The organism is Haemophilus sp. HN_Hi16 (genome assembly GCF_049823435.1).
In the GTDB taxonomy this organism is placed as follows: Bacteria; Pseudomonadota; Gammaproteobacteria; order Enterobacterales; family Pasteurellaceae; genus Haemophilus; species Haemophilus influenzae_D.
Window position 1 is genome coordinate 1 of record NZ_CP187500.1, and the last position, 115343, is coordinate 115343.

Consider the following 115343-nt stretch of genomic DNA (forward strand, 5'->3'; position numbering starts at 1 on the left):
GTGAATCTCTCAAATCTTTGGCAAAGTTGCCTGTTACAACTTCAAGATCAAGTTTCAGCCAGCGATCTTAGCACTTGGCTTCGTCCTTTACAGGCTGATGTAGTATCGAATAACCACATTGTTTTATATGCTTCTAATATGTTTGTGAAAGGTTGGGTGGAAACTCATTATCTCGCACAAATCCAGCAAATTTGTCAAACACTTGCACAAAATCCTGAACTGCGTATTTCTTTAAAAGAAGGGGTCAAGCCTGCACCTAAAGTAGTAGAAAATACGCCAAATACATCACTTAGATCAGAAAGTGCGGTAGATTTTCAAACAGAATCTAGTACGCCAATAAAATTTGAATCTCATCTCAATACTAAACACTTATTTGATAACTTTGTTGAAGGTAAATCGAACCAACTCGCACGCGCAGTCGGTCAAAAACTTGCTCAAGCACCGGGCGAACCATCAGCCAATCCTTTCTTTTTATATGGCGGCACTGGTTTAGGGAAAACTCACTTGTTACACGCCATTGGCAACGGCATTTTAGCCAATAAACCGAATGCGCGAGTGCTTTATATTCACGCCAACAACTTTATGCAACATATGGTAAAAGCAGTGCGTGATAATAAAATGGATCAGTTCAAAAAATTCTATCGTTCTCTTGATGCGCTTTTAGTGGATGACATTCAATTTTTCGCTGAAAAAGAAAAAACCCAAGAAGAATTCTTCCATATATTCAATAACTTATTTGAAACGGGTCGCCAAATTATCTTAACCTCAGATCGTTACCCAAAAGAAATTGAAAAAATAGAAGAACGTTTAAAATCACGTTTTGGCTGGGGCTTAACAACAGCCATTGAGCCGCCCGATCTTGAAACGCGTGTAGCGATTTTATTGAAAAAGGCGGAAGAACATAATATGAACTTGCCAGAAGAAGTTGCTTTCTTCATTGCTCAACGCTTGCGTACCAACGTGCGTGAACTTGAGGGTGCATTAAATCGAGTAAAAGCAATGCAAGACTTCAAAGGTGGCGACATTGATATTGATTTCGTGCGTGATACCTTAAAAGATATTTTGGCTCTACAAGAACGCTTGGTTACCATTGAAAATATTCAAAAAGTGGTGGCTGAATATTATCGAATTAAGGTTTCAGATTTAAAATCAAAAAGTCGTGCGCGTTCAGTGACTCGCCCTCGCCAAATTGCAATGGCATTAGCAAAAGAATTAACAAACCGCAGTTTGCCTGAAATCGGTCGTGCATTTGACCGGGATCACACAACCGTATTAAACGCTTGCCGAGAAGTGCCAAAATTCCGCGAGCAAGATAATAGCATTCAAGAAGATTGGGCGAATTTAATCCGCACTTTGTCTGCATAAAAGGAGAACGCAATGCAATTTAGCATTTCAAGAGAAAATTTATTAAAACCGTTGCAACAAGTATGTGGCGTATTGAGTAATCGCCCAAATATTCCTGTATTAAACAACGTATTGTTGCAAATTGAAGACAATCGTCTGACTATCACAGGTACAGATTTAGAAGTCGAATTATCGAGTCAAACTCAGCTTTCATCGTCTTCTGAAAATGGCACTTTTACCATTCCAGCAAAAAAATTCTTAGATATTTGCCGCACTTTATCTGATGATTCAGAAATCACGGTGACTTTTGAAGAAGACCGTGCATTAGTGCAATCGGGGCGTAGTCGTTTTACACTAACCACTCAACCTGCCGAAGAATATCCAAACCTCACAGATTGGCAGTCTGAAGTGGATTTTCAACTACCACAAAATACCTTACGCCGTTTAATTGAATCCACTCAATTTTCTATGGCAAACCAAGATGCACGCTATTTCTTAAATGGTATGAAATTTGAAACAGAAGGCAATTTATTGCGAACTGTAGCAACAGACGGTCATAGACTTGCGGTGTGTACTATCTCACTTGAACAAGAATTACAAAATCATTCTGTGATTTTACCTCGTAAAGGCGTATTAGAGCTGGTTCGTTTATTAGAAACAAACGATGAACCAGCACGTTTACAAATTGGCACGAACAATTTACGTGTCCATTTAAAAAACACGGTATTTACATCAAAATTAATTGATGGTCGCTTTCCTGACTATCGCCGAGTATTGCCTCGTAATGCCACAAAAATTGTCGAAGGCAGTTGGGAAATGCTGAAACAGGCTTTTGTTCGTGCGTCCATTTTATCTAATGAACGCGCGCGCAGCGTGCGTTTAAGCTTAAAGGAAAACCAGCTTAAAATTACTGCCTCAAACACAGAACACGAAGAAGCAGAAGAAATTGTCGATGTCAATTACAATGGCGAAGAATTAGAAGTGGGCTTTAATGTCACCTATATTCTTGATGTGCTGAATGCACTTAAATGTAATCAAGTGCGAATGCGCTTAACTGATGCGTTCTCCAGTTGCTTAATTGAAAACTGTGAAGACAGCAGCAGCGAATACGTCATTATGCCAATGCGTTTATAATATGGCGATTTCTCGTTTACTGGTCGAAAAATTTCGTAACTTAACAGCAGTGGATCTTGATTTTGATCCCTGCTTTAACTTTTTAATCGGCAACAACGGCAGCGGAAAAACCAGCTTATTAGAAGCTATTTTTTATCTTGGTCACGGACGTTCATTTAAAAGTGCGGTCACAAACCGCATCATTTCTTACGACGAACCGCACTTTACCCTATTTGGGCAAATCCAAGAAAGCCAACATCAATGGTCTGTCGGCTTACAAAAACTGCGTCAAGGCAACACCTTAGTAAAAATTAACGGCGAAGATGGCAATAAAATTTCCGATCTTGCCCATCTTTTACCAATGCAATTAATCACGCCAGAGGGCTTAACCTTACTCAACGGCGGGCCAAGTTATCGCCGCGCGTTTTTAGATTGGGGATTATTCCATCACCAAACAAGTTTCTATTCCGCTTGGAGCAATCTCAATCGATTACTTAAACAACGAAATGCCGCCCTTGCACAAAATCAGCCTTACTCTGCCATAAAAATTTGGGACGTTGAACTTGCCAAATTTGCCCACCAAGTAAGTCAATGGCGTGCCGAATATGCAGAAGCACTCCGCCCTGAAATTGAACAAACTTGCCAACTTTTTCTGCCTGAATTAGAAATTAATGTCAGCTTTCATCAAGGGTGGGAAAAAAATACTGATTATTATGAAATTCTTCAACAAAATTTTGAACGAGATCGTTCCTTAAATTACACCTTTTCTGGCCCTCAAAAAGCGGATTTTCGTTTCAAAGCACAAGGATTGCCTGTTGAAGATGTGCTTTCTCGTGGACAGCTTAAACTTTTAATGTGTGTATTAAGACTAGCGCAGGGCGAGCATTTAATGAAAGAAAAGCAACGCCATTGTATTTTTTTAATCGATGATTTTGCCTCCGAATTAGATCAATACAAACGTGCCTTGTTGGCAGAACGATTACAACAAAGCGGTTCGCAAGTATTTGTTACCGCCATCACTCAAAGACAACTAAAAGAAATGCAAGTGGAAAACAAAAAAATGTTTTCTGTCCATAATGGCATCATTAACGCCTTAAATTAACCAAAAGTGCGGTAAAAAATACGCCAATTTTTTAAAAAATATCAAAAATCATTATCATTACCTAATAAATGTAATTCAAGTTTTGAGCGATTTATGCTATAAAACCCACTCATTATAAAAATGAAGACAACTTGCAAACTATCAACGCAACACAGTCAAGACTTGAATCAACTTGTAGCCGTATATCAAATTGTGTCCTATCAAATCTACTTTTTAAACTTAATTAATAAGGACAGCTTCTATGCTAAATAAAAAATTCAAACTCAATTTTATTGCGCTTACTGTCGCCTACGCATTAACCCCTTATACAGAAGCTGCGTTAGTGAGAGACGATGTGGATTATCAAATATTTCGTGATTTTGCAGAAAATAAAGGGAAGTTTTCTGTTGGTGCAACAAATGTGGAAGTGAGAGATAAAAATAACCACTCTTTAGGTAATGTTTTACCTAATGGAATTCCGATGATTGATTTTAGTGTGGTGGATGTAAATAAACGTATTGGTACATTAGTGGATCCGCAATATATTGTAAGCGTAAAACACGCACACAAACATATAAATGACTTTTATTTTGGGCATTATAACGGACACCGTGATGTTTCTGATGATGAAAATAAATATAGTGTGGTCACACAAAATAATGTTAAACCAAATGAAGACTGGCACGTAGATAAGCGATTAGATGACTATAACATGCCTCGTTTAAATAAATTTGTGACCGAGGTTGCACCAACTACGCCTACATTAGCAGGAGATGGTTTAGAAACCTATACAAATAAAGAAAAATATCCGTCCTTTGTGCGAGTAGGTGCTGGTCGCCAATTAGTATATGAAAAAGGAAGCCGCCATGTAGAAGATAAAGAACATGGAGTAGATTTAAAAGATCTTTCAGCTGCATATAATTATGCTATCGGTGGTACACCTTATGAAGGGATTAATATTGATCCTTCCCAAAGTAAAAAAGGACTTATAGGTTTTGGAGATAGCCGTGAAAATCACGTTATTGATGCTAAAACTTTGCTTTCTCAAGACCCACTTACCAACTACGGCGTATTAGGCGATAGTGGCTCGCCTTTATTTGCTTTTGATAAACAACAAAACAAATGGGTTTTTATCGGGCCTTATACTTATTGGGCTGGCTATGGTAAAAAATCTTGGCAAGAATGGAATATTTATAAAAAAGATTTTGCTGATAATATAAAAAAACGAGATAACGCTAAACCTGTGCTTTTCTCTAACAAAGAATATCGTTGGACAAAAACTACAAATCATCAAAGTGAAATAAAAAACAGTGATCATACAATTACTGTAACACTCCCCTCAGATCCAAATCGACTTGTTAATTATCAGAAAAAAGAAAACGAGAATACTGGACAAAATGTAATTTTTGAAGGAAATGGTAATTCTCAAAACACACTTGTTTTAGAAAATAATATCAATCAAGGTGCTGGCGGTTTATTCTTTAAAGGAAACTATGAAGTTAAAGGAAAAACGGACAATATTACTTGGGTAGGCGGCGGAATTTCTGTTGAAGAGGGAAAAACTGTAACGTGGAAAATACATAATCCTGAAAAAGATCATTTAGCCAAGATAGGGAAAGGAACATTAATTGTTGAGGGCAAAGGGAATAATAAAGGTTCGCTAAAAGTGGGCGATGGTACTGTCGTTTTAAAACAACAAATAACTAAAGGAGAACACGCTTTTGCTTCTGTAGGAATTGTAAGTGGTCGCTCAACTGTTGTACTTAATGATGATAAACAAGTAGATCCTAATTCAATTTACTTTGGTTTTAGAGGCGGTCGATTAGATGCCAATGGCAATAATCTCACTTTTGAACATATCCGTAATATTGATGATGGTGCAAGAGTAGTTAATCATAATATGACTAATGCCTCAAATATAACGATTACTGGGACAGGACTAATTACAGATCCAAAGAAAATTACTTCATATGATATAGAATCACCAGATGAAGATTATCCTTATTCCTTTCGACGGATTAAAGATGGATACCAACTCTATTTAAATGTGGAAAACTACACTTATTATGCGTTAAGAAAAGGTGCTAAAGCTAATTTACAACTTCCTTACAATGATAAAGAAAGCAATGAAACTTGGCTATATATGGGTAAAAACAAAGAAGAAGCCCAAAAGAAAACGATGGAATACATCAATAATAGCCGTATGAATGGCTTTAACGGTTATTTTGGCGAGGAAGACGGTAAAAATAACGGTAATCTAAATGTGACTTTTAAAGGCAAAACCGATCAAAATCGCTTTTTATTAACAGGCGGAACAAACCTTAACGGTGAATTAAAAGTTGAAAAAGGCACCTTATTCCTTTCTGGCAGACCAACACCGCACGCAAGAGATATTGCAGGTATTTCTTCGACAAATAAAGATCCTCACTTTTCTGAAAATAATGAAGTAGTGGTAGAAGACGACTGGATTAACCGCAATTTTAAAGCAACAAATATTAATGTAACCAATAACGCCACCCTTTATTCAGGACGCAATGTTGCAAATATTACTTCAAATATCACAGCTTCTAATAATGCACAAGTGCATATTGGCTATAAAACAGGCGATACCGTTTGTGTACGTTCTGACTATACAGGCTATGTGACTTGTACTACTGACAAGTTATCCGATAAAGCCCTTAATAGCTTTAACGCCACCAATGTATCTGGCAATGTAAATTTATCAGGTAATGCAAACTTTGTCTTAGGTAAAGCTAACTTATTCGGCACAATTCAAAGCATTGGAACTAGCCAAGTTAATTTAAAAGAAAATAGCCATTGGCATTTAACAGGCGATAGCAGTGTTAATCAGTTAAATTTAACCAATGGGCATATTCATTTAAATAATGTCTCAGATGCAACAACAGCAACAAAATACCACACGCTCAATATTAGCAATTTATCAGGTAACGGTTCTTTCTATTATTTAACTGATCTTGCCAATAAACAAGGCGACAAAGTTGTTGTAACACAATCCGCCACAGGTAACTTTACATTGCAAGTAGCAAATAAAACAGGCGAGCCAAATCATAATGAACTCACGCTTTTTGATGCGTCAAAAGCTCAAAGAGATCATTTGAATGTGTCATTAGTTGGGAATACCGTTGATTTAGGTGCTTGGAAATATAAATTACGCGAAAACAATGGACGTTACGATTTGTATAATCCAGAGGTAGAAAGAAGAAATCTAACTGTCGATACGACAAATATCACAGCACCTAATAATATGCAAGCTGATGCACCTAGCGTATCAAGTAACAATGAAGAAATAGCCCGTGTTGAAGCACCAGTTCCACCACCAGCACCACCTGCACCTGCTACTGGATCAACAATGGCAAACGAGCAACCAGAAACTCCTCCTGTAGAAACCGATCAACCAGCGATGGAAGAGACAAATACTGCTAACTCAACGGAAACTGCTCCAAAATCTGATACCACAACACCAACTGAAAATCTAAATTCAGAAAGTGTTCCATCAGAGACAACTGAAAAAGTGGCTGAAAATAGTCAGCAAGAAAGTGCATCAGTAGAGAAAAACGATCAAAAAGCAACCGAGACAACAGCTCAAAATGGAAAAGTTGCAGAAGAAGCTAAACCAACTGTAGAAGCTATCACTCAAACGACTGAAACTGCTCGTCAGTCTGAAATAAATTCTACTGAAGAAACAGCAGTGGAAGATGATCTGACACGCAGTGAACCAAAGAACAGACATAGAAGAAGTATTAGCTCGTCTTCTAATAATATAAATCCAGCAGGAACAGAGGATACTGCTAAAGTAGAAAAAGAGAAAACTCAAGAAGTCCCTAAAGTGACTTCTCAAGCGTCTCCAAAACAAGAAGAACCAGAAATGGCTAAACAGCAAGAACAGCCTAAAACTGTTCAATCGCAAGCAGAGCCAGAAACTACCACACAGCAAGCAGAGCCTGCTCGTGAAAATGTTTCGACTGTTAATAATGTAAAAGAAGCTCAACCGCAAGCAAAACCTACAACTGTTGCTGCGAAAGAGACAACTGCATCAAACAGTGAACAGAAAGAAACTGCTCAACCTGTAGCTAATCCAAAAACAGCTGAAAATAAAGCAGAAAATCCTCAATCAACAGAAACGACAGATGAAAATATTCATCAGCCTGAAGCCCACACTGCTGTTGCTTCAACAGAAGTTGTTACACCTGAAAATGCTACAACACCTATTAAACCTGTTGAGAATAAAACTACAGAAGCTGAACAACCTGTGACAGAAAGCACAACAGTAAACACTGGAAACTCTGTAGTGGAAAATCCAGAGAATACAACACCTGCTACAACTCAATCTACGGTTAATTCAGAGGCAGTTCAATCAGAAACAGCGACAACAAAAGCTGTTGTTAGCCAGTCTAAAGTGACTTCTACTCAAGAAACGACAGTGGATAATTCAGTATCTACTCCAGAACCACGAAGCAGAAGAACTCGTAGATCAGTGCAGACAAATAGTTACGAGCCAGTGGAACTACCTACTGAAAATGCGGAGAATGCGGAGAATGTGCAATCGGGAAATAATGTGGCTAATTCACAACCAGCATTACGCAATCTCACAAGTAAAAACACAAATGCAGTACTTTCTGATGCAATGGCAAAAGCACAATTTGTTGCATTAAATGTGGGGAAAGCAGTTTCTCAACATATTAGCCAGTTAGAAATGAATAACGAGGGGCAATATAACGTTTGGGTATCTAATACTTCAATGAACGAAAATTATTCCTCAAGTCAATATCGTCGTTTTAGTTCTAAAAGTACGCAAACTCAACTTGGTTGGGATCAAACAATCTCAAACAATGTTCAGTTAGGTGGCGTGTTTACTTATGTTCGCAATAGTAACAACTTTGATAAGGCAAGCAGTAAAAATACTCTAGCACAAGTTAATTTCTATTCTAAATATTATGCGGATAATCATTGGTATTTGGGCATTGATTTAGGCTACGGCAAGTTCCAAAGCAACCTACAAACCAATAATAATGCGAAATTTGCTCGCCATACTGCACAATTTGGTTTAACCGCAGGCAAAGCATTTAATCTTGGCAATTTTGCTGTTAAACCAACTGTAGGAGTTCGTTATAGTTACTTATCAAACGCTAATTTTGCATTAGCTAAAGATCGCATTAAAGTAAATCCAATATCTGTCAAAACAGCCTTTGCTCAAGTTGATTTAAGTTATACTTATCACTTAGGCGAGTTTTCCATTACGCCAATTTTGTCTGCTCGATATGATGCAAATCAAGGCAATGGCAAAATTAATGTAAGTGTATATGATTTTGCTTACAATGTGGAAAACCAACAGCAATATAACGCAGGACTTAAATTGAAATATCATAATGTGAAATTAAGTCTAATCGGTGGATTAACAAAAGCAAAACAAGCGGAAAAACAAAAAACAGCGGAAGTGAAACTAAGTTTTAGTTTTTAATAAGCCTGTTTGAATTAGCGTTATAGACGACAAAGCCCTGTGTATTACAGGGCTTTATTTTTGAATGAAATTCAGTGATTAAGTGCGGTGAAAAATCAGCTCATTTTTTATTTTTAACGTAAAAACGCTGGAATATTTTTTTCGTATGCTGAGATTTTGTCTTCGTGCTGCAGGGTTAAGCCGATATTGTCCAATCCGTTTAACAAACAATGACGGCGGAATTCATCCAGTTCAAAGTGATAAACTTTATCCCCTACAGTGACCGTCATCGCTTCTAAATCTACGTGGATTTGTTTGCCATCATTTGCCCATACCCATTGAAAGATTTCTTCTACTTCTTCTTCGCTTAAACGAATCGGTAACATATGATTATTTAAGCTGTTGTTATAGAAAATATCTGCAAAACTTGGGGCGATCATTACTTTAAAGCCGTAGTCTGCTAATGCCCAAGGGGCGTGTTCACGAGAAGAACCACAACCAAGATTTTTACGTGCGAGCAAAATCGTCGCACCTTGATATTGTGGATAATTTAAGACAAATTCTGGATTTGGCTTGGTGCCGTCCACATCAAGATAACGCCATTCGTGGAATAAATGTTTGCCGAAACCTACGCGAGTGATGGCTTGTAAAAATTGTTTTGGAATAATTGCATCAGTATCTACATTCGCCGCATCCAATGGAACGACTAAGCCCGAAAGTTGTTTAAATCCTGCCATTTTTCTTTTTCCTCTTATTGAGCCTTAATTTAATGCCACTTCACGAATATCAACAAATTTACCGAACATTCCTGCCGCCGCTGCCATTGCAGGACTTACTAAATGGGTACGTCCATTACGACCTTGACGCCCCTCAAAGTTACGGTTTGACGTTGAAGCACAGCGTTCCCATTCGCCTAAACGGTCGTCGTTCATTCCTAAGCACATTGAACAACCTGGATTACGCCATTCTGCACCTGCGGCAATAAAGATTTTATCCAAGCCCTCTTTTTCCGCTTGTTCTTTCACTAAGCCAGAACCTGGTACTACTAAAATACGTTTTACATTATCCGCTTTTTTACGACCTTTCATTACAGCCGCTGCTGCGCGTAAATCTTCAATACGTGAGTTGGTGCAAGATCCAATAAACACTTGATCAACTTTAACCTCTTTTAAATTAGTGCCAGCTTCCAAACCAATATAATGTAAGGCTTTTTCTGCCGAAGCACGTTGTACAGGATCTTCCATTTCTTGCGGATTTGGTATGGTTTCATTCACAGAAATTACCTGCCCTGGGTTTGTCCCCCAAGTGACTTGTGGTGCGATGTCTTTTGCTTCTAGCGTTACCACAGTGTCAAATTGTGCATCATCGTCAGATTTTAAGGTTTTCCAATAAACAACGGCATCATCCCAATCCTTGCCTTTAGGTGCGTGTGGACGATCTTTCAAATATGCAAATGTGGTTTCATCTGGTGCAATCAAGCCTGCTTTCGCGCCCATTTCAATTGCCATATTACAGACGGTCATACGACCCTCCATAGAAAGGTCTCGGATCGCTTCGCCACAAAATTCCACAACGTGTCCTGTTCCGCCTGCCATCGTGGTTTTACCGATAATGGCAAGAATAATATCTTTTGCCGTAATACCTGATGCGACTTTACCACGCACTTCAATTTTCATACTTTTTGCGCGAGCCTGTTTTAAAGTTTGGGTGGCTAATACGTGTTCTACTTCAGAAGTACCAATACCAAAAGCCAAGGCACCAAATGCACCGTGCGTTGCGGTGTGTGAATCGCCACAAACAATTGTCATACCCGGTAAAGTTAAGCCTTGTTCAGGCCCCATAACGTGTACAATGCCTTGCTCTTTGGTTGTTATATCAAATAATTTAATGCCTGTTGCTTTGGTATTTTTATCCAGTTCTAACACTTGAATTTTAGCCTGACCTTCAAGTTTATTGACATCTCGTACTTGAGTAGAAATGCTGTGATCCATTGTGCCAAAAGTTTTGTTTACTTGACGTACTTGGCGATTTGCGACGCGTAACCCATCAAAGGCCTGCGGGCTGGTTACTTCGTGAATCAAATGACGGTTGATATACAAAATCGGCGTTTCGCCCTCTGCTTCATACACAATGTGTGAATCAAATAATTTTTCGTAAAGTGTTTTTGCCATAATATTTTTCTCTATTCGTTAAGGGAAGTGCGGTTAAAATTCGACGTGTTTTTCAACCGCACTTTAAATACTTTGTCCCCCTGTTTATTGGGGATATTTCTAAATAACTAAGGGTGGGAAATTGCCCCCTTCCGCCCTTCGGGCACCTTCCCCCGTAAACGGAGGAAGGCAAGTATTAAATAATTGCTTGTGTAATCAATGTACCCATTTCTGCAGTAGAAACTGGTGTGGAATCATCGGCTAAATCGGCGGTGCGATGACCACTTGCCAAGACTTTTTGAACCGCACTTTCAATGGCATCGGCTGCTTCGTTTAAGTTGAAGCTATAACGCAACATCATTGCTGCAGAAAGAATTTGTGCGATTGGGTTGGCAATGCCTTTGCCTGCAATATCAGGGGCAGAACCGCCAGCAGGCTCGTATAAACCAAAACCCTCTTCATTTAAGCTGGCAGATGGCAACATTCCCATAGAACCTGTGATCATCGCTGCTTCGTCAGAAATAATATCGCCGAAAATGTTAGAGCAAAGTAAAACATCAAAAGATTCTGGTGCTTTGATTAATTGCATTGTGGCGTTATCGATATAGATATGCTCTAAAGTCACTTCAGGATATTCTTTTGCCATTTCTGTCACAGTTTCACGCCATAAAATGGAAGACTGTAATACGTTCGCTTTATCCACAGAAGTGACTTTTTTATTGCGTTTCATTGCTGCCTCAAAAGCCGCACGTGCAATGCGTTCGATTTCATATTTGTAATACACTTCTGTGTCGAATGCTTTGGTTTGTACGCCTTCGCCTTCACGGCCTTTAGGCTGACCGAAATAAATTCCGCCCGTTAATTCACGCACCACCACCATATCAAAGCCTTTTGCGGCAATATCTGCACGTAATGGACAGAATTTTTCCAAGCCTTTATAAAGGGTTGCAGGGCGAAGATTACAGAATAATTTGAAATGTTTACGCAAAGGCAATAATGCACCACGTTCTGGCTGTTGATCTGGCGGTAAATTTGTCCATTTAGGGCCACCTACAGAACCAAATAAAATGGCATCCGCTTCATCACAGCCTTTTAAGCTTTCGGCTGGTAATGGGCAACCGCAATAATCAATGGCAGCACCACCCACAAAAAACTCGTTAAAGTTAAGTTTAAAACCAAATTTTTCTTGGGCTTTGTTTAATACCTTAATCGCTTCCGCCATTACTTCAGGGCCGATACCATCACCTGCTAATACTGCTACATTGTATGATTGCATATTATTTTTCCTATTTTTTACTGCAAAAGTGCGGTAGTTTTTTTCGTATTTTTCCCCTCTTAAAAAGAGGAACTTGATAAATTAATGATGTTTATGATTCTTAATATCTGCCACTTTATGCGCACGATAAATCGCATTGATGGCGTGGACTAAAGCAAGTGCGGAAGATTCAACAATATCTGTTGCTAAACCAACACCGTGGAATTTACGCCCTTTGTGTTCCACCACAATATCCACTTGCCCTAATGCTTCTGCACCCTCGCCTTTGGCAGTTAAGTTATAGTGAGACATTTTGATTTCTAAGCCTGTTAAATTTAAGATGGCGTTATAAACCGCATCTACTGGGCCGTTACCACCAATTGACGAAGTGCTTAATTTTTCGCCATCTAATTTCAATTGAACAAAGGCTGTGGCTGGATATTCTTTGGTTGAATGCGCAGAAAGTTTATCTAATACCAAACGATCTTCATCCCCTTGTTGCATATCGATAAACGCCAAGGCTTCCAAATCATAATCGAACACTTGACCTTTTTTATCCGCCAATTTTAAGAACGCGTCATACAATTTATCCAAATCATAATCTTGTTCGTTATACCCCATATCCGTCATATGACCTTTCACAGCCGCACGACCAGAACGTGCAGTTAAATTCAATTTTTCTTTTTTCAAGCCAATGGTTTCTGGAGACATAATTTCGTAGGTATTTTTGTTTTTCAACATACCATCTTGATGGATACCAGAAGAATGGGCAAAAGCATTTGAACCCACAATGGCTTTATTCGGTTGAATCGGCATATTGCAAAGTTGGCTAACCATTTGGCTGACACGATGAATTTCTTGGGTATTAATACGAGTATCCACGCCCATAAAATCCTGACGAACTTTCATTGCCATGACTACTTCTTCAAGGGAAGTATTGCCCGCACGTTCCCCAATTCCATTAATGGTACATTCAATTTGACGCGCACCATTTTGTACAGCCGTTAAAGAATTAGCGGTTGCCATACCTAAGTCATTATGGCAATGCACAGAAATCACAGCTTTGTCGATATTCGGCACGCGATTACGCACTTGAGCAATAATATTGCCGTATTCATTTGGTAAGCAAAAACCAACGGTATCTGGAATGTTTACTGTAGTCGCACCTGTATTGATTGCGGCTTCAACAATACGACAGATATTATCAATGCCCGTACGCCCCGCATCTTCGCAAGAGAACTCAACATCATCCGTATAATTACGCGCGCGTTTCACTGCTGCAACTGCCATTCCTACCACATCATCAAAAGAACGTTTTAATTTCGCTTCAACGTGTAATGCGGAACTTGCAATAAACGTATGAATACGAAATGCTTCAGCGACTTTCAATGCTTGGTATGCGGCATCAATGTCTTTATCTACGGCTCGAGATAACGCGGCAACACGGGCGTTTTTAATATGGCGTGCAATGGTTTGAACAGATTCAAAATCCCCTTGAGAAGAAACGGGAAACCCCACTTCCATTACATCCACGCCTAAGCGTTCAAGTGCTAAAGCGATCTGTAATTTTTCTTTTACCGTCAAACTTGCTTTTAACGCCTGTTCCCCATCACGCAAGGTGGTATCAAAAATAATAACGCGATCTGTCATAACAATATCCTTACTAAAAGTTCCTCTAAAATCACTCCAAAAGTGCGGTGCGTTTTTCCTGTATTTTTTAGACAAAAAACCCGCGACTTATAAAGTGCGGGTTTAAAATTGGGTATTTACATCTGACTGTTTTTTATACACAACTTAGCCGCACGCAAAATGTGAGAGCTGCAGGTTGAGAGATAAAGAAACAATACGAGACATAAATAAAAATCCTTCTGTGTAAAACGTTTTCCATATTACGAATAAAAAACTGGCTGTCAAACTATTTTTTTGGCATTTTATATTAAAAATAAACCTACTTACACTTCATAAAATATACATTTAACTAATAAATTTAATAAAATTAGCATATTTAACCAACACCATCTTAATCAACAAATTTTTCTTATTGGATTTTTTATATTTTCAAAATAAGAAAAATTTTGCAATTTTTTATTCATTAAAAAGAATTTTTGCGATCTACATCGCAAAATGCTTTTAAATTAATCGTTTCTCTCCCTCGTTTTTTCCATACTAGATTTTCAAATAAAAAGGAAAAAATATGAATGACATTACCTACACATTACTCCGTTTAATGCAAGTGCCTAAACTTGGCGGCGTTGGCATTGATAAAATTTTGTCCAATATTACCTTAAATGAATTACTTAATTATGATGATATTGCTTTCCGACAAATGGGATGGGGAGCCATTCAAATTCGCCGTTGGTTCAAACCTGAAGCAAAATTTATTGAGCCAGCACTCGCGTGGTCACAAAAAGAGGGAAATCATTTAGTAAATTATTTTTCCCCTTTTTATCCCTTTTTATTGAAACAAACCGCAAACTTTCCGCCACTATTATTTGTAAAAGGAAATTTAACCGCACTTTCACAACGCCAAATGGCAATGGTTGGGAGCCGTTATTGCACGACTTATGGAGAATATTGGGCAAAACATTTTGCGACAGAACTTTCATTAGCTGGCTTTACGATTACCAGTGGACTTGCATTAGGAATTGATGGACATTGCCATCAAGCTGTCGTTAATATTCAAGGGCAAACTATTGCGGTCTTAGGCAGTGGATTAGAACAAATCTATCCCTCTAAACATCAAAGATTATCGGCACAAATCATCGAAAATAATGGCGCATTAGTCTCTGAATTTTTACCAAACCAAGCACCTATTGCTGCTAATTTTCCACGCCGTAATCGGATTATTAGTGGGCTTTCAGTCGGCACGCTTGTTGTTGAAGCCACCGAAAAAAGTGGATCACTTATTACAGCACGGTATGCGTTGGAACAAAACCGAGAGGTTTTTGCTGTGCCAGGCAATATTCAAAATGAATCAAGTCAAGGTTGTCATCGCCTAATTAAACAAGGCGCAATGTTGGTAGAAAATGCAAAGGACATTTTGGAAACGCTCTACCAACATTCTATCCACAGCCAAACTGAAATTGATTTTGACCAGATCGCCGTGCCTAATTACACGCCACCACCCGATCCTCGCCGATTAGTAGAAGCACCAAGCCACCCGAAACTTTATTCACGTATTGGCTATACTCCTGTGAGCATTGATGATTTAGCGGAAGAATTTAATTTAAGTGTCGATGTTTTACTTGTTCAATTGCTCGATCTTGAGCTACAAGATCTTATCATAAGTGAAAATGGCTTATATAAACGCGTTTAACGTAAATTTTTATGCTAAGATACGCCCATTCTTTTTTCATAAAAGGACGATTATGTTAGCCATTATCTCCCCTGCCAAAACCCTTGATTTTGAAAGTGCGGTAAAAAATTTTCCTGTTTCTCAACCGCACTTTACCGATTACAGCGAACAACTTATTGAGGTTTGTCGTAAACTTTCTCCACAAGATCTTTCATCATTGATGTCTATCAGCGATAAATTAGCAGGGCTTAATGTTGCGCGTTTTGCTGAATGGACAAAAATTCACAATGAAGACAATTCCCGCCCTGCACTCTTTGCATTTAAAGGCGATGTTTATACGGGTTTAGATGCTGATTCCCTTTCGGAAGATGATGTCATTTTTGCACAATCCCATTTACGTATGCTGTCTGGGCTTTATGGGCTTTTAAAACCGCTTGATTTAATGCAACCTTACCGATTAGAAATGGGGACAAAATTAGCCAATCCGAAAGGAAAAGATCTGTATGCCTTTTGGGGAAATGTGATTACCCAAGCAGTTCAACAAGCTATTGATGCACAAGGCGATAATGTGTTAGTCAATCTAGCCTCTGATGAATATTATAAATCTGTTAAAGAAAACCAACTTAACGCCAAAATTATCAAGCCAGTTTTCTTAGATAATAAAAATGGCAAATACAAAGTAATTAGCTTTTATGCTAAAAAAGCACGAGGCTTAATGTGCCGTTATCTTATTCAACATCGTTTAACCGACATTGAACAATTAAAAGAATTTGATTTAGCTGGTTATTGGTTTGATTCAGCATCCTCCACTGAAACTGAATTTGTCTTTAAGCGAGATATTAATGAATAAAATTTTTGTTATTTTGACCGCACTTATACTTTCAGGCTGTGCAACTAAGCTGACCCAATTAAATGTGCCTACGCAGTTAGAACATAATGGCAAACATTATGTACTTACTGGCAGCCAAGATTTAGGAACCATTGCACGCTATGCGTATATATCTAAGCCAGATACGCTAGAAAATTGGCAATCTGAAATTGAAATTCTCTTTGATCGCAATCAATCCGAACGTTCTATTAAAGAACGTATTGCATTAAGAGAACGCATTTATCGCAATACAGGCGTAAAAGATTTCCATTTCGATGCTATTCCAGAAAATTCGACCAATCCAAATGAATTAAATGGATATGTCATCTATTCGCCAACAAAGGAAAATCCATCTTGGCAAGTCAATGTGATGAAAGGACGACAATTGCCCCAATGTGGCTTTGTGCAATTTCAATATTCACAGAAAATACAACAACCAACGCGTTCTAAACATTTATCTGTCGATAAAGTACAACAACATTTGCAAAAATACATTGTGGATATAGAAAGAAAACATTTACAAAATTTGAAATGGCAACTGTTTTGTGAAAAATAATGTAGATCAAAATCTCGTCAAATTTTGCTAGAGCAGATTCTTTGAATGATGTAATCTTATGCCCATTTTCAATTATGCTTAAAAGTAGGTAAATTATGATTAAAAAAATTGCAGTTTTAACAAGTGGTGGCGATGCGCCTGGTATGAATGCCGCAATTCGTGGCGTAGTACGTTCTGCACTTGCAGAAGGCTTAGAAGTGTTTGGTATCTATGATGGTTACCAAGGTTTATACAATAATAAAATCAAACAATTAAATCGCTATAGCGTATCTGATGTAATTAATCGTGGCGGTACTTTTTTAGGTTCTGCACGCTTTCCTGAATTTAAAGATCCAAATGTTCGTGCAAAATGTGCGGAAATTTTACGTTCTCACGGCATTGATGCACTTGTGGTTATCGGTGGTGACGGTTCTTATATGGGGGCAAAATTATTAACCGAAGAACACTGTTTCCCTTGTGTTGGCTTACCCGGTACTATTGATAATGATGTGGCAGGTACTGACTATACCATCGGTTATCAAACCGCATTACAAACTGCAGTGGATGCAATCGACCGTTTACGTGATACATCAAGCTCACACCAACGTATTTCTATCGTTGAAATTATGGGTCGCCATTGTAGTGACTTAACCATTTCTGCGGGCATTGCTGGCGGTTGTGAATATATCGTCGCATCAGAAATTGAATTTAATCGCGAAGAATTAATTCAACAAATTGAACGTAGCATTATTCGCGGTAAACGCCACGCTATTATTGCTATCACTGAACTTTTAACTGATGTTCATTCTCTGGCAAAAGAAATTGAAGCTCGCGTAGGTCACGAAACTCGCGCAACCGTTTTAGGGCATATTCAACGTGGTGGTTCTCCTTGTGCTTTTGACCGTATTCTTGCCTCACGTATGGGCGCATACGCAGTAGATTTATTGCTACAAGGTAAAGGCGGCTATTGCGTAGGTATCCAAAATGAACAACTCGTTCATCACGATATTATTGATGCCATTAATAATATGCAGCGTGTATTTAAGGCTGATTGGCTTAAAGTGGCAAAACGTTTGGAATAATCCTTTATTCACTATATAAATCGCTAAAACTTAATTCATCTTTTATCTTTCTCAAACAGACACAACAATGTGTCTGTTTTTTCTTAAAAAGTGCGGTCAGTTTTTCTCTTATTTTCTACAAATCATTTATTTTTAAAGATTGAAAATAAATGCGACTGCCAGTTCTACCTAGATGATCTTTTTGCTATCAAAATAGAGATCCGATAAAATGCCTCAGGCAAAATAAGGGATAAAATTATGACAAAGAAAAAAGTAAAACCCAATTCAAATACTATCGCACTGAATAAACGTGCAAGACACGATTATTTTATTGAAGATGAAATTGAAGCAGGTCTTGAATTACAAGGCTGGGAAGTCAAATCTATGCGCGCAGGCAAGGCAAATATTAGTGATAGTTATGTTATTTTTAAAAATGGCGAAGCCTTTTTATTCGGCGCAAGCATTCAGCCATTAAATGTTGCATCAACGCATATTGTTTGTGATCCAACTCGCACTCGTAAGTTATTGTTAAATAAACGCGAATTAGCATCCCTATTTGGCAAAGCAAACCGAGACGGTTTTACCATAGTTGCACTTTCTCTTTACTGGAAAAGTGCGTGGGCAAAAGTCAAAATTGGTTTAGCCAAAGGTAAAAAACAACAGGATAAACGTGATGATATTAAAGAACGTGAATGGAAAGTAACAAAAGATCGCATTATGAAAAATGCACATCGAAGATCTTAAATTGTAATAATAAATTAGCCCCAAATTACTTGGGGCTAATTTTTAAAATAGAATGAAAAACATTCAATCTTTTTGTTAAAAAAACATCGCCTTATCCCATACCGTATTTTTTTAATTTTTTACGTAATGTACCACGGTTGATACCAAGCATATTTGCTGCACGGGTTTGATTACCACGAGTATATTGCATAATCATATCTAACATAGGGTGTTCAACTTCCGCTAATACTAGCTCGTAAAGATCATTCACATCTTGACCATCTAATTGTGCTAAATAATTACGCAACGCTTGTTTGACTGAATCGCGTAATGGTTTGCTGGTCACTTGTGATTGCGCATTTAATACTGATACCGTTAAGGCATCGGCAGGATTACGTTGTTGTTCTAACATTTTTCTTTATCCAAAATTAAATTGAAAAAATCTTCCAACACAATCAGCTGCTCTTTAGGATCACTAATTGCATTAAAAGTCTGTTTAAAAACGGAATCAGGTTGAATTACCTGTAAATACCAAGCCACGTGTTTACGCGCAATGCGATAGCCTTTTTGTTCGCCATAGAATTGATGTAATTCTTGAATATGACGCAAAATTTGACCGCACTTTTCCTTTAAACTTGGCATTTGGCTTATTGAGTTATGCTCAATTAGGTTTTCTACCGCTTGAAATAACCAAGGGTTACCTAACGCAGCACGACCAATCATAATGGCATCCGCTCCAGTATAATCAAGAACGAATTTTGCTTTCCGAGCAGAATCAATATCGCCATTAGCTATAACTGGTATAACAATCGCTTGTTTAACGGCTTTGATGTTGTCGTACTCCGCTTTCCCTTCAAAAAGACAAGCTCTTGTACGACCGTGTACCGTTAATGCTTGTATGCCACATTGTTCTGCAATTTTGCCGATTTGAACGCAGTTTCGATTAGATTTATCCCAGCCTGTACGAATTTTTAAGGTCACTGGCACATTCACGGCTGCCACCACTTCGCACAAGATTTTTTCCACCAAATCGGGATATTGCAACAATGCAGAACCTGCAAGTTTGCGATTTACCTTCTTTGCGGGGCAACCCATATTAATGTCTATGATTTGCGCGCCATATTCCACATTAATAGCCGCAGCTTGTGCCATCTCGAGTGGATCACTACCTGCAATTTGCACGGCATTGAGACCTAAATCATCGCTGTACGCCAAACGCAATTTGGATTTTTCAGTATGCCAAACTTGCGGATTTGTAGACATCATTTCTGAAAATGTAAGCCCTGCACCATAATATGCACAAAGACGGCGGAAAGGCTGGTCAGTAATACCTGCCATTGGTGCAAGTAAAACACGATTTTTTAATTGGTATGAACCGATTCGCATTTTACGTTACCTTCCTAGCAAGCCTAAATCTAATTTATATCGAACTGCTCGACAACCAACAAGGCTGGCTATAATACGCATTTTGCCTTACTTTGCAAAGTGAAATTTGTTTAAAAAATACACTTTTTTTGATTGACAAAAAGAAATTAAAGCGTTTTTAGATTACCCGTAATTCGGCACCATTCTTCTCTTACCGCGACGGGCTCTAACGCAAATGTTTGCGTATAAGCATCACAGACAGATTGAGCTTGAGTTTCTAAAATACCTGATAAACCAAGATTGCCATTCGGTTTAACAAGTTGGCTAATGATTGGGTAAAGTTCTTTGAGTGGGCCAGCAAGAATATTTGCCACCACGACATCAGCTTTTAAATCAGAGGGTTTTTCATCAGATAAGAACAGTTGTAGGCGATCTGCTACACCATTTTGCTCGGCATTATTACGACTGGCTAGAATTGCTTGTGGATCGATATCAATTCCCACCGCACTTTTCGCACCAAGTTTTAATGCTGCAATGGCTAAAATACCTGAACCACAGCCAAAATCAATGACGCTTTTATCTTTTAAATCAAGGCCATCTAGCCATTCTAAACATAGTGCGGTTGTAGGATGAGTGCCTGTACCAAATGCTAAACCTGGGTCAAGCATAACATTGACGGTATTTTTATCAGGCACATCACGCCAACTTGGACAAATCCATAAACGCTTACCAAATTGCATTGGGTGGAAGTTATCCATCCACTCACGCTCCCAGTCTTTATCTTCTATTTGTTCAATTTTGTATGCCGTATTGCTATCTAAGTGTTTTGCTTCTTTTAATAAGCGGACAATTTCTGCCATATCTGTTTCTGCATCAAATAGCGCAATAACATCGGTATTACCCCATAAACGCGTTTCGCCCGGCAAAGGCTCAAAAATCGGTGTATCTTGACTATCCATAAAAGTTACAGAGACGGAGCCGATTTCTTCTAAAAAATCACTCATTTGTTCTGCTTTTTCATTGGTGCTATTTAGGCGAATTTGAATCCAAGCCATTTGTTTTTTCCTTTCAAAAATTTGCGGATTTTCACCGCACTTTATTCTTTCTCATAACCTTCGTAATAATAAGATTGCTCAATACCTTTAAAAATAATTTCTCGGTTATTTACATCATCTGTTAAATTTGCTTGTAATAAAAAACGAATTTCTAAATCGTTAATTGGGCTACGCTCCATTGCTTGTAAGTATTGAGTTTTATCCACATTTTGCCAATTAACAACTTTACCTAAATTTTTCTTTAAAACTAAATCTAACCAAATGCGAGTTGAACGACCATTACCTTCTAAAAAAGGGTGCGCAATATTCATTTCTACATATTTATTAATAATATTTTCAAAAGTATCTTCTGGCATTTGCTCTATTTTTCCTAATGCTTCTTTTAAATAAAGTGCATTAGCAAAACGAAAATGACCTTTTGAAATATTTTGTTCACGAATTTTACCAGCAAATTCATAAAGACCATTAAATAGGTAATGATGAATTTGTTGCAGACTTTTTGTTGAACCAATTTCAATTTGATGAATATCACCGCTTTCAAATAAACGGTAGGCATTTTCTAAACTTTGTTGATCAATTTTTTTCACAATAATGATAAATCCAAAATTTGGGGGGCATATTATACCGATTTTTTTAAAAGTTTCGGTAGTAAAGTCGAGCCAAGTGTGGCTAACATAATAATTGTTATGCCAAGTACGGCTGAAAATGACAGCGTTTCGCCAAGTAATGATACGGCAAATAAGATTCCGAATAATGGTTCAAGTGCGACTAAAACACCGGAGATATTGGCATCCACACTATTAAGGCCTTTATTCCATAACCAATAGGCAAGCCAGCTACAGCCAATGGCAAGATATAATAAACCTGCAATACCAGTAGAATTTAATGATATTTGCCAGTTTTCTGTGAGTAATAGCGTAAATGGCAATGTTGTGATGGTGCCAAGAACAATGCTGACGGAGGTATAAGCCTGCGTTGAGACTTTGGCTACAACTCGCTGTGTCCAACGTAATACGGCAGCGAAAATGATCCCAGCACTTAGTACTAATAAACAGCCGAATAAACTGATGTTATCAATGCCTTCATTATTTTTTCCGCCATTAATTAAAATTGCCACGCCAATAAATGCCATTGCACCGAATAGCCAGTGAAACCATTTTGCTTTGTCTTTAAAGAAGAAATGCCCGACAAATACAACGAGTAGCGGTTCTAGCCCAATCATGGTGACTGCACTGGAGGCTGATGTATATTTTAGTCCGATGAATTGCAATAAAAATACGGCGGTATAGTTAAAGAATGCCAACCACCAAAGCTGTTTACGCATTGGTTTATCAATTTTTTTCCAACGACGTAAAAAGAGTGGCATGACAATAATCATTGCAATAATTAACCGCACTTGCACAACAAGCACAGGATCCATCATCGAATAAGTGAGCTTACCGACGATTAATGAACTGCTCCAAATAAGTAGCGCAAGAATTTGATAGAGCATTGATGTATCCCTGTGAATTGTTCCAATTCTATGTTTTAGCGTAGAAATTGCTGAAAGTGAGAAAATTAAATATCACCTTCCTCTCATTTAGAAGAAGGTGACAGCATATTGATTAATACTTAAAGTGCGGTAACTTTTAATTGAGTTTTTTCAATACGACGTTCGCCCAATTTATTACCCACTAAAAAGGCAATTAATCCAAATACTAATGACGGCACGATTTGATGGAAGTTAAATAATTTTATGCCAAGTTGAGTGAGCAAGATATAACTCCCCAAGCCGATAATCATTGAGCTTAACGCACCATAAGCATTTGCTTTATCCCAATAAATACCCAGTACAATTACCCATAAAAATGCGGCTTCCAGTCCGCCAAAGGCAAATAGGTTTAACCAAATAATCATATCTGGTGGATTGAGTGCTGCAAAGATTAAAAGTGCGGTCAAAATCAGCGTAATAATTGATGAAAAATAGCTCACTTTTTTCTCATTTTTTGCGGCCTCTGGTTTCGCAGAAAGGTATAAATCTTTTACAAAAATAGAAGAAGATTGAATAAGTTGCGCATCAATTGTGGACATAATTGCGGACATCGGTGCAGCTAAAAAAATCCCCGCAACAATAGGCGGTAATACTTTTAACATTAAAGTTGGAATTACTTGATCCGATACCGTTAAATTTGGAATAACCGCTCTGCCAAGCGCGCCAGCTAAATGCATACCTAACATAATTATAGAAAGTACAATGGTTCCAATCAGCATGCCGCGATGTAAGGCTTTACTGTCTTTAAATGCCATACATCGAACTGCGGTATGTGGAAGACCAACCACCCCGAAACAAACGAGTATCCAGAAAGAAGCCATAAATTGAAAATCTAACATTCCATTTGGCCCGTAAGGCGTGACTAAGTCAGGATCAATTTCAGTCAATTTATTGACCGCACTTTCTACACCACCGAGGGCATAAATCGTGCCAATAAGGAGGATTATAGTCCCAAAAATCATAACGGTGCCTTGAATGGTATCCGTCAGTACGACAGCACGGAAGCCCCCGATAAAAGTATAGATTCCCACCGTTAAAGCAAATAAAAGTAATGCTTGAGTATAAGAAATGCCGATGGTTGTTTCTAATAAGCGCGCCCCACCAATAAATTGCACGGTCATAGCCGCAAAAAATGCGAGAAGAAGAGCAAGGCTTGATAACCAGACTAAATATTTGTTTTTATAGCGATAAAAGAAAAGATCATTAATGGTTAAAGCATTGGTTTCTCTTGATAAGAGTGCGAATTTTTTACCCAACGCACCTAATGCTAACCATACAGCAGGGACTTGAATCATCGCAAGTAATACCCAGCCTAAGCCGTATTTATAAGCAGCCCCTGGCCCTCCTACAAAAGAACTTGCACTGGCATAAGTAGAGGCTGTGGTCATTGCAAGTACAAACCCCGTCATTGAGCGATTTCCTACATAATATTCTGTTAAAAAATCGCCTTTTGTACGTTTTACATAGGCAAAAATTGCCGCACCAAAAACAAAAGTGAGATAAATAATTAAGGGAAGAATAATACCTAGATTCATTTCTGACTCTCCTGATCGTTAATTTCAAGAGAAATATCCTGAAAAATAATTTTGATAATCCAATAACCAATCACGATGAATAAAATAGGTAAGTAAATACAGGAAAGTTCAAACCAGAGAGGGAAACCAATCGGCCCTTGGGTTTCTTTGGGTAAATAAGCACATAAGCACCAACCTATCACATATAAAATAGATAGGCCTAATGCCCAACTGGCTTCTTTACCAGCTTGTTGATAACGTTGTTTTAATGTCATATTTCTTCCTTAAAATTTTTTATAAGTGAAAGTATATTTTTGAATGGTATAAGGAGCGCATATATCCTACGCCCCTTATACTTATTCATATTACAACTTTTTTGAATAATTCAAAACGCTTTACTAGCTTTAGTTTTTATTATCATTAAATAAATATCGGCATATATAAAAAATGGCTAACCTTTGTTAGCCATTTAACGTTTAATTATTCATTCATACCTAATTTTTTCTCCAAATAGTGGATGTTTGTTCCGCCTTTTTGGAAATTTTCATCTTCAAGAATTAATTCATGAAGTGGGATATTGGTTTTTATACCATCAATAATCGTTTCAGATAAGGCATTTTGCATACGACGGATTGCAATTTCACGCGTATCGCCATAAGTGATAAGTTTTGCGATCATAGAGTCGTAATGTGGAGGCACAGTATAACCACCGTACACGTGAGAATCCCAACGAACGCCCAAACCACCCGGAGAATGTAAGTGATTTAATTTACCTGGAGACGGTAAGAATGTTTTTGGATCTTCTGCGTTAATACGGCATTCCATTGCGTGTCCTTTAACTTTGATGTCTTCTTGTTTAAAGGAAATTGGTAATCCTGCTGCAATACGTAATTGCTCTTTCACTAAATCTACACCTGTAATCATTTCAGTTACAGGGTGTTCTACTTGGATACGCGTATTCATTTCAATGAAATAGAATTCGCCATTTTCATATAAGAATTCAAAGGTTCCAGCTCCACGATAGCCGATTTCTACGCAAGCTTTTGCACAGCGTGAGCCAATATCGCGACGAACTTCTTCTGTAATACCTGGAGCTGGCGCTTCTTCCACCACTTTTTGGTGACGACGCTGCATTGAGCAGTCACGTTCAGCCAAATAAACTGCATTACCGTGAGTATCTGATAACACTTGAATTTCCACGTGACGTGGATTTTCTAAGTATTTTTCCATATAGACCATATCATTATTGAATGCAGCTTTCGCTTCAGCTTTGGTCATCGCAATAGATTCTTCTAATGCGTCTTCGCTACGTACAACACGCATACCTCGGCCGCCACCACCGCCAGATGCTTTGATGATGATTGGATAGCCAATACGTTTAGCGATTTCTTTATTTTTAGCAATGTCATTACCTACAGGGCCATCAGAACCAGGTACACAAGGCACACCTGCTTTTTTCATCGCTTTAATAGCTGAAACTTTATCACCCATTAAACGGATGACATCTGCTGTTGGGCCAATGAAAGTGAAACCTGAACGTTCAACTTGTTCAGCAAAATCAGCATTTTCAGATAAAAAACCGTATCCTGGATGAATTGCATCCGCACCTGTGACTTCGGCGGCAGCAATGATAGCTGGAATATTTAAATAACTTTTTGCGGAAGGTGCTGGACCGATACAAACGGTTTCATCAGCGAGTAAAACATGTTTTAAATCACGATCAGCGGTAGAGTGAACCGCCACTGTTTTAATGCCTAATTCTTTACAAGCACGTAAAATGCGTAGTGCAATTTCACCACGATTAGCAATCACAACTTTTTCTAACATAAAAGAGTCCGTTTAGTCAGATAGACGTGAATTTTTATGTAGGTTCTTGAAATATTGTTCTCCCTATTCAAATTTGGTGTGAACAGATTTCAATTTATATCGCCTACGATAAATTCGCTCTAATTGTTTGTATATGAAATAGGCGGACTAAAGTCCGCCCGACGAAAATATTGGAAATTATTCAATAACGATTAATGGTTCGTCGAATTCAACAGCGTCACCGTCGTTGATAAGAATTGCTTTTACTACGCCAGCCTTGTCCGCTTCAATGCGATTCATCATTTTCATTGCTTCAACGATACAAAGCGCGTCGCCAACTTTCACAGACTGACCCACTTCAACAAATGCTTTTGCTTCAGGACTTGGACTGCGATAGAACGTTCCCACCATTGGAGAACGTACAAGATGACCTGATAATTCATCCGATGCGGCTGGTGCTGGTGTCGCAGCTGCTGGTGCTTGAGCTGGCGCAGCGGCAGGAGTCGGTGCTACTACTGGTGCAGCAGCATATTGAACGGCTGCTGGAGCAACGACTGGTGTGGCACGGCTAATACGTACTGTGCCTTCCTCTTCTTGCACTTCTAATTCAGTAATGCCAGATTCTTCTACTAATTCGATTAATTTTTTGATTTTACGAATGTCCATACGTTCTTCCTAAAAAGATTGAAATTTTAACCGCACTTTTAAACGAAAAAAGTGCGGTTATGAATAAACTTGTTTTTGTGTTGCAGAGATTACCTCAAATTTTGCAAATTTGCGATAAAATTCTATGAATTTCGCCAAAAATGCTCGATTTTCTTATTTTTTAGCAAGGTAATCCATAGCAAATAAAAAGGCAAACTCGTAACCTTTTGCACCCAAACCGCAAATAACACCTTCAGCCACATCGCTAAAATAAGAATGATGACGAAATGGTTCACGTTTATGCACGTTGGATAAGTGAATCTCCACAAAAGGAATTGAAACGGCTAAAAGTGCATCGCGCAATGCTACACTGGTATGGGTATAAGCCGCAGGATTAATTAAAATAAAATCGACTTGCTGAAAACTTTCGTGGATCTTATTAATTAATTTTTCTTCACTATTGGCTTGAAAACATTCCACTTTTACATTGTGCTGAGTGGCTAAAGTTTGTATTTTCTCTTCAATGGATGCAAGAGAAATACTGCCATAATGTTTTGGCTCGCGAGCCCCTAACATATTTAAGTTCGGGCCATTTAACAGCAAAATTCTGTGTGTTTGCGACATTTTTAATCCTTTTTGTGTGGTGCATTATACTGGTTTTTCGATTTTTGGTGGTCGAATCAGATAATTTTAGTGATAAATTCAGATTCTAAATCCACAATAGGTAAATTAGAAGCAGGCCAAGCACGTAGCACTTGATATTCCATCAAATCTAACGTGTCTAAGCCTGGAGTCACATTCGGGGTGTATTGTTGTGCGATTCGCGCAAGTTGAGAAAGCCCTAAACTGCTTTCGATACTTGAACTAATAACCGCTTTTAGACCTAACGAATGGGCTTTCTTAATAAGTTCTGCACAACGTTGAATTGAACCAATTAAAGTGGGTTTGATTACGACAGCCGATAAGTGCGGTTCTTTTTCTAGGCAAAAATTAGGCTCTCGCAAGGATTCATCCCATGCAATCACGATGTCGGTTTGAGCTGCAAATTCACGGCTGAGTTCTTGTGTTTTACAAGGTTCTTCTAAAAATTGAATACGTTTTCTATGTTGCGGTTTGACTTTAGCGGCAAATTGTAACGCTTTTTCTAACGACCAATGTCGGTTTGCATCTAGTCGTAATTGTAAATCGGGAATGGCTTCTAAAAACATATCGGCAATTAATCCATCGCGATTGGCTTCGTATATACCCACTTTCATTTTTGCCACTTTTTCGCCTTCTATGCTCGCAAGTTTGGCGTACAGTTCATCTGTATCGCCATAACAAAGTGGTGCTGTATGGTAATTGCCTTCAGTTTGTAAATAACCTTTCATTTCATCCATTGCGCAACTGATACCAAAAGCAACGGAGGGATAGGTGCCATTTAATGGTACGCGAGGTGCGTCACAGCTTGCATTGCACCATGTTGTTAGCCATTCAATTGCTTGTTCTTGAGCTTGGTCTAAGGTTTCTTCGCTAAAACCAGGTAGCGGGGCGATTTCTCCCCAACCGTCTCGGCTGCAACTCACTCTTACGATTAAGCCTTCACGGCGTTTTAAAAAACGATCACGCAGAATAAGTTGGCTATCAACGGGGATGGAATAACGGTAAAGATTGAAGGATTTTTGTGCCATGCTTGCTCCCAATGCAAAAGTGCGGTCAAAATTCACGAAGATTTTTAACCGCACTTTAGAACGATAAATTAAGGGTTACGTCTGAATTTGCTGAAGTCTGGAGCGCGTTTTTCGTTAAACGCATTGCGACCTTCTTGACCTTCTTCAGTCATGTAGAACAACATTGTCGCGTTACCCGCTAATTCTTGAAGACCCGCTTGGCCATCACAATCCGCATTTAATGCTGCTTTCAAACAACGAATTGCGATTGGGCTATTGCGTAACATTTCACGACACCAACGCACAGTTTCTTTTTCAAGATCAGCGTAAGGCACAACCGTATTGACTAAGCCCATATCTAATGCTTCTTGTGCATTATATTGACGGCATAAGAACCAAATTTCACGTGCTTTTTTCTGACCCACTAAACGAGCCATATAGCTTGCGCCCCAACCACCATCGAATGAACCAACTTTTGGCCCAGTTTGCCCGAAAATGGCATTTTCAGCAGCAATGGTTAAATCACAAAGCATATGAAGTACGTGACCGCCACCAATAGCATAACCAGCCACCATTGCCACCACAGGTTTTGGACAAGAACGAATATCGCGTTGGAAATCCAATACATTTAAGTGATGTACGCCGCTATCATCTTTATAACCGCCGTAATCGCCACGCACTTTTTGGTCACCACCAGAACAGAATGCTTTTTCGCCTTCGCCAGTTAATACGATAACACCAATGTTTTCATCGAAACGAGCATCAGAAAATGCAGTGATCATTTCTTTCACTGTTTGTGGACGAAATGCATTACGAACTTCTGGGCGGTTAATCGTGATTTTAGCAATACCGTCAGTGGATTTATGATAGCGAATATCGCTATAGCCTTCACTGTGATCGACCCATTCAACAGGCGCATATAACACATCATCTTTTGGATTTTGCATAAGAATTCCTTTTAATTAACGTAAAAAAGTGCGGTCATTATAACGGAAGTTTTTCAGATCAGGAAAACTAAATTCATTTGTTGCTTTATCTGTTGTGAAGATATTGCTAGAATTTTGCGTATTCTCTCTTTTATAAGGATCAAATGTGAAATTAATTGCAACCTTAGGTATGGCAGCATTGTTATCTAGCTGTTCAATGTTTGGTAGCCAACAATCCGTAATTCCAGCGGAATTTGCGGGGGCAGATTACCAACTGTCTGATCAAGATTCAAAACAATGGGCAATTGCAAGTAAGCAAGTAGAACAATGCGTTTACCCAAATTTAACTCGTATTTTACAACAGCATTTTTCTAAAGAAGATAGCTATATTCACTCACAATATGTCTTTTTCTATCCGTTGGAAAAAATTATTGGCGAACAATATGTGAAGATTATCCAAGCCGATGAAAAATCAATGAATTATGCAAGCTATCAGTTTAAAAAATTCCGTACCGAAATGGGTAATGTTGAGCCTTTAACTGAACAGGCTTGTTTTAAATTGCGTAACGAAGCACGCGATGATTTGGCTGTCGTGAAAGGTCAATATAAAAATGGTATGTTGGAAGTGCAAAAAAATGAAGATGGCACACCAAAAAATTCTGATGGCATTGCAACCAATCAAAATAAATTCTTCTTTGATATTATCAAATGGGGATCGATGTTGTTGCTTTAGTCTAAAATTCAATGGAATAAAAAACCGCACTTTAAAGTGCGGTTTTATTTTTCATTCTTTCTAGCTAAAAATTACGCTAATTTTTTGATTTGTGCAGCTAATTTAGATTTGTGATTTGCTGCTTTGTTAGCGTGGATTAAGCCTTTAGAAGCCATACGATCAACAACTTTTTGCATTTCAACGAATGCTGCTTCAGCTGCTGCTTTTTCACCTGCTGCTACTTGAGCATATACTTTTTTGATGTAAGTACGCATCATAGAGCGTTGGCTTGCGTTATGTTGGCGGCGTTTTTCAGATTGAACCGCGCGTTTTTTTGCTGACTTGATATTAGCCAAGGTCAAACTCCTAAAATTTCTGTTGATTGATAGACAAAATAAAGGGCGTCAATTTGCCGATTTTGTATGTTTTTGTCAATGAAAAATTTGTGTTGATTTCGGTGAGACACAACCGAAAGTAAGCATCGTTATTTTTACAAGCTCTTTCAATAGGGGCTCACACAAACGATGTGCGACGGATTTTATCAGTTTTTTTTCACGGAATATAGCGTAAAAACAAAATTTCTATACAATTAGGCAAAAATTTTAGGGTAGAGAAGAATATTTTGAGTAAACGACTTTTAAAATCTAGCATTGTTGTTAGTTCTATGACTTTATTATCAAGAGTGTTAGGTCTTGTTCGCGATGTAGTTATCGCACATCTTATTGGTGCAGGCGCGGCAGCAGACGTTTTTTTATTTGCTAATCGTATCCCAAATTTTCTTCGCCGTTTATTTGCTGAGGGAGCTTTTTCTCAGGCTTTTGTGCCTGTTCTCGCTGAATATCAACAATCTGGCGATATAAATAAAACCCGTGAATTTATTGGAAAAGTTTCTGGTACTCTTGGAGGATTGGTCAGTATTGTTACGATCCTTGCAATGGTTGGTTCGCCTGTCGTTGCCGCTTTATTTGGGATGGGATGGTTCACTGATTGGATAAATGATGGCCCTGATGCACATAAGTTTGAACAAGCCTCTCTTCTTCTTAAAATAACCTTTCCTTATTTATGGTTTGTCACTTTTGTCGCACTTTCTGGCGCGGTACTTAACACAATCGGGAAATTCGGCGTGATGTCTTTTTCGCCTGTACTCTTAAATATAGCGATGATTTCCACCGCACTTTTCCTTGCGCCACAAATGGACAATCCAGATCTTGCACTGGCTGTCGGGATTTTTCTTGGCGGCTTATTGCAGTTCTTATTCCAAATTCCCTTTATGAAACAAGCAGGTTTACTAGTGAAACCCAAATGGGCTTGGCGGGATGAAGGCGTAACCAAAATTCGTAAATTAATGATCCCTGCGTTATTTGGTGTATCGGTAAGTCAAATTAATCTTTTGCTGGATACTGTGATTGCAAGCTTTTTAATGACAGGTTCAATTAGCTGGTTGTATTATTCTGACCGCTTATTGGAATTTCCTCTTGGTTTATTTGGTATTGCTATTTCTACCGTAATTTTGCCAACGCTTGCTCGCCACCACGTTAATCGTGAAGGCGATTCAGCTAAAAGTGCGGTTGATTTTCGTAATACAATGGATTGGGGCGTGCGAATGATTTTATTACTTGGCGTTCCTGCAGCCATTGGTATTGCTGTATTGGCTCAGCCAATGTTACTGACTCTCTTTATGCGTGGAAATTTTATGCTAAATGATGTTCATGCCGCCTCTTATTCTTTATGGGCATTTAATGCGGGGTTACTTAGCTTTATGTTGATTAAAATTCTCGCCAATGGCTATTACGCCCGCCAAGATACCAAAACACCAGTAAAAATTGGCATTATTGCAATGATAAGCAATATGGGCTTTAACTTATTAGCAATTCCTTTCAGCTATGTAGGATTAGCCATTGCTTCAGCGATGTCGGCAACTCTTAATGCTTATTTGCTCTATCGCGGCTTAGCCAAAGCGGATGTCTATCATTTCTCACGTAAAAGTGCGGTCTTTTTTGTGAAAGTTTTATTGGCAGCAATTGCAATGGGGGCAGCAGTTTGGTATTACGTACCTGAAATCAACCAATGGGCGAAAATGGATTTCTTTATGCGTGTTTATTGGCTTGTTTGGTTGATTGTCTTAGCCGCCATAGTTTATGGCGCAACGTTGATTTTATTAGGCGTTCGAAAACACCATTTGCTGACAAAAAACTAACTTCTCGCTATAATGCCGAAATTCTCTTATTTTCATGGATAAGGACATGCAATTAATTCGCGGGCTTCACAATGTAAATCGTGTTTTACAAGGTTGTGCGCTAACGATCGGCAACTTTGATGGCGTGCATTTAGGGCATCAAGCCGTCCTTCGCCATTTGCGTCAAAAAGCTGACGAATTAAATTTACCCATGGCGGTATTGTTATTTGAAGCTCAGCCGCGTGAATATTTTATGGGGGAAAATGCTCCAGCCCGTTTAATGCGTTTGCGTGACAAAATTTGTTATCTCGAAAAAGCGAAGGTTGATGTCGTAATTGTGGCGAAATTTGACCGCACTTTTGCCGAACAACCAGCTGATGTGTTTATTGAGCAAACGCTTGTTAATCATCTACATGTGAAATTTTTAAGCATTGGCGATGATTTCAAGTTTGGTTCAAAACGCCAAGGCAATTTTGCAATGTTGCAAGAAGCTGGTAAGCGTTTCGGTTTTGTTGTTGAAGATAACCGTAGCTTTTGTCTAGATGAACAGCGAATTAGTAGTACTGCAATTCGCGAAGCGTTAGCGAATGATGACTTACAACTTGCAAAAAATTTACTCGGTAAACCTTATCGTATTTTCGGGCGTGTGATTCATGGGAATAAGTTGGGCAGAACAATTGGATTTCCAACGGCAAATATTCGTTTGCATAGACAAGTCAATCCAATCAAAGGTGTTTATGCCGTAAAAGTGCGGTTAAAATCGGGTGAGATTTTTAACGGCGTGGCAAATATGGGAAAACGCCCAACTATAAATGGATTAATGCAATTATTAGAAGTGCATTTATTTGATTTTTCTCAGGATATTTATGGCCAAATGGTGGAAGTCGAATTCTGCCACAAGATTAGAAACGAGATTAAATTTCCGTCTTTTGATGATTTAAAACTGCAAATTGAGAAAGATGTAGAAACAGCGAAAGCGTTTTTTAACAGTTAATTTTAAAATATAAAAATTGGAAAATAAAATGACAGTCGATTACAAAAACACTCTTAACCTACCGGAAACCAACTTTCCAATGCGTGGCGATTTAGCTAAGCGCGAACCTGTAATGTTAAAAAATTGGTACGAGAAAAATCTTTACCAAAAAATTCGTGAAGCGAGTAAGGGTAAAAAATCTTTTATTTTGCATGATGGCCCTCCGTATGCGAATGGTAACATTCATATTGGTCACGCTGTAAACAAGATTCTGAAAGATATTATTATTAAATCCAAAACAGCATTAGGTTTTGATTCGCCTTATATCCCAGGTTGGGACTGTCATGGTTTACCAATTGAACTTAAAGTTGAAGGTTTAGTAGGTAAACCAAACGAGAAAATTACGGCGGCTGAATTTCGTCAAAAATGTCGCGAATATGCTGCGGAACAAGTCGAAGGTCAGAAAAAAGACTTTATCCGTTTAGGTGTGTTGGGCGATTGGGATAATCCATACCTCACGATGAATTTCGATACTGAAGTGAATATTATCCGTACTTTAGGTAAAGTGATTGAAAACGGTCATTTATACAAAGGTTCAAAACCAGTTCATTGGTGTTTAGACTGCGGTTCTTCTTTGGCTGAAGCAGAAGTAGAATATGAAGACAAAGTTTCTCCATCTATCTATGTTCGTTTCCCAGCAGTAAGTGCGGTTGAAATTGAAGAGAAATTTAATACGGTCAGTAAAGGGCAAGGTAAATTATCTGCTGTTATTTGGACAACCACACCTTGGACAATGCCATCTAACCGTGCGATTGCAGTAAATGCCGAATTAGAATACAACTTAGTACAACTTGGCGATGAGCGCGTGATCTTGGCCGCTGAATTAGTTGAATCCGTAGCGAAAGCGGTGGGCGTAGAACAAGTTGAAATTTTAGGTTCAGTAAAAGGTCAGGCGCTTGAGTTAGTACGCTTTAACCATCCGTTCTATGATTTCACTGTACCAGTAATTTTAGGTGATCACGTGACCACTGATGGTGGTACGGGTTTAGTACATACCGCACCTGATCACGGTTTAGACGACTTTGTCGTGGGTAAACGATATGATTTACCGATGGCGGGTCTTGTTTCTAATGATGGTAAATTTATTTCAACGACTGAATTCTTTGCTGGCAAAGGTGTATTTGAAGCAAATCCGCTTGTGATAGAAAAATTACAAGAAGTAGGTAATTTATTAAAAGTTGAAAAAATCAAACACAGCTATCCACACTGCTGGCGTCACAAAACCCCAATTATTTTCCGTGCGACACCGCAATGGTTTATCGGTATGGAAACGCAAGGTTTACGCCAACAAGCATTAGGCGAAATCCAACAAGTTCGCTGGATTCCAGATTGGGGTCAAGCACGCATCGAGAAAATGGTGGAAAATCGCCCAGACTGGTGTATTTCACGCCAACGTACTTGGGGCGTGCCGATGACGTTGTTCGTGCATAAAGAAACAGAAGAATTGCATCCTCGAACATTAGAATTACTTGAAGAAGTAGCGAAACGTGTAGAGAAAGCCGGTATTCAAGCATGGTGGGATTTAGACGAAAAAGAATTATTAGGTGCGGACGCAGAAACCTATCGCAAAGTGCCAGATACCCTTGATGTATGGTTCGACTCAGGATCGACTTATTCTTCTGTTGTCGCGAATCGTCCAGAATTTAATGGTCAAGATATCGATATGTATTTGGAAGGTTCTGACCAACATCGTGGTTGGTTTATGTCTTCTTTAATGCTTTCTACGGCAACAGACAGCAAAGCACCATATAAACAAGTATTAACCCATGGCTTCACGGTGGATGGTCAAGGCCGTAAGATGTCAAAATCTATCGGTAACATCGTGACTCCACAAGAAGTAATGGATAAATTTGGTGGCGATATTTTACGTTTATGGGTTGCTTCAACAGATTATACGGGCGAAATGACTGTTTCTGACGAAATCTTAAAACGTGCAGCGGACAGCTATCGTCGTATTCGTAACACCGCGCGTTTCTTATTGGCAAACTTGAATGGTTTTGATCCAAAACGTGATTTAGTTAAACCAGAAGAAATGATTAGTCTAGATCGTTGGGCTGTGGCCTGTGCCTTAGATGCGCAACATGAAATTAAAGATGCGTACGATAACTACCAATTCCACACAGTGGTACAACGTTTAATGCGTTTCTGTTCGGTAGAAATGGGTTCATTCTATTTAGATATTATTAAAGACCGTCAATACACCACCAAAGCAAGCAGCCTTGCGCGTCGTAGCTGCCAAACTGCGTTATGGCATATTGCTGAAGCATTAGTTCGTTGGATGGCACCGATCTTATCTTTCACTGCCGATGAAATTTGGCAACACTTGCCACAAACCGAAAGTGCTCGTGCAGAATTCGTATTTACTGAAGAATTTTATCAAGGCTTATTTGGTTTAGGCGAGAATGAAAAATTAGATGATGCTTACTGGCAACAACTGATTAAAGTTCGTTCTGAAGTGAACCGCGTATTAGAAATTTCTCGTAACAATAAAGAAATAGGCGGCGGTTTAGAAGCAGAAGTGACCCTTTATGCGAATGACGAATATCGTGCATTGTTAGAACAATTAGGCAATGAATTACGTTTTGTATTAATTACCTCAAAAGTAGATGTAAAATCTTTATCGGAAAAACCTGCTGATTTAGCGGACAGCGAATTAGAGGGTATCACAGTAAGCGTAACACGTTCTAACGCAGAAAAATGCCCTCGTTGCTGGCATTATTCTGACAAAATTGGGGTAAACCCAGAACATCCAATGCTTTGTCCACGTTGTGTAGAAAATGTAGTGGGCAATGGAGAAGTTCGACACTTTGCATAATTAAATTCATTGTAAAACCAAAAAGTGCGATTGATTTGCTCAGCCCTCAAAAGTTAGACTAAATAAGCAACAATTATGGGCAGATTAATTCGCCGCACTTTTTCTATTAAGGAGCAAACAATGGCAGAAGAAACAATTTTTAGTAAAATTATCCGTAAAGAAATTCCGGCAAATATCGTCTATCAAGATGAATTAGTCACTGCATTTCGTGATATTTCCCCTCAAGCTAAAACACATATTTTGATTATTCCAAATAAAGTAATTCCCACAGTGAATGATGTGACGGAGAAAAATGAAGTAGCTCTAGGTCGATTATTCAGTGTAGCGGCTAAACTCGCTAAAGAAGAAGGCATTGCGGAAGATGGTTACCGCCTAATTGTGAATTGCAATAAACATGGTGGGCAAGAAGTATTCCATTTACATATGCACTTAGTTGGTGGAGAACCTTTAGGTAGAATGTTAGCGAAATAATGAAAAAATATTTTCTAATTTTGGCGAGCTTTATGCTCGCGGCTTGTTCAATTTCAGAGCAAAACTTAACTTATTCAACAAAGCCGATTTTGAATATTACGTCGTCTCTTTCGCCTTTAATTCAAGTTGAAACGACTCAAAAATCAGCGGTTATAAAAAATAAAAGTCAGCAACTTTTGAATATAAGTTACCATTTATATTGGTACGATCATTTAGGGGTAACCCAAATTTGGGAAAATCAGCAAGAAAGCTATTCCGCTCAATTTTTGCTAAAACCACAAGAGCAAAAATCAATTGATTTAACTAAACCTACTGTAGAAAGTAAAAATTACCGCCTTTATTTAAAATAATTTATGAGTACCTTGTTAATTGATTTAAAAGGAAAAGAGTTGGAACAAGAAGAAGTTGAGTTACTTTCGCACCCTCTTGTTGCAGGATTGATTTTATTTACTCGAAATTTTGAAGACAGAGAACAAATTCAAGAATTAATTCGTTCTGTTCGCCAACGAGTAAAAAAGCCTTTATTAATTACGGTGGATCAAGAGGGTGGACGAGTTCAACGTTTTCGTGATGGATTTACAATATTGCCTTCAATGCAGGCTTTTCAAGAAACACTATCAGCAACTGAACAAGTGAGTTTTGCTAAAGAAGCAGGTTGGCAAATGGCAACAGAAATGATTGCCTTGGATATTGACTTGAGTTTTGCACCAGTGCTGGATTTGGGGCATGAATGTCGAGCGATTGGTGATCGCAGTTTCTCATCTGATGTAAAAAGTGCGGTAAATTTAGCCACCGCTTTTATTGATGGTATGCATCAAGCAGGTATGGCATCTACGGGTAAACATTTTCCCGGTCATGGTCATGTATTAGCCGATTCTCACTTAGAAACACCTTATGATGATCGCACAAAAGACGAAATTTTTGGTTGCGATCTCCAACCTTTCCAGCAATTGATTGCACAAAATAAACTTGATGCGATTATGCCTGCTCACGTGATTTATTCGCAATGTGATAGTCAGCCTGCAAGTGGTTCAGAATATTGGTTGAAAGAAATTTTACGCAAGAAATTAAATTTCCAAGGTACAATTTTTTCCGATGATCTAGGAATGAAAGGCGCGGGAGTAATGGGGAATTTTGTAGAGCGTAGTAAAAAAGCACTCAATGCAGGTTGTGATCTTTTGTTATTGTGCAATGAACGAGAGGGCGTAATTCAAGTGGTGGATAACCTAAAACTGGCTAAAAATCAACCGCACTTTATGGCTCGTCAAGCTCGCTTACAAAATTTATTTAAACGTAGAGTGATCGATTGGAATGATCTGGTTTCAGATCTACGTTGGAAACTGAATTACCGAAATCTCGCAGATATTCAAATCCGTTGGCTAGATATTCAGGCTGCAAAAAAATGATTGATTGTCAATACTATCAACAAAATGAATGTCGTTCTTGCCAATGGCTTGAAATACCTTATGACCAACAGATCGCTGAAAAACAACATCATTTAAAACAACAACTTATCTCTCTTGATTGTTCTGACGTTCACTGGTTAGCTCCTTTTAAATCCAATGAACAAGGCTTTCGTAATAAAGCTAAAATGCTTGTTAGTGGTAGTGTGGAACGCCCAATACTTGGTATTTTAAAAAATCCTAATGATCCACAAAGTGCGATTGATTTGTGTGATTGTCCTCTTTATCCTGCTCATTTCTCAATAATTTTTTCAATCCTCAAAGATTTTATTGGTCGCGCAGGTTTAGTACCTTATAACATTGCTAAACAAAAAGGCGAGCTTAAATATATTTTACTGACAGAAAGTATCGCAACAGGAAAATTAATGTTGCGTTTTGTGTTACGTACAGAAAATAAATTGCCGTTAATCCGTCGAGAATTACCAAAATTATTAGAAAAACTACCGCACTTAGAAGTGGTTAGCGTTAATTTGCAACCACTGCACGCTGCTATTTTGGAGGGAGAACAAGAAATTTTTCTGACAGAACAACAATTTTTGCCAGAAAATTTCAATAATATTCCGCTTTTTATTCGTCCACAAGGCTTCTTTCAAACTAATCCTAAAGTGGCGGAGGGATTATATGCAACCGCTCAACAATGGGTATCTGAATTACCTATTTATAACCTATGGGATCTATTTTGTGGTGTAGGTGGATTTGGCTTACATTGCGCCAAAGCGTTACAGGAAAAATGGGAAAAACCCACAGAATTAACGGGAATTGAAATTTCTTCTTCTGCTATTTTAGCGGCGAGTAATTCTGCTAAAATACTGGGGTTAGAATATATAAATTTTCAATCTCTAGATGCAGCAAGCGTGATTGAAAATAAAAATGAAAATAAGCCAGATCTTGTGATTGTAAATCCACCACGTCGTGGAATTGGAAAGAAATTAAGTGAATTTCTTAACGAAATGCAATCAGACTTTGTTTTATATTCTAGTTGTAATTCTGTCACAATGGGTAAAGATTTCACTTATTTGACCCATTACAAACCATTAAAAATTCAACTTTTTGATATGTTTCCACAAACATCTCATTATGAAGTATTAGTTCTATTACAAAGAAAAAAGAATAATCAAAAAATATAAATAGTTTGAGGATTTGAAAGAAGGGTGGTGGAACTAAGCAGAATTGGTCTTAACAGCAAGTGGCTTACTGCACGCATCCCTGCGGGATTTCTACCCAGCCCACCATAGATTAGAAAATGCATCTCGGTGTTCTAGCTTTTGCAGCATAAAACTATGCAATAAGGTTTAAACCTTTAAAGCCACTATATCAGGAGACCAATCCTGTCTTCTTACAATATCCGTAAGAAGTGAAGCAATGATAAAATCCTTTATATTAATTGTCAATTAATGTTTTGAATATTCTTTCCAATTAAACAAAAACCACCCAAATTGATTTCGGATGGTTTTATTTTGAATAAATTATGATGAAAAATTATCTTGCGCCATATACAACGATGGTTTTTCCATGGGCATGAATAAGGTTCTGATCCTCTAACATCTTGATAATTCGTCCCACAGTTTCCCGTGAACAACCCACCATTTGCCCTATTTCTTGGCGTGTAATTTTGATTTGCATACCATCAGGATGGGTCATTGCATCGGGTTGTTTAGCTAAATTCATCAGTGTTTGAGCGATACGCCCTGCTACATCTAAGAATGCAAGGTTACTTACTTGACGTGATGTATTTTGCAAACGTCTTGCCAATTGTGCGGTTAAAAACATTAAGATTTCTGGGTTTGCTTGAATTAATTGACGATATTTTTTATAAGAAATCTCAGCAATTTCACATGTTGTTTTTGTTTTTACCCAAGCTGATCGTTTTGAACCCTCATCAAATAATCCCGCTTCTCCAAAAAATTGTCCTGCACCTAAGTAAGTGAGAATCATCTCTTTGCCTTCATCATCTTTTGAAGACACCATTACAGAGCCTTTAATTACATAATACAACGTAGTCGCATCTTCCCCTGCGTGAATTAAAGTTGATTTTGCAGGATATTTATGCAAATGGCAGTGGGTAAGAAACCAATCTAAAATGGGATCATTCGGTGTTGTTTCTTCCTGCGGAGATGTTACAACATCATCAACTTCAGTTAATTCATTTGACATTCGTACTCCTTACATTCCTGTTTCAAAAATTCCGTTTTATTTTTGATGTTAATGGATTCATGCAATTCAGACCATACAATCACCGCAATTCCATTGCGAATTTGAGTCAGTAAAAGTTGTTTTTTTTGGTTGAGTGAAAGTTCTTCTATACCGTAATCAGTTCCTTCGCGTAAAATCACGCTTTCTACGATATTATCTAATGTTTCTGCTTCTAGTTCTTGCCAAGGAATAATCATATATTTACTCAGTAAAGTCAATTTAGGCAAAAAGTGGCTCGATAAAACGCCATTGTTGTTCAAAAGACTGGCTTGCATTCAGACGGAAATTAGTACGAACATAGCGCATAAATTGTCCTTCGCAAAGTATCACTAAATGCGAAGCAATTATGCGTTCATCCACATTAAAACCACGCCCTTCACGCAATTTTCGCATCTGTAAAATATTGACAAACTGCATTTCAAGACGATCGAAAAATTGTGCCACACGTGCTTGTAATTGTGCTTCTTCAAACATTAACGCGTGCCCTGTTAGAACACGTGTTAAGCCAGGATTTTTACGGGCAAAATCCAAAATTGTTTGTAAAATGTCGTGAATGCGATTCATTGTTTGAGTTTCGTTACGCATTGACGCTGTAATTCGGCTCAGCAAAGTATTTTCAATATGTTCAATTAATGCTTCAAACATTTTTGTTTTACTTGGGAAATAACGATACAGTGCCGCTTCAGATACACCAACTTCTTTTGCTAGACGAGCCGTTGTCATACGCTCCATACCACGTTCCGAATGAAGCATATGTATCAATACTGTAAGCACTTGCTGACGGCGTTCTTTTACCGTTCTTTTTTCAATTTTTGGAGTTTCAATTTTAGGCGCAATCTCTTCTACGCCTGATAAAGATAATTGTTCTTCTACCATAAATTATTGTTTACCTGAATGACCGAAACCGCCTTCGCCACGTTCGGTTTGTTGAAAATCTTCTACAATATTAAATTCAGCTTGTACCACAGGCACAAAAACAAGTTGAGCAATACGATCGCCAACTTCAATTTTGAATGGCTCATTTCCACGATTCCACATTGATACCATTAATGGCCCTTGATAATCGGAGTCAATTAATCCTACAAGGTTTCCTAGCACAATGCCATGTTTATGACCAAGACCCGAGCGAGGCAAAATTACTGCCGCTAAATTTGGATCCGCAATATAAATTGAAAGCCCCGTTGGAATTAATTTTGTCTCCCCCGCTTGAATTTCAAAAGTTTCATCGATCAACGCCCGCAAATCAAGACCTGCAGAACCTTCAGTTGCGTAAGTTGGCAGAGGAAATTCATTGCCAATACGAGGATCTAAAATTTTTACGTCAATTTTTTTCATGTAATACTCCGTTTGAAATTCATTCTGCGATTGATTGCCTAGGGTAATATACCCTAAGCTAGTTGCAATGTTACCCCCTTGGGGTAAACGTTCCCCAAAGGGGAACTACTATCACTATAATTAACCGTGGGTATACTTACCCTCGGTTAAACATCATTACGATAATATTTAATTACCTAGGGTAATATACCCTAGGCTAGTTGCAGTGTTACCCCCTTGGGGTAAACGTTCCCCAAAGGGGAGCTACTATTACTATAATTAACCGTGGCTATGCTTACCCGTGGTTAAACATCATTGTGATAATATTTAATTACCTAGGGTAATATACCCTAGGCTAGTTACAATGTTACCCCCTTGGGGTAAGCGTTCCCCAAAGGGGAACTACTATCACTATAATTAACCGTGGGTATACTTACCCTCGGTCAAACATCATTACGATAATATTTAATTACCTAGGGTAATATACCCTAGGTTAGTTGCAATGTTACCCCTTTGGGGTAAGCGTTCCCAAAGGGGAACTACTATCACTATAATTAACCGTGGGTATACTTACCCTCGGTCAAACATCATTACGATAATATTTAATTACCTAGGGTAAGTATACCCTAGGCTAGTTGCAGTGTTACCCCCTTGGGGTAAGCGTTCCCAAAGGGGAACTACTATCACTATAATTAACCGTGGGTATACTTACCCTCGGTTAAACATCGATTGTTTATATTGTTCAACAATCTCACTTACCAAATCCACCGCCAAATCTGCTTTCGATTGTAATGCCAGTGTTTTACTGCCATTTTTCCAGAAAAGCTGCAAGGCATTTTCATCAGCGTTAAAAACTTGTCCGCCAGATACATCGTTGGCACAAATCATATCAAGATTTTTGCGTTCAAGTTTATCTTTTGCATAATCATCAATATTTTGGGTTTCGGCTGCAAATCCAACAGTAAAAGGACGATGTGTTTTTAAATGTCCTACATCTGAGATAATATCGGGATTTTTGATTAACTTGATAGATATTTCATCCCCAGATTTTTTGATTTTTTGGTCAGCAACTTCAGCTACTCTGTAATCAGCAACTGCCGCACAGCCAATAAAAATTTGATTTTTCACCGTACTTTCAAGAGAAGCTTGCCACATATCTTGTGCTGAAATGACATTAATTCTATTTACATTTTTTGGTGTTGTTAAATTTACTGGCCCTGAAATTAACGTGACATTCGCCCCTCGTTTGGCAAAGGCTTCAGCAATCGCAAATCCCATTTTGCCTGAACTATGGTTAGAAATATAACGAACAGGATCGATTTCCTCACGAGTTGGGCCTGCTGTAATGGCGACATTTAATCCTTGTAGATCTTGTTTTTGAGAGAAAAAGTCAGAAAGTGCGGTAAAAATTTCCTCTGGTTCTGACATACGCCCTTTCCCCATATCGCCGCAAGCTTGAAAACCACTATTCGGGCCAATAAGCGTAATCCCACGTGTTTGAAGAACCGTTAAATTTTGTTGAGTAATAGATTGACGATACATCTGTTGATTCATTGCTGGGGCAAGAAAAATTGGCGCGTCAGTCGCAAGACAAATTGTTGAAAGTAAATCGTTCGCCATACCAACAGTAAGACGGGCGATAAAATCTGCACTAGCTGGCGCAATAACGATAGCATCAGCCCATTTGGCAAGCTCAATATGCCCCATCGCCAGCTCAGCTTGTGGATCAAGTAAGGATTGTGCGACAGCATTGCCAGAAATGGCTTGAAGCGTTAAAGGCGTAACAAATTCTGCCGCAGCAGGGGTTAATACTACACGTACCTCAGCTTCTGCTTTGCGTAATAAACGAATCAACTCTATTGTTTTATAGGCTGCAATACCGCCAGTTATACCGACTACAATATGTTTTCCGTTTAAATTCATTTTCTTACCTTGTTAGTACTCAACCACAATTTCGCCATTTTACTTGAATTTTGCCGAATACCCAATGCTATTTTTGCGATATGCATCGCAGATTTTGAATCACTTGCTCGTCAAAGCTAAAAAGTGCGGTCAAAATCTTTCTTATTTTTCTTTCATAAATTTATGGAAAACAATGATGATTTAATGCCACGGGAAAAATTGCTGGCATTCGGAGCAAAAGCATTAAGTGATTATGAACTACTTGCGATTTTTTTACGTACTGGTATCAAAGGTTGTCCTGTTATGTCACTTTCTAAAAATGTATTAACGCATTTTGGCTCCTTGCACGCTTTACTTTCCTCAGATAAAAAAGCTTTCTGTTCTGTAAAAGGCTTAGGTATTACGCAATTTATTCAACTACAAGCAATTACGGAAATGACCAAGCGTTATTTAAAGCAAGAGATGTTAAGTACGCCGATTATTAATGATCCTGAAACTGTAAAACTTTTTTTACTCACTGAATTGCAACACGAAGAAAGAGAAGTGTTTATGGTTTTATTTTTGGATAATCAACATCGTCTGATTAAAAAAGAGCGGTTATTTTTAGGTACAATTAATGTATCAGCGGTTTATCCTCGAGAAATTATTAAAGAAGCACTCTATTGTAATGCAGCGGCTTTAATTTTGGCACATAATCATCCTTCAGGTGTAACGGAGCCGAGTTATTCGGATCAGCTTATTACTAAAAAAATTCAAGATGCAGCTGAACTAATGGAAATTCGCGTGCTTGATCATTTAATTGTAGGGAAAAGCGATTGTTATTCTTTCGCGGAGAATTGTTTATTATAATTTTTTATAATATTGACCATTTTTTTACCGATTACATTCAGGAAAATCGCATTTACACTTGAGAAATGAAAACAAAGTCAGTATAATTTGCGACCTTTAATATAGTAAGCGGGTCGGATTAGTGCGACCTGACGAGGTAGCAAGCTAGGTTTAACCAGCTTTAAACAATCCGAACCGTAAGCTCGAGCTTATATTTAATTATTGGAGATTATTATGTCTAGAGTTTGTCAAGTAACAGGCAAGCGTCCAGCTGTGGGTAATAACCGCTCACACGCGATGAATGCGACACGTCGTCGTTTTCTTCCAAACCTTCACACTCACCGTTTTTGGGTTGAAAGTGAAAACCGTTTCGTAACCTTACGTTTAACTGCGAAAGGTATGCGTATTATTGATAAAAAAGGCATTGATGCAGTATTAGCTGAAATCCGTGCTCGTGGCGAAAAAATCTAAGGAGCTAAAAAATGGCAGCTAAAGGCGCTCGTGAGAAAATCCGTTTAGTTTCTACTGCAGAGACAGGTCACTTCTACACAACTGATAAAAACAAACGTAATATGCCTGAAAAAATGGAAATCAAAAAATTTGATCCAGTAGTGCGTAAACACGTTATCTATAAAGAAGCAAAAATCAAATAATATTGATTTAATTATTTTAAACCCGAGTAAAAACTCGGGTTTTTTATTTGTTCTTATTACAAACGTTTGCTTTTTATTTAACCGTTTGACTCGTAAGAAGTTAAATTTGCTTTTCATATTGCAAAAAAAATGTACAATTGTCCCCGTTTTGACGTAACCCTACATCAAAACCTGTTTCCAACCTAGCCCGTCCTGTGGGCAAACTAGGGTAAAAACAAAAAAGCTGAAACGCTTTTTTTAATAAGTAACGAGTCAAATGCCCTATCTGTCTGTTTTATAAACGGTAAATTTATCGCAAGGCACCCGACTTATTTTTTTCACCTCTTTTAGAAGGTTTTAATCAAAAATGACAATAATCACCCCTGTACAAGCAATTCTTGCTTCAAACCAACATTTTTTAGATCGCCAAGATGTAATGGAATCCAACGTACGTAGTTATCCTCGCAAATTACCTTTTGCCTATGCAAAAGCACAAGGCTGTTGGGTTACTGATGTTGAAGGTAATGAATACCTCGACTTTTTAGCAGGCGCAGGAACCCTTGCATTAGGACATAATCATCCTGTGTTAATGCAAGCCATTAAAGACGTATTAGATAGCGGATTGCCGTTACACACTTTAGATTTAACCACTCCACTTAAAGATGCGTTTAGTGAAGAATTATTGTCATTCTTCCCGAAAGATAAATATATCTTACAATTCACAGGCCCTTCTGGCGCAGATGCAAATGAAGCAGCCATCAAATTAGCCAAAACTTACACAGGGCGTGGCAATATCATCGCTTTCTCAGGCGGTTTTCACGGTATGACCCAAGGGGCATTAGCCTTAACAGGTAATCTTGGTGCAAAAAATGCCGTTGAAAATTTAATGCCGGGCGTACAATTTATGCCATATCCACACGAATACCGCTGCCCATTTGGCATTGGTGGAGAAGCGGGTGCAAAAGCAGTTGAACATTATTTTGAAAACTTCATCGAAGATGTAGAAAGCGGCGTGGTAAAACCTGCTGCGGTGATCTTAGAAGCAATCCAAGGGGAAGGTGGCGTTGTGCCAGCACCAATCAGCTTCTTACAAAAAGTACGTGAAGTTACCCAAAGACACGGTATTTTAATGATCGTCGATGAAGTACAAGCTGGTTTCTGTCGTTCTGGAAAAATGTTCGCCTTTGAACACGCAGGTATTGAGCCTGATATTATTGTGATGTCAAAAGCAGTTGGTGGCAGCTTACCATTAGCTGTATTAGCTATCCGTAAAGAATTTGATGCGTGGCAACCTGCAGGACATACAGGTACATTCCGTGGCAATCAATTAGCGATGGCGACAGGTTACGCTTCACTTAAAATTATGCGAGATGAAAATCTTGCACAAAATGCGCAAGAACGTGGCGAATACTTAACCAACGCATTACGTGAATTAAGCAAAGAATATCCGTGCATCGGCAACGTACGTGGTCGTGGCTTAATGATGGGCATTGATATTGTTGATGAACGCCAATCGAAAGATGCGACAGGGGCTTATCCACGCGATGGCGAATTAGCCGTTGCCATTCAAAAAGCCTGTTTCAAAAACAAACTCTTGCTCGAACGTGGCGGACGCGGTGGCAACGTGGTTCGCGTGCTTTGTGCGGTAAACATCAACCAAAATGAATGCGAAGAATTTATCAAACGTTTCAAGCAATCTGTAGCAGACGCATTGAAAGCCGTGAGAGGCTAAAGTGCGGTTAAATTTTTCAAAATTTTTGTGAATTTTGACCGCTTAGTAATTATCCTCCCTCTTTAAAAATAGGGGCAAGGGGGAATTTGATTACAATGTTTAATTACTCACAAAGTTGAATTTTCTTCTGCTAAATATCCCCTACCCCCTCTTTGCTAAAGAGGGGGAATCTTTTAGGAAATTAGATAACAATGTCAAACCTCAAACAACACAAACAAGCTTTGTTTTGCAACGATAGCAAAGCAATTACCGATTATGAAACAGCGATGCATAATGCGGTGCAAGCAGTCTCTGCTTGGCTGAAAAATGAAAAAATGTACACCGGCGGTTCAATCAAACAAATGCGAGCCTTAATAAGCGGTTTTAATCCGACGAAAGAGGGTATGGGTGTACAGAAATCACTCGATCATTTGGTAGAAATTTTCCTTAATCCAAGCCTTAAAGTGCATCATCCACACTCACTTGCCCATTTACATTGCCCAACAATGGTGGCAAGTCAAATTGCGGAAGTACTGATTAATGCGACCAACCAATCAATGGATTCGTGGGATCAAAGCCCAGCAGGTTCAATTATGGAGGAGCATTTGATCGACTGGCTACGCCAAAAAGCAGGCTACGGCAAAGGCACTTCGGGCGTGTTTACCTCTGGTGGCACGCAATCAAATTTAATGGGTGTGTTGCTGGCACGTGATTGGGCGATTGCGAAACATTGGAAAAATAATGATGGCTCCGAATGGTCAGTACAACGTGATGGTATTCCAGCGGAAGCAATGCAAAAAGTGAAAGTAATTTGTTCAGAAAACGCACACTTCTCTGTACAAAAAAATATGGCAATGATGGGAATGGGTTTCCAATCAGTCGTTACTGTGCCATCAAATACCAATGCACAAATGGATGTGATTGCACTTAAGCAAACACTTGCACAGCTTAAAGCCGAAGGCAAAATTACTGCCTGTATTGTTGCTACCGCAGGCACAACAGATGCGGGTGCAATTGATGACTTAAAAACAATCCGCAAACTTGCCGATGAATATCAAGCGTGGTTACACGTTGATGCTGCTTGGGGTGGCGCATTATTGCTTTCCAAAGATTATCGCCATTTCTTAGCTGGTATTGAATTAACCGACTCAATCACGCTAGATTTCCACAAACACTTCTTTCAAACCATTTCCTGTGGTGCATTTTTGCTCAAGGATCCAGCAAACTATCGCTTCATCGATTACAAAGCTGATTATCTCAATTCGGAATATGATGAAGCTCACGGCGTGCCAAACTTAGTGACAAAATCGCTACAAACAACTCGTCGTTTTGACGCATTAAAATTATGGTTTACCCTTGAAGCATTGGGAGAAGATCTTTACGCTTCAATGATCGATCACGGTGTAAAACTAACCAAAGAAGTCGAGCAATATATCAACGATACTCCAGCCTTAGAGATGCTTGTACCAAGTCAGTTTGCATCCGTGTTATTCCGTGTCGTACCAAAAGGCTATCCAGCTGAATTTATTGATACGCTAAACCAAAACGTGGCAGATGAACTCTTTGCACGAGGCGAAGCGAATATTGGCGTGACTAAAGTGGGTGACAAGCAATCACTGAAAATGACTACCCTAAGCCCGATTGCAACATTGGAAAATGTTAAAGCGTTATTAACTCAAGTACTAACAGAAGCAAATCGTATTAAAGACGACATCAAAAATGGTACTTACACACCACCCATTGATTAATTAGTCAATTAACACAAAAAATAACCGCTTGTATCTGAAGACAAGCGGTTATTCTGTAAAATAAAAATCTTTTAGCATAGATTAAACGAGATATATAAATTTTATCCATTAGATAACTACCTATATTTTTGAAATATTCATCATTTTAATTTTCAAAGAATATAAAAAATGGTAAAACTAACCGCACTTTATATCATTATTCAATCTACTCACTAAGTTAAAAATTATGCCAGAACTTCCCGAAGTTGAAACTGCACTACGTGGTATTAGCCCTTATCTTAAAAATTTTACGATTGAGAAAGTTGTCGTACGCCAGCCTAAATTGCGCTGGGCTGTATCAGAAGAATTGATAACCCTTAAAAATGTAAAAATTGTCGATCTCACTCGTCGCGCAAAATATTTGATTATTCACACGGAAAAAGGCTATATCATCGGGCATTTGGGCATGTCAGGTTCGGTGCGAATTGTGCCACAGGATAGCGCAATAGATAAACATGACCATATTGATATTGTGATGAACAATGGCAAATTATTACGTTATAACGATCCTCGCCGTTTTGGTGCGTGGTTATGGACGGAGAATCTAGATGACTTTCATCTTTTCTTAAAGCTAGGGCCTGAACCGCTTTCTGATGAATTTAATGCAGAATATTTATTCAAAAAATCTCGTCAAAAATCAACCGCACTTAAAACCTTCTTGATGGATAACGCTGTGGTGGTGGGTGTTGGAAATATTTATGCGAATGAAAGTTTGTTTATTTGTGGTATTCATCCACTTAAACTCGCTAAAAATCTGACCCTCAATCAATGTATTTCCTTAGTGAACACGATTAAAGATGTTTTGAGAAAAGCCATTATTCAAGGTGGAACGACACTTAAAGATTTTTTACAGCCAGATGGTCGCCCAGGTTATTTTGCACAAGAATTATTGGTATATGGCAATAAAGATAAACCTTGTCCAAAGTGCGGTGGAAAAATTGAAAGTTTAGTTATTGGGCAGCGTAATAGTTTCTTTTGCCCGAAATGTCAGAAAAGGGGTTAGAACAAATAAATTTTCAAATTGAAAAGAAAGTATTAAATATAATGAAAACAGCGGTCAAAATAGACCGCTATTTTTAGTTTACTGGAAATTCTTCAATGACAACAGGAACTTGTAAGATTTTGCCTAACCGTAAAATAGTAACAAGAACTTTTGAATTAGGTTTTGTATTTGCGATAATTTGCATCATTTCTCGGGCTGAAATCCCCTCTTGATTATTTAATTTCAAAATCACATCACCAACTTGAATACCTGATTTCGCTGCGGGGCTGTTCGGGCTTACGTCTGTGATAACTATTCCTTCTTCATTACTTGAACTAATATCACTTTGTACACCAAAATAACCTCGAATCACACGTCCATCACGCATAATTTTACGTAGTACATCATTTGCAATATCTATTGGAATGGCAAAATTTAGTCCTTCTGCGATTTCATTGGCGGTTTTACCAATACTAAGTGTGCTGATTCCTACCAATTCTCCTGCAGAATTAATTAAGGCACCGCCTGAGTTTCCGCGGTTAATTGATGCATCGGTTTGGATGAAGTTTTGTCTGCCAACAGAATCACCTACCGCATTACGACCCATTGCGCTAATGATTCCTTGGGACACGCTTTGTCCTAAATTGTAAGGATTACCGATTGCCAACACTACATCGCCGACTTGAGCTTGACGATTTGAATTTTGTGGAATAGTTGAAAGATTATTTGCACGAATTTTGAGAACAGCGAGATCAGTGAGATTATCTGAACCAACAAGACTGGCCTCAAAAATATTTCCGTTTTGCAACGCTACTACAATTTGATCGGCATTTTGGATAACGTGTTTATTTGTCAAAATATAACCGTCTTTACTCATAATTACGCCAGAACCTAAGTTATTCACTTGTAGTTGCTCATTATCATTAATGCTGGAAGAAAAAGAGCGGTTATAAACATTCACTACTGCTGGAGAGGCAATACGCACGGCATTTTTGAATGATACAATATCATCAGTAGTGAAGATGTTGCTGTTATTCAGTCTTGGAACCGCAAACAAAATCACGCCCGCAGCAGCCAAGCCCCAAAGGGCGGAATGGAAAAGTTTTTTAAGCATTTAGATTCCTTTCGGCGTGTAAGTTAATTTTATATCGTCACCGATTTGTTCTAATTCATTGAGTTGCCATAATGGTGCATCGGCAAGTTTAGTTAAATTCGGTAATTGGCATAGACCACGAGCATTGTCGCCAAGTAATTTGGGTGCAACGTAAATAATCAATTCATCGACTAATTTCGCATCAATTAAACTCCCTGCTAAATTTGCTCCAGCTTCTACCCAAAGGGTATTTATTTGTCGTCTTCCCAATTCTTGCATTAATTCTTCTAGTAAATTTTCTTTTGGAAGAATAATTTGTTCACAGAAATCAGGAAAGCCTGTTAAATCTCGTGGTTCATTAGAAACTAACCAAACGGGAGAATGAGTTAAAAAAAGTTTATGAGTCGGCTGAATGCGATGTTGTGAATCTAAAATGACACGCACAGGCTGGCGAAGATCTTCTTTTTTATATTCTGTTTTAAGATTTTCAGGAAATTCGTCCCAGCGTACATTAAGGCTTGGATCATCAGCAATTATTGTCGCAGAAGTAGATAAAAGTGCGGATGATTTTGCTCGCATTTTTTGTACGTCCGAACGAGCATCAGAGCCTGTAATCCATTTACTTTCTCCACTTTCCATTGCTGTTCGTCCATCTAAACTCATCGCGAGTTTGAGTTGAACAAAAGGCATACCTTGACGCATTCGTTTTAAAAAGCCTTTATTTATTTTTTCCGCTTGATCGTTCAATAAATTCACCGCACTTTCGATGCCTGCATCAGACAACATTTTCAAGCCTTTCCCTGCGACTTGAGGATTTGGATCTTGCATAGCCGCAATGACTTTTACTACGCCAGCCTCAATTAATCCTAATGCACAAGGTGGGGTGCGACCATAATGAGAGCAGGGCTCTAAGGTGACGTAAGCTGTTGTTCCTTTGGCATTTTCGCCAGCTTGAGCTAAAGCAACGCGTTCGGCATGAGGTTGTCCTGCCTTAAAATGAAAGCCTTCCCCCACAATTTCACCATTTTTTACCAATACGCATCCCACCGATGGGTTCGGTGTGGTGGTATATTGTCCTTTGGTGGCTAAATCTAAGGCGCGTTGCATAAATACGTGATCTTGTGAGGAAAATTCGCTCATGGTTAATCCTTTAAGCTCTCAATTTCTTTGGTGAATTGATTAATGTTATCAAAACTCAAATAGACTGATGCAAAACGAATATAAGCCACTTTATCGAGTTTTTTTAACTCATTCATCGCGAGTTTTCCAACCAGTTTACTTGGTACCTCACGTTCACCCGTCGCACGTAATTGAAAAATTATATGGTTAATTGCTTGTTCAACATCATCCGCACTTACAGGGCGTTTTTCTAATGCGTGCTGAATACCACTGCGTAATTTATCTTCATTGAACGGCTCTCGAGTGCCATCAGTTTTAATAATTTTTGGTACGATTAATTCGGCTGTTTCAAAGGTAGTAAAACGCTCATGGCAATGACCGCACTCACGACGGCGGCGAACTTGATAGCCATCCGATACCAAACGGCTATCAATTACCTTGGTTTCTTCTGTAAAACAAAATGGACAGCGCATAGACAATTCTCCGTCAAAAGGGTCGTTATCTTAGCAAAAAATCGGTTCTTTGACGATTGCTTTATGCTTTTCTTGTCTTCTTTTGTGCGAATAATAAGCCAAACCAATCTTTTGTTTGTGTTAATAATTTTGCAATATTTTCAGGTTGTTTAAATCTTGAGGTCTGCGTTAATACGCGTGACCAATATGGATCGGCTTTTGACCCGAAACCATTACTTTCAGTTAATTCCTGAAGTTTTTCAGAAACATTGTCAAAATTTACCGCACTTTTATCATCTACAATAAAATCACTTATATTTCTTATTGTTGGCACCAATTGGATTTCAATTTGACTTTGTAAATAATCTTTTACGTAAGTTTGTAATTGAGAGAGAGCGGCTTCACGCTCAATAGTCGGTAATTCAAGAACCTTATCTTGCGTAATTAATTTTGCTGGTAGCGCATTTTCTTGTGTAACACATTGAATCAAATAATAAATCCAAGGACGGATGCAATAGCGATCTTTGTATTTTGCAAAATGCCACTGAATCACCTGTGAATCATCGCCAAATAAAGCGTCCATATAACCAAATAAGCGGATTTTTTGATTTTCGTTTTGCCAATCTACGGCAATATTAAAATCTATAGAAGCCTGTTTAGGCTCGCCAAGATCTGCTATTTTCTTTTTAAATTCTAGAACATTGTTACGAATATTTTCAGCATAAACCTTTCTAAATTCTGCGCGCGGTAACACGCCTTTTACTTCTGCTTGTCTAAAATAATCAGCAAAATTTTGTTCATCAAGGTAGATTAAGTCATTATTGAGTGAGTAATTATCTAACCCACTTAAAGTGAAGTTTTCACTGTCAGCAATGCGTTCATCTTTATCGCGAAAATAAACACCGAGTTGTTTTTCAAAGAAAAATTTCACTGGGTTTTCCACAAAACTGACTAAAGAATCCAGTTCAATTTCTTCGATTTTTTCTGGGTTTTCTGTCATCGTGACGGCAAATTCCGAATTACTTGCATTTGCGTCAAATTGAGCCATTGGCAACCATTTTGTCGCAAAAGAGCGGGTAAATTTTTCGTTGTTTTTGAAATTATCTGGGCTAAATGCAGTCATTGGATGTTCAATGACAGTAAGGACATTTTCACTTTGACCTTGATTAATATAATCCACGAGTTGGCTTACCAATACAGATGGTTCTTTCGGTTGATTATCGGTAATGGAACGCCCAACATAGCTGATATAGCAATAATTACGTGCTGCCAATAAGGCTTCTAAAAACAAATAGCGATCATCATCACGGCGAACACGGTCGCCTTTTTGATGATATTGCATTAAATCAAAACTGTTTGGTGTTTGTGTTCTAGGGTAATCAGCATCATTCATTCCAAGTAAACAAACTACTTTGAATGGCACTGAACGCATTGGTAATAAGGTGCAGAAGTTTACTTTCCCTGCAAGGAATTTGAGGCTATTTGGCGCATCTTCCAATTTCATTGTGATGACATCGGCAATCACATCTGCTTGTAATTCTTCAGTAAAATGGAGCGTTTTTAGATGCTCAGCTAATTCATTAATTTTCTCTTGAATATAGAAAATCGTGTCGCTAGTGTCTTCATTTTGTATGAAGAAATCTGATAAAAGTGCGGTTAAAATTTCTTGCCATTTTTCGATGGAATGTGCTTTTTGCAGGGTTTCATGCAGCGAGGAAAGTGCGGTGAAAAAGTGCGATAAATTTCCAGCAAGTTCACCTTTTAAGCCATAGCTGCTGTTTAACCCCAAACTATCTTGCCAAATGCCCTGTTCTTCACGCATCGCATAGCCTAAAATCATTCTTTCTAATCCAGCTTGCCAAGAATTGAAATTGATGCCATCTTGATTTTTTTGCAAACCGAAACGAATCCCTGAATCCGCCACCCATTCTCGCACTAATGGTAAATCAGCAAGAGAAATATTAAATCGTTCTCGCATCGCAGGAATATCCAACAACGCTAAGACATCCTCTGCACTAAAATTGCTTTCTTTTAAGCGTAATAAAGTTAAGTAACTTGAGACCAACACATCGCTTTCTGAAAGTTTATTATCTGAAAGTGAAAATGGAATTTGTGGCGCATCTCCATTTTTTTGCCCGAAAACTGCCTGAATATAAGGTGTGTATTGGTTTATATCTGCCACCATCACGACCACATCTTTTGGCGTAAGGCTAGGATCTTGATTGAATAAATCCAGTAAATAATCGTGCAATACTTCCACTTCTCGCATAGCGCTGTGGCAAGAATGTAGGGTTAAAGTGCGGTCATTTTTTGCGATATTTAGCGGTTTATTTTCTAAATGCAGAATTTGAGACTGCAATTGTCCAAGTAAACTGTTCGATTTAATTTCTTGATAAGCATTGACAGGATAAGTTGGAATATGTTCTTCATCTCTCACCAATGTATAGAGAAAATCTCGTCCCATTTTCCCCCAAGCTGCCAGCAATGGATTGCCTACTTGAAGGTTTTCTTTTTGATAAGTGACATCAAACTGAGCGTTTTCTAGTTGAGAAAGTTGATCCTCGGAAAAGAGCGGTTGATTTTCATCTTGTTTATTGAATTGATAACGCTGACGAGAACGCAAATAATCGAGGCGTAAATCACTAATATCCCCCCAATATTCTTGGCAAGGATTATTAAAAAATAAATGAATATCCACTTCAGAGGATATCGCTTGCAAAATATTGAGATAAGCAGTTGGAAGCGCTGGAATACCAAAAATAAATATGCGTGAAGGTAATTTTTTCGGTGCTTTTTTATCGGCAAGCAAGGCTAAGAACTGATTATGCAAAGCCGCTCGATGGGTGGCTTCATTAACATCTGATTTAACATCGACGACCAACGCACGCCATAGCTCCCCTTGCCATTTTGTATTGCCTTGAATTTGCTCAAACAACGTATCGTTTAGGTTAGGTTGTTGCTTTTGTATTTGAGCAGTAATTTGTTCATCTTCGCCTTTTTCCCAAGCAAAAATCCATTCTGGTCGATAAACTAAATATTGGTCAAATAAGTCGGCTATTTTACTGCTAAGTTGATAAAGTTTGTATTGTTCAGAATGTGGCGAAGATGCTAAATAATTGCGTAAAGGCAAAAAATTTTCTTTCTCGAGAAAAGTCGGGATTAAGCGTATTAAACGCCACATCATTGAATCTTTATCAAAAGGGTTTTCCAATGCCGTTGCGGGTAAATTTTGAGCATAAAGCTGCCAAATAAAACTTGCTGGCATAGGAAATTTTAGGTTCGCTGAAATGCCTGTTTCTTTGGCGAGTTCAATTTGTAGCCATTGCGCCATATTAGGGCTTTGCACCAAAATGATATCTTGTTGAAAAGGATCTTCAGGTGGTAAAGATTTGAATAAGGAAGAAAGAATTTCTTTTTGTTTTTCAAGCTGATTGGAATAATAAACAATGAACACAATGGCGACCTTTTGATGATTTAACCTAGAAAAAACAACGCCATTTTACTGAGTTTTTATCAAAATTTCACTCGTAGGATAACGCACAATAATGCGTTCATTTTCACATCGAATACGAAAAGTTAAGCCATTTTGTTGTATCAATCGTTCACAAGCTAACCCTAAAAATTGGCGTTGAGCTTGATTCTCTGCAATTTGTGTTGCCTGAAAATCTTGATAAGTTTTTACCGCACTTTTTCGCTGATCTGCCGTCCATTGATTAAAAACAAGAAATAAAACGCTAAATAAAGCTAAAGAAAATAACAATGTAATAAGCGACATTCCTTTATTCATCCTGAACATTAAAATCACTCCAACTTTTTTCTGCTAACTGCCACTGACTATATTGTTGCACTAAAGCAACCACCGTCTTTTTCCCATAAGCTAAAGTTACGCCATCTAAAGTTAAATTCCCGTTGGTAATCACTGCGCCACTAATCCTCCCTTTGCCAGTCAATTTTAAATCGCCCTCTGCAATTAATACGGCAGACACTGTGCCATTAATTTCAACTTCCGCTTGTGAATCTGAAAACCAATAAAGTTTAGGTGTTTTATTCGCGTTTAAAATTCTGGGTGGGGAAGAAAAGTGCGGTCGAAAATCTGTAAGTTTTTCTGTGTGAATGAAATCTTTCAATGCACCTTGATTATCTCCCTTTTTAGGCGATTTTTTAAATAGGCTCATTCTTTCACACCAAAGAAAATATTGAATTGAATCTGTGGCACCATCAAGCGTAATGCTGATTTGCTTCACACTTTCATCATTATTTAACGGTAAATCAAGGCAGGCAGTTTGTTTTTTCGCCGCTGTCATTTTTTGCAGTTGTAATGTTCTTTCCACATACAGTTTTCGTTGATTTTGTTGCACACGAAAAAAACTTAAATGGCTATCATCTAACAACAAAATTGCGGTTAATAAACCCGAAATAAAAATCAAAATAGTCAGCGTGATAATACCTTTTTGTATTGTCATTGTTTTTGATTCCAGAGCGCAACAACAATGGAGGTTTCATAACTGATGTTTGAGGCTTGTTTTAAATTTCCTTTTAGCTTGATTTCTAATCCTTTTCCTTCGATTAACCAATTAAATTGTAGCTTAGTGATTTCATATTCGTTGTTATCTAATAAATCTGCCCAACCTCCCCCAGCGTTGCAAGCGGTTTGTTGAAAAGCACGTTTACAAGTTTCTGCCGTGCAATTAGTAGGAATAACACTTTGATAAGTCAGTTTGGTTTTTATCATTTTGTTACTCACTTTATAGCCGAATAATTCTTCAGTACTACTTTTAGATGTATTTTTACCTTTTTTCATACAGGTTTTCGGCGAACCTTTACCAATACATCCATTTTTATTTAAATCATAAAAGAACAACACGCAGCTATTAGGTGGCGCATTATCTTCTTGGCTAATAAAAATAGCTGTGCCTTGTTCATCTAATTCAAATAAAGATAAATTGCTTTCCGTCAGTTTTGCATTTAATGCTCGAAATCCTAATCGGCGAAGATCTTTACCTATTAACTGTAATGTTCGTTGTAATTCAGCTTGTAATTTTAAATGCAATAGCATGTGTTGATTTTGTGTTTGTATTTGCACATAAAAATGCGAAATGCTTAGCAGCAATAAAGAAGACAAAGCCAGTGAAATCATCAGTGCTAATAGGGTTTGCCCTTTTAATAATGTTTTCATCATTAATTACAAGCACTATCAAATTGATTGGTTTTTAAACGAATACTACCAACATTGAAAAATAAAAATAACGTACGTTCATTTTCTGCTTGCAAAATAAAGCAACGAGTAACGATAGTATTACGAATGCCATCAAATCTCGTGATTTCTTTTGGATAAATATGATGGCTTTGAATCATCGTTTTATTAGGAAAATAAGGATAGTAAAAATGTGCATAAACCTCTTTCGGGCAATTTATCGGATTTAAACAATCGCAAGTTTGGTTATTTTTTACTTGTGCCGTTAAGCACCATTGTTGTGTCGCAAGGTTCCGATTGATAAGTAAAAACCACACTTCCGATGAATTTTCTGCCCGAGCCTGAATTTGTCGTAGAAATAAATACAGGCGATGTTGCTCTTTGGCTAAAATCGTTTTAGGTGAATCTGTTTGCCATAATGGCACGGCAAAACTCAGTGCAATGCTGATAATGGCTAATCCAATCAATAATTCCACTAATGTCATACCTTTTTGCATAAAACGCTCCAATTTTCTACCGCACTTTAACCATAAATAATGGGTAGAAAAATCACTTGATGTGATTTTTGCGATCTATATCGCAAAGTTTTTCTGAAAACCTATAAAAACCATTGTTTTATGATTTTCAACTGGTTATTTTGGCAAATCTCGCTATAATGGTGCGGAATTTTTCTGTTCTTTAAAATCTGGTGGAAATATGAATCCAATGTTAAATATCGCTATTCGTGCGGCACGAAAAGCGGGCAATGTGATTGCTAAAAATTATGAACGCCGTGATGCGATCGAAAGCACACAAAAAGGTATTAATGATTATGTGACAAACGTTGATAAAGCGGCAGAAGCAGAAATCATTGAAATTATTCGTAAATCTTATCCTGATCACACAATTATTACGGAAGAAACAGGCGCAATTGAAGGCAAAGATAGCGATGTACAATGGATTATTGATCCGCTAGATGGTACTCGTAATTTTATGACAGGGCTTCCCCACTTTTCTGTGTCTATCGCAGTTCGTGTAAAAAATCGCACTGAAGTCGGGGTTGTTTACGATCCAATCCGCAATGAATTATTTACTGCTGTGCGTGGCGAAGGTGCAAAATTAAATGAAGTACGTTTACGTGTAGATAGTAAACGTGAACTTCAAGGTTCAATTTTAGCCACTGGTTTTCCATTCAAACAACCAAAATTAATGCCAACTCAATTTGCAATGATGAATGCCTTAATTGAAGATGCTGCGGATTTCCGTCGCACGGGTTCCGCTGCATTAGATTTATGCTATGTGGCGTCAAACCGTATTGATGGTTATTTTGAAATGGGCTTAAAAGCATGGGATTGCGCAGCTGGCGATTTAATCGTGCGTGAAGCAGGTGGTTTAGTCTGTGATTTTGATGCAGGTAACGGCTACTTACGCAGTGGCAATATCATCGCAGCCCCATCACGCGTAATAAAAGAAATGTTAAATAAAATCCGCCCTTGTTTAGGTGCTGAATTTAATCATTAATTTTTATAAGTACAATAGCACCTATCAAGGTGCTATTTTTAATTTTATTAATGAAACATACTTGATTAGCGACTTTATCTGCGCATCAACGAAAAAAACGACGACATTATGCTTCCAGAACTTGGCTTTTTCCTTCTTTTACTCGCAACAGCTAGCGCATTTTTTCTTACGTTAGTACCTCAATTTGGGTTATTCAAAAAAAATCCGACTTTAATTAATGCCGCTTGGCCACTGAGTTATATTTTTACCCTTGCGACGACGTTATCAATTGGTTTGCTTGCTTATTCTTTTGCGGTGGATGACTTCACCCTTGAATATGTAGCGGCACATTCTAATTCCCAATTACCTACATTTTTTAAAGTGGCTGCCACTTGGGGCGGACATGAAGGTTCAATGTTGTTTTGGTTATTTTCATTGAGTTTATGGCTTGCTGCTTTTGCTTTTTTTAATCGAAAAAATAACCGCACTTTTTCCGCTCAATCTTTATCTTTATTGGGATTGATTTGCTTTGGTTTTTCGGTGTTTATCTTATTTTATTCTAATCCGTTTGGACGCATTTTTCCTGCGCCAGCAGAAGGTCGCGATCTCAATCCAATGTTGCAAGATGTGGGATTAATTTTCCATCCGCCGTTGTTATATGTTGGTTATGTGGGCTTTGCGGTGAATTTTGCGATGAGTTTGAGTGCGTTGATTTATAACCAATCAGCACGACAAATTGCACGCTCAATGCGTGGCTGGGTGTTGTTTTCTTGGTCGTTTTTAACCATTGGCATTGTGCTTGGTGCGTGGTGGGCATATTACGAACTCGGCTGGGGCGGTTGGTGGTTCTGGGATCCCGTAGAAAATGCATCTTTAATGCCTTGGTTGCTTGGTTTGGCGTTATTACATAGTTTAATGGCGACAGAAAAACAAGGTGTATTTAGTTATTGGACAACGCTTTTTTCTCTGCTTGCTTTTGCCTTTAGCGTATTAGGCACGTTTATTGTTCGTTCTGGCGCACTCACTTCTGTGCACGCTTTTGCATTGGATAATACGCGCGGTTATGTATTGTTATTAATTTTCTTTGTTTTGACAGTGTTAGCCTTTGGTTTATTCGCTTTGCGTGCGGGCAGTTCATCAGAAAGTGCGGTGAATTTTCAGTTCGTTTCTAAATCGGGTGGCATTTTATTGCTGAATATTTTGCTGACCATTGCCACTGTGTCTACTTTTTTAGGCACCTTCTACCCAATGTTATTCCAAGCGATGAATTGGGGCTCAATTTCGGTGGGAAGTCCTTATTTTAATAGTATTTTCTTCCCAATCATTACGGTGATTTTAATCTTAATGGTGGTTTCCCTTACCATTCGTTGGGTGCAATTTGATCGCACATTATTGATACGTTGCGTATGGTTGCTTATTCCGTCTTTGATTCTCGCCAGCTTGATGATTTGGCAACAGCTACGCCATAATTCTGCGTTGAATTTTCACGCTTTCGCTTTTGTGTTATTAACTCTTGCGATTTGGCTTTTGTTGGTCACTTTATGGCAAAATTGGCGACAAATTCGTTTGTCTCAATTTGGTATGATTTTAGCCCACTGTGGCGTGGCGATTGTGACTATTGGCGCAATAATGAGCGGTTATTTTGGCAGTGAAATTGGTGTACGTTTAGCACCGCAACAAAGTCAAACGCTGGGACAATATGAATTTCACTATCGCCAATTTTCTAATGAAATCGGACCAAACTTTACGGCAGAAATCGCCTTTTTTGACGTAACTGAAAATGGTAAACCTTATGCAGAAATTATCCCCGAACGCCGTTATTACGATGTTCGTACAATGACAATGAGTGAAGTGGGGCTTAATGGCGGTTTTTGGGGCGATTTATATATTGTGATGGGAGATTCTCTCGGCAAAGGAGAATTTACTTTCCGCTTACATTATAAACCGCTGATTCGTTGGCTTTGGGCTGGCGGTATTTTAATGGCCTTTGGCGCACTTTTTAGCGTCTTCGGATTACGCAGAAAACAGGAAAAATAATGAACAAAAAACTTCTCTTTTTTGCACCGCTCTTTGTGCTTTTAGGCGTGTGTGTATTATTAATTGCTGGGTTAAATCAAGATCCGAAAAAAATTGCGTCGGCTTTAATTGATAAACCTGTTCCAGAGTTTTATCAGGCTAATTTAAATGATCCATCACAAATCGTAAGCCCGAAAGATTTTCCTAAACAGCCATTTTTATTAAATGTGTGGGGCAGTTGGTGTGGTTATTGTAAAGAAGAACATCCGTTGTTAATTGAGATTGCAAAAACGTTGCCTATTGTGGGCGTAGATTATCGCGACAATCCGCAAAATGGCATTGAAATGCTTAAGCGAATGGGCAATCCGTTCGTCTTAACCATTAATGATAGTCAGGGAGAACTTGCCCTCAAATTAGGCGTGGATGGCGCACCAGAAACTTATCTTTTGGATGAAAATGGTGTGATTCGTTATCGCCATTCTGGTTTATTGGATAAAGAAACTTGGCAAACGGTATTTTTGCCAAAAATTGAAGCAATGAAGAACAAATGAAAAGCATATTAGATATTTTTACTCGCGGTTTTATTCAGGTTCAAAAAACAGTCTTTTTTGCAACCGCACTTTTATTCGCATTTTCCTTATTCGCCCGAGCGGAAATGGTGGATACCTATCAATTCCAAAATCAAGATGATCGTACTCGCGCCGTAGAGTTGGCAAAATCTTTACGCTGCCCACAATGTCAAAACCAAAATTTGGTGGAATCTAATTCACCTATTGCGTATGACTTGCGTCTTGAAGTGTACAAAATGGTGGATGAGGGCAAAAGTAATCAGCAAATTATCGATCAAATGACCGCTAGATTTGGTGATTTTGTGAACTATAAACCACCGTTCAAATGGAATACGGCGTTGTTATGGCTATTACCAGTCGCTCTTTTAATTTTAGCTGCTGCACTGCTTTATTTCTCAAATAGAAAAAAACAGTTTTCAGAAAAAGTGGTTACACAACAACTAGAGAATGATGAAATAATTTCCCTCCCCTCAGCCTTTGGCAGCTCCCCCCGCAAGCAAGAGGAGCCAAGTAAACTTTCTAGGGGAAAAGTGAATAGTAAAATTTATTTTGTGCTTTTTACTTTACTCATCGCTATTCCAACCGCTTATTATTTTTCCCTTGATCGTTTTAGTCGTGTTCAACAAGGCGAGCAATCGATGATTGAGCAACATAATCAAAATGTTGAAATGAATGATGAACACAAAAATGAAAATGTGATTGAGAAGATCCAAAATAAACTGCGTACTGATCCGAATAATGCGGAAACTTGGCTTCAACTTGGGGAAGCCTATGTGCAGAATAATGAATTTGACAGTGCGCTTGTGGCTTATTCTAATGCGGAAAAATTGTCGGGAAGTAAACCTAATATTTTAGGCTTGGCTGCCACCGCACTTTATTATCAAGCAGGTCAGCAAATGACCCCAAAAATCGAGCAACTTTTGAATGAAGCTTTGGCAAAAGATAAAAATGAAGTGTCAAGTCTTTCTTTGTTGGCGACGATTGCCTTAGAAAATCGTCAATATCCACAAGCCAGTGGGTATTTACAGCAATTATTAGATTCTGGTAATGCGGCAGTGGATCGTCGTTCTGTTATTCAACGAATGAAGATGTTGGATTTTTTACAACGTGGTGAAAAAGGGCAAAATCCGTGAGCCAATATTCTGAAAATATTATTATTGGTGCAGGTGCCGCAGGATTATTTTGCGCTGCACAGTTGGCTAAGTTAGGCAAGTCAGTGACAGTTTTCGACAACGGTAAAAAAATCGGACGTAAGATTTTGATGTCGGGCGGTGGGTTTTGCAATTTCACCAATTTAGAGGTTACGCCAGCTCATTACCTTTCACAAAATCCTCATTTCGTTAAATCTGCCCTTGCCCGCTATACCAATTGGGATTTTATTTCTCTTGTGGCGGAGCAAGGGATTACTTATCACGAAAAGGAATTGGGGCAATTATTTTGTGATGATGGCGCAGAACAAATCGTTGAAATGTTGAAATCTGAATGCGATAAATATGGCGCTAAGATTTTATTGCGTAGCGAAGTTTCTCAAGTTGAACTCATTCAAAATGATGAAAAAGTGCGGTTTGTTTTACAGGTAAATTCAACCAAATGGCAATGTAAAAATTTGATTGTTGCGACAGGTGGGCTTTCTATGCCAGGGCTTGGTGCAACGCCATTTGGCTATCAAATTGCAGAACAATTTGGCATTCCAGTTATTCCTCCGCGCGCGAGTTTAGTGCCTTTTACTTATCAAGAAACAGATAAATTTTTAACCGCACTTTCAGGCATTAGCTTGCCAGTCACGATCACAGCCCAGTGCGGAAAATCTTTTCACAACCAGCTTTTGTTTACCCATCGTGGAATTTCAGGCCCTGCGGTGTTGCAAATTTCCAATTATTGGCAGCCTACTGAGTCAGTGGAAATTGATTTATTACCTAACCACAATGTGGAAGAGGAAATTAATCAAGCAAAACAATCTTCGCCAAAACAAATGTTGAAAACTATCTTGGTTCGATTACTTCCGAAAAAATTGGTTGAACTTTGGCTTGAGCAAGGTCTTATGCAAGATAAAGTTATCGCTAACATCAGCAAAGTGTGGGTAAAAAATCTGGTGGATTTTATTCATCACTGGGAATTTACTCCAAATGGCACAGAAGGCTATCGTACGGCTGAAGTCACTATGGGCGGTGTGGACACCAAAATGATTTCTTCTAAAACGATGGAAAGTAACCTTGTACAAGGTTTGTATTTTATTGGCGAAGTGCTAGATATAACAGGCTGGCTAGGCGGTTACAACTTTCAATGGGCGTGGAGTTCAGCTTATGCTTGTGCAACGAATATCTCAAGACAATAAATAGATAAAGATCAAAGCATACGCATTTTTTACAAGACAAAATCTCAAAATAGCTTTATCATATCGCCTGTTTTAGGCTCGCCTAACCCGTTTTAATTAACTTAATTGAGGAAAATAAAAATGGTAAAAATCGTTAAAGTGATTGGTCGCGAAATCATCGACTCACGCGGTAACCCAACTGTTGAAGCTGAAGTTCATCTTGAAGGTGGTTTTGTTGGTTTAGCTGCGGCTCCATCAGGTGCATCTACCGGTTCTCGTGAAGCATTAGAATTACGTGACGGCGACAAATCTCGTTTCTTAGGTAAAGGTGTATTAAAAGCTGTAGCTGCAGTGAACAACGAAATTGCACAAGCTATCGTTGGTAAAGATGCAACAAACCAAGCTGAAATCGACCAAATCATGATCGATTTAGACGGAACCGAAAACAAATCTAACTTTGGTGCAAATGCAATCTTAGCGGTATCTTTAGCAAACGCAAAAGCAGCGGCAGCATCTAAAGGTTTACCACTTTACGCTTACATTGCAGAATTAAATGGCACTGCTGGTGTTTATTCTATGCCATTACCAATGATGAACATCATCAACGGTGGCGAACACGCAGATAACAATGTCGATATTCAAGAATTTATGATTCAACCAGTGGGTGCGAAAACGTTACGTGAAGCACTTCGTATCGGTGCTGAAGTATTCCACAATCTTGCAAAAGTATTAAAATCTAAAGGTATGAGTACGGCAGTTGGCGATGAAGGTGGTTTCGCACCAAACTTAGCCTCTAACGCAGACGCTTTAGCATGTATCAAAGAAGCAGTTGAAAAAGCAGGTTACGTATTAGGTAAAGATGTAACCTTAGCGATGGACTGCGCATCTTCTGAGTTCTACAACAAAGAAACTGGCAAATACGAAATGAAAGGCGAAGGTCGTTCATTCACTTCTCAAGAGTTCACACACTATCTTGAAGAATTAACCAAACAATACCCAATCGTGTCTATCGAAGATGGTCAAGATGAATCTGACTGGGAAGGTTTTGCATACCAAACTAAAGTGTTAGGCGACCGCGTTCAATTAGTGGGCGACGACTTATTCGTAACTAACACCAAAATCTTAAAAGAGGGTATCGAAAAAGGTATCGCAAACTCTATCTTAATCAAATTCAACCAAATTGGTTCTTTAACTGAAACTTTAGCGGCAATCAAAATGGCTAAAGATGCAGGTTACACCGCTGTAATCTCTCACCGTTCAGGTGAAACCGAAGATGCGACTATCGCTGATTTAGCGGTTGGTACAGCAGCAGGTCAAATCAAAACGGGTTCTATGAGCCGTTCTGACCGTATTGCGAAATACAACCAATTAATCCGTATCGAAGAAGCATTAGAACGCGCTGGTACTCCAGCTGCATTCCCAGGCTTAAAAGCGGTTAAAGGTCAAGCGTAATTCACGCTGAATTTACTGTAAAATCTCACCGCACTTTGTATAAAAGTGCGGTGTTTTTATATCTAATATTTAAAGGAAAGGGAATGTTACATTTAACTTTAGAGGACGAACTCTTTTTAGGAACGCCAAAGCAAGTAGGAACGCATTCTACGGTATTTGAGCATTTTGCCGTAATGTTTGAAGATGACGGTGAAACAGGCTATTTTTATGCACTTGATATGCGTCAAAATGCTCAACCGATAGTTGATATGTTACACGTGTATAATGTTGATTCAACCTCTAATCATCATGAGGCACGCAAACTTGAAATTTGTTGGGATGAAAGTGGTTATTTAGCCTTGTTGCTTATTAATGGCTATCCTCATGCCGTATTTGATTTTGCTCGTTTAGTCGGCTATAACAGCAATAAATATCCACAACCAGATCTAATGAGCATGTGGACTCGTGAAGAAATTACCAATAAACAGGCCGAGCAATGGCTAGGCGTGAAAACCATTCGATAAAAATTGAGAACAATGAAAAAGAAAAATCAGATTTTAGTGAGTTTATCTATTGTGGCCTTATTAGGAGGCTGTTCAGAAGAACAAGTACAACGTGATGTGTATCAGTCTTTAGACGATTGTTTAGCGGATTGGAAAAAAATTGAGCTTTGTGAGGCAGATAAAAATACCGAGAGTACTCAGAAAACTGAAACCACACCACAGCAGGGGCTTGGTTTAAATATTCGTGATAACGGTAATGCAGAAAGTGCAGTAAAAAATCCAGCTGAAAATAATGCACAAGCTAATCAAAGTGAGAACAATGCTGAATCGACTGCAAAAGCTGAAAGTACCGATCCTTCTTTAGGGGCCGCAATTGCTGGTGGCGTTATGGGGTATCTGGCAGCTCGTGCAATTAGTAGTTTCCTTGGCCCAAGCTATCATCCTGGAAATCGAGCTGTCACCACACCAACAGGGCAAGTTGTGCAACCTCAAACGAATCGTTCTGTTGGAAAACCAATGCTCGTGAAAGGAAATGCAGGAAGCATGAATAGCAAACCTGTATCTCGTGGTGGTTTTAGTAGCCCAAATAATACTCATCGTAGCAGTGGGGGCTAAATGAAACGTGTAACCGGGTTTTCTACTCGACCAGATATGGTGCAACAGCTACTTAATGTTGGATTTGATTACTATAATTTGCCTTCTAGTGATGGCTCTCATTATTGGTCTGATAATGTTGCCTATGAATTTACTTTAGCGGAAATTGATCGCATTGAGGATACAACTAATGAATTACATTTAATGTGTTTAGATTTTGCGGCGGATGAAATTAAAAAAGGCGATTATGAAAATTATCGTTTTACGGAGTTGCAAAAACAGCTTATTGAAAGCTCTTGGCGTAATCAAGATCCTTATTTATATGGACGCTTTGATTTTGGCTATGATGGCGACAACCTAAAAATGTTTGAATATAATGCCGATACGCCAACATCTTTGTTGGAGGCTGCGGTTGTTCAATGGCAGTGGTTGGAACAAATTGAGGGCTTGAAACATCGTGATCAATTTAACTGGATTCATGAAGAATTAATTAAACATTTCCAATTTTTGAAACAACAAAGTGGTAAAACAGATTTCCATTTGAGTGCTATGCACGATGCTGGCCGTGAAGATTGGGGCAATGTGGATTATTTAGCTGATGTGGCTTATAACGCAGGTTGGAATATTCATCAATTAGCGGTGGAAGATATTGGCTATAACAGCGAAACAGAAAAATTTGTAGATTTAAATGATCAGCCTATTGAAATGTTATTTAAATTGTATCCTCTGGAGTGGCTAAGCCACGCTGAATTTGCTCGCCATATTACAACCTCTGAAACACGATTTATTGAGCCTGCGTGGAAAATGTTGTTAAGTAATAAAGCACTATTGGCAAAACTTTGGGCGCGTTATCCTAACCATCCAAATTTATTGCCTGCTTATTTTACGCCTTTCGAATTACCAAAAGATTTATCGATGTGGGTGAAAAAACCATTGTTAGGTCGAGAAGGTGCCAATGTCTTCTATTATGAGAAAAACAATGGCGTAGAATTTGCAGCGAAAGGAAGCGAACACTCTACGTTTTATGCTAATTCAGGTTATGTTTATCAACAAAAATTTGAATTGCCAAGTTTTGATGGAATGTATCCCATTATCGGCTCTTGGGTTGTGGGTGATGTGGCTTGCGGTATGGGATTACGCGAAGATTTTACTGCAGTGACGGGGAATGATAGTCATTTTATACCTCATTATTTTGTACCTTGATATATATTTATCATTATTACTCAAATGCAATATTTATCATAAGAATGGAAGCTATTATAGGTTATTTTTCACATTCAAATTTTTAACCGATTACAAAATCGTTCACGTATTATGTAATTAATTAGTAATATTTCATTAAAAAAAATCTGCATCCAAATTGATTAAACCTTAGTCTAACTTTTGGGTGCAGATTAATTACTACTATTATTTATTTAAAGTAATTAACTCGAAAGATTATAACAATCCGCCTTGACCTAATGCAGGGTCAGTATCACGAGCTTTTAATGCATCTTCAACGGTTAAACCTAATGCTTTCGCAACGCCTTCACCGTATGCGGCATCACACCAGTGACAGTTACGAATGTGGCGATATTTGATGAAATCAGGTGCATCGCCCATTGCAGCTGCTGTGTTATTAAACAACGCTTGTTTTTGCTCTGCATTCATTAAGTTAAATAATGCACGTGGTTGGCTGAAGTAATCGTTATCATCGTTACGATAATCCCAGTGTGCTGCATCTCCGTTGATACGAAGTGGTGGCTCAGCAAAGTCTGGTTGTTGTTGCCATTGGCTGAAGCTGTTTGGCTCGTAGTGTGGCAAGCTACCGTAGTTACCATCTACACGACCTTGACCATCACGTTGGTTGCTATGAACTGGGCAACGTGGACGATTTACTGGAATTTGACGGTAGTTCACACCTAAACGGTAACGTTGTGCATCCGCATAGTTAAATAAACGAGCTTGTAACATTCTGTCAGGGCTTGCGCCGATACCTGGAACCAAGTTACTTGGTGCAAATGCAGATTGTTCTACATCAGCGAAGAAGTTTTCTGGGTTACGGTTTAATTCAAACTCACCTACTTCAATTAATGGATAGTCTTTTTTTGACCATACTTTGGTTAAGTCAAATGGATGATAAGATACTTTTTCTGCATCAGCTTCTGGCATAACTTGTACAAATAATGTCCATTTAGGAAAATCACCACGTTCAATCGCTTCATATAAATCACGTTGATGGCTTTCACGGTCATTTGCAATAATTTCTGCTGCTTCAGCATCTGTTAAATTTTTAATGCCTTGCTGAGTACGGAAGTGGAATTTTACCCAAAAACGTTCTCCCGCTTCGTTCCAGAAACTATAAGTGTGAGAACCAAAACCGTGCATATGACGATAACTTGCTGGAATACCACGATCACTCATTACAACGGTTACTTGGTGTAATGCTTCTGGTAATAATGTCCAGAAATCCCAGTTATTTGTTGCTGAACGCATATTAGTACGCGGATCGCGTTTTACTGCTTTGTTTAAATCTGGGAATTTACGTGGATCACGTAAGAAGAATACTGGCGTATTGTTACCTACTAAATCCCAGTTACCTTCTTCAGTATAGAATTTTAATGCAAAACCACGAATATCACGCTCAGCATCTGCTGCACCACGTTCGCCTGCCACGGTAGTAAAACGTGCAAACATTTCAGTTTTTTTACCTACTTCACTGAAAATTTTTGCACGAGTATATTTAGTAATATCGTGTGTCACAGTAAAAGTACCAAATGCACCAGAACCTTTTGCGTGCATACGACGCTCTGGGATTACTTCGCGTACGAAATCAGCTAATTTTTCGTTAAGCCATAAATCTTGTGCAAGTAATGGACCACGCGGACCAGCTGTTAAGCTGTTTTGGTTATCAGCAACGGGTGCACCGTTACCCATTGTTAAGTTTGTCGCAGCTAAGTGCGAGAAAGGACATTGAGAACTCATTGTAGACTCCTTGTAAAGTTAATAAATTTAGTTAGGTTGAAATGAATTTCTTGCGTATCATATAGAAAGGTTTAAACAATTGAAATCTATTAAATCAATCAAAAAAAACTATACTAAAAATAAGGTTTAAAATCTACCTAAGTATTCAAAATTGCTTACTAGATATATTTTATAAACCCTGATTTTCAACTGCATTTTTTCGTCTTTATCCGTTTTACGGATTCAAGTATAATGCCAATATTTTTAATCACATTAGATCAACGATTATGAGCACAAAATTTAACGTAAAAACATTCCAAGGTATGATTTTAGCCCTGCAAGAATATTGGGCAAACCAAGGCTGCACCATTGTACAACCTTTTGATATGGAAGTGGGTGCAGGTACCTCTCACCCAATGACCGCATTACGAGCCTTAGGCCCTGAGCCGATGGCATTTGCTTATGTGCAACCTTCACGCCGCCCGACAGACGGTCGCTATGGCGAAAACCCAAACCGTTTACAACACTACTACCAATTCCAAGTAGTGATCAAACCTTCTCCAGATAACATTCAAGAACTTTATTTAGGTTCACTTGAAATGCTTGGTTTCGATCCGACCAAAAACGATATTCGTTTTGTGGAAGATAACTGGGAAAACCCAACATTAGGTGCTTGGGGCTTAGGCTGGGAAGTATGGTTAAACGGTATGGAAGTAACCCAGTTTACCTATTTCCAACAAGTGGGCGGTTTAGAATGTAAACCTGTCACGGGCGAAGTGACTTACGGTTTAGAGCGTTTAGCCATGTACATTCAAGGCGTAGATTCTGTATATGACTTAGTTTGGTCTGACGGCCCATTAGGCAAAACCACTTATGGCGATGTTTTCCATCAAAACGAAGTTGAGCAATCAACCTATAACTTTGAACACGCAAACACCGATTTCTTATTCTACTGCTTCGATCAATACGAAAAAGAAGCACAAGAGTTATTAGCCCTAGAAAAACCGTTACCATTGCCAGCTTACGAGCGTATTTTGAAAGCGGCACACAGCTTCAACTTGTTAGATGCACGTAAAGCAATTTCGGTAACCGAACGCCAACGCTATATTTTACGCATTCGTGCCTTAACCAAAGGTGTGGCGGAAGCCTATTATGCAAGCCGTGAAGCCTTGGGTTTCCCTGGTTGTAAAAAATAAGGCTTAAACAAATTCACAAAAGTGCGGTGAAATTTGACCGCACTTTAGGAGAGCAAAATGAACAAACCCATTCTTTTTTATGCAGAAACATGCCCAGATACCGCACCATTTATCGCGGAGTTGGATCGCTTAGGTGTGGATTACGATGAAGTAGAAATTATGACTTCATTACCTAACCTCAAACAATTCATTCGTTTACGCGATAGTAATGCAGAATTTGATAACTCGAAAGCAAATGGCTATTTAGGCATTCCTGCGTTGTTATTACCAAATGGCGATGTTGTTTTAGATCCATCAAAGTTAAACACGATTTTTGAGTTCTAGGAAAAAATAGAATAGCGGTTTTCATGCAACCCTATGAAAAATACTTAAAGCTGAATTCGCAGAAATTGCGAGTGGATCAAACGGATGCGGAAAGAAAATTATGGCAACGTATCAATCGAGATCAATTATTAGGATTTCGATTTAATCGACAAAAGCCACTTTTAAGTTATATCTTTGATTTTTATTGTGCGAAAACAAAGCTGGTTATCGAATGCTAGCCGGCACTATGAACCTGATTATCAGAAAAAAGACGCGTTACGAAATGCAGAATTAAATTCACTGAGTTTTACAGTAATGCGATTGAGAAAGAATGAAGTGATAACGAAGAAAATAAGAATTTAAATCTACAGAATTTTTAAATAAGAGAAACAAAATGACAACCCAAAACTTCCTAGTAGAAATCGGCACGGAAGAGCTGCCACCAAAAGCTCTCAAAACATTAGCGACCTCTTTTGCGGATAACGTTGAAGCGGAATTAAATCAAGCAGGTTTAACCTTCGACAAAATCGAATGGTTTGCAGCGCCGCGTCGTTTGGCAGTGAAAGCGTTGAACTTAGCCATACAACAGCCAAGCAAAGAAATCGAAAAACGCGGGCCTGCCGTGTCAGCCGCTTTTGACGCGGAAGGTAAGCCAACCAAAGCGGCTGAAGGTTGGGCGCGTGGCTGTGGTATCACCGTTGAGCAAGCAGAACGCATTGCCACTGATAAAGGCGAATGGCTTGTTCATCGTGCGAAAATTGAAGGTCAACCGACCAAAAACTTGCTTAATGACATTGTGGCAAATGCGTTGGCTAAATTGCCAATTCCAAAACCAATGCGTTGGGCAGATAAAACCGTGCAATTTATTCGCCCAGTTCACACTGTGACCATGCTTTTGGGCGATGAGTTAATCGAAGGTGAAATTTTAGGTGTGGCAAGTGCGCGCACTATTCGCGGCCACCGTTTCTTAGGCGAGAAAGAATTTGAAATTCAACATGCAGATCAATATCCGCAATTATTGCGTGAAAAAGGTTCTGTAGTGGCTAATTTCAACGAGCGTAAAGCAGAAATTTTGGCAAAATCTCAAGCAAAAGCGACCGCACTTGGTGGCGTGGCTGACATTGAAGAAAGCTTGCTTGAAGAAGTGACTTCGTTGGTGGAATACCCAAATGTGTTAGCGGCAAAATTTGAAGAACGTTTCTTAGCAGTGCCTGCGGAAGCCTTGGTTTACACCATGAAAGGCGACCAAAAATACTTCCCAATTTATGACAAAGACGGCAAATTATTACCGCACTTTATTTTTGTCTCGAACATCAACCCAGAAGATCCAACCGCGATTATTGAAGGGAACGAAAAAGTGGTTCGTCCACGTTTAACTGATGCGGAATTCTTCTTCAAAACGGACTTAAAACAAAAACTGGTTGATCGTTTACCGCGTTTAGAAACCGTATTGTTCCAACAAAAACTGGGTACATTGAAAGACAAAACAGATCGTATTGAGCAGCTAGCAGGCGAAATTGCAAAACAAATCGGGGCAGACGAAGCGAAAGCAAAACGTGCAGGTTTACTGTCAAAATGTGACTTAATGACCAACATGGTATTCGAATTCACTGATACACAAGGTGTAATGGGTATGCACTATGCACGTCACGATGGCGAAGATGAAGAAGTCGCAGTGGCATTAAACGAACAATATATGCCACGTTTTGCCGGCGATGAATTACCTAAATCTTTGGTGGCAAGTGCGGTCGCCTTAGCGGATAAATTTGACACCTTAACTGGTATTTTCGGCATCGGCCAAGCACCAAAAGGAAGTGCAGACCCATTTGCATTGCGTCGTGCGGCATTAGGTACGTTACGTATTATTGTAGAGAAAAATTTACCACTGGATTTAGAAGATTTAGTGAAAAAATCAGCCGCACTTTTTGGCGATAAACTCACGAATCAAAATGTGGTTACTGATGTCGTGGACTTTATGCTCGGGCGTTTCCGTGCGTGGTATCAAGATGAAGGCATTGCAGTGGATGTGATTCAAGCGGTATTAGCACGTCGTCCAACTCGTCCAGCAGACTTTGATGCGCGAGTGCGTGCGGTTTCACACTTCCGCACGTTAGATTCAGCGGAAGCGTTAGCGGCAGCAAACAAACGTGTCAGCAACATCTTAGCGAAAGCGGATGCTGCAATTGGTGAGATCAATTTGACCGCTTGCGTAGAGCCAGCAGAAAAAGCCCTTGCTGAAGCAGTGCTTGCATTACGCACTGAAGTACAACCGCTTATCGCACAAGGCGATTACACTGCTGTGTTGGATAAACTTGCCAACCTCCGCACGCCTGTGGATAACTTCTTCGACAACGTGATGGTAAATGCTGAAGATCCAGCGTTACGCCAAAACCGCTTAGCGATTTTAAACACGTTGCAAGGCTTGTTCTTACAAGTAGCTGATATTTCAGTGCTTCAATAATGTAAAAAGGGATGGTTGATTTTTCGTCAATCATCCCTTCTTTTATAGACTTCAAGTGATTATTTCTCTATAATTACCGCACTTCCCCCCCTTAGCTCAGTCGGTTAGAGCAGGCGACTCATAATCGCTTGGTCACTGGTTCAAGTCCGGTAGGGGGGACCATTTTCCAGCAAAAAATCTCTTTTTTATCAAAAATCTTATTTCAATATTGTCTATTTTATTTGCCTTGTGACTACAAACAAATTTTCACAGATAAATCAGCGAGTTTAATCCACACTTCATCGCTAAATTCTTGTTTAGCAAGGCGTTCAATATTGGCGAGTTCTTGGATAATTTCGTAGAGCTTTTGGTAGGTTAAACGTTGAATTGCACTTAAAAAGAGCGGTCGGCGATTTTGCCAGATTTTTAGACGATCAAATTCAGCCTTAATTTGTTGAGTTGGAAGTTTTTCCGTTGTCATAATACGTTGCTGTGGTTTTGTGAGTTCAAGCAACGTAAATAATTCTCGCTGTAGTGTGCGTAATAAAATAACAGGTTGCACATCTTCAGCTTGTAAACCTTTTAAAATACGTTTAGCACGATTTGCTTTTCCCACTAGCAAAGCATCAATCCATTGAAATGGTGTAAAAATTGAGGATTGTTCCACCGCGCTAATGACACGATTGTAGTTAAGTTTATGATCAGGATAGAGCAAATCTAAAAGCTGCAGAGCTTGTTTAAGAGCGAACAGGTTATTTTCATAACTATAACAAAGTTGTTGAATTGCTTCATTATCGGCATCTAATCCCATTGCTTTAGTACGATTTTTTACCCAACGTGGCAAGTTTTCTACCGTCGGTGTTTGACAATTTATCAGTATTACATTTGGTTCATATTGATTAAGTGCAATAAACCACGCTTGCTTTTCAATCGCTTTAGTCAATTTTGCTACCTGTAAAATAAGCAAGACATCTTTATTCAATACGGATATAAGTTCTTGCAGGTTTTTCTGCAAAAGTGCGGTGAAATTTTCAGGTAAATTCAAGCTTAGTATTTGTTTACTAAAAAATAACCCCATAGATTGACAAGATTCTATAAGTTGCACCCAATCAGTTTGGCTATCAACCTGAATGCTATTTTTTTCATCAAAACCTTGCTGGTTTGCCACTTGACAAATAGTATCCTCAGTTTCACTAAGTAATAAAGGATCTTGCCCATGCGAAAGATAAACTCTAGCTAAACCTTGAGCAAGATTATAATTTAGTTGCTCTGGAAAAATACGGTTCATTATTTGCTTTTTATTTGATTTTGTAACGCAATTATTTTTACGATTAATTGACGCGCTACTTGCTCGCGCATATCATTCCAAATTACCTCACGTTCTTCTGATTTGGCTAATGCTGCACGTGCATTATCAAAGAAAGTACGGTTTACTTTCGCATTGATTGGATAGCTTTCGCCATTAGCAAGGCGAAAAGTGGCTTCAACTTCCAATATTAAAAGTTTTTCTGCTTCACGTCCGTGCTTAAAAATAGATGCGACTTGATCTGAAGTAATCTGTTTATTAATACGTAAAATGGGAATATTTTGTTTTACATTAACAATATTAACCTGATTTTCCTGTAACTTGCGACGCATAATAACAGTGAAATCATTATAAGGGTCATCACTTTCAAGGGCTAATGTTCGCCATTCATTTGGCATAGTAACCGACTGTTGAAAATGCCAACCGCAAGCAGAAAGAATTGCTAATGTTGCGATAAGCAGTAAAGTCTTGATTGATTTGATCATAAAAACTACCTTTAATTGTAGGACGTGTAAAATGTAAATATTTCACGTACGTATAAAAAATGGTGCGTGAATTTTGAATTCACACACCCCACGTATTATGGTTTCACTACTACGTTTAATAATTTACCTGCGACATAAATCACTTTGACAATATGTTGATTATCAACAAATTTCTTCACATTTTCATCCGCGAAAGCAATCGTTTTGACTGTTTCTTCATCTGCATCTGCCGCAACGGTAACTTTGCCACGAACCTTACCGTTTACTTGTACCACAATAAGTTTTTCGTCTTCTACCATTGCATCTTCGTCGGCTTTTACCCATTCTGCGGTATCAATAGCACTTTCATTGCCAAGAGCTTGCCATAATTCAAAACAGATATGTGGCGTAATTGGATAAAGCATGCGAACAACTGCACTTAATGCTTCCGCCATGACTGCTCGATCTTGATCGCTTTCTAAGGAAGCCTTAGTCAGTTTATTCATCAACTCCATTACTGCTGCAATCGCAGTATTAAATGTTTGACGACGACCAATATCATCACTCACTTTCGCAATTGTTTTATGTACTTCACGACGAAGCGATTTTTGCGCGGCTGAAAGTGCGGTGATATCTAGGCTAGTTTTTGCTGGATTCTGTTGATATTGATATACCAAATTCCAAACACGTCCTAAGAAACGTTTCGCACCTTCTACGCCAGATTCTTGCCATTCCAAGGTCATTTCTGCTGGAGAGGCAAACATCATAAAGAGACGAACAGTATCGGCACCATATTTTTCTACCATTTCTTGTGGGTCAATACCGTTATTTTTAGATTTCGACATTTTGGTCATGCCACTGTGGACTAGTTCACGCCCTTCAGGATCGGTGGCTTTAATAATTCTGCCTTTTTCATCACGCTCAAGGGTCACTTGGGTTGGGCTTACCCAAATACGCTCGTTGGTTGGGCTGGTGTAGTAGAAAGCATCTGCAAGCACCATACCTTGACATAATAATTTATCGGCTGGTTCCTCACTGGTTACAAATCCTGCATCGCGTAACAATTTGTGGAAGAAACGGAAGTAGAGCAAGTGCATTGTTGCATGTTCAATACCACCGATATATTGATCCACTGGTAACCAATAGTTTGCTTCTTCCGCATCAAGCATGCCATTTTGATATTGTGGACAAGTGTAGCGCGCGTAATACCAAGAGGATTCCATAAAGGTATCAAAGGTATCCGTTTCTTTTAATGCAGGTACACCGTTGAAAGTGGTTTTCGCCCAGTTTGGATCCGCTTTAATTGGGCTTTTCACGCCATCCATTACCACATCTTCAGGAAGAATAATGGGTAAATCTTCTATTGGTGCAGGTACTACATCGCCATTTTCAAGGGTTAGCATCGGAATTGGTGCTCCCCAATAACGTTGGCGAGAAACACCCCAGTCACGTAAACGGTAATTAACTTGACGTTTTCCAACACCTAATTTTTCTAATTTATCCGCGATACCGTTGAATGCACCATCAAAGTCTTTACCATCAAATTCAGCTGAATTAACGAGTTTGCCGTGTTCAACGAAAGCTTGTTTAGTTAAATCAATTTCTTCATCTGCAAGCGGTGCGATCACTTGTTTAATTGGCAAACTGTATTTTTGAGCAAATTCAAAGTCACGTTGGTCGTGAGCTGGAACCGCCATGACAGCCCCTGTGCCGTAGTGCATTAATACGAAATTCGCAACCCAAATTGGTAATTTTTCCCCCGTCAATGGATGAATAGCAAATAAGCCCGTTGCCATTCCTTTTTTCTCCATTGTCGCAAGATCAGCTTCTGCCACTTTGGCATTTTTTGCTTCTTGGATAAAGGCGGCTAATTCAGGATTATTTTGAGCTGCCAAACTTGCTAATGGATGTGCCGCTGCAATGCCTAAATAACTCACGCCGTAAAAGGTATCTGGACGTGTAGTGTAAACTGCTACTTTTTCGTTTGTGTCTGCAACATCAAAAGTAATTTCTACCCCTTCAGAACGACCAATCCAGTTACGCTGCATGGTTTTTACCATGTCTGGCCATTGTGGAAGGGTATCTAAACCACCTAATAATTGCTCTGCATAGTCAGTAATTTTGATAAACCATTGTGGGATTTCTTTTTGTTCCACAGGTGTATCACAACGCCAGCAACAACCTTCGTGTACTTGCTCGTTTGCGAGTACGGTTTCATCATTTGGACACCAGTTTACGGTTGAGGTTTTTTTGTACACCAAGCCTTTTTTGTAAAGCTCTGTGAAGAACCATTGTTCCCATTTGTAGTATTCTGGTTTACAGGTTGCGATTTCACGATCCCAGTCGAAACCAAAGCCTAAAAGCTGAAGTTGTTTTTTCATGTAGGCAATGTTTTCGTATGTCCATTTAGCAGGCGCAGTTTTATTTTTGATCGCCGCACCTTCTGCCGGTAAGCCGAAAGCATCCCAACCAAATGGTTGCAATACGTTTTTACCTAGCATACGTTGATAACGAGAAATTACATCGCCAATAGTGTAGTTACGCACATGCCCCATATGCAGGCGACCTGATGGATATGGGAACATAGAAAGACAATAATATTTTTCTTTAGATTCGTCTTTGATTGCTTTGATTGCTTTGAAAACTTTATTTTCTGCCCAATATTGTTGAACCTTTGGTTCGATCATATCGGGGCGATATTGTTCTTGCATAAAATCACCTTAAATTTTAACCGCACTTTTGCAGCATTTTGACAATAGAAAATGTGGCATAGAATACCGTAAAACGGCAAAAATTAATAGGGAGAGAAATAAAAGTGCGGTGATTTTTTTAGTTGTTTTTCACAATAAATTTTCAATTTTTACAGAGCAGATTCGAACAAAGGAATTCATAGCAAGCAAATACAACTTATGATATAGTTCACAACCGAATTTATAGGGATCTTTTTATAATAAAAATAATGATAGAACTCGATCAAAACAATATTCCAAAACACATTGCCATTATTATGGATGGTAATGGGCGTTGGGCAAAACAGAAAAATAAAATGCGAATTTTTGGACACACCAATGGCGTTACTGCAGTACGCAAGGCAGTGGCTTATGCACGACAAATCGGTGTGAAAGTGCTCACACTTTATGCCTTTAGTAGCGAAAATTGGAGTCGCCCAGAACAAGAAATCAGCGCGTTAATGTCACTTTTTATGCAAGCCTTAGATCGAGAAGTAAAAAAATTACATAAAAATAATATTTGTCTGAAAATTATTGGCGATGTATCTCGTTTTAGTGAAACTTTACAAGAAAAAATCAAAAAAGCGGAAAATTTAACAGAAAAAAATACCGCACTTACGCTCAATATTGCGGCAAATTACGGCGGTTGTTGGGATATTGTTCAAGCAGCTAAACAAATTGCAGAAAAAGTTAAAAAAGAAGAAATGTCAGTTTCAGATATTAATAACTCGACGTTTCAACATCATCTTGCAACGCAAAATGCACCACCTGTAGATTTATTAATTCGCACCAGTGGAGAACAGCGCATAAGCAACTTTTTATTATGGCAAATTGCCTATGCCGAATTATATTTTTCCGATGTACTTTGGCCCGATTTTAATCAATTAGAATTTAATCGTGCTATTGCAAGTTATCAACAACGTCATCGCCGTTTTGGTGGGACAGAATAATTCAACGGATTAAAATTATGCTTAAACAACGAGTTTTATCTGCTATTGTGTTAATTGCTGCAGTTTTATGTGCACTATTTTTATTCACACCTTTTTATTTTGCCCTTGCGTTAGGTATGGTAGCTGCTTTGGGGATCTGGGAATGGACTCAATTTGCTCGTCTTAAACAACCTTTGATACGTTTTTTTGTGACTACCTTTTTAGGCGTATTTATCTTCTTATGGCTCTATACTGAGGGTAACTATTTAAATGCAGGGCGTGTGTTTGAACAACATATTCAGCTTTTATTGATAAATGCTGTAAGCTGGTGGGGCTTAGCTTTATTGCTAGTAATCAGTTATCCTAAATCAGCTAAATTTTGGTCTAAAAATCCACTTTTACAACTTTTATTTGCCTTTTCTACGTTGATTCCCTTTATCGCAGGTGTATTACGTTTACGTTTAGAACACTATACCAATAATCCTTATCACGGATTATTTTTATTACTTTACGTATTTGTACTTGTTTGGGCGGCTGATTCTGGTGCTTATTTTAGCGGACGCGCCTTTGGTAAACGTAAACTTGCCCCTAAAGTATCTCCAGGTAAAAGCTGGGAAGGGGTCATTGGCGGCTTAATTACAGCGTTAGTGCTTGCTTTTATCTTTATTCATTTCTCTGGCGATACTTTAGTAGGAGATCGAAATATTACTGGATTTATCATTCTTTCTGTAGCCACAGTTGCAATTTCAGTATTGGGCGATTTAACTGAAAGTATGTTCAAGCGTGAGTCTGGTGTGAAAGACAGCAGTCAATTAATTCCAGGTCACGGTGGTGTATTAGATCGTATTGATAGCTTGACTGCTGCAATACCTTTTTTCAGCTATTTCTATTTCTTTGTGTTATAAGGATTTTGAATGTCATTTTTGTGGTCACTAGGTTCTTTTATCATTGCTATTGCTGTATTAGTATCCGTTCACGAATATGGTCACTTTTGGGCAGCGAGAAAGTGCGGTATAAAAGTCCATCGTTTTTCAATTGGTTTTGGTAAGGTAATTTGGAAACGTATCGATAAACAGGGTACAGAATTTGCGGTTTCAATGATTCCTTTAGGCGGCTATGTAAAAATGCTTGATGGACGTAATGAAGTAGTTCCTGCAGAGCAAAAGTCACAGGCATTTGACAGTAAAAGCGTATTACAACGGTCATTTGTAATTATTGCAGGCCCTTTAGCTAATTTTATTTTTGCAATTTTTGCCTATTGGGTAATCTACTTTTATGGAATGCCAAGTGTTAAACCAGTGATTGAATCGATAACGCCAAACTCAATCGCAGCACAAGCCCACATTGAACCCAATACGCAAATTCTGACAATTGATGGCGAAGAAACTCAAGATTGGGAAACCATCAATATGCTACTTGCCACAAAAATGGGGGAGCCTAATGTTGAGATTACCCTTTCTCCTTTCAATTCTAATATTGAGCAACAACGGACTTTAAATCTTACAAATTGGACATTCGATCCTGAAAAAGAAAGTGCGTTCGCTGCTTTAGGGATTGTTCCAATTCATTCAAAAGTGGAAATGGTACTTTCTAAAGTTGTTCAGGCTTCTCCAGCGGAGAAAGCGGGTTTACAAATAGGAGACAAAATTTTAACAGAAAATTTCACCGCACTTAGTTGGCAAAATTTTGTAAAACAGGTCGAACAAGGCGAATCTTTTTCTATTAAAGTTGAACGTAATGGCGAAACATTTGACAAAGCCCTGACTCCAGTGCGTAACCAAAATGGCAAATGGTTTGTAGGAGTTAGCCCAACCTTAACAAAATTAGCGGATGAATACCGTACTGAATTAAAATATGGTATTCTTGAATCTTTACAAAAAGGCATTGAAAAAACAGGGCAGCTTTCCCTTTTAACCTTGAAAATATTAGGGAAATTACTTACTGGCGATTTGTCATTAAATAATTTAAGTGGGCCAATTTCTATTGCAAAAGGTGCTGGTGCATCAGCAAATATTGGATTGGTGTATTTTTTAAGTTTTATGGCATTGATTAGTGTAAATTTAGGGATTATGAATTTATTTCCATTACCAGTATTAGATGGCGGTCATTTAGTTTTTTTAACAATGGAAGCTGTTAAAGGAAAACCTGTTTCTGAGCGGGTGCAAAGCATCTGTTATCGAATTGGCGCAGCACTGTTATTAAGCTTAACGGTGTTTGCATTATTTAATGATTTTTTACGTCTATAATTTATATAGGATACAATCGATGAAAAAACTTCTAATCGCAAGTTTATTATTCGGTACGACAACGACTGTGTTTGCCGCACCTTTTGTGGCAAAAGATATTCGTGTGGATGGTGTTCAAGGTGACTTAGAACAACAAATCCGAGCAAGTTTACCTGTTCGTGCTGGTCAGCGTGTGACTGACAATGATGTGGCTAATATTGTCCGCTCTTTATTCGTAAGTGGTCGATTCGATGATGTGAAAGCGCATCAAGAAGGCGATGTGCTTGTTGTTAGCGTTGTGGCTAAATCGATCATTTCAGATGTTAAAATCAAAGGTAACTCTGTTATTCCCACTGAAGCACTTAAACAAAACTTAGATGCTAACGGGTTTAAAGTTGGCGATGTTTTAATTCGAGAAAAATTAAATGAATTTGCCAAAAGTGTAAAAGAGCACTATGCAAGTGTAGGTCGCTATAACGCAACCGTTGAACCTATTGTCAATACGCTACCAAATAATCGCGCTGAAATTTTAATTCAAATCAATGAAGATGATAAAGCAAAATTGGCATCATTAACTTTCAAGGGGAACGAATCTGTTAGTAGCAGTACATTACAAGAACAAATGGAATTACAACCTGATTCTTGGTGGAAATTATGGGGAAATAAATTTGAAGGTGCGCAATTCGAGAAAGATTTGCAGTCAATTCGTGATTATTATTTAAATAATGGCTATGCCAAAGCACAAATTACTAAAACGGATGTTCAGCTAAATGATGAAAAAACAAAAGTTAATGTAACCATTGATGTAAATGAAGGTTTACAGTATGACCTTCGTAGTGCACGCATTATAGGTAATCTGGGAGGTATGTCTGCCGAGCTTGAACCTTTACTTTCAGCATTACATTTAAATGATACTTTCCGCCGTAGTGATATTGCAGATGTAGAAAATGCAATTAAAGCAAAACTTGGAGAACGCGGTTACGGTAGCACAATGGTAAATTCAGTACCTGATTTTGATGATGCAAATAAAACATTAGCGATAACCTTTGTTGTTGATGCTGGACGACGTTTAACTGTTCGCCAACTTCGCTTTGAAGGAAATACCGTTTCTGCTGATAGTACTTTACGTCAGGAAATGCGCCAACAAGAAGGAACTTGGTATAATTCACAATTAGTTGAGTTAGGAAAAATTCGCTTAGATCGTACAGGTTTCTTCGAAACAGTCGAAAACCGAATTGATCCTATCAATGGTAGTAATGATGAAGTAGATGTCGTATATAAAGTCAAAGAACGTAACACGGGTAGTATCAACTTTGGTATTGGTTACGGTACAGAGAGTGGTATTAGTTATCAAGCAAGTGTTAAACAAGATAATTTCTTGGGAACAGGGGCGGCAGTAAGTATAGCTGGTACGAAAAATGATTATGGTACGAGTGTCAATTTGGGTTATACCGAGCCCTATTTTACTAAAGATGGTGTAAGTCTTGGTGGAAATGTTTTCTTTGAAAACTACGATAACTCTAAAAGTGATACATCCTCTAACTATAAGCGTACGACTTATGGAAGTAATGTTACTTTAGGTTTCCCTGTAAATGAAAATAACTCCTATTATGTAGGATTAGGCCATACCTATAATAAAATTAGTAACTTTGCTCTAGAATATAACCGTAATTTATATATTCAATCAATGAAATTTAAAGGTAATGGCATTAAAACAAATGACTTTGATTTTTCTTTTGGTTGGAACTATAACAGCCTTAATAGAGGCTATTTCCCAACTAAAGGGGTTAAAGCAAGTCTTGGTGGACGAGTTACTATTCCAGGTTCTGATAACAAATACTACAAACTAAGTGCAGATGTACAGGGTTTCTACCCATTAGACAGAGATCACCTCTGGGTTGTATCTGCAAAAGCATCTGCAGGATATGCAAATGGTTTTGGAAACAAGCGTTTACCGTTCTATCAAACTTATACAGCGGGTGGCATCGGTTCATTGCGTGGTTTTGCTTATGGTAGTATTGGGCCTAATGCAATTTATGCCGCTCAAAATGGTAGCGGTAATGGTAATGGTGATTTTAATAAGATAAGTTCTGATGTGATTGGTGGTAATGCAATCACAACTGCGAGTGCAGAACTTATTGTACCAACACCGTTTGTGAGCGATAAGGGGCAGAACACAGTCCGAACCTCCTTATTTGTTGATGCGGCAAGTGTTTGGAATACTAAATGGAAATCAGATAAAAATGGATTAAATAGCGAAGTATTAAAAAAATTGCCTGATTATGGCAAATCAAGCCGTATTCGTGCCTCTACAGGTGTCGGATTCCAATGGCAATCTCCTATTGGTCCATTGGTATTCTCTTATGCCAAACCAATTAAAAAATATGAAAATGATGATGTCGAACAGTTCCAATTTAGTATTGGAGGTTCTTTCTAATAAATTGAACTTTTTTCTTCATCAGAACTCAAAAACAACGTTCTCTGTCTAATTTAATTGGGCAGAGAAAATATTAAAACCATCATTTAATTAAGGATATTTATCAAATGAAAAACATCGCAAAAGTAACCGCACTTGCTTTAGGTATTGCACTTGCTTCAGGCTATGCTTCCGCTGAAGAAAAAATTGCTTTCATTAATGCAGGTTATATTTTTCAACATCACCCAGATCGCCAAGCGGTAGCAGATAAACTTGATGCTGAATTTAAACCTGTAGCTGAGAAATTAGCAGCGAGTAAAAAAGAAGTTGATGATAAAATTGCAGCTGCTCGTAAAAAAGTAGAAGCAAAAGTTGCGGCTTTAGAAAAAGATGCACCTCGCTTACGTCAAGCTGATATTCAAAAACGCCAAGAGGAAATTAATAAATTAGGCGCGACTGAAGATGCTGGATTACAAAAATTAATGCAAGAACAAGATAAAAAAGTTCAAGAATTCCAAGCTCAAAATGAAAAACGTCAAGCTGAAGAACGTGGTAAATTATTAGATAGCATTCAAACTGCGACAAATAATTTAGCAAAAGCAAAAGGTTATACTTATGTGCTTGATGCAAATTCAGTTGTATTTGCGGTAGAGGGTAAAGACATTACTGAAGAAGTATTAAAATCTATCCCTGCTTCTGAAAAAGCACAAGAGAAAAAATAATAGGTTCTCATAATGCAAAAATCCTATTCTTTACAAGAATTGGCAACTCAAATCGGCGCTACCGTTCGCGGTAACGCCGATGTTGTTGTTGAGAATATCGCTCCTCTCGATAAAGCCCAATCAAATCAACTCACTTTTATTTCTAACGTAAAATTTCGTGCATTATTGAAAGATTCTAAAGCAGGGATTTTGGTTGTATCTGAAGAGGATGTTGAACACTGTTCTCCAGAAAGCAATTTACTTATTGTTAAAGATCCTTATATGGCTTACGCAATTTTAGCTCAATATATGGATAGCACGCCAAAAGCGGCACAAGGAATCGCAAAAAGTGCGGTCATTTTTGATGACGTTTTATTGGGCGAAAATGTATCTATTGGTGCGAACGCAGTGATTGAAGAAGGTGTTGTACTAGGTGATAACGTGATCATTGGTGCAAATTGCTTTGTTGGTAAAAATACCAAAATTGGTTCAGGCACTCAGCTCTGGGCTAATGTCACTGTTTACCATAATGTTGAGATTGGCACAAATTGCCTAATTCAATCAGGAACAGTTATCGGTAGTGATGGTTTTGGTTACGCAAATGATCGTGGTCGTTGGGTTAAAATTCCACAAGTAGGGCAAGTAATAATTGGTAATAACGTTGAGATTGGTGCGAATACCTGTATTGATAGAGGCGCATTAGATGCAACGATTATTGAAGATAACGTGATTATCGATAACCTTTGTCAAATTGCACATAATGTTCATATCGGCACTGGTACAGCGGTTGCGGGTGGCGTTATTATGGCAGGTAGCTTAACTGTTGGTCGCTATTGCTTAATTGGTGGTGCAAGTGTGATTAATGGTCATATGGAAATTTGTGATAAAGTAACCATTACTGGAATGGGAATGGTAATGCGTCCAATCACAGAACCGGGCGTATATTCCTCTGGTATCCCATTACAAACAAATAAAGAGTGGCGTAAAACGGCAGCTCTAACATTAGGCATTGATGGCATACATAAACGCCTAAAAGCATTAGAAAAGAAAATTTCTTAATTGATACCCCATCATTTAATCTGCATTTTAAAAGTTTAATAACTGATTAAAATGCAGATTTTTATGCGTATAAATTTACTTAACGAAATAAGTTGAAATTCTTTTAAAAATAAATAAGCCCAACTTTAAATTGGGCTTACAAGCATACATTTTTTTATCGTTAAAGAATTATGCGTTACCGCCAGTGATTTTTGCAACTTCAGCAGCAAAATCTTCTTCTTTTTTCTCGATACCTTCGCCTACTTCTAAACGAATGAAGTTAGAAACTGAAGTATTTACTGATTTTAAGAAATCCCCTACAGATACAGAAGGATCCATTACAAATGCTTGACCTGTTAATGAAACTTCACCAGTGAATTTCTTCATACGACCTTCAACCATTTTCTCTGCGATTTCTTTTGGTTTACCAGAGTTGATCGCAATATCGATTTGGATTTGGCGTTCGTGTTCAACCACTTCAGCAGATACATCTTCTGGGTTCACGAATTCAGGTTTAGATGCAGCTACGTGCATTGCTACTTTTTTCAGTTCATCAGCAGAACCTTCGCCCGCAACTAATACGCCAATTTTTGCACCGTGTAAGTATTGTGCAATTACTTGACCATCTAAGTAAGCAACACGACGGATATTCATGTTCTCACCGATTTTAGCAACTAATGCAGCACGTTTTTCTTCAAATTGCGCTTGTAATGCTTCGATAGTGGTACCTTTGTTTGCTGCTGCGAAATCAGTTACTTCATTTGCTAAACCTAAGAAACCAGCATCTTTTGCTACGAAGTCAGTTTCACAGTTCATTTCAACTAATACACCGAAACCATTTTCTACACGAGCAAGGATAACACCTTCAGCTGCAACACGGCCTGCTTTTTTAGCTGCTTTAGCTTGACCAGATTTACGCATATTGTCGATTGCTAACTCAATATCACCGTTTGCTTCAACTAATGCTTTTTTACATTCCATCATACCTGCGCCAGTACGGTCACGAAGTTCTTTTACTAATGATGCTGTGATTTCAGCCATTTTTAAAATCCTCTGTCGAAAATGCGGTTTATTTTGACCGCACTTTTAGATAAAAATATAGGGGCTAAATTTTAGCCCCTATGCCAATTAATCGCTTGATTATTAAGGGCTTCGCCTTATTGCAAAACTTAAATTATTCTGCGTCAGCTGCTAATTCTTCAGCAACTTGAGCTTCGTTACCACGACCTTCTTTAACCGCTGCTGCAGCTGCAGAAACGTAAAGTTGGATAGCACGAGTCGCATCATCGTTACCAGGGATAACGAAATCTACGCCAGCTGGTGTTGAGTTAGTATCAACGATAGCAAATACAGGAATACCTAGGTTATTTGCTTCTTTAACAGCGATATGTTCGTGGTCCGCACCGATAACGAATAATGCATCTGGTAAGCCACCCATATCTTTGATACCGCCAAGGCTTAATTCAAGTTTTTCCATCTCACGGCTACGCATTAACGCTTCTTTTTTGGTTAATTTATCAAAAGTACCGTCTTGAGATTGGGTTTCTAAATCTTTTAAACGTTTAATTGATTGACGAACGGTTTTCCAGTTAGTCAACATACCACCTAACCAACGGTGGTTTACGTAATATTGCTGACAATCTAATGCTGCTGCTTGAACTGCTTCAGACGCTGCACGTTTTGTACCAACGAATAATACTTTACCGTTGTTGCTAGCAATGCGAGTTAATTCCGCTAAAGCTTCGTTGAATAAAGGTAAAGTTTTTTCAAGATTGATGATGTGAACACCGTTACGAGCACCAAAAATGAAAGGTTTCATTTGTGGGTTCCAGTAACGAGTTTGGTGTCCGAAGTGTACGCCTGCGTTGATCATGTCGCGCATTGAAACTTGTGCCATAATATTTTCCTTTTGTTGGGGTTGAGCCTCCACATATCAGCTAATCGACCGTTTGGCACCCCGATTAAGCCTTGTTGATATGTGTGTGTTGTTAGTAATTAAAAAGCTGCTTTTGAAAGGCAAAAACAGCTGGGCGATTTATACCATAAAGTGCGGTTAAAAACCAGTTTATTTTGTTTATTTCTCCACTTTTCTTGCTTTGATAAATAACAATGGTGGTCTGTGTGATAAATCTTTAAATTCATTATGCCATTGCGGTTGGTCGGCAAGCATGGGTTCTTCCATTTGCTCGATTTGAAACCTTGCATGAATTAAATTATTGATAATTGTTGCTGTTGTTCGATGATAGGTTTGAAAAGGTTGTTTGAACCAATTTCTATTGCGTTTCCCCTCTTCTCGATAATGATTTAAACGATAAGCGACTTGCTGTTTTTTGTCATTTTTTTCCCAGCGTTCTCCCTCTTTATGGCAGGTAGTTATCGGATGTTCTTGTGAGAAAATTAATGTGCCATTAGACGAGAGTTTGTCATGGATCGTTGATAATAATGTCGGAAAATTTTCAATATAATGAAAGGCAAAAGAGCTAGTAATCACATCGAAATGACTTTCTGGTAACTCAGCTAATTTTTCTATTGGTAAGTGATATAAGGAAAAACGCCCTGAAAATTGACCGCACTTTTGAAGATCTTTTTCAGCTTGTTCGAGCATTTTTTCGGAAAGATCAGTTCCAATTACCTTAGCCGCCCCTCGTTCTAAATAAAGTTGTAAATGCCCTCCCGTACCACAGCCTAAATCGAGTAATTTCTTCCCTTTTAAATTAGGCAACAATGAAAGCATGGTGGGCTTTTCGATAATTTCATTGAGGCTAATTGGATTTGCACGGAGTTTCTGATAAAGCTCAAAGAAATTATCTTTATCATAAACACTAATTTTATTATTCATTTATTGCCTTAAAATAAAAATTTACGTGATTTAAATCACTCAAAAGTAAATACTTAAACGAGAAGTTAAAATTTAATATTTTTATAGATAAAAAATATCACTAAAGATAAAAAATAATTTTATGAATGATCATTTGATATTTCTTCTTCAATTTTCTCACTTAGAATTTCTTCTGTTTCTTTATTTAATGCTTTTGTATCAAGATGCGGTTTAATAAATGGTCTTGGTGTCCAATATTTTTTTACTATTTCATTCGAAAAACCGTGTAAAACTTCTTCATTTAACCGTTCTTGATCCAATGTTCGTACTTCCTTAATAATTTCTTCCGCTTCAATTTTATCAATACCTAATTTCATCAATGTTGCTCGACTAAGTGTAATTGCTGATTCAAAAGTTTCACGCACAATAAAATCTACATCCTGCTTAATCAAACTAACTGTTGTTTTTCTGTCATAAGTTCGGGTTAAAATCGGTAAATTTGGATAAGCCTCTTTCATTTGACTGACAATATGTTCAATTCTTTGTGTATCGTTAATACCTAATACGACACATTTCGCCTTTTCAATTCCTGCGGCTCGTAAAACATCTAATCGAATGCCATCACCATAATAAACTTTAAAACCAAACTTTGCGGCAGCACGGATATTTTCGATATTGCGATCAATCACTGAAACGCTAATTCCACGAATCAATAATGTTTGGCAGACAATTTGACTAAAACGTCCAAACCCAATAACTAAAACGTTATCTTCCAAATCCACGATGCTGTCTAGATCATTTTCATCAAGCTGATCAAGATGTTTAGGCTCTGTACGCTGTATAAGTTTGCGAGCAATTTGAGCAATAATAGGCGAAAAAAGCATCGAAATAATCACTGCAGCAGTGAATGTCGCTTTTTCTTCATTACTGATTACTTCCGCAGTTGCTGCGGCTGAAAAAAGAACGAAAGCAAATTCGCCACCGTGTGCCATCAAAGACATTCGTCCTATGGCTTCTCGATGATCAAGACGGGTAATTCGGGCAATAATATAAACAGCACTGGCTTTTCCAAGTATATAAAGAAAAACAATTCCAAGTAGCAAGATCCAATGATTAAACACTAAATGCAAATCTAAGGACATTCCTACGCCCATAAAAAATAATCCTAGTAATAAGCCGCGAAATGGTTCTATATCCGCTTCAAGCTGATGGCGAAACGCTGATTCAGACATCATCACGCCAGCAACAAACGCGCCCATTGCCATTGAAAGTCCGCCAATTTCCATTGCTAATGCAGCACCTAAAACGACCAATAATGCGCCCGCTGTCATCATTTCACGAATACGTGCTTTAGAAATTAAACGAAATAGTGGGTTCATTAACCATTTTCCAGCCACAATTAACCCCACAACAGCACTTAATGCTATACCAATTGATACCCAATCAGTATGTGGTGTCGCTTCTTTCGAATGGGGAGCAAGAAAAGCAACAGAAGCCAAAAGTGGTACAATAGCAATATCTTCAAAAATTAACGTCGAAATTACGCGTTGTCCTTTTGACGTAGAAGTAAGCCCCCTTTCTTCTAGTGATTGCATTACAATAGCAGTAGAGGAAAGCGTGAAACCCATACCAGCAATAAATGATACTTCTTTTGTTAATCCTAATAAATAAATACCCGAAAAAGTGAGTAAGCAACCACATAATCCAACTTGTAACAAACCTCTGCCAAAAATAGCTTTACGCATTGCCCAAAGGCGTTCTGGATATATTTCAAGCCCGATAATAAAAAGAAACATTACCACACCTAATTCCGCTAAATGTACCACAGCTGTTGGATCTTGCACTATGCCAAAGACAGATGGGCCAATCAAACAACCTGCCACTAAATAACCTAGCACGCTACCCAACCCGAGTCTTTTAAATAACGGCACAATTGTTACGCTAGATGCGAGTAAAATAACGACTTTCATCAGTTCTGGATTGGCAAGTTGAGACATAATGACTCCAATAATGCAAAAAATACAAATATTTTGGCGAGTATATTAAAAAGTTATATGTGATAAATCATATTAAATCTTTTAATATAACTTTAAACCACATTTATTTTATATGAAATTGTGAGTTTCATTTAGTAATCGATGAATTAATTTTGCATTCGCGGGGGGAAACTGTCCTGCATCCAATGCGCGCTGCTCAACCCAAAAACCTTCTTGCCCCTCTCGCCCAAAAGGTTCGCCAATCCATTCATTTACCAGATAAAAGAAAAAAGAAATGATTTTTGTTGGATATTCAAATTGAAAACGTTCATAAAGTTCTGCATTTAACGCAACAATGCCTATTTCCTCTTCCAGTTCACGTTTTAAAGCCTGTTCTGGGGTTTCTCCCGCATCTACTTTTCCACCGGGAAATTCTAAAGATTGGGCAAAATCCTGTCCTTCTAAACGCTGCGTTAAATAGATCTGACCAAATTCATTACGAATAATCCCCGCAGCAACTTGTATAATTTTTTTATCCATTTTTCTATCCAATGTAGAGGTATGAAAAAAGTGCGGTGAAAAATCACCGCACTTTGATTGTTCATTACTGGCGTGCCACACGACTGCCGTGACAATGCTTATATTTTTTACCCGACCCACAAGGACAAGGTTCGTTGCGACCAATGCGACGATCTGAATAATCTTCAGTCTCTGAATTTTGAGTTGTCTGACTATTTTCATCCACAGGTAAATTATTTTGATTGATACGAGTAGCCATCTCCTGACGAGCACGTTCAGCTTCTTCCATTTCTTCTTGAGTACGCACACGTACACGGGTTAAAGTCATGATAACGTGGTGTTTTAAGGAATCTAGCATTTCCGTAAACATGCGGAAAGATTCTTTTTTATATTCTTGTTTTGGATCTTTTTGTGCATAGCCGCGTAAATGAATACCTTGGCGTAAATAATCCATCGAAGCTAAGTGTTCTTTCCAAAGTTCATCTAAGGTTTGCAACATAACACCTTTTTCAAAATGGTGCATAGCATCTTCGCCAACCAAAGCCTCTTTTTCTTTGTATTCCTTTTCTGCAATTTCCACAATGCGTTCGCGCAAACTTTCTTCGTGAAGATTATTATCTTCTTCTAACCAATTAGAAATCGGTAATTCCATACCAAATTCTTGAGATAAACGTTCTTCAAGCCCTTTAATATCCCATTGTTCTTCCAAAGATTGTGGTGGAATATATTGATCAATCACACCATTAAACACATCGTGGCGAATAGCGTTGATAGTTTCAGAAATATCATCATTATCAAGCAAATAATTGCGTTGCTCATAAATCGCGTGACGTTGGTCATTTGCCACATCATCATATTCAAGTAGGTTTTTACGGCCATCGAAATGGAACGCCTCAACTTTTGCTTGAGCAGATGCAATCACTTTCGCCAACATTTTCGACTCCATTGCCTCGCCTGCTACCGTGAACGCTTTACGCATTAAATTGCGCTTACCCTCATTCAAATAAATGCGCATTAAACCATCTTCTAAAGAAAGATAGAAACGAGAAGAACCGGGGTCACCTTGACGCCCAGAACGACCGCGCAACTGGTTATCAATACGGCGAGATTCGTGACGCTCTGTACCGATAATATGCAACCCACCCGCTTTCATTACAATTTCGTGGTTTTTCTCCCACTCTGCTTTAAGGGCTTCAATTTGTTCTTGAGTTGGATTTTCTAATTTGGCAGCCTGCGCTTTCCAGTTACCGCCAAGAATAATATCGGTACCTCGACCCGCCATATTCGTTGCGATAGTCACTGCACTAGGAAATCCTGCTTCTGCCACGATTTCCGCTTCTTGTTGGTGGAATTTCGCATTCAACACATTGTGTTTTATACCTGCTTTATCTAACGCTTTAGATAATTCTTCTGATTTTTCGACTGAAATCGTCCCCACTAATACTGGTTGCTGGCGTTCTACACAATCTTTAATGTCTTCAATAATCGCATTAAATTTATATTGTTCATTTTCAAACATCACATCAGTGCGATCATCACGAATCATTGGACGATTTGTTGGAATTACAACAGTTTCCAAGCCATAAATTTGTTGGAACTCAAATGCTTCGGTATCCGCAGTCCCCGTCATACCCGCAAGACGTTCATATAAACGGAAGTAGTTTTGGTAAGAAATTGACGCTACAGTTTGGTTTTCGCTCTTAACATCCACCCCTTCTTTTGCCTCAATGGCTTGGTGCAAACCATCTGACCAACGACGCCCCGCCATTGTACGACCAGTGTGTTCATCAACAATCACGATTTCACCGTCTTTCACAATGTAATCGACATCTTTTTCAAACAATGTGTGCGCACGCAATGCAGCCATAACGTGATGAAGCAATACAATTCGACTAGGAGAATACAAAGAGTCCCCCTCAGGCATTAAACCTTGTGCAATTAACCAATCTTCTACTTTTTCTTGACCACGTTCGGTTAAATGTGCTTGTTTAGATTTCAAATCTAAAGTGAAATCGCCCTCTCCTTGATATTCTTCCGTATCTTCTTTTTCTTGTTTAATTAAACTTGGGATCAATTTATTTACCGCAATATAAAGCTCTGAACTTTTTTCTGCCTGACCTGAAATAATCAATGGTGTACGTGCTTCATCGATTAAGATAGAATCCACTTCATCCACCAACGCATAGCCTAAAGTACGTTGGAAACGCTCTTCTTTTGAGTGGGCTAAGTTGTCACGTAAATAATCAAAACCAAGTTCACTATTGGTTGCATAAGTAATATCTGCCGCATAAGCTTCACGTTTTTCTTCTGGCGATAACCCAGGAATATTGACGCCTACGCTCATACCCAAAAATTCAAATAACGGACGGTTTGTTTCTGCATCTCGGCGAGCAAGATAATCATTCACCGTGACAACATGAACGCCTTTACCTTCAAGTGCGATTAAATAACAAGGCAAAGTCGCCGTTAATGTTTTACCTTCACCAGTACGCATTTCTGCGATACAGCGGTTAGTCAATACCATCCCACCGATAAGCTGCACATCAAAATGGCGCATACCAAGCACACGCTTACTTGCTTCGCGTACCGTTGCGAATGCTTCTGGTAAAATTTGTTGCAAAGTTTCGCCACCACTTAAACGATCACGAAACTCTTGTGTTTTTGCTTTTAATTCATCATCACTTAATGCCTCAAAAGCAGGCTCCATTTTATTAATTTTTACGACTTGTTTTTTTAATTTACGTAAAACGCGTTCATTACGACTACCAAAAATTCTTGTTAAAATGCTCATAATTTCTCTTTTTAAATATATAAGTTAAATAGTTAAATGCTTATGAAATACTTTATTTCATGCACAATAATTTTTTAAAATATCGCTATTTCAATAGCAATATTCTTCACAGAAAACAGAAAAATTAAATAAGCAAGGGGCCAGCTCGAATTGGCGCACTAAGATTCAACACTTCAGCAAAAAAGTGCGGTTGAATTTTAGGTTGTTTTTCAGTTTGACGGGAAATTGAAGGTTGAGGAATGGCTTGTCGTTGCACTTCACGAGCAACTTTTACCGTTTCTAACGCTTGTTGAATGGAAACACTTGAGGAATAATTTTCCGTATTATTTTGATTTTCAAAACTTTGTGCGTTAGGCAAAGCAAAAATCGCGATGATACTTAAAAGTAATCGCGACCAAAAATTCGGTTTGACAGTGCCTGAAATCATTCGTCTCATTGTTTATTATGAAAATTGCGTGTATTGTAGCGGAAATCTAAACTGATGTCATTTACTGGGGGCTGACTTTATGGAAAACAAGGCTGAACGTTATCAAAAAGCAGTCAATATTATGGATGTACTTGAGCAATCTCCCTTTGCCAAAATAATCAAAAAAGGTCTTGCCATCAATGAACTTAATCAAAAATTTAACCGCATTTTTCCACAGGAATTTCACGGCAAATTTCGTATTGGCAACATAACAGATCATTTAATTTTTATTGAAGTGTCTAATGCTATTGTTCGGCAGGGGATTCTATTTAAACAAATTGAATTATTAACACTAATTCAAGAAGAATTTCCGCAAGTAACAGGGTTTGAGATAACGATCAATCCTGGATTTTAAGTTTCAAATATAAGAAAAAATAAAGAATTACTTATCACTCAGACTTTTTAATAATGCTTTCTCTATTTTTTTCTCCTCGCGTCTTTTCTGAAAAAATGTACTCAATTTTTGACTACACTCTTCTGCCAATACGCCAGATGTAATCTCTAAAGTATGATTCATCTTGTAATTATCAAAAAAATGAAAACGTGATCCAATCGCGCCAGTTTTATAATCAGATGCACCGAACACAAGGCGTTTAATACGGCTATGCAAAATTGCCCCTGCACACATTGTGCAAGGCTCTAATGTCACATAAAGCGTGCTATTCAGTAGGCGATAATTTTGAATATTTTTCGCGCCATTACGCAAAGCGATAATTTCAGCATGTGCAGTAGGATCACTTTGAACAATGGAGAGATTCCAACCTTCTCCAATAATATTTCCAGCGTCATCCACCAGCACCGCCCCCACAGGAATCTCACCTAACGCTTCCGCTTTATCGGCAAGCTCAAGGGCGTAGCGCATCATTTTCTCGTCAAATTCTGACCGCACTTTTGCTGCATCCATTAGACGGAAAAAGGATATTTAATTGGCTCATGAGATTGATAGCCAATGACTTTGAAATCATCCATCGTGACCCAAGTTTCTAAATCTTCAAGGGTTTTTATATCTGGATTGATTTCTAATTTTGGCAATGGGAAAGGCTCGCGTTTAAGTTGTACGTCACGCATTAACTCAAGCTGATCTTCATAAATATGCGCATTCACAATTTTATGATATGCCTTGCCTGCTTTTTTACCCGTAATCTGTGCCATAAGTGCCAAGAAAGTAAACACTTGGATTTGATTGAAATTCAATCCAAGCGGAACATCACAGGAACGTTGATAACTAGTAAGATGTAAAGTATCGCCCACAAAAGAAAAAGTATGCGTGTGCATACAAGGACGAAGACAACCAAGATCAAATTCCCCAGGGTTAAAAAAAGTTAAAATCTCTCCTCTATCATCAATACCTTTCGTTAAGTTATTAACAATTTTACGTAGCTGATCTATGGTTTCTCCATTAGGCTTACGCCATGCTCTGCCTTGCACACCATATACGCGCCCCATATCATCAACGCCTCTACGATGCGGATTTGCAAGCCAAGCTGCATTTTCATTCGCATTAGCATCCCAAGTTTTCGTGCCAAGTGCGCGGAAATCAGCGGCATTGTCATATCCACGAATATAACCTAGAAATTCAGCAATGGCCGCTTTCCAATAACTTTTACGGGTAGTAATCAGCGGAAATTGATTATTCGCCACGTCATATTCTAAATCTGCATTAATGACCGTAAGGCAACGCTTACCTGTACGTTCATTAGCAACCCATTCCCCTTCACTAACAATGCGGCGACAAAGCTCAAGATATTGCTTCATAAAAATCTCCTATTTTATGACCGCACTTTTGCGTGAATAAGCCCAAGCCATAATGAAAGCACCACCAATAATCATCGGCAAGCAAAGGGCTTGCCCTCGTGTAATAATCCCAAAGAAATTTTCAACTTCAGGTTCACGCACATATTCCACAATAAAACGGAAGACGCCATAACCAATTAAGAATAAACCTGCAACAGAAGCCATTGGACGTGGTTTTTTAATAAAAATATTCAGAATCGTAAACAACACCAGGCCTTCTAAAAAGGCTTCATAAAGTTGTGATGGATGACGAGGCAGTAAAAGAGGATCATTCGGGAAAATCATTGCCCAAGGCACATTCGTTTCGCGTCCCCATAGTTCAAGATTAATGAAATTACCAATTCTGCCTAAACCTAAACCAAACGGAATCAAAGGCGCAACAAAATCAGCCGTTTGCCAAAAATTACGTTTTTGTGAATAGGATGTCCAAATCATAGCAACAATTACACCAATTAAGCCACCGTGGAACGACATTCCACCTTCCCAAACGCGGAATAAATAAAGTGGTTCTTGTAAGAAATGATCGAGATTATAGAAAAATACATCGCCAACACGTCCGCCAATAAACACCCCCATAAAACCGTTGAAAAGTAAGCTATCGACCTGATCTATTGTCCAACCGCTATTTGGGCGATTAGCGCGGCGAACCGCAAGCCAACGTGCAAAAATAAAACCTAAAAGGTACATCAAGCCATACCAACGTAAGCCGATATTGCTATCGCCGAGCGTAAAAATACTCGGATCAAAGTGGGGAAGAAGTAAATAATTTGAATTCATAATTTTCCTTATTTCAGAAACATATTGATCGCAACCACAATTAAGAAAAGGGCGAAACCTTTTTTTAAGGTTGAAACAGGCAATTTAGCGGTTGCACTTGCGCCTAATTTGGAAGTAAAAAATGAAGTGGCAGTAATGCCTAACACTGCGGGAAGATAAATGTAACCGAGCGAATATTCAGGCATTAATGGATTTCCCCAACCACTCACTATAAAACTAAACATCCCTGATATGCCCAATAACATCCCACAAAATGCGGAAGAACCGATAGCTTGTTTGATATTAATGCCACGAGCAGTTAAAAACGGTACAATAAATCCACCACCGCCAATTCCCGCAGCACTAGATGCCATACCAATCAAAATACCGCCAATTACGGAAGAAAGAGGGGTAAGTGGTTTTGTTGTGACTTGATCTTTTTTAATCGAAAGTACCATTTTTGTGGCTAAATATACCACTAAGCAAGCAAAAATTTTGGCAGAAATTTCACGATCAAGTCTTCCAATGAATAAACCACAAATAAAAACAGAAAGCATAATAACCGGAGCTAAAATGCGAACTGCCTGCCAGACTATGTTACCTAATTTATGATGACGTTGTGCCGATCCAATGCCAGTAATCACAATGGTAGCAAATGATGTTCCAAGTGCGGTAGACATCAACAAAGATTCTGGTACATCTACAATAGGCAGTAAATACACTAACGTTGGCACAATTACTAACCCACCGCCGATACCAAATAATCCTGCAAGAAAACCCGCTAATGCGCCAACAAGTAAACAAAGAAGAATAAAAGTGAACATTATTGGCCTCTTGATTTATAAAAATGGCGTTTCGTGTATTTTGTCTGAGAATATTTTTTGTTTGCCGAATAATGCTGTGAATTTGCTTCACGAGATGCGGAAAATATTAGTGGATTGTCCGTAAATAGTATCGAAGCAAACTCTTTCATTACCTTTCGATAAACATCTCGCTTAAAAGACACAACTTGACGAACAGGATACCAAAAACTTACCCAACGCCACCCGTCAAATTCTGGCGATTTAGTTGTTTGCATATTGATGTTTTTTTCATCGCTAACAAGCTGTAGCAAAAACCAGCGTTGTTTCTGCCCAATACACATCGGCTTGCTGTCATAACGCAATAAACGCTTTGGCAATTTATAGCGTAACCAATGTTTAGAAACATATAACAGACGCACATCTTTAGGTTGTAAACCAACTTCCTCGTGTAGTTCGCGATACATCGCTTGCTCGGCACTTTCATTATCATTAATGCCACCTTGCGGAAACTGCCACGAATTTTGCCCACAACGCTTCGCCCAAAGCACTTGCCCTTTGCGATTACAAATCACAATACCCACATTTGGACGGTAGCCATCAAAATCGATCACTATCGTTTTACCTTAAATTTTTCCTATAAAAATAGCTCAAGATTGTTTCATAAATCAGTGCTTTTATCAACCAAAGGACATTATGACAAAATAATCATATCATCACGATGCATTGCCACTGCGCCATATTCATAGCCTAAAACATTCTCAATGTCTGCTGATTTTCTGCCCTTAATTAATTGTAGAGCATCGCTGTTATAGCGTGGCATACCCAGCGCAATGTCTTTACCTGATTGAGTGCGTATTTTGACTACTTCACCACGCGAAAAACGCCCTTCCACGTTAATAATACCAGCGGGTAATAAAGATTTATTTTGTTCAAGAATGGCATTTTGCGCACCGTTATCAATGGTAATAATACCTGCCGATGGCGCGGCGAAAAGCCATTGTTTGCGGCTTTCTAATCGATCAGATTGGTGTGCAATAAATTTTGTACCAATATTTTGTTCATAAGCAAGATCAGCGATTACATTTGGGCGATTACCTGGTGCAATAATGGTTTCAATTCCAGAGCGAGTGGCAACATCGGCTGCAATGATTTTAGTCATCATTCCTCCAGTGCCAAGATTAGTCCCACTGCCACCAGCGATTGAGCGAATGTGATCCGTGATTTGTTCTACAACTGGAATTAATTTCGCTCCAGGATTTTTACGCGGATCACTATCAAATAAACCTTGTTGATCAGTTAATAAATAAAGTTGTTCCGCTTGAACAAGAATAGCGACTAATGCAGATAAATTGTCATTATCGCCAACTTTAATTTCTGCGGTTGCCACCGCATCATTTTCATTAATTACAGGAATTATGTGATTGTCTAAAAGTGCGTGTAAAGTATCTCGTGCATTTAAAAAACGTTCGCGATCTTCAATATCGGCACGTGTTAATAAAAGTTGTCCGATATGAATATCATAAATAGCAAATAATTTTTCCCAAGCCTGAATTAATTGGCTCTGACCAACCGCTGCAAGCAGTTGCTTTGAGGCAATAGTGGGTGGTAATTGAGGATGATTTAAATAATGGCGACCCGCAGCAATGGCACCAGAAGTCACGATCACTATACGAAATCCATCATTATGCAGTTGTGCAATTTGACGAACGATTTCCATCATATGTGGCGAATTCAGTTTTGGCGAACCCTGAGTTAGCGTGCTTGTACCGAATTTCACAACAATTGTTTTTTTGTTCATAGTCCTTTCCCAAGTTCTTAAAATTGGTATTAACGTTATCACTAAATCAATGACAAATCACTTAATATCAGGTATAATAACAGCAAATTTTAGGGGGATTTATGACATTTAGTTTAATTGTAGCGACGACATTAAATAGCGTGATTGGTAAAGATAACCAAATGCCTTGGCACTTGCCTGCTGATTTAGCATGGTTTCGTCAGAACACGACTGGCAAACCTGTCATCATGGGACGTAAAACGTTTGAAAGTATTGGTCGCCCGCTACCTAAACGCACTAATATCGTACTTTCTCGTCAGCCCTTTGAACGAGAAGGCGTGGTATGGAAAGATAGCCTTGAAAGTGCGGTCGATTTTGTCAGAGATTTTGATGAAATTATGCTGCTTGGTGGGGGAGAGTTATTCAAACAATATTTGCCACAAGCGGACAAGTTATACCTTACTCAAATTCAAACAGAACTAGATGGCGATACTTTTTTCCCTCAATTAAATTGGGAGGAGTGGGAAATTGAATTTGATGAATATCGTAAGGCGGATGAACAAAATCGCTATGATTGTCGATCTTTGATTCTTACACGAAAATAAATCAAATTAATGAGACTATATCTTTAGAATATTCATTAATCTAGAAAATAAAGAGATGATGATTTCCCCTTGAGTTCCCCTTTTTAAAGTTTCATAATGACCTTTCATTTTATTTTTGATAGTTTTAAATATCCCATTTTTAAACATTATCCCAAATTAGGGAAGGCATTATGACGCAAACTGCAACTGAAAACCCATCAACTAAATCTGTATCAAATAAAACTGACCGTAAAAAAGGCTTAAGCATTTTTATTCTTGTCCTGCTTATTATTGGTATTGCTTGTGCTTTGTATTGGTTTTTCTTCTTGAAGGATTTTGAAGAAACAGAAGATGCTTATGTGGGTGGAAATCAAGTAATGGTATCATCACAAGTTGCAGGTAATGTAGCGAAGATTAATGCAGACAATATGGATAAAGTCCATGCAGGTGATATTCTAGTTGAATTGGATGATACCAATGCGAAACTTAGTTTTGAACAGGCCAAAAGCAATCTCGCCAATGCTGTACGTCAGGTAGAACAACTGGGTTTCACTGTGCAGCAATTGCAATCAGCTGTGCACGCCAATGAAATTTCTTTAGCTCAAGCTCAAGGCAATTTGGCGCGCCGAGTTCAACTTGAAAAAATGGGTGCGATTGATAAAGAATCTTTCCAACACGCAAAAGAAGCTGTCGAGCTTGCCAAAGCAAATTTAAATGCCTCTAAAAATCAATTGGCTGCTAATCAGGCTTTATTGCGTAACGTTCCATTACGTGAACAACCGCAAATACAGAATGCGATAAACTCGCTTAAACAGGCTTGGTTAAATTTGCAACGTACAAAAATTAGAAGTCCAATTGATGGCTATGTGGCGCGTCGTAATGTTCAAGTTGGGCAAGCCGTTTCAGTGGGTGGCGCGTTAATGGCGGTGGTATCTAATGAACAAATGTGGTTAGAAGCTAACTTCAAAGAAACCCAATTAACGAATATGCGCATTGGTCAGCCAGTAAAAATCCATTTTGATTTATACGGTAAAAATAAAGAATTTGATGGCGTGATAAATGGCATTGAAATGGGGACTGGCAATGCGTTTTCTCTTTTACCTTCGCAAAATGCTACGGGTAACTGGATTAAAGTGGTACAACGTGTACCTGTGCGAATTAAATTAGATCCACAACAATTTACAGAAACGCCATTGAGAATTGGTCTTTCTGCAACGGCAAAAGTAAGAATTTCAGATTCATCAGGCGCAATGCTACGAGAAAAAACAGAACCGAAAACGTTATTTTCTACTGATACACTTAAATATGATGAAAGTGCGGTAGAAAATTTGATTGAATCTATCATTCAGCAAAACAGCCATTAAGGCGGCGTTATGGACAATTCCGCAAAAAAATTCCCGCCTATTCAAGGTGGTGTGCTGATTTTATTAACACTGGCTTTATCTCTCGCCACCTTTATGCAGGTATTAGATTCTACCATTGCAAATGTGGCGATTCCTACTATTGCGGGCGATCTTGGCGCATCTTTTAGTCAAGGTACGTGGGTAATCACTTCTTTTGGGGTAGCAAATGCGATTTCTATTCCAATAACGGGTTGGTTAGCAAAACGTTTTGGCGAAGTGCGGTTATTTTTAGTCTCAACTTTTTTATTTGTTGTCTCTTCTTGGCTCTGTGGGATTGCAGATAGTCTTGAGGCGTTAATTATTTTTCGCGTCATTCAAGGTGCTGTCGCAGGTCCAGTGATCCCTCTTTCGCAAAGTTTATTATTAAATAATTATCCACCAGAAAAACGCGGAATGGCATTGGCATTTTGGTCAATGACTATTGTGGTTGCGCCTATTTTTGGCCCAATTTTAGGCGGATGGATTAGCGATAATATCCATTGGGGATGGATCTTTTTTATCAATGTTCCGATCGGTTTGTTAGTTGTGCTAATCAGCTGGAAGATTTTGGGAAGCAGAGAAAGTGAAATTGTTCATCAACCTATTGATAAAGTCGGTTTAGTTTTACTTGTCTTAGGAGTGGGATGTTTGCAATTAATGCTTGATCAGGGTCGTGAGCAAGATTGGTTTAATTCTAATGAAATCATTATATTAGCCGTTGTTGCTGTCGTTTGTCTGATTGCCTTGGTTATTTGGGAATTGACAGATGACAATCCTGTAGTGGATATTTCACTTTTCCATTCTCGTAATTTTAGCGTAGGGTGTTTATGTACTAGTTTAGCCTTTTTGATTTATCTAGGTTCTGTGGTATTAATTCCGCTCTTGCTACAACAAGTCTTCCATTACACCGCGACGTGGGCAGGGCTTGCGGCTTCCCCAGTTGGATTATTCCCAATTTTGCTTTCACCGATTATTGGGCGTTTCGGTTATAAGATCGATATGCGAATTTTAGTGACGATAAGCTTTATTGTATATGCAATAACATTTTATTGGCGAGCGGTAACTTTCGAGCCATCAATGACATTTGTTGATGTAGCTTTACCACAATTAGTGCAAGGTTTAGCGGTGTCCTGTTTCTTTATGCCACTTACTACAATAACGCTGTCTGGCTTGCCTGCGCATAAAATGGCTTCAGCCTCTAGCTTATTTAACTTTTTGAGAACTTTAGCGGGTTCTGTAGGAACATCTTTGACCACATTTATGTGGTATAACCGTGAAGCTGTTCACCACACTCAATTAACAGAACACATTAATCCTTATAACCCGATTTCCCAAAGTTTTTACCATCAAATGAATCAATTTGGTTTAAGTGATACGCAAACTTCAGCTTACCTTGCTCAACAAATAACATCGCAAGGATTTATTATTGGCGCAAATGAAATATTTTGGCTATCAGCTATGGGATTCTTAGGATTGCTTATTGTGATTTGGTTTGCAAAACCACCTTTTGGTACTCGGCATTAAAATAAATATATATTACATACCAATCACAACACAATCGGTAACAGTTTTAGCTCTACTTTGTGCCTGTACTGCAAGCTCTCGAGTATCAAAACTTACTACACGAACACGGTTCCATTCGCCGTTAGTTTGTATTTGAGCATTTAATCCTGTCATCTGTAAACGACCTTGCAAATTTTCAGCTTGCGCTCGATTTTTGAAAGCACCGCATTGTAAACCAAATTTCTTGCTATCCCGTACATTATTAACCGTTTTTATTTGTTCTACTTTTTTTGCGCTTTCAATTTTCTGTGAGTCTTGCTTTTTAATTGATTCCGATTTTACGATTTCTGCCTCTGTATTTTTCATATCTTCCGTTTTTTTGGATTGAGTTCTCGTTGCATCTTCTATTCTCTGTTGCTCAGCCAGTTTTCTAGCTTCATCAGCCGCTTTTTGATCTCTTTCTATTTGAATTAAAACTTGACGTTGTTCTTCTGTTAAACGCATATTTTGTTCTACACTCGCTGGATTATTATCTACAGGTACAGTACGCGTTTCTAAGGCTTTAATATAACTCCACACTTCCTCTGGACGATTAGGTAACACACTTTTAGGTTGAGCTTTTTCCTGTTGTGTTATAGCTTGCTGCATGCTTACCTTACTGTTCTGATTTTTCAACAAATAAAGTCCAACAACAAAAACTAGAACAATAAATAAAGCAAGAAAAATCAAGACATTTGTATTCTTTTTCTTATTTTTTTTCTTATTATTTGAGCTACGACGCGCAGCAAAATCTCGATGTGCCACAATAAATTCCTAGATTTGAAGTGATAATTTTAATAATTCAACAAAATTCGCTAAGTTTACTGAAAAATAGTCTTTAAATAAAGACTAACATAAGTGGATCATTTATATAATTAACAGAATAAAAATACCGCACTTATGCAGGTTATGCTCAAAAAAGTTGGATAAAACAACTATTTATAAGTACAAATTACGTAAGATAACCTAAGTGCGGTTTGTTTTTTCTATGTTTTAATTAGTGGGTTGTTTTATTTTCATCAAAAACCGGTAATGGTTTGTGTTCAGTTGCGACATAGCTATATACTACAGGCAAGACGAACAAGGTGAAAATAGTACCAATGGATAATCCCGCTACAATCACTATCCCAATACTAAAGCGAGATACCGCTCCTGCACCTGTTGCATAGAGTAATGGAATTAAGCCTGCTACCATTGCTGCAGTTGTCATTAGAATTGGACGCAAACGCACTTTTGCCGCATGAGTGATTGCCTCAATACGAGTTTTACCATAGTTTAGCTGTTCTTCTTTTGCCACTTCGCACATTAAGATACCGTGTTTGGTGATTAATCCCACGAGAGTAATCAACCCAACTTGAGAGTAGATATTTAATGTTGTTCCTGCGATGCTAAAGAAGGATAAAATATTTAAGCTCACTAATGCACCACTTACGGCTAATGGTACAGAAATCATAATTACCATTGGGTCACGTATAGATTCAAACTGAATGGCAAGTACCAAGAATATGATGATAACAGCCAATGCAAAAGTGACGGCTAATGCGTTGCCTTCTTGGACTAATTGACGTGCTTCAGATTTAAAATCATAAGTGTATCCTTGTGGCAAATTATCATTTGCCTGTTGTTGAAGCCAAGCAATGGCATCGCCACTTGATGTTCCCGGCATTGGTACAGCACTGATTTCAGCCGAATTTAATTGGCTGAAACGCGGTAATGATGTTGGCTGAGTTTCTAATTTCATACTGATAACACTACTTAATGGCACTGATTGACCATTAGATGCAGTTAAATAATAATTTTGGAAACTTTCTGGCGATAAGCGATCATCTCGTTTTACCTGCGAAATTACTTTATAAGCACGTCCATCTACATCCACACGCGTAACTGTCGCACCAGATAAGAAACTGCCTAAAGTATTACTAATCTGTTGCATTGTAATGCCGTAAGTTCCCGCTTTTTCCTTATCCACAGAAATCGTCATTTGTGCGGTGTCATAAGTTAAATTTAAATTGGAATAAATAAATTTACCTGAAGCTTTCATCGCATTTAAGAATTTCTCTGCAGTATTCGCTAAAGATTTATAATCTTGTGCAGTTTTTAACACAATAGAAACTGGCGGCCCTTGTTCTCCTGTATCAATTTCAGGGAAATTGAAGGCAGAAACTGATACTTCTGGAATAGATTTTGCTTTTGCATTTAATTCATTCATCACAACAGATTGTTTACGTGTGCGTTCTTTCCAATCTTTTAAAGTAATGATATTCAAAGAACCATTAGAATTTGGTGCTCCAGCAATACTCATTCCAAAAGAAACCTCAGGCGTATCCATTACATTTTTCATATATGGTTGCATTGCATTTTGAATGTAATCTACATTTACGCTAGATGGTGCATTACCAATTGCAATAAATGCGCCTTTATCTTCATTTGGTGTTAATTCACTAGAAAGCGCATTAAACAAAAATGGGAGCGTTGAGAAAATTACCACAGCAAAAGCCAGCATTGATTTACGATTGAGCATAACAAGATCAAGCATATATTCGTAAATACGATTAACTTTTCCTAATGTATGTTCAACCTTTTGTTCTAACCAAGTTGGTTGGGCGTTTGATTTAAGCAACTTGCTACTCATCATCGGAGAAAGAGTTAATGCCACAATGCCTGAAATAAATACCGCACCAGCTAGAGTTAAAGCAAACTCTTTAAACAATGTGCCAGTAATCCCCCCCATTAAAGCCATTGGCGAATAAACTGCGATCAATGCAATAGTCATAGAAATAACGGGGACTGCAATTTCACGCGTACCAATAATCGCCGCTCGGAATGGCGTTTCCCCCTCTTTAATATGACGATCAACATTTTCCAGCACTACAATAGCATCATCCACAACTAAACCTATGGCAAGAATTAAAGCGAGCAAGGTCATTAAATTAATAGAAAAGTTGAAACTTTGTAGCAGCATTAACACGCCAATAAGAGAAATTGGAATAGCTAATATTGGAATTAAAATGGCGCGGAACGAACCGATAAACATTAAAATTACCACTAAAACGATTAAAGTGGCTTCTCCAATAGTTTTTATTACCTCGTGAATGGAACTATTAATAGCAATAGTGCGGTCATAAAGAATATCGCTTTCCATACTGTCTGGCAGTTGTGTTTTTATACTTTCATATAAAGGGCGAATTTTTTCTGCGACAGTCAAAGGGTTTGCTGTGGAGGTTGGATTGATGGCTAACACGACGGATTCTGCGCCATTTGCCGTAGCACGCGAATTATCACTTTCTTTATTTAATTCAACGGTTGCAATATCACGCAAACGCACTAAATCATCGCCATTTGATGAAATAATTAAGTTGCTGAGTTGTTCCACAGATGTCGTTGTGGTCTCAACTTTGTTACGATAACTCACATAATAGCCATTATCGTTCCCCGCAGCCGTTTGTACGTTATTAGCAGAAAGCGCAGACATTACTGCTGGAGCAGAAAGATTTTGAGCTGCCATTTTTTGTGGATCAAGCCAAATACGTAATGCATATTCAGCGGCACCAAATACCTGTACTTCAGCAACACCCTCAATGGTAAAAAACTGTGGTTTGACTACACGATTGATATAATCGGTCACCTGACTAGAATCCAGTTTTTTAGATCGGAAACTGATATACATAATACCGCTCCCACCTGAAGAAGAGGATACACTAGGATCTTCAATACCATTTGGTAACGCCGACTTTACTGCATTCACTTTGGCTAACACATCTGCCAACGCACCTGCAGGATCGGTATTTAATTTCATTTTTATTGTAATAGTCGAACTGCTAGGCGCACTAGTCGAAGACATATAGTCAATATTATCGGCTTGCGCGATAGATTCTTCCAATTTTGAGGTAACAAATGCTTGGATTAAATTCGCATCTGCCCCTGGATATGCGGTACTCACTGTAATGACTGTAGTGGTCATTTTAGGGTATTCACGCACTGCCAATTTCGAGATCGCTTGCAACCCTAAAATAATCATTAACAAACTAATTGAAACTGCTAAAACAGGGCGACGAATAAATATATCGGTAAATTTCATTCGGATTTCCTCATACATTAAAGTGGTGTTTTATGTGCAGGCTCTACTGCACCCACAATGTCTTTTTTAATCCATTCCACAAGACTTCCATTACCAATACCTTGCTGACCGCCTGTAATAATTTTATCTCCTGCTTTAACTTCATTTCCTTGTAATTGAGCATAAACACCTTGACGATCTTTAGTAAATACGGTGATTTGTTTCGCACGATAGAGACGATCCAATTTTTCATTACCTGACATTTTTCCTTTATCTTCATCAGATAATGGTGTGAGTAAATAAGCAATTTCACCATACATATTGTAGCTGATAGCGACTTGTGGCACGACAATTTGATTTGTTTCCGTTGAAAGCGCAATACGCAAACGAGAGAACATACCTGAAAGCAGTTTACGTCCATCTTCTGGATCAAATGTTGCTTGAATATCCACAAGCCCAGTAGCTGCATTTACCGCAGGTTCAATCGCCGTAATACGTGCAGAAAATGTTTCGCCAGAACGAGCATCAACGGTAGCCGTAACACGCTGACCAATATGCAACTTATCTAAATCATTTTGTGAAAGAGCAAAATCTACTTTCATTGAGCTAGTATCTTCTACACGCACAATTTCTGTTCCAACATTCACATATTGTCCAATATTGATTTTCACAATACCCGCTTTACCATCAAATGGTGCCACAATTTTACGACGTTCAATTGCTGCTTTTAGAGATTCAATATTAGCTACTTGAGCGTCATAAGCCGCTTTTGCGTTATCCATTTCTTGACGTGATACAGCATTGCTATTTAATAAGCTCACATAACGTTGGTAAGTTTGACGAAGTGCTGATAATTGTGCCTGAGCAGCTTGTAGGCTGGCACGTTCAACAAAATTATCAAGTTCCACAAGCACCTCACCTTTTTTCACATTTTGTCCATTTTGAACAAGCACTTGTGAAACCGTACCCGCATTTTGTGCGCTAAGCATAGCACCTTGATGTGGACGTATTAGCCCTGTTGTATTGATAACAGGTGTCCACTCGCGTGGTTGTACTTCAAGTGCGGTCACGGGACTTGAAGGTTCTGGCATACTAGCAATCACTCGACTTGTCATTACACCTTTAAATACATTAAAACCGATGACACCAGCAAAAATTAAGACAAATACAGCTAAAATCACTTTCATCAAGAAAATATGTGAGCGTTTTGGTCTTTGATGTTGAGTTTGACTCATGTTTAAAGCTCCGTTATAAAATAACAATTCCTATTTCTGAATCGCACGCCAAGAGCGTTCAATCACAGATTCTAAAATTTCAGGATTAAGATCGAAATCGATAAATTTTGCATCAGAGACCAAATTTATCGCCGTTTTCAAACTTAATAAAAAGAGAATATCTTCAGGTAACTCGGCTAATAAGCCAGCTTTTTTGGCTTGGTCACAAAATAAATCCCAACGACAATTTTTAACGTTTTTACAAATATCCTTGAAATTCGGCAAAGATTCATATTGCTTTAAATTGGATAGAATAGTGGGATTTTCTTGTAAGAAATACCAAATGTTTTTCCACATTTGTCGATACTGTTCGAAAAAAGGCTTAGATTCATCAAAATCTTTTTCAAGTGTTGCCATAAACATTGAAAACACCCTGTGTGCAAATTGTTCAAGCAACTCATCTTTGTTTTTGAAATAAAGGTAAATCGTTCCCGCCGCTACATTTGCCTCTTTTGCGATTTTATGCATAGAAAGCCGGTCTAAACCTTCTTTTGCCATTAAACGATCGGTAGCAAGAAAAATTTGTTCGGCTAAATCAGTTTTAGCTTGTCGCATAAGATCCTTGAATAAAATAAAGAGCAATAATCGCCCAAAAATGAATGGACGTTCATTTTATTTATTTTTTGTTTTTTGGCAAGTTAAAAATAAAAAAGGACAACGAAAATGGGCTACATTTAAAAGCTAGATTTTGTAATCAACTTTTAAATATTGCCCATTTTGACCGCACTTTTGATTGGGCGGAATAAAAAGCTAAATTGGTTCTAGTCCTAATACTTTACGACCATTAATACTTGCGATATTGACCATTTCATCTAAGTGTGGGAAACGGCAGCCTGCAGCCAATAGGCTTAATTCTTGCCATAAATCCCCCTCACATAATGGCACCATATAATCGCAAATATTATCTGTGCCTAGGGCAACAGTGATACCTTCGGGGATCATTTCATCTGCTGGCGTGAGTGCATTATGGAATGGCATAAGATCTTCTTTGCGATTACTGTCAATCCATGCCATTGGACAGGCGATCATCATCATTTTAGCTTTACGCATTTTTTCGTAAAGTTTGTAGCGATATTCTTTTGAATGTGAGCCAATGGAAATACCATGGATACCCACAACTCGCCCTTCCATTCCGTGTTCAATGGTTTTGTCGCAAAGTTGCTCAGTTTCTTTTTCACTTGGGTTATTGAATTGGTCTACATGTACATGACACATAATTCCAAGAGATTTGGCCTTATCTAACAAGATATCCATTGCCTCTAGGCCGCGTCCATAATCCAATTCATCACGATATGGTAAGCCGCCAATCATATCTACCATTTCTGCACCAATATCAAACCATTTACGCGCAGTGGGTTCGATTACCCCTTTTAAAGTTTGATTGGCAAATTTCAAAATAATGTCATGTTTATACACTTCGCGGGCTTTGTGTGCGGCAATAATTGCACGATCTTCACAAATTGGGTCTATATCTACAAATGTTCCAAATGCGGTTACACCTTGGGATATCATTAATTCAATAGATTGGCAAAAACGTGCGTAATAATCATCAACACTGGAAGTACGTTTTACTTCATCCACTAAATCCCATTTTTGTTGCAAATTACTACTATGATAAATCCCAATTTTCTCTGGCGTCATCGTAAAAGCGCGGTCAGCATGTGCATGGGCATTTACCCATCCGCCTTTTTTGATAATTTCATCGCGAATATAGGTTTTAAAACTACGAACGTGGCTTTTCATACAAACTCCGTAAAAAAGAAAGGATAAAAAGACGAGAATGTATATTAATTGAAAGGTGCTGTAAGTACGGCGAGAAGCATTATGGTAATGTTATGAAAAACTCACGGATTTTCATTAATAACATTTTTCAGTCTTAAACTGAGGCGTGAGTATAAAGACTTAAGGGCAAAAAATCCATTCTTTTATGCACTTATAGGTTATTTGTCGTAACGCAGGCATTCACATATCTAATTAGATATAATCACTATTCTATAAGAACTTAATAAATGCGTGGGCTAACGCCCACCCTACATAACTTAGACTTATCTACACAACTTCCATAGCGTGGATACAAGCCCACGAGATGAATAAAAGGATATAAAATACTGTCAAAATTAACCGCACTTTTTACCTTTATAGATTATTTTTCAAAGAAGAAATTTTGTAATTGGAAAGCTTCTAAGAAGATTCCAAGTGGCGGTCTGTCTGAAGATTGCTCAATATAATCTTTATCGAGTTTTTTGTAATTACCTTTGCGATCAATATGGTATTGTGTTCCATCAGGTTGAATCACCACATTCCAGTGGAAATTAGAGGCAAGTACCCAGTCATCCCCCTTAAGATCAAAGAGATTGCGTCCTTGACTATAATCCATCAACGGGTTTTCTACACGGAATACTGTCTGCATTAACGCAGAGAAAATATCAGCATGATTACTTAATCCATTTTGTTTGCCTACTGGTAAATCTTTCCAATATACAAGCAATGGCACTTGAATTTCATCGCGCCCAAAGTAGTTTTCTCGCTCTTTGTCATTCATTTCATTGAAAGTTAAACCGTGTTCAGCAGTGATAATCACTAATGTGTTTTCAAGCGGTGTATTTTCTAGCACTTTTGCTAAAAGTAAATCCACGTCCTGTAAAGTGCGGTCATAATCTGCTTGGTTTTTAGCCTCCAAGGCTAAATCCAAATAAGCAAACCAAGGGGAGTCTATTTTTTGTGCTTTAATAAAATCATTGAGATTTTTTACCGCACTTTCATTATTTGGTTTGCTGGTTTTATTCGATGAAAGTTTCATTTCACGAAATAATGCTTGGCGGAAGACGCTATCTTTGAAATTCGTAGCAGAAAATAAACCCAATTGATAATTTTCAGCACGTAATTTTTCGATTAAAACAGATTGGGTATGATTGCTTAAAATGCTATCGGTGTAATTTGCATTTAGCCCGTAAAATAACCCAATTAAGCCTGCATTATTACTATTACCTGTGCTGTAATGATTAGTGAATTCCGTTGAACTTGTTGCAAATTCAGCTAACTTGGGCATTTTGCCTTGAGAAATGGCATCGTAACGTAATCCAGAAACAGTGATCATTAAAATGTTTGGTTTATTGTCAATTGGTGCAAAAGTGAGTGTTTTTTTAGGGTAATCAATCTTTAAGGCATCTAAACGCCCCTCTTGTTTTAATGTTTGTGCGTACTGCTCGCCATCAATGAAACCGTGTTTTTCTAAAAAAGAACGAGCTGTCATTGGATAAGAAAGAGGAAAATTAGAGCGTTGCATCGTAATTGGACGATATAAATAAGCATCTGCCCAAGCATAAATTAAATGCGTAGTAATAAACATGGAAGTTAAGGATACACCGACAGCTTTTAGCCATTTTTGGCGTTCAAGACTACGTAATTTTTCCCAACTCCAGCGAGAAAATAACATCTGTGCCAGTAAAATTATTGGCATTGGTGCAAAGAAAATTTGCCAATCGCGCGACATTTCGCCATTTTCTGGATTAACCAGCAAATTCCATACCACAGAGGATAAATGCAGGCTGAATCGATTGAATACTGCAGTATCAAATAATAATAAGGTTGTGCAAATTGTGGAAAAAATCACGGTTAATCCGCGAAAAGTGCGGTGATTTTTAACAATGAAACTCAGTGGAAAGACAACGAGTAAGTACAACGCAAAAACGTTGAAACTGAAATGCCCGAGCAAACTTACAAAGAAATAAAGTTTTCCTGCGAGAGTATCTGGCCAGTCAATGATAAAGGCATAACGTGCGCCAATAAGAATAGCAACAATAATATTAAAAAAGGCAAACCAATGACCCCACGAAATTTTTCGTGAAACGTCATCGCGGTATTGTTTGCCGCTGAAGGTGCCTTTTTTAATCCATTTCATATTAACGTGTTTTTACTGCATTGATTAAGGAATTAGAAAACGCTTGAGCCAATGCCTCACGTTGAGTTTGCGGCACACTGCTAGTTAATAGATTACTTGCCATATTACCCAATGCGATTAAGGAGAGATCTACCGAGGCTTTATGCTTTTCTAGCACTGCGATTATATCGTTTACAATCGCACTTAATTGAGCATCAGAATATTTAGAATGTTGAGCCATAATGTCAAAAATAAAACAAAAAATTTGGCTTATGATACCCGATTATTTGGTAGAACCTAAATAATTTCTTTTTTCTTGCTTAAAAAGTGCGGTTATAATTTGCGGCAAATTTTTCAAAGGTGACAAAAATGAGTATTATCGTTAATCAAATTGTTTTGCATCAGTTAGTCAAAAATGTGGATGGCGACAGCATAAAAATGGAAAGCGTATTACGCGATGAGTTGCTGTCAATTACGCCAGAAGTAGAGCAAATGATGTTGCAACTTCATCAAGGCTATCAAAATAAAGCTAAGGCTTTTGGCGTGTTTCAGGAAAAGTCTATCTTTGCACAACATTTAAATCGTTTATTAGAACAAGAAATTGAGTTTTTAGGTTTTAGTCAATATTCAACAAAATTGCTTGCTGATGAGCTAGGTAAATATAACTTTGCGGAAAGTGGCACCTTGATTTTATGCCAATATAATTTCTTAGCGACAGATTATTTGTTTATTGCATTGCTTGATAGCCGTCATAGTATGTTAGTCGATGAGCATTTAGATATTCACCGTACAGAATATCTTGATATAACTCAGTTTGATATTGCGGCACGGATAAATTTGACGGATTTGCAAGTAAATGCGAACTCTAATCGTTATTTAACTTTCATAAAAGGCCGTGTAGGTCGCAAAATTAGTGATTTTTTCATGGGTTTTTTAGGTGCTGAAGAAGGATTAAATCCACAGGTTCAAAATCAGTGTTTATTGCAAGCGGTAAGTGATTACTGCGATCAAGGCGAACTCAACAAAGAGCAAACTCAAGCGGTAAAAAAACAAGTGTTTGAATATTGTAAAGGTCAGCTTTCAAACGGTAACAATATTGAATTAAGGGAACTTTCTGATTCATTACCCACTCTAAACGAACAGCCTTTTGTCGCCTTTACGGAAGAACAGAATTATGGTTTGGAAGAGAGCATTCCTCCTGTTCGTTCAGCATTGAAATCGCTAACAAAATTCTCTGGGTCAGGAAAGGGCGTTACCCTAAGTTTTGATGCGGAATTATTGAATACACGTATTCAATGGGATCCTATGACAGATACCCTAACCATCAAAGGTTTACCGCCAAATTTAAAAGATCAATTACAAAAGGCTTTAAAATCAGAGAATTAATTTGGAAATACACCCAATTTTGGATATTATTTGACAGAACTTTTGCACAAATTAAGGTAAAGAAAATGCAAGTTAAAACACTTTTAGGCGCAACCTTTTTAGCATTAAGCCTCGCTTCTTGTTCCACCGTTGAAAAAGTTGTATATCGAATTGATGTACCGCAGGGCAACTATTTAGAAGCGACTACCGTTGCGCAAGTTAAAGAAGGCATGACTGCTCAACAAGTACAATATTTGTTGGGAACGCCAGTATTAATCGATCCTTATAATAACTACACTTGGTATTACGTATTCTTACAACAACGTGCCTATGAAACACCAGCTCAACATACGCTAACCGTAAAATTCGATCAACGTGGGATTGTGACAGAAACCCATCTTGATAAACCTTTACCAGAGGTTTCACAACAAGGCGAAAATAACACCATCATTGAAACAGGTGAGAAACCAAAATCAAGTTGGTGGAAATTCTGGAAATAATCTTTTTATTTTCACCGCACTACAATAATAATTGGTAAAAGGAATCCCCAATGTCAAAACTCTTGCTCGTTGATGATGATATTGAATTAACTGAATTACTTTCTACACTTTTAGAGCTTGAGGGTTTTGACGTTGAAACAGCAAATAATGGATTAGAAGCATTACAAAAACTCAATGAAAGCTATAAGCTGGTTTTGCTTGATGTAATGATGCCAAAGTTAAATGGTATCGAAACATTAAAAGAAATTCGTAAAGTCTCTAACGTGCCAGTGATGATGCTAACAGCAAGAGGCGAAGACATTGATCGCGTATTAGGCTTAGAATTGGGAGCGGATGATTATTTATCCAAACCTTTTAACGATCGTGAGCTTATTGCAAGAATTAAGGCAATTTTGCGTCGTAGTGCATCTCCTTCAAATAATACCGCAAATGTAGAAATCCTTTCTTTTGACGGAATAACTCTCCACTTTTCTCACGGAATTGCAACCTATAATGAAGAAAATCTCAATTTAACTGATTATGAATTTAAGATCCTTTGTTTATTGCTTAAATCTAAGGGAAATGTGGTAAGTCGAGAAGAATTAAGTTTAGAAGTAATGGAAAAACCGCTCACTCCATTTGACCGCTCTCTTGATATGCACATCTCTAATTTAAGACGCAAATTACCAGAACGAAAAAACAAGCCCTCTTGGTTTAAAACTTTACGCGGAAAAGGATACGCTTTAGTTACCTAATTTTTATAAAATTACGTTATTTTTTCAATTTAAATCAACTCACTATCCAAACATTTCTTATGTTTTGGTTTTCTTTTTTCATAATGATGAGCCTTGTGATCGCCGTACCTAATTTCGATCTCAGAATTTATTCCCCATTAAAAGAAGCGAATATTGTTAATTACCAAAAAGAAATTCTTCATATTTTTATCCAAAAAGAAGAATTCCTCAGGATCTGTATCAATGACAACGGATCTGGGGTAAATCCGAATGAATTTGAAAAAATTTTCACTCCGTTTTATCGCGTCGATGAAGCGCGAACTAGAGCGACTGGAGGCACAGGATTAGGGCTTGCAATTGTATCTCATGTAATAAAAGAGCATCAAGGAAGTGTTTGGGCTGAAAAAAGCCCATTAGGTGGGCTATCAATGAATATAAAATTGCCATTATGGATCAGTAAATAAAAATGATGACAATTTTTACCGCACTTTTACCTTTAAGCATTGTCCACAGCAAAAGAAATGACGTCATTAATTTTTTCGCAATCTAAAGCGATCATCATTAGACGATCTATTCCTAATGCGACACCAGAAGAATCTGGCATACCCGCGTCTAAAGCAGCAAGAAAGCGTTCATCAATTTCTCGAGTAGGCAATCCACATTTTTTTCTTTGTTGATTATCTAATTCAAAGCGATGACGTTGTTCCTGCGCATCGGCAAGTTCGTGAAAACCATTGGCTAATTCTAACCCTTTGTAATAAAACTCAAAGCGTTCTGCCACACGTTGATCTTCTGGGCTAACTTGTGCTAGGGCGGCTTGCGTTGAAGGGAAATGATAAACCGCAATAGGTCGTTCTTTTCCAATTTGAGGCTCAACGACTTCACTAAATAAAAACTGTAATAAAGTATCGCGATCTTCATCATCTTCAGCCATAAAATTATGTTTACGTGCCGCTTCAATTAATTCTGAACGTTCTGCAGATAAGGGATCTAAACCTACATATTCTTGGAAAACAAACTGATAGCTTAAACTTTCTGCTGGTGGGCAATCTAAAATTTGTTGGAGTAAATCATCCACTTCATTAATTAAACGATGCATATGAAAGTGTGGTCGATACCATTCCAGCATAGTAAATTCTGGATTATGACGATTTCCAGCCTCTTCATTGCGAAACACTTTGCTGATTTGGAATATAGCTCCACTGCCTGCAGCAAGCAAGCGTTTCATATGATATTCAGGGCTTGTAGAAAGCCAAAGTGTTTTGGATTGATTATCAAAAGGCGCGAGAAATTCTGTGCTAAATGTGGAAAGATGTAAATCAGTGACGCCAAATTTACTTAGAACAGGCGTCTCTACTTCAAGCAAGCCTCGTTCGGTAAAAAATTGACGAATTTCAGCAATAATTTTTGCCCGTTTAAGAAGATTTTTTATATCAGCAGAAGGTTGCCAATGATTAAGTGCGGTCATTTTTAATCCTGTTTTAAAAATTTTGCACATT

103 protein-coding genes, 1 tRNA gene and 2 pseudogenes are annotated in these 115343 nt (G+C 38.3%); 51 read left to right on the forward strand and 55 right to left on the reverse strand.

What is annotated here, in order from left to right; translation table 11 throughout:
* From dnaA to ACPT9C_RS00020, 4 genes are all read left to right on the forward strand, one after another.
* Entirely contained in the window at window positions 1-1365 is a 1365-nt protein-coding gene (gene dnaA / locus ACPT9C_RS00005; protein WP_118879788.1) for a chromosomal replication initiator protein DnaA, read from the forward strand.
* A gap of 12 nt (window positions 1366-1377) precedes the next feature.
* Window positions 1378-2478, forward strand: coding sequence for a DNA polymerase III subunit beta (gene dnaN / locus ACPT9C_RS00010; protein ID WP_050948654.1), 1101 nt, complete (start codon window positions 1378-1380; stop codon window positions 2476-2478).
* A 1-nt stretch (window position 2479) separates the two neighbouring features.
* Complete coding sequence (gene recF / locus ACPT9C_RS00015) at window positions 2480-3559, forward strand: DNA replication/repair protein RecF (protein ID WP_050948655.1); 1080 nt, start codon at window positions 2480-2482, stop codon at window positions 3557-3559.
* Window positions 3560-3800: 241 nt separating this feature from the next.
* Window positions 3801-9017 (forward strand): S6 family peptidase, encoded by a 5217-nt coding sequence (locus ACPT9C_RS00020; protein ID WP_050948656.1) that lies wholly within the window; start codon window positions 3801-3803, stop codon window positions 9015-9017.
* Window positions 9018-9130: 113 nt separating this feature from the next.
* On the opposite strand, the gene leuD is transcribed toward ACPT9C_RS00020, so the two are convergent.
* The 4 genes from leuD to leuA form a co-directional block, all read right to left on the reverse strand.
* A complete protein-coding gene (gene leuD, locus ACPT9C_RS00025) occupies window positions 9131-9733 on the reverse strand; it encodes a 3-isopropylmalate dehydratase small subunit (RefSeq protein ID WP_005669693.1) in 603 nt (200 codons plus the stop codon).
* 24 nt (window positions 9734-9757) lie between these two features.
* Window positions 9758-11167, reverse strand: coding sequence for a 3-isopropylmalate dehydratase large subunit (leuC, locus tag ACPT9C_RS00030; protein WP_005647943.1), 1410 nt, complete (start codon window positions 11165-11167; stop codon window positions 9758-9760).
* 175 nt (window positions 11168-11342) lie between these two features.
* Window positions 11343-12422: a 3-isopropylmalate dehydrogenase gene (gene leuB / locus ACPT9C_RS00035; RefSeq protein WP_050948657.1), complete on the reverse strand. Its 1080-nt coding sequence runs from the start codon at window positions 12420-12422 to the stop codon at window positions 11343-11345.
* Window positions 12423-12503: 81 nt separating this feature from the next.
* Window positions 12504-14051: a 2-isopropylmalate synthase gene (gene leuA, locus ACPT9C_RS00040; protein WP_050948658.1), complete on the reverse strand. Its 1548-nt coding sequence runs from the start codon at window positions 14049-14051 to the stop codon at window positions 12504-12506.
* 544 nt (window positions 14052-14595) lie between these two features.
* Here leuA and dprA point away from each other — a divergent pair.
* The 5 genes from dprA to smpB all read left to right on the forward strand — a co-directional run bounded on the left by dprA (window position 14596) and on the right by smpB (window position 18904).
* Window positions 14596-15717 (forward strand): DNA-processing protein DprA, encoded by a 1122-nt coding sequence (gene dprA / locus ACPT9C_RS00045; RefSeq protein WP_050948659.1) that lies wholly within the window; start codon window positions 14596-14598, stop codon window positions 15715-15717.
* Between the two features lie 52 nt (window positions 15718-15769).
* Window positions 15770-16546, forward strand: coding sequence for a peroxide stress protein YaaA (gene yaaA / locus ACPT9C_RS00050; protein WP_105882522.1), 777 nt, complete (start codon window positions 15770-15772; stop codon window positions 16544-16546).
* Entirely contained in the window at window positions 16539-17120 is a 582-nt protein-coding gene (locus tag ACPT9C_RS00055; protein ID WP_105882523.1) for a hypothetical protein, read from the forward strand. The genes yaaA and ACPT9C_RS00055 overlap by 8 nt, the downstream gene beginning before the upstream one ends.
* Window positions 17121-17215: 95 nt before the next feature.
* Window positions 17216-18181, forward strand: coding sequence for a 6-phosphofructokinase (gene pfkA, locus ACPT9C_RS00060; protein ID WP_048955057.1), 966 nt, complete (start codon window positions 17216-17218; stop codon window positions 18179-18181).
* 237 nt (window positions 18182-18418) lie between these two features.
* On the forward strand, window positions 18419-18904 hold the full coding sequence (gene smpB / locus ACPT9C_RS00065) for an SsrA-binding protein SmpB (RefSeq protein WP_005647965.1): 486 nt from the start codon (window positions 18419-18421) through the stop codon (window positions 18902-18904).
* Window positions 18905-18995: 91 nt separating this feature from the next.
* Here the strand turns inward: smpB and fis are convergent, their stop codons facing one another.
* The 12 genes from fis to menB form a co-directional block, all read right to left on the reverse strand.
* Window positions 18996-19295 carry a DNA-binding transcriptional regulator Fis gene (gene fis, locus ACPT9C_RS00070; protein ID WP_005647967.1) on the reverse strand — a complete coding sequence of 100 codons (300 nt, stop codon included), beginning with the start codon at window positions 19293-19295 and terminating at the stop codon, window positions 18996-18998.
* A complete protein-coding gene (gene dusB, locus ACPT9C_RS00075; RefSeq protein ID WP_423717241.1) occupies window positions 19289-20269 on the reverse strand; it encodes a tRNA dihydrouridine synthase DusB in 981 nt (326 codons plus the stop codon). The genes fis and dusB overlap by 7 nt, the downstream gene beginning before the upstream one ends.
* Window positions 20270-20415: 146 nt before the next feature.
* Window positions 20416-21303 (reverse strand): 50S ribosomal protein L11 methyltransferase, encoded by an 888-nt coding sequence (gene prmA, locus ACPT9C_RS00080; protein WP_050948662.1) that lies wholly within the window; start codon window positions 21301-21303, stop codon window positions 20416-20418.
* Between the two features lie 41 nt (window positions 21304-21344).
* The gene (gene fic / locus ACPT9C_RS00085; RefSeq protein ID WP_014550986.1) at window positions 21345-21890 is read right to left on the reverse strand and encodes a protein adenylyltransferase Fic; all 546 of its coding nucleotides are present in this window, start codon (window positions 21888-21890) and stop codon (window positions 21345-21347) included.
* A 32-nt stretch (window positions 21891-21922) separates the two neighbouring features.
* Window positions 21923-22795, reverse strand: coding sequence for a DMT family transporter (locus ACPT9C_RS00090; protein ID WP_042611104.1), 873 nt, complete (start codon window positions 22793-22795; stop codon window positions 21923-21925).
* A 119-nt stretch (window positions 22796-22914) separates the two neighbouring features.
* Complete coding sequence (panF, locus tag ACPT9C_RS00095; protein WP_050948663.1) at window positions 22915-24369, reverse strand: sodium/pantothenate symporter; 1455 nt, start codon at window positions 24367-24369, stop codon at window positions 22915-22917.
* Window positions 24366-24623, reverse strand: coding sequence for a YhdT family protein (locus ACPT9C_RS00100; protein WP_011272322.1), 258 nt, complete (start codon window positions 24621-24623; stop codon window positions 24366-24368). The genes panF and ACPT9C_RS00100 overlap by 4 nt, the downstream gene beginning before the upstream one ends.
* Window positions 24624-24828: 205 nt before the next feature.
* Window positions 24829-26175: an acetyl-CoA carboxylase biotin carboxylase subunit gene (accC, locus tag ACPT9C_RS00105; RefSeq protein ID WP_050948664.1), complete on the reverse strand. Its 1347-nt coding sequence runs from the start codon at window positions 26173-26175 to the stop codon at window positions 24829-24831.
* A gap of 177 nt (window positions 26176-26352) precedes the next feature.
* Window positions 26353-26820 carry an acetyl-CoA carboxylase biotin carboxyl carrier protein gene (gene accB / locus ACPT9C_RS00110; RefSeq protein ID WP_011272320.1) on the reverse strand — a complete coding sequence of 156 codons (468 nt, stop codon included), beginning with the start codon at window positions 26818-26820 and terminating at the stop codon, window positions 26353-26355.
* 153 nt (window positions 26821-26973) lie between these two features.
* Entirely contained in the window at window positions 26974-27423 is a 450-nt protein-coding gene (gene aroQ, locus ACPT9C_RS00115; protein ID WP_050948665.1) for a type II 3-dehydroquinate dehydratase, read from the reverse strand.
* A 56-nt stretch (window positions 27424-27479) separates the two neighbouring features.
* Window positions 27480-28469, reverse strand: coding sequence for an o-succinylbenzoate synthase (gene menC, locus ACPT9C_RS00120; protein WP_050948666.1), 990 nt, complete (start codon window positions 28467-28469; stop codon window positions 27480-27482).
* A gap of 68 nt (window positions 28470-28537) precedes the next feature.
* Window positions 28538-29395, reverse strand: a complete 858-nt coding sequence (gene menB / locus ACPT9C_RS00125) for a 1,4-dihydroxy-2-naphthoyl-CoA synthase (protein ID WP_005630980.1) — start codon at window positions 29393-29395, stop codon at window positions 28538-28540.
* Between the two features lie 145 nt (window positions 29396-29540).
* Here menB and ACPT9C_RS00130 point away from each other — a divergent pair, with 145 nt between their 5' ends.
* The gene (locus ACPT9C_RS00130; protein ID WP_050948667.1) at window positions 29541-30107 is read left to right on the forward strand and encodes a DUF5358 domain-containing protein; all 567 of its coding nucleotides are present in this window, start codon (window positions 29541-29543) and stop codon (window positions 30105-30107) included.
* A gap of 71 nt (window positions 30108-30178) precedes the next feature.
* On the opposite strand, the gene rpsT is transcribed toward ACPT9C_RS00130, so the two are convergent.
* Window positions 30179-30442, reverse strand: a complete 264-nt coding sequence (rpsT, locus tag ACPT9C_RS00135; RefSeq protein WP_005548279.1) for a 30S ribosomal protein S20 — start codon at window positions 30440-30442, stop codon at window positions 30179-30181.
* Between the two features lie 266 nt (window positions 30443-30708).
* Here rpsT and murJ point away from each other — a divergent pair, with 266 nt between their 5' ends.
* From murJ to rlmC, 7 genes are all read left to right on the forward strand, one after another.
* The gene (gene murJ / locus ACPT9C_RS00140; RefSeq protein WP_050948668.1) at window positions 30709-32283 is read left to right on the forward strand and encodes a murein biosynthesis integral membrane protein MurJ; all 1575 of its coding nucleotides are present in this window, start codon (window positions 30709-30711) and stop codon (window positions 32281-32283) included.
* Window positions 32284-32329: 46 nt separating this feature from the next.
* The gene (gene ribF / locus ACPT9C_RS00145) at window positions 32330-33256 is read left to right on the forward strand and encodes a bifunctional riboflavin kinase/FAD synthetase (protein ID WP_192888179.1); all 927 of its coding nucleotides are present in this window, start codon (window positions 32330-32332) and stop codon (window positions 33254-33256) included.
* A 28-nt stretch (window positions 33257-33284) separates the two neighbouring features.
* Window positions 33285-36110: an isoleucine--tRNA ligase gene (gene ileS, locus ACPT9C_RS00150; protein WP_118879790.1), complete on the forward strand. Its 2826-nt coding sequence runs from the start codon at window positions 33285-33287 to the stop codon at window positions 36108-36110.
* A 120-nt stretch (window positions 36111-36230) separates the two neighbouring features.
* Window positions 36231-36581, forward strand: coding sequence for a purine nucleoside phosphoramidase (hinT, locus tag ACPT9C_RS00155; protein ID WP_005651576.1), 351 nt, complete (start codon window positions 36231-36233; stop codon window positions 36579-36581).
* A complete protein-coding gene (locus tag ACPT9C_RS00160; protein WP_032824530.1) occupies window positions 36581-36931 on the forward strand; it encodes a YcfL family protein in 351 nt (116 codons plus the stop codon). The genes hinT and ACPT9C_RS00160 overlap by 1 nt, the downstream gene beginning before the upstream one ends.
* Window positions 36932-36934: 3 nt before the next feature.
* Window positions 36935-37987, forward strand: a complete 1053-nt coding sequence (nagZ, locus tag ACPT9C_RS00165) for a beta-N-acetylhexosaminidase (RefSeq protein ID WP_050948671.1) — start codon at window positions 36935-36937, stop codon at window positions 37985-37987.
* Window positions 37984-39171 (forward strand): 23S rRNA (uracil(747)-C(5))-methyltransferase RlmC, encoded by a 1188-nt coding sequence (gene rlmC, locus ACPT9C_RS00170; RefSeq protein ID WP_050948672.1) that lies wholly within the window; start codon window positions 37984-37986, stop codon window positions 39169-39171. Before nagZ ends, rlmC begins: the two co-directional genes overlap by 4 nt.
* Window positions 39172-39523: 352 nt before the next feature.
* Here rlmC and crp read toward each other — a convergent pair whose 3' ends face one another.
* The 5 genes from crp to coaBC form a co-directional block, all read right to left on the reverse strand.
* Entirely contained in the window at window positions 39524-40198 is a 675-nt protein-coding gene (gene crp, locus ACPT9C_RS00175; RefSeq protein WP_032824524.1) for a cAMP-activated global transcriptional regulator CRP, read from the reverse strand.
* Entirely contained in the window at window positions 40183-40434 is a 252-nt protein-coding gene (locus ACPT9C_RS00180) for a YheU family protein (RefSeq protein WP_032824522.1), read from the reverse strand. Before ACPT9C_RS00180 ends, crp begins: the two co-directional genes overlap by 16 nt.
* A 22-nt stretch (window positions 40435-40456) precedes the next feature.
* Entirely contained in the window at window positions 40457-41113 is a 657-nt protein-coding gene (gene slmA / locus ACPT9C_RS00185; protein WP_050948673.1) for a nucleoid occlusion factor SlmA, read from the reverse strand.
* Between the two features lie 3 nt (window positions 41114-41116).
* Window positions 41117-41572, reverse strand: coding sequence for a dUTP diphosphatase (gene dut, locus ACPT9C_RS00190; RefSeq protein WP_044330861.1), 456 nt, complete (start codon window positions 41570-41572; stop codon window positions 41117-41119).
* 687 nt (window positions 41573-42259) lie between these two features.
* Window positions 42260-43474 (reverse strand): bifunctional phosphopantothenoylcysteine decarboxylase/phosphopantothenate--cysteine ligase CoaBC, encoded by a 1215-nt coding sequence (gene coaBC / locus ACPT9C_RS00195; RefSeq protein ID WP_050948674.1) that lies wholly within the window; start codon window positions 43472-43474, stop codon window positions 42260-42262.
* A gap of 162 nt (window positions 43475-43636) precedes the next feature.
* Here coaBC and radC point away from each other — a divergent pair, with 162 nt between their 5' ends.
* The 6 genes from radC to mutM all read left to right on the forward strand — a co-directional run bounded on the left by radC (window position 43637) and on the right by mutM (window position 49414).
* Window positions 43637-44302, forward strand: coding sequence for a RadC family protein (gene radC, locus ACPT9C_RS00200; RefSeq protein ID WP_050846688.1), 666 nt, complete (start codon window positions 43637-43639; stop codon window positions 44300-44302).
* A 213-nt stretch (window positions 44303-44515) separates the two neighbouring features.
* Window positions 44516-44752 carry a 50S ribosomal protein L28 gene (gene rpmB / locus ACPT9C_RS00205; RefSeq protein ID WP_005542826.1) on the forward strand — a complete coding sequence of 79 codons (237 nt, stop codon included), beginning with the start codon at window positions 44516-44518 and terminating at the stop codon, window positions 44750-44752.
* A gap of 11 nt (window positions 44753-44763) precedes the next feature.
* On the forward strand, window positions 44764-44934 hold the full coding sequence (rpmG, locus tag ACPT9C_RS00210) for a 50S ribosomal protein L33 (RefSeq protein WP_005613503.1): 171 nt from the start codon (window positions 44764-44766) through the stop codon (window positions 44932-44934).
* A gap of 346 nt (window positions 44935-45280) precedes the next feature.
* A complete protein-coding gene (locus tag ACPT9C_RS00215; RefSeq protein ID WP_050948675.1) occupies window positions 45281-46645 on the forward strand; it encodes a diaminobutyrate--2-oxoglutarate transaminase in 1365 nt (454 codons plus the stop codon).
* 191 nt (window positions 46646-46836) lie between these two features.
* The gene (ddc, locus tag ACPT9C_RS00220) at window positions 46837-48372 is read left to right on the forward strand and encodes an L-2,4-diaminobutyrate decarboxylase (RefSeq protein WP_118879791.1); all 1536 of its coding nucleotides are present in this window, start codon (window positions 46837-46839) and stop codon (window positions 48370-48372) included.
* Window positions 48373-48598: 226 nt separating this feature from the next.
* On the forward strand, window positions 48599-49414 hold the full coding sequence (mutM, locus tag ACPT9C_RS00225) for a DNA-formamidopyrimidine glycosylase (RefSeq protein ID WP_050948677.1): 816 nt from the start codon (window positions 48599-48601) through the stop codon (window positions 49412-49414).
* A gap of 73 nt (window positions 49415-49487) precedes the next feature.
* On the opposite strand, the gene degS is transcribed toward mutM, so the two are convergent.
* From degS to ACPT9C_RS00265, 8 genes are all read right to left on the reverse strand, one after another.
* Window positions 49488-50507, reverse strand: coding sequence for an outer membrane-stress sensor serine endopeptidase DegS (gene degS, locus ACPT9C_RS00230; protein WP_005690625.1), 1020 nt, complete (start codon window positions 50505-50507; stop codon window positions 49488-49490).
* Window positions 50508-51626 (reverse strand): bifunctional diaminohydroxyphosphoribosylaminopyrimidine deaminase/5-amino-6-(5-phosphoribosylamino)uracil reductase RibD, encoded by a 1119-nt coding sequence (gene ribD, locus ACPT9C_RS00235; protein WP_050948678.1) that lies wholly within the window; start codon window positions 51624-51626, stop codon window positions 50508-50510.
* A gap of 2 nt (window positions 51627-51628) precedes the next feature.
* On the reverse strand, window positions 51629-52078 hold the full coding sequence (nrdR, locus tag ACPT9C_RS00240; protein WP_005627362.1) for a transcriptional regulator NrdR: 450 nt from the start codon (window positions 52076-52078) through the stop codon (window positions 51629-51631).
* Between the two features lie 61 nt (window positions 52079-52139).
* Complete coding sequence (recC, locus tag ACPT9C_RS00245; RefSeq protein ID WP_050948679.1) at window positions 52140-55511, reverse strand: exodeoxyribonuclease V subunit gamma; 3372 nt, start codon at window positions 55509-55511, stop codon at window positions 52140-52142.
* Between the two features lie 45 nt (window positions 55512-55556).
* A complete protein-coding gene (locus ACPT9C_RS00250; protein WP_050948680.1) occupies window positions 55557-55844 on the reverse strand; it encodes a DUF5374 domain-containing protein in 288 nt (95 codons plus the stop codon).
* Entirely contained in the window at window positions 55837-56520 is a 684-nt protein-coding gene (locus tag ACPT9C_RS00255; protein ID WP_050948681.1) for a DUF2572 family protein, read from the reverse strand. Before ACPT9C_RS00255 ends, ACPT9C_RS00250 begins: the two co-directional genes overlap by 8 nt.
* On the reverse strand, window positions 56517-57236 hold the full coding sequence (locus ACPT9C_RS00260) for a PulJ/GspJ family protein (protein WP_050948682.1): 720 nt from the start codon (window positions 57234-57236) through the stop codon (window positions 56517-56519). Before ACPT9C_RS00260 ends, ACPT9C_RS00255 begins: the two co-directional genes overlap by 4 nt.
* The gene (locus ACPT9C_RS00265; RefSeq protein ID WP_050948683.1) at window positions 57236-57748 is read right to left on the reverse strand and encodes a pilus assembly FimT family protein; all 513 of its coding nucleotides are present in this window, start codon (window positions 57746-57748) and stop codon (window positions 57236-57238) included. Before ACPT9C_RS00265 ends, ACPT9C_RS00260 begins: the two co-directional genes overlap by 1 nt.
* Before the next feature lie 199 nt (window positions 57749-57947).
* Between ACPT9C_RS00265 and suhB the strand changes: the two genes are divergently transcribed.
* The 9 genes from suhB to ACPT9C_RS00310 all read left to right on the forward strand — a co-directional run bounded on the left by suhB (window position 57948) and on the right by ACPT9C_RS00310 (window position 67360).
* Window positions 57948-58751 (forward strand): inositol-1-monophosphatase, encoded by an 804-nt coding sequence (gene suhB / locus ACPT9C_RS00270; protein ID WP_050948684.1) that lies wholly within the window; start codon window positions 57948-57950, stop codon window positions 58749-58751.
* Window positions 58752-58859: 108 nt separating this feature from the next.
* Window positions 58860-60767 carry a heme lyase NrfEFG subunit NrfE gene (nrfE, locus tag ACPT9C_RS00275; protein ID WP_050948685.1) on the forward strand — a complete coding sequence of 636 codons (1908 nt, stop codon included), beginning with the start codon at window positions 58860-58862 and terminating at the stop codon, window positions 60765-60767.
* Window positions 60767-61297 (forward strand): DsbE family thiol:disulfide interchange protein, encoded by a 531-nt coding sequence (locus tag ACPT9C_RS00280; protein ID WP_050948686.1) that lies wholly within the window; start codon window positions 60767-60769, stop codon window positions 61295-61297. The genes nrfE and ACPT9C_RS00280 overlap by 1 nt, the downstream gene beginning before the upstream one ends.
* Window positions 61294-62448 (forward strand): heme lyase NrfEFG subunit NrfF, encoded by a 1155-nt coding sequence (nrfF, locus tag ACPT9C_RS00285; protein WP_050948687.1) that lies wholly within the window; start codon window positions 61294-61296, stop codon window positions 62446-62448. Before ACPT9C_RS00280 ends, nrfF begins: the two co-directional genes overlap by 4 nt.
* Entirely contained in the window at window positions 62445-63650 is a 1206-nt protein-coding gene (locus ACPT9C_RS00290) for an NAD(P)/FAD-dependent oxidoreductase (protein ID WP_050948688.1), read from the forward strand. The genes nrfF and ACPT9C_RS00290 overlap by 4 nt, the downstream gene beginning before the upstream one ends.
* A 120-nt stretch (window positions 63651-63770) precedes the next feature.
* On the forward strand, window positions 63771-65081 hold the full coding sequence (eno, locus tag ACPT9C_RS00295) for a phosphopyruvate hydratase (protein WP_050948689.1): 1311 nt from the start codon (window positions 63771-63773) through the stop codon (window positions 65079-65081).
* A gap of 83 nt (window positions 65082-65164) precedes the next feature.
* Entirely contained in the window at window positions 65165-65584 is a 420-nt protein-coding gene (locus ACPT9C_RS00300) for a DUF2251 domain-containing protein (RefSeq protein WP_005636440.1), read from the forward strand.
* Between the two features lie 12 nt (window positions 65585-65596).
* Window positions 65597-66178, forward strand: coding sequence for a hypothetical protein (locus ACPT9C_RS00305; RefSeq protein ID WP_050948690.1), 582 nt, complete (start codon window positions 65597-65599; stop codon window positions 66176-66178).
* Window positions 66179-67360 (forward strand): glutathionylspermidine synthase family protein, encoded by a 1182-nt coding sequence (locus ACPT9C_RS00310; protein WP_050948691.1) that lies wholly within the window; start codon window positions 66179-66181, stop codon window positions 67358-67360.
* Window positions 67361-67594: 234 nt separating this feature from the next.
* Here the strand turns inward: ACPT9C_RS00310 and ACPT9C_RS00315 are convergent, their stop codons facing one another.
* Window positions 67595-69121 carry a catalase gene (locus ACPT9C_RS00315; protein WP_050948692.1) on the reverse strand — a complete coding sequence of 509 codons (1527 nt, stop codon included), beginning with the start codon at window positions 69119-69121 and terminating at the stop codon, window positions 67595-67597.
* 266 nt (window positions 69122-69387) lie between these two features.
* Between ACPT9C_RS00315 and glyQ the strand changes: the two genes are divergently transcribed.
* The 5 genes and pseudogenes from glyQ to ACPT9C_RS00340 all read left to right on the forward strand — a co-directional run bounded on the left by glyQ (window position 69388) and on the right by ACPT9C_RS00340 (window position 73222).
* Window positions 69388-70296 carry a glycine--tRNA ligase subunit alpha gene (glyQ, locus tag ACPT9C_RS00320; RefSeq protein ID WP_005628151.1) on the forward strand — a complete coding sequence of 303 codons (909 nt, stop codon included), beginning with the start codon at window positions 69388-69390 and terminating at the stop codon, window positions 70294-70296.
* 57 nt (window positions 70297-70353) lie between these two features.
* Window positions 70354-70620, forward strand: coding sequence for a hypothetical protein (locus ACPT9C_RS00325; RefSeq protein ID WP_050948693.1), 267 nt, complete (start codon window positions 70354-70356; stop codon window positions 70618-70620).
* 23 nt (window positions 70621-70643) lie between these two features.
* A pseudogene (locus ACPT9C_RS00330) lies at window positions 70644-70962 on the forward strand (DUF559 domain-containing protein).
* A gap of 31 nt (window positions 70963-70993) precedes the next feature.
* Window positions 70994-73060, forward strand: a complete 2067-nt coding sequence (gene glyS / locus ACPT9C_RS00335; RefSeq protein ID WP_061671269.1) for a glycine--tRNA ligase subunit beta — start codon at window positions 70994-70996, stop codon at window positions 73058-73060.
* Window positions 73061-73145: 85 nt separating this feature from the next.
* Window positions 73146-73222 (forward strand) — tRNA-Ile (locus tag ACPT9C_RS00340).
* A gap of 70 nt (window positions 73223-73292) precedes the next feature.
* Here ACPT9C_RS00340 and holA read toward each other — a convergent pair.
* From holA to leuS, 3 genes are all read right to left on the reverse strand, one after another.
* Window positions 73293-74327 (reverse strand): DNA polymerase III subunit delta, encoded by a 1035-nt coding sequence (gene holA / locus ACPT9C_RS00345; protein ID WP_038440295.1) that lies wholly within the window; start codon window positions 74325-74327, stop codon window positions 73293-73295.
* On the reverse strand, window positions 74327-74830 hold the full coding sequence (lptE, locus tag ACPT9C_RS00350) for an LPS assembly lipoprotein LptE (RefSeq protein WP_038440296.1): 504 nt from the start codon (window positions 74828-74830) through the stop codon (window positions 74327-74329). Before lptE ends, holA begins: the two co-directional genes overlap by 1 nt.
* 95 nt (window positions 74831-74925) lie before the next feature.
* Complete coding sequence (leuS, locus tag ACPT9C_RS00355; RefSeq protein WP_050948695.1) at window positions 74926-77520, reverse strand: leucine--tRNA ligase; 2595 nt, start codon at window positions 77518-77520, stop codon at window positions 74926-74928.
* 248 nt (window positions 77521-77768) lie between these two features.
* Between leuS and uppS the strand changes: the two genes are divergently transcribed.
* The 6 genes from uppS (at window position 77769) to lpxD (ending at window position 84868) form a co-directional block, all read left to right on the forward strand.
* Complete coding sequence (uppS, locus tag ACPT9C_RS00360) at window positions 77769-78488, forward strand: polyprenyl diphosphate synthase (protein WP_050948696.1); 720 nt, start codon at window positions 77769-77771, stop codon at window positions 78486-78488.
* Between the two features lie 17 nt (window positions 78489-78505).
* Complete coding sequence (locus tag ACPT9C_RS00365) at window positions 78506-79372, forward strand: phosphatidate cytidylyltransferase (RefSeq protein ID WP_050948697.1); 867 nt, start codon at window positions 78506-78508, stop codon at window positions 79370-79372.
* Between the two features lie 9 nt (window positions 79373-79381).
* Entirely contained in the window at window positions 79382-80713 is a 1332-nt protein-coding gene (gene rseP, locus ACPT9C_RS00370) for a sigma E protease regulator RseP (RefSeq protein ID WP_050948698.1), read from the forward strand.
* 19 nt (window positions 80714-80732) lie between these two features.
* Window positions 80733-83129: an outer membrane protein assembly factor BamA gene (bamA, locus tag ACPT9C_RS00375; protein ID WP_118879792.1), complete on the forward strand. Its 2397-nt coding sequence runs from the start codon at window positions 80733-80735 to the stop codon at window positions 83127-83129.
* 107 nt (window positions 83130-83236) lie between these two features.
* Window positions 83237-83830 (forward strand): OmpH family outer membrane protein, encoded by a 594-nt coding sequence (locus ACPT9C_RS00380; protein ID WP_048955027.1) that lies wholly within the window; start codon window positions 83237-83239, stop codon window positions 83828-83830.
* A 12-nt stretch (window positions 83831-83842) separates the two neighbouring features.
* On the forward strand, window positions 83843-84868 hold the full coding sequence (gene lpxD, locus ACPT9C_RS00385; protein WP_050948700.1) for a UDP-3-O-(3-hydroxymyristoyl)glucosamine N-acyltransferase: 1026 nt from the start codon (window positions 83843-83845) through the stop codon (window positions 84866-84868).
* Window positions 84869-85036: 168 nt separating this feature from the next.
* Here lpxD and tsf read toward each other — a convergent pair whose 3' ends face one another.
* The 7 genes from tsf to secM all read right to left on the reverse strand — a co-directional run bounded on the left by tsf (window position 85037) and on the right by secM (window position 93378).
* Entirely contained in the window at window positions 85037-85888 is an 852-nt protein-coding gene (tsf, locus tag ACPT9C_RS00390; RefSeq protein WP_005693261.1) for a translation elongation factor Ts, read from the reverse strand.
* 133 nt (window positions 85889-86021) lie between these two features.
* Window positions 86022-86744: a 30S ribosomal protein S2 gene (gene rpsB / locus ACPT9C_RS00395; protein ID WP_005645552.1), complete on the reverse strand. Its 723-nt coding sequence runs from the start codon at window positions 86742-86744 to the stop codon at window positions 86022-86024.
* Between the two features lie 177 nt (window positions 86745-86921).
* Window positions 86922-87686: a class I SAM-dependent methyltransferase gene (locus ACPT9C_RS00400; protein WP_005666039.1), complete on the reverse strand. Its 765-nt coding sequence runs from the start codon at window positions 87684-87686 to the stop codon at window positions 86922-86924.
* A 119-nt stretch (window positions 87687-87805) separates the two neighbouring features.
* Complete coding sequence (locus ACPT9C_RS00405) at window positions 87806-89662, reverse strand: monovalent cation:proton antiporter-2 (CPA2) family protein (RefSeq protein WP_423717239.1); 1857 nt, start codon at window positions 89660-89662, stop codon at window positions 87806-87808.
* 108 nt (window positions 89663-89770) lie between these two features.
* Window positions 89771-90181, reverse strand: coding sequence for an 8-oxo-dGTP diphosphatase MutT (gene mutT / locus ACPT9C_RS00410; RefSeq protein ID WP_005648100.1), 411 nt, complete (start codon window positions 90179-90181; stop codon window positions 89771-89773).
* A gap of 64 nt (window positions 90182-90245) precedes the next feature.
* Entirely contained in the window at window positions 90246-92951 is a 2706-nt protein-coding gene (gene secA, locus ACPT9C_RS00415; RefSeq protein WP_005686163.1) for a preprotein translocase subunit SecA, read from the reverse strand.
* A gap of 124 nt (window positions 92952-93075) precedes the next feature.
* A complete protein-coding gene (secM, locus tag ACPT9C_RS00420) occupies window positions 93076-93378 on the reverse strand; it encodes a secA translation cis-regulator SecM (protein WP_015701928.1) in 303 nt (100 codons plus the stop codon).
* A gap of 79 nt (window positions 93379-93457) precedes the next feature.
* Between secM and ACPT9C_RS00425 the strand changes: the two genes are divergently transcribed.
* A complete protein-coding gene (locus tag ACPT9C_RS00425; protein ID WP_065245125.1) occupies window positions 93458-93772 on the forward strand; it encodes a DUF721 domain-containing protein in 315 nt (104 codons plus the stop codon).
* A 27-nt stretch (window positions 93773-93799) separates the two neighbouring features.
* Here the strand turns inward: ACPT9C_RS00425 and tadA are convergent, their stop codons facing one another.
* The 6 genes from tadA to proB form a co-directional block, all read right to left on the reverse strand.
* A complete protein-coding gene (tadA, locus tag ACPT9C_RS00430) occupies window positions 93800-94321 on the reverse strand; it encodes a tRNA adenosine(34) deaminase TadA (RefSeq protein WP_065245124.1) in 522 nt (173 codons plus the stop codon).
* Window positions 94321-95172, reverse strand: a complete 852-nt coding sequence (locus ACPT9C_RS00435; protein ID WP_065245123.1) for a thymidylate synthase — start codon at window positions 95170-95172, stop codon at window positions 94321-94323. The genes tadA and ACPT9C_RS00435 overlap by 1 nt, the downstream gene beginning before the upstream one ends.
* A gap of 9 nt (window positions 95173-95181) precedes the next feature.
* Complete coding sequence (lgt, locus tag ACPT9C_RS00440) at window positions 95182-95988, reverse strand: prolipoprotein diacylglyceryl transferase (RefSeq protein WP_065245122.1); 807 nt, start codon at window positions 95986-95988, stop codon at window positions 95182-95184.
* Between the two features lie 8 nt (window positions 95989-95996).
* Window positions 95997-96791, reverse strand: coding sequence for a sulfite exporter TauE/SafE family protein (locus tag ACPT9C_RS00445; protein ID WP_005648117.1), 795 nt, complete (start codon window positions 96789-96791; stop codon window positions 95997-95999).
* Window positions 96791-97381: an RNA pyrophosphohydrolase gene (rppH, locus tag ACPT9C_RS00450; protein ID WP_005655829.1), complete on the reverse strand. Its 591-nt coding sequence runs from the start codon at window positions 97379-97381 to the stop codon at window positions 96791-96793. Before rppH ends, ACPT9C_RS00445 begins: the two co-directional genes overlap by 1 nt.
* Before the next feature lie 80 nt (window positions 97382-97461).
* Window positions 97462-98568, reverse strand: coding sequence for a glutamate 5-kinase (gene proB / locus ACPT9C_RS00455; RefSeq protein ID WP_423717237.1), 1107 nt, complete (start codon window positions 98566-98568; stop codon window positions 97462-97464).
* 101 nt (window positions 98569-98669) lie between these two features.
* Between proB and folA the strand changes: the two genes are divergently transcribed.
* The 3 genes from folA to ACPT9C_RS00470 all read left to right on the forward strand — a co-directional run bounded on the left by folA (window position 98670) and on the right by ACPT9C_RS00470 (window position 102037).
* Entirely contained in the window at window positions 98670-99152 is a 483-nt protein-coding gene (gene folA / locus ACPT9C_RS00460; RefSeq protein ID WP_423717236.1) for a type 3 dihydrofolate reductase, read from the forward strand.
* Window positions 99153-99322: 170 nt separating this feature from the next.
* Complete coding sequence (locus tag ACPT9C_RS00465) at window positions 99323-100495, forward strand: EmrA/EmrK family multidrug efflux transporter periplasmic adaptor subunit (RefSeq protein WP_423717235.1); 1173 nt, start codon at window positions 99323-99325, stop codon at window positions 100493-100495.
* A gap of 9 nt (window positions 100496-100504) precedes the next feature.
* Window positions 100505-102037 carry a DHA2 family efflux MFS transporter permease subunit gene (locus ACPT9C_RS00470; RefSeq protein ID WP_423717234.1) on the forward strand — a complete coding sequence of 511 codons (1533 nt, stop codon included), beginning with the start codon at window positions 100505-100507 and terminating at the stop codon, window positions 102035-102037.
* Between the two features lie 12 nt (window positions 102038-102049).
* Here the strand turns inward: ACPT9C_RS00470 and ACPT9C_RS00475 are convergent, their stop codons facing one another.
* The 7 genes from ACPT9C_RS00475 to ACPT9C_RS00505 all read right to left on the reverse strand — a co-directional run bounded on the left by ACPT9C_RS00475 (window position 102050) and on the right by ACPT9C_RS00505 (window position 111507).
* On the reverse strand, window positions 102050-102820 hold the full coding sequence (locus ACPT9C_RS00475; protein WP_005671790.1) for an SPOR domain-containing protein: 771 nt from the start codon (window positions 102818-102820) through the stop codon (window positions 102050-102052).
* Window positions 102821-103052: 232 nt separating this feature from the next.
* The gene (gene acrB / locus ACPT9C_RS00480) at window positions 103053-106133 is read right to left on the reverse strand and encodes a multidrug efflux RND transporter permease subunit AcrB (protein WP_423717233.1); all 3081 of its coding nucleotides are present in this window, start codon (window positions 106131-106133) and stop codon (window positions 103053-103055) included.
* 17 nt (window positions 106134-106150) lie between these two features.
* A complete protein-coding gene (gene acrA / locus ACPT9C_RS00485) occupies window positions 106151-107347 on the reverse strand; it encodes a multidrug efflux RND transporter periplasmic adaptor subunit AcrA (protein WP_050846588.1) in 1197 nt (398 codons plus the stop codon).
* Window positions 107348-107377: 30 nt separating this feature from the next.
* Window positions 107378-107941: an efflux transporter AcrAB transcriptional repressor AcrR gene (gene acrR / locus ACPT9C_RS00490; protein WP_050846587.1), complete on the reverse strand. Its 564-nt coding sequence runs from the start codon at window positions 107939-107941 to the stop codon at window positions 107378-107380.
* Between the two features lie 195 nt (window positions 107942-108136).
* Window positions 108137-109129: an amidohydrolase family protein gene (locus ACPT9C_RS00495; RefSeq protein ID WP_005631292.1), complete on the reverse strand. Its 993-nt coding sequence runs from the start codon at window positions 109127-109129 to the stop codon at window positions 108137-108139.
* 400 nt (window positions 109130-109529) lie between these two features.
* The gene (locus ACPT9C_RS00500; protein ID WP_061671281.1) at window positions 109530-111287 is read right to left on the reverse strand and encodes a DUF3413 domain-containing protein; all 1758 of its coding nucleotides are present in this window, start codon (window positions 111285-111287) and stop codon (window positions 109530-109532) included.
* 1 nt (window position 111288) lies between these two features.
* A complete protein-coding gene (locus ACPT9C_RS00505; RefSeq protein ID WP_005670154.1) occupies window positions 111289-111507 on the reverse strand; it encodes a YejL family protein in 219 nt (72 codons plus the stop codon).
* A gap of 128 nt (window positions 111508-111635) precedes the next feature.
* Here ACPT9C_RS00505 and yejK point away from each other — a divergent pair, with 128 nt between their 5' ends.
* The 4 genes and pseudogenes from yejK to ACPT9C_RS00525 all read left to right on the forward strand — a co-directional run.
* Window positions 111636-112652 carry a nucleoid-associated protein YejK gene (yejK, locus tag ACPT9C_RS00510; RefSeq protein ID WP_050948715.1) on the forward strand — a complete coding sequence of 339 codons (1017 nt, stop codon included), beginning with the start codon at window positions 111636-111638 and terminating at the stop codon, window positions 112650-112652.
* Between the two features lie 65 nt (window positions 112653-112717).
* Window positions 112718-113131 (forward strand): outer membrane protein assembly factor BamE, encoded by a 414-nt coding sequence (bamE, locus tag ACPT9C_RS00515; protein ID WP_005648317.1) that lies wholly within the window; start codon window positions 112718-112720, stop codon window positions 113129-113131.
* A gap of 50 nt (window positions 113132-113181) precedes the next feature.
* Entirely contained in the window at window positions 113182-113865 is a 684-nt protein-coding gene (locus ACPT9C_RS00520; RefSeq protein ID WP_050948716.1) for a response regulator, read from the forward strand.
* Window positions 113866-114014: 149 nt separating this feature from the next.
* Window positions 114015-114308, forward strand: a pseudogene (locus ACPT9C_RS00525) (ATP-binding protein); the annotation flags it as partial.
* Between the two features lie 32 nt (window positions 114309-114340).
* Here ACPT9C_RS00525 and epmA read toward each other — a convergent pair.
* Window positions 114341-115312: an elongation factor P--(R)-beta-lysine ligase gene (epmA, locus tag ACPT9C_RS00530; protein ID WP_041175278.1), complete on the reverse strand. Its 972-nt coding sequence runs from the start codon at window positions 115310-115312 to the stop codon at window positions 114341-114343.
* Between the last annotated feature and the right edge of the window lie 31 nt (window positions 115313-115343).

Coding starts and splice junctions, on each gene's coding strand:
- rpmB (WP_005542826.1), top strand. CDS start 44,516: ATGTCTAGAGTTTGTCAAGTAACAGGCAAGCGTCCAGCTGTGGGTAAT.
- dprA (WP_050948659.1), top strand. CDS start 14,596: ATGAATGACATTACCTACACATTACTCCGTTTAATGCAAGTGCCTAAA.
- ACPT9C_RS00445 (WP_005648117.1), bottom strand. CDS start 96,791: ATGTTCACTTTTATTCTTCTTTGTTTACTTGTTGGCGCATTAGCGGGT.
- epmA (WP_041175278.1), bottom strand. CDS start 115,312: ATGACCGCACTTAATCATTGGCAACCTTCTGCTGATATAAAAAATCTT.
- lgt (WP_065245122.1), bottom strand. CDS start 95,988: ATGAATTCAAATTATTTACTTCTTCCCCACTTTGATCCGAGTATTTTT.
- nrfF (WP_050948687.1), top strand. CDS start 61,294: ATGAAAAGCATATTAGATATTTTTACTCGCGGTTTTATTCAGGTTCAA.
- holA (WP_038440295.1), bottom strand. CDS start 74,327: ATGAACCGTATTTTTCCAGAGCAACTAAATTATAATCTTGCTCAAGGT.
- ACPT9C_RS00160 (WP_032824530.1), top strand. CDS start 36,581: ATGAAAAAATATTTTCTAATTTTGGCGAGCTTTATGCTCGCGGCTTGT.
- mutM (WP_050948677.1), top strand. CDS start 48,599: ATGCCAGAACTTCCCGAAGTTGAAACTGCACTACGTGGTATTAGCCCT.
- acrR (WP_050846587.1), bottom strand. CDS start 107,941: ATGCGACAAGCTAAAACTGATTTAGCCGAACAAATTTTTCTTGCTACC.
- rpmG (WP_005613503.1), top strand. CDS start 44,764: ATGGCAGCTAAAGGCGCTCGTGAGAAAATCCGTTTAGTTTCTACTGCA.
- ACPT9C_RS00300 (WP_005636440.1), top strand. CDS start 65,165: ATGTTACATTTAACTTTAGAGGACGAACTCTTTTTAGGAACGCCAAAG.
- ddc (WP_118879791.1), top strand. CDS start 46,837: ATGTCAAACCTCAAACAACACAAACAAGCTTTGTTTTGCAACGATAGC.
- ACPT9C_RS00090 (WP_042611104.1), bottom strand. CDS start 22,795: ATGCTCTATCAAATTCTTGCGCTACTTATTTGGAGCAGTTCATTAATC.
- crp (WP_032824524.1), bottom strand. CDS start 40,198: ATGTCAAATGAATTAACTGAAGTTGATGATGTTGTAACATCTCCGCAG.
- nagZ (WP_050948671.1), top strand. CDS start 36,935: ATGAGTACCTTGTTAATTGATTTAAAAGGAAAAGAGTTGGAACAAGAA.
- radC (WP_050846688.1), top strand. CDS start 43,637: ATGGAAAACAATGATGATTTAATGCCACGGGAAAAATTGCTGGCATTC.
- yaaA (WP_105882522.1), top strand. CDS start 15,770: ATGTTAGCCATTATCTCCCCTGCCAAAACCCTTGATTTTGAAAGTGCG.
- ACPT9C_RS00215 (WP_050948675.1), top strand. CDS start 45,281: ATGACAATAATCACCCCTGTACAAGCAATTCTTGCTTCAAACCAACAT.
- ACPT9C_RS00265 (WP_050948683.1), bottom strand. CDS start 57,748: ATGCAAAAAGGTATGACATTAGTGGAATTATTGATTGGATTAGCCATT.
- ACPT9C_RS00520 (WP_050948716.1), top strand. CDS start 113,182: ATGTCAAAACTCTTGCTCGTTGATGATGATATTGAATTAACTGAATTA.
- dusB (WP_423717241.1), bottom strand. CDS start 20,269: ATGCGAATCGGTTCATACCAATTAAAAAATCGTGTTTTACTTGCACCA.
- pfkA (WP_048955057.1), top strand. CDS start 17,216: ATGATTAAAAAAATTGCAGTTTTAACAAGTGGTGGCGATGCGCCTGGT.
- secA (WP_005686163.1), bottom strand. CDS start 92,951: ATGAGCATTTTAACAAGAATTTTTGGTAGTCGTAATGAACGCGTTTTA.
- nrdR (WP_005627362.1), bottom strand. CDS start 52,078: ATGCGCTGTCCATTTTGTTTTACAGAAGAAACCAAGGTAATTGATAGC.
- ACPT9C_RS00315 (WP_050948692.1), bottom strand. CDS start 69,121: ATGAGTTCTCAATGTCCTTTCTCGCACTTAGCTGCGACAAACTTAACA.
- rlmC (WP_050948672.1), top strand. CDS start 37,984: ATGATTGATTGTCAATACTATCAACAAAATGAATGTCGTTCTTGCCAA.
- glyQ (WP_005628151.1), top strand. CDS start 69,388: ATGAGCACAAAATTTAACGTAAAAACATTCCAAGGTATGATTTTAGCC.
- ribD (WP_050948678.1), bottom strand. CDS start 51,626: ATGAGCGAATTTTCCTCACAAGATCACGTATTTATGCAACGCGCCTTA.
- leuB (WP_050948657.1), bottom strand. CDS start 12,422: ATGCAATCATACAATGTAGCAGTATTAGCAGGTGATGGTATCGGCCCT.
- ACPT9C_RS00400 (WP_005666039.1), bottom strand. CDS start 87,686: ATGAATAATAAAATTAGTGTTTATGATAAAGATAATTTCTTTGAGCTT.
- smpB (WP_005647965.1), top strand. CDS start 18,419: ATGACAAAGAAAAAAGTAAAACCCAATTCAAATACTATCGCACTGAAT.
- aroQ (WP_050948665.1), bottom strand. CDS start 27,423: ATGTCGCAAACACACAGAATTTTGCTGTTAAATGGCCCGAACTTAAAT.
- yejK (WP_050948715.1), top strand. CDS start 111,636: ATGAGTATTATCGTTAATCAAATTGTTTTGCATCAGTTAGTCAAAAAT.
- ACPT9C_RS00250 (WP_050948680.1), bottom strand. CDS start 55,844: ATGAATAAAGGAATGTCGCTTATTACATTGTTATTTTCTTTAGCTTTA.
- leuS (WP_050948695.1), bottom strand. CDS start 77,520: ATGCAAGAACAATATCGCCCCGATATGATCGAACCAAAGGTTCAACAA.
- ACPT9C_RS00465 (WP_423717235.1), top strand. CDS start 99,323: ATGACGCAAACTGCAACTGAAAACCCATCAACTAAATCTGTATCAAAT.
- hinT (WP_005651576.1), top strand. CDS start 36,231: ATGGCAGAAGAAACAATTTTTAGTAAAATTATCCGTAAAGAAATTCCG.
- ACPT9C_RS00365 (WP_050948697.1), top strand. CDS start 78,506: ATGCTTAAACAACGAGTTTTATCTGCTATTGTGTTAATTGCTGCAGTT.
- coaBC (WP_050948674.1), bottom strand. CDS start 43,474: ATGAATTTAAACGGAAAACATATTGTAGTCGGTATAACTGGCGGTATT.
- ACPT9C_RS00435 (WP_065245123.1), bottom strand. CDS start 95,172: ATGAAGCAATATCTTGAGCTTTGTCGCCGCATTGTTAGTGAAGGGGAA.
- folA (WP_423717236.1), top strand. CDS start 98,670: ATGACATTTAGTTTAATTGTAGCGACGACATTAAATAGCGTGATTGGT.
- proB (WP_423717237.1), bottom strand. CDS start 98,568: ATGAACAAAAAAACAATTGTTGTGAAATTCGGTACAAGCACGCTAACT.
- tsf (WP_005693261.1), bottom strand. CDS start 85,888: ATGGCTGAAATCACAGCATCATTAGTAAAAGAACTTCGTGACCGTACT.
- dnaN (WP_050948654.1), top strand. CDS start 1,378: ATGCAATTTAGCATTTCAAGAGAAAATTTATTAAAACCGTTGCAACAA.
- fis (WP_005647967.1), bottom strand. CDS start 19,295: ATGTTAGAACAACAACGTAATCCTGCCGATGCCTTAACGGTATCAGTA.
- mutT (WP_005648100.1), bottom strand. CDS start 90,181: ATGGATAAAAAAATTATACAAGTTGCTGCGGGGATTATTCGTAATGAA.
- ACPT9C_RS00425 (WP_065245125.1), top strand. CDS start 93,458: ATGGAAAACAAGGCTGAACGTTATCAAAAAGCAGTCAATATTATGGAT.
- ribF (WP_192888179.1), top strand. CDS start 32,330: ATGCAATTAATTCGCGGGCTTCACAATGTAAATCGTGTTTTACAAGGT.
- acrA (WP_050846588.1), bottom strand. CDS start 107,347: ATGAGTCAAACTCAACATCAAAGACCAAAACGCTCACATATTTTCTTG.
- degS (WP_005690625.1), bottom strand. CDS start 50,507: ATGCTTAAAAAACTTTTCCATTCCGCCCTTTGGGGCTTGGCTGCTGCG.
- menB (WP_005630980.1), bottom strand. CDS start 29,395: ATGCAAAATCCAAAAGATGATGTGTTATATGCGCCTGTTGAATGGGTC.
- ACPT9C_RS00495 (WP_005631292.1), bottom strand. CDS start 109,129: ATGAAAAGCCACGTTCGTAGTTTTAAAACCTATATTCGCGATGAAATT.
- dut (WP_044330861.1), bottom strand. CDS start 41,572: ATGAAAAAAATTGACGTAAAAATTTTAGATCCTCGTATTGGCAATGAA.
- recF (WP_050948655.1), top strand. CDS start 2,480: ATGGCGATTTCTCGTTTACTGGTCGAAAAATTTCGTAACTTAACAGCA.
- ileS (WP_118879790.1), top strand. CDS start 33,285: ATGACAGTCGATTACAAAAACACTCTTAACCTACCGGAAACCAACTTT.
- ACPT9C_RS00100 (WP_011272322.1), bottom strand. CDS start 24,623: ATGACATTAAAACAACGTTATCAACAAGCTGGTAAAGAAGCCAGTTGG.
- rpsB (WP_005645552.1), bottom strand. CDS start 86,744: ATGGCACAAGTTTCAATGCGCGACATGATCAACGCAGGCGTACACTTC.
- ACPT9C_RS00260 (WP_050948682.1), bottom strand. CDS start 57,236: ATGATGAAAACATTATTAAAAGGGCAAACCCTATTAGCACTGATGATT.
- lptE (WP_038440296.1), bottom strand. CDS start 74,830: ATGATCAAATCAATCAAGACTTTACTGCTTATCGCAACATTAGCAATT.
- accC (WP_050948664.1), bottom strand. CDS start 26,175: ATGTTAGAAAAAGTTGTGATTGCTAATCGTGGTGAAATTGCACTACGC.
- nrfE (WP_050948685.1), top strand. CDS start 58,860: ATGCTTCCAGAACTTGGCTTTTTCCTTCTTTTACTCGCAACAGCTAGC.
- panF (WP_050948663.1), bottom strand. CDS start 24,369: ATGAATCTAGGTATTATTCTTCCCTTAATTATTTATCTCACTTTTGTT.
- ACPT9C_RS00470 (WP_423717234.1), top strand. CDS start 100,505: ATGGACAATTCCGCAAAAAAATTCCCGCCTATTCAAGGTGGTGTGCTG.
- ACPT9C_RS00505 (WP_005670154.1), bottom strand. CDS start 111,507: ATGGCTCAACATTCTAAATATTCTGATGCTCAATTAAGTGCGATTGTA.
- ACPT9C_RS00055 (WP_105882523.1), top strand. CDS start 16,539: ATGAATAAAATTTTTGTTATTTTGACCGCACTTATACTTTCAGGCTGT.
- accB (WP_011272320.1), bottom strand. CDS start 26,820: ATGGACATTCGTAAAATCAAAAAATTAATCGAATTAGTAGAAGAATCT.
- bamA (WP_118879792.1), top strand. CDS start 80,733: ATGAAAAAACTTCTAATCGCAAGTTTATTATTCGGTACGACAACGACT.
- ACPT9C_RS00020 (WP_050948656.1), top strand. CDS start 3,801: ATGCTAAATAAAAAATTCAAACTCAATTTTATTGCGCTTACTGTCGCC.
- ACPT9C_RS00405 (WP_423717239.1), bottom strand. CDS start 89,662: ATGTCTCAACTTGCCAATCCAGAACTGATGAAAGTCGTTATTTTACTC.
- leuC (WP_005647943.1), bottom strand. CDS start 11,167: ATGGCAAAAACACTTTACGAAAAATTATTTGATTCACACATTGTGTAT.
- slmA (WP_050948673.1), bottom strand. CDS start 41,113: ATGGTAGAAGAACAATTATCTTTATCAGGCGTAGAAGAGATTGCGCCT.
- ACPT9C_RS00305 (WP_050948690.1), top strand. CDS start 65,597: ATGAAAAAGAAAAATCAGATTTTAGTGAGTTTATCTATTGTGGCCTTA.
- ACPT9C_RS00180 (WP_032824522.1), bottom strand. CDS start 40,434: ATGATTATTCCTTGGCAAGAACTAGAAGCAGAAACATTAGATAATATC.
- bamE (WP_005648317.1), top strand. CDS start 112,718: ATGCAAGTTAAAACACTTTTAGGCGCAACCTTTTTAGCATTAAGCCTC.
- ACPT9C_RS00280 (WP_050948686.1), top strand. CDS start 60,767: ATGAACAAAAAACTTCTCTTTTTTGCACCGCTCTTTGTGCTTTTAGGC.
- leuD (WP_005669693.1), bottom strand. CDS start 9,733: ATGGCAGGATTTAAACAACTTTCGGGCTTAGTCGTTCCATTGGATGCG.
- ACPT9C_RS00325 (WP_050948693.1), top strand. CDS start 70,354: ATGAACAAACCCATTCTTTTTTATGCAGAAACATGCCCAGATACCGCA.
- rseP (WP_050948698.1), top strand. CDS start 79,382: ATGTCATTTTTGTGGTCACTAGGTTCTTTTATCATTGCTATTGCTGTA.
- leuA (WP_050948658.1), bottom strand. CDS start 14,051: ATGACAGATCGCGTTATTATTTTTGATACCACCTTGCGTGATGGGGAA.
- prmA (WP_050948662.1), bottom strand. CDS start 21,303: ATGGCTTGGATTCAAATTCGCCTAAATAGCACCAATGAAAAAGCAGAA.
- ACPT9C_RS00310 (WP_050948691.1), top strand. CDS start 66,179: ATGAAACGTGTAACCGGGTTTTCTACTCGACCAGATATGGTGCAACAG.
- ACPT9C_RS00500 (WP_061671281.1), bottom strand. CDS start 111,287: ATGAAATGGATTAAAAAAGGCACCTTCAGCGGCAAACAATACCGCGAT.
- menC (WP_050948666.1), bottom strand. CDS start 28,469: ATGGCACAAAAATCCTTCAATCTTTACCGTTATTCCATCCCCGTTGAT.
- eno (WP_050948689.1), top strand. CDS start 63,771: ATGGTAAAAATCGTTAAAGTGATTGGTCGCGAAATCATCGACTCACGC.
- ACPT9C_RS00255 (WP_050948681.1), bottom strand. CDS start 56,520: ATGACAATACAAAAAGGTATTATCACGCTGACTATTTTGATTTTTATT.
- secM (WP_015701928.1), bottom strand. CDS start 93,378: ATGATTTCAGGCACTGTCAAACCGAATTTTTGGTCGCGATTACTTTTA.
- uppS (WP_050948696.1), top strand. CDS start 77,769: ATGATAGAACTCGATCAAAACAATATTCCAAAACACATTGCCATTATT.
- ACPT9C_RS00380 (WP_048955027.1), top strand. CDS start 83,237: ATGAAAAACATCGCAAAAGTAACCGCACTTGCTTTAGGTATTGCACTT.
- acrB (WP_423717233.1), bottom strand. CDS start 106,133: ATGAAATTTACCGATATATTTATTCGTCGCCCTGTTTTAGCAGTTTCA.
- glyS (WP_061671269.1), top strand. CDS start 70,994: ATGACAACCCAAAACTTCCTAGTAGAAATCGGCACGGAAGAGCTGCCA.
- tadA (WP_065245124.1), bottom strand. CDS start 94,321: ATGGATGCAGCAAAAGTGCGGTCAGAATTTGACGAGAAAATGATGCGC.
- suhB (WP_050948684.1), top strand. CDS start 57,948: ATGAATCCAATGTTAAATATCGCTATTCGTGCGGCACGAAAAGCGGGC.
- lpxD (WP_050948700.1), top strand. CDS start 83,843: ATGCAAAAATCCTATTCTTTACAAGAATTGGCAACTCAAATCGGCGCT.